This is a genomic window from Streptomyces sp. NPDC001393 (assembly GCF_053597455.1).
In genome coordinates, this window is the sequence record NZ_JBSFIH010000018.1 from 67,619 (window position 1) to 154,302 (window position 86,684).

General features: G+C 72.5%; 79 protein-coding genes, 1 tRNA gene and 1 pseudogene (1 of these 81 cut by a window edge). 41 read left to right on the forward strand and 40 right to left on the reverse strand.

What is annotated here, in order from left to right; translation table 11 throughout:
- The 3 genes in view from ACWC2T_RS20870 to ACWC2T_RS20880 are tightly spaced (at most 11 nt apart) and all read right to left on the reverse strand, a layout consistent with a single transcriptional unit that may run on beyond the window.
- A protein-coding gene (locus tag ACWC2T_RS20870) for a LacI family DNA-binding transcriptional regulator (protein ID WP_450671824.1) crosses the window boundary here: on the reverse strand, positions 1-992 show its 5' portion. It extends 13 nt beyond the left edge of the window; only the first 992 of its 1,005 coding nucleotides appear in the window; its start codon is at positions 990-992; its stop codon lies off the left edge, out of view.
- 2 nt (positions 993-994) lie between these two features.
- Entirely contained in the window at positions 995-2,311 is a 1,317-nt protein-coding gene (locus tag ACWC2T_RS20875; protein WP_450671825.1) for a glycoside hydrolase family 27 protein, read from the reverse strand.
- A gap of 11 nt (positions 2,312-2,322) precedes the next feature.
- Positions 2,323-3,855, reverse strand: a complete 1,533-nt coding sequence (locus tag ACWC2T_RS20880) for an alpha-N-arabinofuranosidase (protein ID WP_450671826.1) — start codon at positions 3,853-3,855, stop codon at positions 2,323-2,325.
- 116 nt (positions 3,856-3,971) lie between these two features.
- Here ACWC2T_RS20880 and proS point away from each other — a divergent pair, with 116 nt between their 5' ends.
- The 3 genes from proS to ACWC2T_RS20895 all read left to right on the forward strand — a co-directional run bounded on the left by proS (position 3,972) and on the right by ACWC2T_RS20895 (position 8,791).
- Complete coding sequence (proS, locus tag ACWC2T_RS20885; protein ID WP_450671827.1) at positions 3,972-5,384, forward strand: proline--tRNA ligase; 1,413 nt, start codon at positions 3,972-3,974, stop codon at positions 5,382-5,384.
- Between the two features lie 363 nt (positions 5,385-5,747).
- Complete coding sequence (locus ACWC2T_RS20890) at positions 5,748-6,701, forward strand: LysR family transcriptional regulator (RefSeq protein WP_450671828.1); 954 nt, start codon at positions 5,748-5,750, stop codon at positions 6,699-6,701.
- A gap of 155 nt (positions 6,702-6,856) precedes the next feature.
- Positions 6,857-8,791, forward strand: coding sequence for a collagenase (locus ACWC2T_RS20895; RefSeq protein ID WP_450671829.1), 1,935 nt, complete (start codon positions 6,857-6,859; stop codon positions 8,789-8,791).
- A 76-nt stretch (positions 8,792-8,867) separates the two neighbouring features.
- Here the strand turns inward: ACWC2T_RS20895 and ACWC2T_RS20900 are convergent, their stop codons facing one another.
- Positions 8,868-10,313: a glyceraldehyde-3-phosphate dehydrogenase gene (locus ACWC2T_RS20900; RefSeq protein ID WP_450671830.1), complete on the reverse strand. Its 1,446-nt coding sequence runs from the start codon at positions 10,311-10,313 to the stop codon at positions 8,868-8,870.
- 184 nt (positions 10,314-10,497) lie between these two features.
- On the opposite strand from ACWC2T_RS20900, the gene ACWC2T_RS20905 reads away from it, so the two are divergent.
- From ACWC2T_RS20905 to ACWC2T_RS20930, 6 genes and pseudogenes are all read left to right on the forward strand, one after another.
- The gene (locus ACWC2T_RS20905) at positions 10,498-11,706 is read left to right on the forward strand and encodes a hypothetical protein (protein ID WP_450671831.1); all 1,209 of its coding nucleotides are present in this window, start codon (positions 10,498-10,500) and stop codon (positions 11,704-11,706) included.
- Positions 11,707-11,831: 125 nt separating this feature from the next.
- On the forward strand, positions 11,832-12,152 hold the full coding sequence (locus tag ACWC2T_RS20910) for a hypothetical protein (RefSeq protein ID WP_450671832.1): 321 nt from the start codon (positions 11,832-11,834) through the stop codon (positions 12,150-12,152).
- Positions 12,153-12,272: 120 nt separating this feature from the next.
- Positions 12,273-13,103 (forward strand): PP2C family protein-serine/threonine phosphatase, encoded by an 831-nt coding sequence (locus tag ACWC2T_RS20915; RefSeq protein WP_450671833.1) that lies wholly within the window; start codon positions 12,273-12,275, stop codon positions 13,101-13,103.
- A gap of 129 nt (positions 13,104-13,232) precedes the next feature.
- Positions 13,233-14,255, forward strand: coding sequence for an MASE1 domain-containing protein (locus ACWC2T_RS20920; protein ID WP_450671901.1), 1,023 nt, complete (start codon positions 13,233-13,235; stop codon positions 14,253-14,255).
- A gap of 135 nt (positions 14,256-14,390) precedes the next feature.
- Positions 14,391-15,857, forward strand: a complete 1,467-nt coding sequence (gene selA, locus ACWC2T_RS20925; protein WP_450671834.1) for an L-seryl-tRNA(Sec) selenium transferase — start codon at positions 14,391-14,393, stop codon at positions 15,855-15,857.
- Positions 15,857-17,650 (forward strand): annotated as a pseudogene (locus ACWC2T_RS20930) (SelB domain-containing protein); the annotation flags it as partial. The gene selA and the pseudogene ACWC2T_RS20930, both read left to right, overlap by 1 nt.
- 31 nt (positions 17,651-17,681) lie before the next feature.
- Here the strand turns inward: ACWC2T_RS20930 and ACWC2T_RS20935 are convergent.
- Positions 17,682-17,778: transfer RNA gene (locus tag ACWC2T_RS20935), tRNA-Sec, on the reverse strand.
- Positions 17,779-17,815: 37 nt separating this feature from the next.
- Between ACWC2T_RS20935 and selD the strand changes: the two genes are divergently transcribed.
- Positions 17,816-18,835 (forward strand): selenide, water dikinase SelD, encoded by a 1,020-nt coding sequence (selD, locus tag ACWC2T_RS20940; protein ID WP_450671835.1) that lies wholly within the window; start codon positions 17,816-17,818, stop codon positions 18,833-18,835.
- 1 nt (position 18,836) lies between these two features.
- Here the strand turns inward: selD and fdh are convergent, their stop codons facing one another.
- The 6 genes from fdh to ACWC2T_RS20970 all read right to left on the reverse strand — a co-directional run bounded on the left by fdh (position 18,837) and on the right by ACWC2T_RS20970 (position 26,761).
- Positions 18,837-22,097 (reverse strand): formate dehydrogenase, encoded by a 3,261-nt coding sequence (gene fdh / locus ACWC2T_RS20945; RefSeq protein WP_450671836.1) that lies wholly within the window; start codon positions 22,095-22,097, stop codon positions 18,837-18,839.
- 137 nt (positions 22,098-22,234) lie between these two features.
- Positions 22,235-23,752 carry an MFS transporter gene (locus ACWC2T_RS20950; RefSeq protein WP_450671837.1) on the reverse strand — a complete coding sequence of 506 codons (1,518 nt, stop codon included), beginning with the start codon at positions 23,750-23,752 and terminating at the stop codon, positions 22,235-22,237.
- Between the two features lie 69 nt (positions 23,753-23,821).
- Entirely contained in the window at positions 23,822-24,823 is a 1,002-nt protein-coding gene (nrfD, locus tag ACWC2T_RS20955) for an NrfD/PsrC family molybdoenzyme membrane anchor subunit (RefSeq protein WP_450671838.1), read from the reverse strand.
- A complete protein-coding gene (locus ACWC2T_RS20960; protein WP_450671839.1) occupies positions 24,820-25,842 on the reverse strand; it encodes a 4Fe-4S dicluster domain-containing protein in 1,023 nt (340 codons plus the stop codon). The genes nrfD and ACWC2T_RS20960 overlap by 4 nt, the downstream gene beginning before the upstream one ends.
- A gap of 16 nt (positions 25,843-25,858) precedes the next feature.
- Entirely contained in the window at positions 25,859-26,113 is a 255-nt protein-coding gene (locus ACWC2T_RS20965) for a hypothetical protein (RefSeq protein WP_450671840.1), read from the reverse strand.
- Positions 26,114-26,314: 201 nt separating this feature from the next.
- Positions 26,315-26,761, reverse strand: a complete 447-nt coding sequence (locus ACWC2T_RS20970) for an ATP-binding protein (protein WP_450671841.1) — start codon at positions 26,759-26,761, stop codon at positions 26,315-26,317.
- 267 nt (positions 26,762-27,028) lie between these two features.
- Between ACWC2T_RS20970 and ACWC2T_RS20975 the strand changes: the two genes are divergently transcribed.
- Together ACWC2T_RS20975 and ACWC2T_RS20980 are read left to right on the forward strand one after the other, a co-directional pair.
- Positions 27,029-27,451 carry a MarR family winged helix-turn-helix transcriptional regulator gene (locus ACWC2T_RS20975; protein ID WP_450671842.1) on the forward strand — a complete coding sequence of 141 codons (423 nt, stop codon included), beginning with the start codon at positions 27,029-27,031 and terminating at the stop codon, positions 27,449-27,451.
- Between the two features lie 134 nt (positions 27,452-27,585).
- Entirely contained in the window at positions 27,586-29,241 is a 1,656-nt protein-coding gene (locus ACWC2T_RS20980; RefSeq protein WP_450671902.1) for an MFS transporter, read from the forward strand.
- 222 nt (positions 29,242-29,463) lie between these two features.
- Here the strand turns inward: ACWC2T_RS20980 and ACWC2T_RS20985 are convergent, their stop codons facing one another.
- From ACWC2T_RS20985 to mgrA, 3 genes are all read right to left on the reverse strand, one after another.
- Positions 29,464-30,087, reverse strand: coding sequence for a DedA family protein (locus tag ACWC2T_RS20985; protein ID WP_450671843.1), 624 nt, complete (start codon positions 30,085-30,087; stop codon positions 29,464-29,466).
- A 69-nt stretch (positions 30,088-30,156) separates the two neighbouring features.
- Positions 30,157-30,339 carry a hypothetical protein gene (locus ACWC2T_RS20990; protein ID WP_450671844.1) on the reverse strand — a complete coding sequence of 61 codons (183 nt, stop codon included), beginning with the start codon at positions 30,337-30,339 and terminating at the stop codon, positions 30,157-30,159.
- Between the two features lie 161 nt (positions 30,340-30,500).
- Positions 30,501-31,544 (reverse strand): L-glyceraldehyde 3-phosphate reductase, encoded by a 1,044-nt coding sequence (gene mgrA / locus ACWC2T_RS20995; protein WP_450671845.1) that lies wholly within the window; start codon positions 31,542-31,544, stop codon positions 30,501-30,503.
- Between the two features lie 178 nt (positions 31,545-31,722).
- On the opposite strand from mgrA, the gene ACWC2T_RS21000 reads away from it, so the two are divergent.
- Positions 31,723-33,267, forward strand: a complete 1,545-nt coding sequence (locus tag ACWC2T_RS21000) for an MFS transporter (protein WP_450671846.1) — start codon at positions 31,723-31,725, stop codon at positions 33,265-33,267.
- 208 nt (positions 33,268-33,475) lie between these two features.
- Entirely contained in the window at positions 33,476-34,279 is an 804-nt protein-coding gene (locus ACWC2T_RS21005; RefSeq protein ID WP_450671903.1) for a chitosanase, read from the forward strand.
- 10 nt (positions 34,280-34,289) lie between these two features.
- Here ACWC2T_RS21005 and ACWC2T_RS21010 read toward each other — a convergent pair whose 3' ends face one another.
- Positions 34,290-34,910, reverse strand: coding sequence for a DUF4328 domain-containing protein (locus ACWC2T_RS21010; protein WP_450671847.1), 621 nt, complete (start codon positions 34,908-34,910; stop codon positions 34,290-34,292).
- A 159-nt stretch (positions 34,911-35,069) separates the two neighbouring features.
- On the opposite strand from ACWC2T_RS21010, the gene pgm reads away from it, so the two are divergent.
- The gene (gene pgm, locus ACWC2T_RS21015) at positions 35,070-36,710 is read left to right on the forward strand and encodes a phosphoglucomutase (alpha-D-glucose-1,6-bisphosphate-dependent) (RefSeq protein ID WP_450671848.1); all 1,641 of its coding nucleotides are present in this window, start codon (positions 35,070-35,072) and stop codon (positions 36,708-36,710) included.
- Between the two features lie 455 nt (positions 36,711-37,165).
- Here the strand turns inward: pgm and ACWC2T_RS21020 are convergent, their stop codons facing one another.
- Entirely contained in the window at positions 37,166-38,095 is a 930-nt protein-coding gene (locus ACWC2T_RS21020; RefSeq protein ID WP_450671849.1) for an SGNH/GDSL hydrolase family protein, read from the reverse strand.
- 449 nt (positions 38,096-38,544) lie between these two features.
- Between ACWC2T_RS21020 and ACWC2T_RS21025 the strand changes: the two genes are divergently transcribed.
- The 4 genes from ACWC2T_RS21025 (at position 38,545) to ACWC2T_RS21040 (ending at position 43,648) form a co-directional block, all read left to right on the forward strand.
- Entirely contained in the window at positions 38,545-39,570 is a 1,026-nt protein-coding gene (locus tag ACWC2T_RS21025) for a hypothetical protein (RefSeq protein WP_450671850.1), read from the forward strand.
- 407 nt (positions 39,571-39,977) lie between these two features.
- Positions 39,978-40,634, forward strand: coding sequence for a maltokinase N-terminal cap-like domain-containing protein (locus ACWC2T_RS21030; RefSeq protein ID WP_450671851.1), 657 nt, complete (start codon positions 39,978-39,980; stop codon positions 40,632-40,634).
- A gap of 230 nt (positions 40,635-40,864) precedes the next feature.
- Positions 40,865-42,721 (forward strand): M1 family aminopeptidase, encoded by a 1,857-nt coding sequence (locus ACWC2T_RS21035; protein ID WP_450671852.1) that lies wholly within the window; start codon positions 40,865-40,867, stop codon positions 42,719-42,721.
- Between the two features lie 87 nt (positions 42,722-42,808).
- Positions 42,809-43,648 carry a lysozyme gene (locus ACWC2T_RS21040; protein WP_450671853.1) on the forward strand — a complete coding sequence of 280 codons (840 nt, stop codon included), beginning with the start codon at positions 42,809-42,811 and terminating at the stop codon, positions 43,646-43,648.
- Between the two features lie 144 nt (positions 43,649-43,792).
- Here the strand turns inward: ACWC2T_RS21040 and ACWC2T_RS21045 are convergent, their stop codons facing one another.
- Entirely contained in the window at positions 43,793-44,428 is a 636-nt protein-coding gene (locus ACWC2T_RS21045; RefSeq protein WP_450671854.1) for a LysE family transporter, read from the reverse strand.
- 341 nt (positions 44,429-44,769) lie between these two features.
- On the opposite strand from ACWC2T_RS21045, the gene ACWC2T_RS21050 reads away from it, so the two are divergent.
- Positions 44,770-45,033, forward strand: coding sequence for a hypothetical protein (locus ACWC2T_RS21050; RefSeq protein WP_450671855.1), 264 nt, complete (start codon positions 44,770-44,772; stop codon positions 45,031-45,033).
- Between the two features lie 122 nt (positions 45,034-45,155).
- Here the strand turns inward: ACWC2T_RS21050 and ACWC2T_RS21055 are convergent, their stop codons facing one another.
- On the reverse strand, positions 45,156-46,313 hold the full coding sequence (locus tag ACWC2T_RS21055) for an FAD-dependent monooxygenase (protein ID WP_450671856.1): 1,158 nt from the start codon (positions 46,311-46,313) through the stop codon (positions 45,156-45,158).
- A gap of 127 nt (positions 46,314-46,440) precedes the next feature.
- Between ACWC2T_RS21055 and ACWC2T_RS21060 the strand changes: the two genes are divergently transcribed.
- Positions 46,441-46,998, forward strand: coding sequence for a TetR/AcrR family transcriptional regulator (locus ACWC2T_RS21060; protein WP_450671857.1), 558 nt, complete (start codon positions 46,441-46,443; stop codon positions 46,996-46,998).
- A gap of 99 nt (positions 46,999-47,097) precedes the next feature.
- On the opposite strand, the gene ACWC2T_RS21065 is transcribed toward ACWC2T_RS21060, so the two are convergent.
- The gene (locus ACWC2T_RS21065; protein WP_450671858.1) at positions 47,098-48,309 is read right to left on the reverse strand and encodes an AI-2E family transporter; all 1,212 of its coding nucleotides are present in this window, start codon (positions 48,307-48,309) and stop codon (positions 47,098-47,100) included.
- Between the two features lie 102 nt (positions 48,310-48,411).
- Entirely contained in the window at positions 48,412-49,086 is a 675-nt protein-coding gene (locus tag ACWC2T_RS21070) for a nitroreductase (protein ID WP_450671904.1), read from the reverse strand.
- A 336-nt stretch (positions 49,087-49,422) separates the two neighbouring features.
- On the opposite strand from ACWC2T_RS21070, the gene ACWC2T_RS21075 reads away from it, so the two are divergent.
- Positions 49,423-49,566, forward strand: a complete 144-nt coding sequence (locus tag ACWC2T_RS21075; RefSeq protein ID WP_450671859.1) for a hypothetical protein — start codon at positions 49,423-49,425, stop codon at positions 49,564-49,566.
- A gap of 62 nt (positions 49,567-49,628) precedes the next feature.
- Here ACWC2T_RS21075 and ACWC2T_RS21080 read toward each other — a convergent pair whose 3' ends face one another.
- Positions 49,629-49,811 carry an ANTAR domain-containing protein gene (locus ACWC2T_RS21080; RefSeq protein ID WP_450671860.1) on the reverse strand — a complete coding sequence of 61 codons (183 nt, stop codon included), beginning with the start codon at positions 49,809-49,811 and terminating at the stop codon, positions 49,629-49,631.
- 64 nt (positions 49,812-49,875) lie between these two features.
- Positions 49,876-50,319: a DUF2267 domain-containing protein gene (locus ACWC2T_RS21085; protein ID WP_450671861.1), complete on the reverse strand. Its 444-nt coding sequence runs from the start codon at positions 50,317-50,319 to the stop codon at positions 49,876-49,878.
- Between the two features lie 245 nt (positions 50,320-50,564).
- Between ACWC2T_RS21085 and ACWC2T_RS21090 the strand changes: the two genes are divergently transcribed.
- The 9 genes from ACWC2T_RS21090 to hypE all read left to right on the forward strand — a co-directional run bounded on the left by ACWC2T_RS21090 (position 50,565) and on the right by hypE (position 60,362).
- A complete protein-coding gene (locus ACWC2T_RS21090; RefSeq protein WP_450671862.1) occupies positions 50,565-51,302 on the forward strand; it encodes an MgtC/SapB family protein in 738 nt (245 codons plus the stop codon).
- Positions 51,303-51,628: 326 nt separating this feature from the next.
- Positions 51,629-52,159: a hypothetical protein gene (locus ACWC2T_RS21095; protein WP_450671863.1), complete on the forward strand. Its 531-nt coding sequence runs from the start codon at positions 51,629-51,631 to the stop codon at positions 52,157-52,159.
- A 258-nt stretch (positions 52,160-52,417) separates the two neighbouring features.
- Complete coding sequence (locus tag ACWC2T_RS21100) at positions 52,418-54,124, forward strand: enoyl-CoA hydratase-related protein (RefSeq protein ID WP_450671864.1); 1,707 nt, start codon at positions 52,418-52,420, stop codon at positions 54,122-54,124.
- Positions 54,121-54,684 (forward strand): hydrogenase maturation protease, encoded by a 564-nt coding sequence (locus tag ACWC2T_RS21105; protein ID WP_450671865.1) that lies wholly within the window; start codon positions 54,121-54,123, stop codon positions 54,682-54,684. The genes ACWC2T_RS21100 and ACWC2T_RS21105 overlap by 4 nt, the downstream gene beginning before the upstream one ends.
- A gap of 72 nt (positions 54,685-54,756) precedes the next feature.
- Positions 54,757-55,479: a hydrogenase nickel incorporation protein HypB gene (gene hypB, locus ACWC2T_RS21110; RefSeq protein WP_450671866.1), complete on the forward strand. Its 723-nt coding sequence runs from the start codon at positions 54,757-54,759 to the stop codon at positions 55,477-55,479.
- Positions 55,476-57,827, forward strand: coding sequence for a carbamoyltransferase HypF (gene hypF, locus ACWC2T_RS21115; protein WP_450671867.1), 2,352 nt, complete (start codon positions 55,476-55,478; stop codon positions 57,825-57,827). Before hypB ends, hypF begins: the two co-directional genes overlap by 4 nt.
- Before the next feature lie 3 nt (positions 57,828-57,830).
- The gene (locus ACWC2T_RS21120; protein ID WP_388764535.1) at positions 57,831-58,121 is read left to right on the forward strand and encodes a HypC/HybG/HupF family hydrogenase formation chaperone; all 291 of its coding nucleotides are present in this window, start codon (positions 57,831-57,833) and stop codon (positions 58,119-58,121) included.
- Positions 58,118-59,296, forward strand: coding sequence for a hydrogenase formation protein HypD (gene hypD, locus ACWC2T_RS21125; protein WP_450671868.1), 1,179 nt, complete (start codon positions 58,118-58,120; stop codon positions 59,294-59,296). Before ACWC2T_RS21120 ends, hypD begins: the two co-directional genes overlap by 4 nt.
- On the forward strand, positions 59,289-60,362 hold the full coding sequence (gene hypE, locus ACWC2T_RS21130) for a hydrogenase expression/formation protein HypE (protein ID WP_450671869.1): 1,074 nt from the start codon (positions 59,289-59,291) through the stop codon (positions 60,360-60,362). Before hypD ends, hypE begins: the two co-directional genes overlap by 8 nt.
- Before the next feature lie 24 nt (positions 60,363-60,386).
- Here hypE and hypA read toward each other — a convergent pair whose 3' ends face one another.
- The 9 genes from hypA to ACWC2T_RS21175 all read right to left on the reverse strand — a co-directional run bounded on the left by hypA (position 60,387) and on the right by ACWC2T_RS21175 (position 68,001).
- Complete coding sequence (hypA, locus tag ACWC2T_RS21135) at positions 60,387-60,743, reverse strand: hydrogenase maturation nickel metallochaperone HypA (RefSeq protein WP_450671870.1); 357 nt, start codon at positions 60,741-60,743, stop codon at positions 60,387-60,389.
- 9 nt (positions 60,744-60,752) lie between these two features.
- Positions 60,753-60,950 (reverse strand): hypothetical protein, encoded by a 198-nt coding sequence (locus ACWC2T_RS21140; RefSeq protein WP_450671871.1) that lies wholly within the window; start codon positions 60,948-60,950, stop codon positions 60,753-60,755.
- 11 nt (positions 60,951-60,961) lie between these two features.
- Positions 60,962-61,168 carry a hypothetical protein gene (locus tag ACWC2T_RS21145; RefSeq protein ID WP_450671872.1) on the reverse strand — a complete coding sequence of 69 codons (207 nt, stop codon included), beginning with the start codon at positions 61,166-61,168 and terminating at the stop codon, positions 60,962-60,964.
- Between the two features lie 21 nt (positions 61,169-61,189).
- Positions 61,190-61,786 (reverse strand): DUF5947 family protein, encoded by a 597-nt coding sequence (locus ACWC2T_RS21150; RefSeq protein ID WP_450671873.1) that lies wholly within the window; start codon positions 61,784-61,786, stop codon positions 61,190-61,192.
- Complete coding sequence (locus ACWC2T_RS21155) at positions 61,783-62,343, reverse strand: NifU family protein (RefSeq protein WP_450671874.1); 561 nt, start codon at positions 62,341-62,343, stop codon at positions 61,783-61,785. Before ACWC2T_RS21155 ends, ACWC2T_RS21150 begins: the two co-directional genes overlap by 4 nt.
- The gene (locus ACWC2T_RS21160) at positions 62,336-64,129 is read right to left on the reverse strand and encodes a nickel-dependent hydrogenase large subunit (protein WP_450671875.1); all 1,794 of its coding nucleotides are present in this window, start codon (positions 64,127-64,129) and stop codon (positions 62,336-62,338) included. Before ACWC2T_RS21160 ends, ACWC2T_RS21155 begins: the two co-directional genes overlap by 8 nt.
- 63 nt (positions 64,130-64,192) lie before the next feature.
- Positions 64,193-65,281 carry an NADH-quinone oxidoreductase subunit B family protein gene (locus tag ACWC2T_RS21165; RefSeq protein ID WP_450671876.1) on the reverse strand — a complete coding sequence of 363 codons (1,089 nt, stop codon included), beginning with the start codon at positions 65,279-65,281 and terminating at the stop codon, positions 64,193-64,195.
- A 93-nt stretch (positions 65,282-65,374) separates the two neighbouring features.
- Entirely contained in the window at positions 65,375-66,907 is a 1,533-nt protein-coding gene (locus ACWC2T_RS21170) for a hypothetical protein (RefSeq protein WP_450671877.1), read from the reverse strand.
- 197 nt (positions 66,908-67,104) lie between these two features.
- Positions 67,105-68,001, reverse strand: a complete 897-nt coding sequence (locus ACWC2T_RS21175) for a LysR family transcriptional regulator (protein WP_450671878.1) — start codon at positions 67,999-68,001, stop codon at positions 67,105-67,107.
- Between the two features lie 61 nt (positions 68,002-68,062).
- Between ACWC2T_RS21175 and ACWC2T_RS21180 the strand changes: the two genes are divergently transcribed.
- Positions 68,063-68,413, forward strand: coding sequence for a DoxX family protein (locus ACWC2T_RS21180; RefSeq protein WP_450671879.1), 351 nt, complete (start codon positions 68,063-68,065; stop codon positions 68,411-68,413).
- A 16-nt stretch (positions 68,414-68,429) separates the two neighbouring features.
- Here ACWC2T_RS21180 and ACWC2T_RS21185 read toward each other — a convergent pair whose 3' ends face one another.
- From ACWC2T_RS21185 to ACWC2T_RS21195, 3 genes are all read right to left on the reverse strand, one after another.
- Positions 68,430-69,629, reverse strand: coding sequence for a PP2C family protein-serine/threonine phosphatase (locus tag ACWC2T_RS21185; RefSeq protein ID WP_450671880.1), 1,200 nt, complete (start codon positions 69,627-69,629; stop codon positions 68,430-68,432).
- The gene (locus ACWC2T_RS21190) at positions 69,629-70,729 is read right to left on the reverse strand and encodes a hypothetical protein (RefSeq protein WP_450671881.1); all 1,101 of its coding nucleotides are present in this window, start codon (positions 70,727-70,729) and stop codon (positions 69,629-69,631) included. Before ACWC2T_RS21190 ends, ACWC2T_RS21185 begins: the two co-directional genes overlap by 1 nt.
- Positions 70,730-70,931: 202 nt before the next feature.
- Positions 70,932-71,345, reverse strand: a complete 414-nt coding sequence (locus tag ACWC2T_RS21195; RefSeq protein ID WP_450671882.1) for an SRPBCC family protein — start codon at positions 71,343-71,345, stop codon at positions 70,932-70,934.
- 247 nt (positions 71,346-71,592) lie between these two features.
- Between ACWC2T_RS21195 and ACWC2T_RS21200 the strand changes: the two genes are divergently transcribed.
- Entirely contained in the window at positions 71,593-73,398 is a 1,806-nt protein-coding gene (locus ACWC2T_RS21200) for an alkaline phosphatase family protein (RefSeq protein ID WP_450671883.1), read from the forward strand.
- 108 nt (positions 73,399-73,506) lie between these two features.
- Here ACWC2T_RS21200 and ACWC2T_RS21205 read toward each other — a convergent pair whose 3' ends face one another.
- The 3 genes from ACWC2T_RS21205 to ACWC2T_RS21215 form a co-directional block, all read right to left on the reverse strand.
- Positions 73,507-73,737, reverse strand: a complete 231-nt coding sequence (locus ACWC2T_RS21205) for a response regulator transcription factor (RefSeq protein WP_351210134.1) — start codon at positions 73,735-73,737, stop codon at positions 73,507-73,509.
- A 128-nt stretch (positions 73,738-73,865) separates the two neighbouring features.
- Positions 73,866-74,558 (reverse strand): response regulator, encoded by a 693-nt coding sequence (locus tag ACWC2T_RS21210; RefSeq protein WP_450671884.1) that lies wholly within the window; start codon positions 74,556-74,558, stop codon positions 73,866-73,868.
- Entirely contained in the window at positions 74,555-75,781 is a 1,227-nt protein-coding gene (locus ACWC2T_RS21215) for a sensor histidine kinase (RefSeq protein WP_450671885.1), read from the reverse strand. Before ACWC2T_RS21215 ends, ACWC2T_RS21210 begins: the two co-directional genes overlap by 4 nt.
- Before the next feature lie 137 nt (positions 75,782-75,918).
- Between ACWC2T_RS21215 and ACWC2T_RS21220 the strand changes: the two genes are divergently transcribed.
- The 3 genes from ACWC2T_RS21220 (at position 75,919) to ACWC2T_RS21230 (ending at position 79,535) form a co-directional block, all read left to right on the forward strand.
- Positions 75,919-77,457, forward strand: a complete 1,539-nt coding sequence (locus ACWC2T_RS21220) for a nitrilase-related carbon-nitrogen hydrolase (protein WP_450671886.1) — start codon at positions 75,919-75,921, stop codon at positions 77,455-77,457.
- A 276-nt stretch (positions 77,458-77,733) separates the two neighbouring features.
- A complete protein-coding gene (locus ACWC2T_RS21225; RefSeq protein ID WP_450671887.1) occupies positions 77,734-78,774 on the forward strand; it encodes a permease in 1,041 nt (346 codons plus the stop codon).
- Positions 78,771-79,535, forward strand: coding sequence for a TIGR03943 family putative permease subunit (locus ACWC2T_RS21230; protein ID WP_450671888.1), 765 nt, complete (start codon positions 78,771-78,773; stop codon positions 79,533-79,535). Before ACWC2T_RS21225 ends, ACWC2T_RS21230 begins: the two co-directional genes overlap by 4 nt.
- A gap of 85 nt (positions 79,536-79,620) precedes the next feature.
- Here ACWC2T_RS21230 and ACWC2T_RS21235 read toward each other — a convergent pair whose 3' ends face one another.
- Positions 79,621-80,115: a pyridoxamine 5'-phosphate oxidase family protein gene (locus ACWC2T_RS21235; RefSeq protein WP_450671889.1), complete on the reverse strand. Its 495-nt coding sequence runs from the start codon at positions 80,113-80,115 to the stop codon at positions 79,621-79,623.
- A 404-nt stretch (positions 80,116-80,519) separates the two neighbouring features.
- Here ACWC2T_RS21235 and ACWC2T_RS21240 point away from each other — a divergent pair, with 404 nt between their 5' ends.
- The gene (locus tag ACWC2T_RS21240) at positions 80,520-81,125 is read left to right on the forward strand and encodes an Rv1733c family protein (protein WP_450671890.1); all 606 of its coding nucleotides are present in this window, start codon (positions 80,520-80,522) and stop codon (positions 81,123-81,125) included.
- Between the two features lie 656 nt (positions 81,126-81,781).
- Here ACWC2T_RS21240 and ACWC2T_RS21245 read toward each other — a convergent pair.
- The gene (locus ACWC2T_RS21245; RefSeq protein WP_450671891.1) at positions 81,782-82,780 is read right to left on the reverse strand and encodes an LLM class flavin-dependent oxidoreductase; all 999 of its coding nucleotides are present in this window, start codon (positions 82,778-82,780) and stop codon (positions 81,782-81,784) included.
- Between the two features lie 86 nt (positions 82,781-82,866).
- Between ACWC2T_RS21245 and ACWC2T_RS21250 the strand changes: the two genes are divergently transcribed.
- On the forward strand, positions 82,867-83,628 hold the full coding sequence (locus ACWC2T_RS21250; RefSeq protein WP_450671892.1) for a helix-turn-helix domain-containing protein: 762 nt from the start codon (positions 82,867-82,869) through the stop codon (positions 83,626-83,628).
- Positions 83,629-83,639: 11 nt separating this feature from the next.
- On the opposite strand, the gene ACWC2T_RS21255 is transcribed toward ACWC2T_RS21250, so the two are convergent.
- On the reverse strand, positions 83,640-83,906 hold the full coding sequence (locus tag ACWC2T_RS21255; protein ID WP_450671893.1) for a GlsB/YeaQ/YmgE family stress response membrane protein: 267 nt from the start codon (positions 83,904-83,906) through the stop codon (positions 83,640-83,642).
- Between the two features lie 256 nt (positions 83,907-84,162).
- On the opposite strand from ACWC2T_RS21255, the gene ACWC2T_RS21260 reads away from it, so the two are divergent.
- The 3 genes from ACWC2T_RS21260 to ACWC2T_RS21270 form a co-directional block, all read left to right on the forward strand.
- Complete coding sequence (locus ACWC2T_RS21260; RefSeq protein ID WP_450671894.1) at positions 84,163-85,275, forward strand: TerD family protein; 1,113 nt, start codon at positions 84,163-84,165, stop codon at positions 85,273-85,275.
- A gap of 164 nt (positions 85,276-85,439) precedes the next feature.
- Positions 85,440-85,802, forward strand: a complete 363-nt coding sequence (locus tag ACWC2T_RS21265; protein ID WP_450671895.1) for an ArsR/SmtB family transcription factor — start codon at positions 85,440-85,442, stop codon at positions 85,800-85,802.
- Positions 85,803-86,118: 316 nt separating this feature from the next.
- Positions 86,119-86,684, forward strand: a 566-nt coding sequence (locus ACWC2T_RS21270) for an LCP family glycopolymer transferase (RefSeq protein WP_450671896.1), incomplete at its 3' end; no start/stop codon positions are given.

Here is an 86,684-nt window from a genome sequence, read left to right on the forward strand (position 1 = left end):
TCGCGCAGGACCAGGGAGAAGGGGCCGACGATCTCCTCCTGGTCCGTCGGCGGACCCGCGCTGCCCAGCCGCGCGACGAGCAGGGCGACGGCCCGCTCCGCCATCAGCTCGTGATCCGGATCCACGGTGGACAGCGACGGGACGAGGAACGCGCTCTCGTCGACGTTGTCGAAACCGATCACCCTGACCTGCTCCGGCACCCGCACCCCCGCGTCCGCCAGACCGCGCAGCACGCCGATCGCCACGGTGTCCGTCACACAGAACACCCCGTCGAAGTCCAGCCCGCTCGCCGCCATCGCCCGCGCCTGCCGGGCCCCGGCCTCCATGGTGAGCGCGGACACGCTCCGCACCAGCTCCGGGTCCTCGGGCAGACCGGCGGCGGCCAGCGCCTGCCGGTAGCCGGTGTGCCGCAGGCTCGAGACGTCGACCTCGTCCCGCAGTTCCCCGCACACCACGGCCACGCGCCGGCAGCCCCGCTCGATCAGATGCCGGGTGGCGTCCGCCGACGCCTCGACGTTGGGCATGGCGACATGGTCCACGGGCCCGCCGAAGATCCGCTCGCCGAGGATCACCACCGGGTGGTCCACCCTCAGCGCCTCGACATCGGCCGGCCCCATGCCGACGGTACTGAGGATCAGCCCGTCGTACAGCCGGTTGCGGGACTGGGCCAGCGCCGCCAGCTCGTTCTCCCGGCGGGCACCGGTCTGCTCGATGCTCACCCGCAGCCCGCGCCGGCCGGCCGCGGCGATGACGGCCTCGGCCAGCCGGCCGTAGTACGGCCGGTTCACCTCGGGCACCGCGAGGCCGATGGTGCCGGTCCGGCCCTTGCGGAGGTTGCGGGCCGCCACGTTCACCCGGTAGTCGAGCCGGGCCATCGCCGCGAGGACGCGCTCGCGGGTGGCGGGACGGACGTGGGGGTGGTCGTTGATGACGTTGGAGACGGTCATCGCCGACACGCCGGCCGCCTTCGCCACGTCCTGGATCGTCGCCACGCTCACTCCCGCCCGGTGAACTCCGAGGAAGGACGCACGCCGTCCTGCGCAAGACGATAGAGCGCGGCGCCATGGGCGGGCAGATCGACCACCAGGTGCCGGCCGTCGTGCGCCACGCCGGCACGGGTCCACAGCTCCCGGACGCGATCGTCGGGGCGGGCACCGACCGAGCCGAGCGGCACCTCGTACCGGCGGGGCCGGCCGGCCAGGGAGAACACGGCGGCGTAACGGGTACGGCCGTCGGTATCGCGGGCGGTCCACAGCACCAGGTCGCCCTCGCGCAGCACCTCGCGGTTGCCGGTGCTGTGCCACAGGACGGCCAACGCCTCGTCGTTGGTGAGGAGTTCGACGGTCTCCGATGGGCTGGTCGGCAGGTCGCCGCCCATCATCAGCGGGGAGCGGGAGATCAGCCACAGGGTGAGCAGACTGATCTGCTCGGCCCGGGTGAGCCGGGACAGCCGGTCCGCACCGCGTTCGGCGCGGATGCCGATGCGGCCGAGCGGCAGCATGTCGGCGTCCGCCCACCCGCCCTCGCCCTGCCAGGGTGCCCAGCGCGCCATCCGCGCGAACTGGGCCTCGACGTCCTCCCATCTGTCCCACAGGTCGTCGCAGACCCGCCACATCGTGGCGTGCTCGCGCAGATGGTCCAGCCGGGCCAGGGACACGTCCGTGCCGGGGGACAGGCTGAGCTGGATCGGCCGGCCGCAGCGCTCGATCGCCCGTGCGTAGGCGGCGATCTCCCGTTCGTGGTACGGGAAGAGCATGTCGTCGGCCTTGATGAAATCCACGCCCCAGGCCGCGAACTGGGCGACCTGGGAGTCGTAGTAGGCCTGGGCGCCCGGGTGGTCGTGGTTCAGGCCGCGGTTGTCGGAGTTCCAGGGGCAGACCGAGCCGGTGTCGGCGATCTCGTCCGCGGTGAAGGCCGTACCGAGGACCGGGAGCCGGGCGGCGACGGCCCGGCGCGGGATCCCGCGCATGATGTGCAGGCCGAAGCGCAGCCCGAGGTCGTGCACGCGCCGGGCCAGCGGTGCGAAGCCGGCCCCGCCGGCGGCGGAGGGGAACCGGTTCGGCGCCGGGAGCTGGCGGCCGTACGCGTCCAGGACCAGCGGCGCGTCCGCGTTGTAGCCGTGGGCGCGGGCGGTGGGCTCGTACCACTGGATGTCCACCACCACCGTGTCCCAGCCGTGGGCGAGCAGGCGGTCGGCCATGAACCGCGCGTTGGCGAGCACCTCGAACTCGGTGACGGTCGTGCCGTAGCAGTCCCAGCTGTTCCAGCCCATCGGAGGACGCCGCGGACGGTCGGGAAGGGGCCGGTCCATGTCTTCTCCTCTCAGCCCGCCGCCGTCATGGGCGCCTGGACGGTCACGAAGGAGTGCGGCGGCAGGGTCAGGGCCAGCCCCAGGTCGGTGACCTGGATGCCGTCGCCGTCGAAGGTGCGCGGGGCCACCGCCTCGGGTGTCTGCGGGGTGTTGTGCGCCTGGAGCCTGTCCGCGGTGAGGATCCGCCCCCGTGCCTCGCCGATCCGGCCGCCGCGCAGGGCCAGGGTCACCTCGGCGGACTCCGCGGCGTCCAGGTTGCTCAGCGAGACCAGGAGCGTGCCGTCCTTGACGCCGGCCGACACGGACACCGTCTCCAGTTCGGTGTCCCCGACCCGGCGCCGCGCGCCGTCCGCGCGCAGATGGACGGGGAGCGAAGTGGCGTCCTGGTGGCCCTTGTTCATCTCGAAGACGTGGTACGTGGGGGTCAGCACCAGCGTGTCCCCGTCGGTGAGCAGCATGGCCTGCAGGACGTTGACGGTCTGCGCGATGCTGGCCATGACCAGGCGGGCCGCGTGCCGGTGGAAGATGTCGAAGTGGGTGCTCGCCACGAGCGCGTCACGCAGGGTGTTCTGCTGGAACAGGAAACCGGGGTTCGTGCCCGGCTCCACGTCCCACCAAGTGCCCCACTCGTCCAGTACGAGGCCGACGGTGCGCTTCGGGTCGTAGCAGTCCATGACGGTGGAGTGACGGCTCAGGATGCGGTCGATGCGCCTGGCCGAGACCATCGTGCGGTAGTAGTCCTCGGTGCCGAAGACCGTGGCGCTGCCTTTGGCCTCCCAGGGCCCGGCCAGGGTGTAGTAGTGGACGGACAGGGCCTGGTAGTAGGTGCGCGGGGTGGCCTCGCAGCCGAAGCAGTTGAGCTGCCGCATCAGCGTCTCGGTCCACTTGTAGTCGTCGTCGGAGGCGCCCGAGGCGATCCGGTACAGCTTGTTGTCGCCGTGGTCGCGGCAGTACGTCGCGTACTGGCGGGCGAGGTCCGCGAAGTACTCGGCGCGCATGTTGCCGCCACAGCCCCAGGTCTCGTTGCCGATGCCCCAGAACCGCACCCGCCACGGCTCCGCACGCCCGTTCTGCCGGCGCAGCCGCACCATCGGGCTGTCGCCCGCCCGGGTGAGGTACTCGACCCACTCGCTCATCTCGCGGACCGTGCCGCTGCCCACGTTGCCGCTGATGTACGGCTCCGCGCCGAGCAGTTCGCACAGCGCCATGAACTCATGGGTGCCGAAGTGGTTGTTCTCCTCCACGTCGCCCCAGTGCGTGTTGACCATCCGGGCGCGCTGCTCGCGCGGGCCGATGCCGTCCTTCCAGTGGTACTCGTCGGCGAAACAGCCGCCCGGCCAGCGCAGGTTGGGGATGCGCAGGGCGCGCAGCGCCTCGACGACGTCCAGGCGGATGCCGCCCTCATTCGGGATCGGGGAGTCCTCGCCGACCCAGAAGCCGCCGTAGACGCATCGCCCCAGATGCTCGGCGAAGTGCCCGTACAGGTGACGACTGATCCTCGGCCCCTCGATGTCGAGGTTGATGATCGCGGTGGCGGTGGGCACGGACGTACTCCTGTCCGAGATTTGTTGTATCGATAAAAGTTGCAGTACTGCACGGCCGGGTCAAGGGCGCGGTTATTGGTTCGCGTGTCGGCACCCGGCGGCCTAGCCTGCCCGGCATGGCAAAGGCACCCGTTCTCACGCCCCGGGCGGACGACTTCCCGCGCTGGTACCAGGACCTGATCAGCAAGGCGGAACTGGCCGACAACGGCCCGGTGCGCGGCACCATGGTCATCCGACCGTACGGGTACGGCCTGTGGGAGCGGATGCAGCAGGAGATGGACGCCCGGATCAAGGCGACCGGCACCCAGAACGCCTACTTCCCGCTGCTCATCCCTCAGTCGTACCTGACGAGGGAGGCCGAGCACGTCGAGGGCTTCGCGCCCGAGCTCGCGGTCGTCACCCATGCGGGCGGCAAGGAGCTGGAGGAGCCCGTCGTGGTCCGCCCCACCTCCGAGACGATCGTGAACGAATACTTCTCCAAGTGGGTGCAGAGCTACCGCGACCTGCCCCTGCTGATCAACCAGTGGGCCAACGTGGTGCGTTGGGAGCTGCGCCCGCGACTGTTCCTGCGCACGACCGAGTTCCTGTGGCAGGAGGGCCACACGGCGCACGCCACGTACGAGGAGGCGCGCGCCTTCGCGGCCCGCGTGCAGAGCGAGGTCTACGGCACGTTCCTGCGCGATGTCCTCGCCATGGACTTCGTCTCCGGCCGCAAGACGGCCAGGGAGCGGTTCGCCGGAGCGGTCAACACTCTCACGCTCGAGAGCATGATGGGCGATGGCAAAGCACTCCAGATGGTGACCAGCCACGAACTGGGCCAGAACTTCGCCAAGGCCTTCCGCACGCAGTTCGTGACGCAGGACGGCCGGCAGGAGTACGTCTGGCAGACCTCCTGGGGCTCCACCACCCGCATGATCGGCGCGCTGGTGATGACGCACGGCGACGACGGCGGGCTGCGCGTCCCGCCCCGTCTGGCCCCGGTCCAGGCGGTGGTCCTCGCCGTCAAGGGCGACGAGGAGGTGTCGGCCCGCGTCCGCGAGATCGGCGACCGGCTGAGGGAGGCGGGTGTACGCGTCCACGTGGACGACCGCACGGACGTGCCGTTCGGCCGTCGCGCCGTCGACTGGGAGCTGAAGGGCGTGCCCGTACGGATCGAGGTGGGGCCCCGCGACCTGGAGCACGGCACCGCCGTGCTGGTCCGCCGTGTCCCGGGCACCAAGGAGCCGGTCGCGGCCGAGGCGCTGTCCGCGCTCCTGCCCGGAGTGCTGGAGGACGACCAGGCGCTGCTGCTGGAGCAGTCCCGTCGGCGCCGCGAGGACCGCACGGTCGAAGCGGCCACGCTCGAGGAGGCCGCGGAGGCCGCCGCCACCGGCTGGGCCCGCATCCCCTGGGCCACGCTGGGCCCGGAGGGCGAGGCCGGGCTCGCCGAGCGCGGTGTGTCCGTGCGGTGCCTGATCGCAGCGGACGGTTCGGTACCGGAGAGCGAGGACCAGCCGGGGAACGTGGCAGTGGTGGCGCGGGCCTACTGACGGAGCGGGGGCGCGGAGACCGGTGCGGCACGCCCGGCCGCCGGTACGGCCTCCCGGGCACGGCCTCCCGGGCGGGAGCTGCGGTGCCCCCCGTCCGCTTGTGCGGCGGGCCCAGCCAGTGGGAGGCGGCGCGCGCCGGTGACGCAGGGCACTCTGCTTGCGGTGCAGGAATCGAACGGTCCGGCGCTGCCGCCCCCTGGTCCGAGGTCGGCGGACCTGCGACTTGTGCCCGGCGCGGCGCAGTGCGACGCTTCGGTCCGCCGGTCGCGACCACGGCCGGCGGTGGCTGTGAGCACCGGTTTTACCGGGAGAGGCGGACGGATCTCCCGGGGCCGGCCGGAGACGGAAACGGGGAGTGGCGCGATGGAGCTGGAGCTGCGGCACCTGCGGGTGCTGTGTGCGATCGCCGACGCGGGCAGTGTGGGGCGCGCCGCGGCACAGCTCGGCTACTCGCAGCCCGCCGTGAGCACCCAGCTGCGCCGCATCGAGCGCCACTTCGGCGAGCCGCTGTTCGAGCGCGGCACGAGCGGAGTGCGGCCCACCCGCTACGGCGTCGAGGTCGTCGCCCAGGCCCGCGACGTGCTGACCCGCGCCGACGCCATCGGCCACCGCCCGGCGGCCGCGCCGGCCCGCCGTACGCTGCGCGTGGCGGCGACCAACTCGCCCATGCTGTCGGGCACGGTCTCTCGTGTCCGCACCAGGCTGCCGGAGGTGTCCCTCGCCGTCACCAGCGTCTACGCGTCCTCGCGGATCGTGGAACTGCTGGAGGAGGGCGCGGTGGACGCGGCCATCGCCGCCGACTACCCGGGCATGGAGCTGCGCCACACGAGCGCGGTGCGGCACCGCGGGATCGTCACCGAGCCGACGTTCGTGGCCCTGCCCTCCCGGCACCGGCTGCGCCAGTGCGCCCAGGTCCAGCTCGCCGACCTGGCCGACGACGCGTGGTTCGTGACACCGGACGACGGCGCCGGCTGGCCCGGGGTGTTCTACGACGCCTGTGCGGCGGCCGGGTTCACCCCGGTCACCGTGCACGAGTTCCTCGGCGACCAGACCCAGCTGCAGAGCATGATCGCCGATGGCCTCGGGGTCTCGCTCGTGCAGCCGACGCTGCGGCCGATCCCGCATGTGGTGGTCAAGCCGTTGGCCGGTTCCCCCCTGTGGTGCCGCTATGTGCTGGCCTGGCGGCCCGACACCGTCACCGGCGAGGTCGTGGAGGCACTGTCCCAGTCCGCCATGGCCGCCTACCACGATCTCGTCGCCCAGGCCCCCCATCTGCGGGCGTGGGCGTCGCGCACCTGGAGCGCCGCAGGAGCCTAGGCCCTGTGGCAGTGTCAAACGCACACCGTGATGTTATGTGCGAACAGTGTCATGTGCTATGTCACACGGCATTGTTGGGGCAGGCGGCCCACTGAGACAGTGCCTCACACGCCTCAACACCCCACCGAGGCGCATCCCTTCGTGGAGGAATCCAGATGCGCTATCGCTTTGCGCTGCCCAGACGCATGGCCGGCGCCGCCGCCGTCTGTGTGACCGTGGCCGGCCTGCTGGCCACCCCGGCGCTGGCGGCACCCCAGCCGCACACCGGCCCCGCGGCCGCGCCCCAGGCACACCCGGCGACCCCGTCGCCCACCGGCGCGACCACCGTCGCCGGCGAACGGGCCACCAGTCGGCCACGGCGGCTCAGTCCAGCCCAACTCCCGCCCCACGCACCGATGTTCACCCGCAGCATGGAAGTCGCCCGGCACGGTGGGACCAAGGCCGCCTCCTGCACCCCGGCCGACTTCGGCAGCCGTACCGGCGGCGCCCTGGTCTCCTTCGTGAAGGCCTCGTCCACGGACTGCGTCAACACCCTCTTCGCAGTCACCGGAAAGGACGCGCACGACGTCTTCCAGCAGTCGCAGATGCTCACCGTCGCGAACGCCTACATGCGCGCGGCCGGGCAGTACCGGGGCGACAACACCGGCAGCATCGCGCAACTGGTCCTCTTCCTGCGGGCTGGTTACTACGTGCAGTTCAACCACTCCGGCGACGTGGGGTCGTACACCTCCCGCCTCACCACGGCCGTCACGGCGGGTCTGGACGCCTTCTTCGCCCGCGCCCACTCGGGCGATGTGACGGCGGTGAACGGCGACGTCCTCGGCGAGACCGTCATCCTCACCGACAGCGCCGACCAGCAGGGCCGTTATCTGTCCGTCTACCGGCGGCTGCTGAACGACTACGACAGCTCCTACGACTCCATCCCCAGCATGATCAGCGCCGTGAACGACGTCTACACGCCCCTGTGGCGCGGCAACTGGAACCCGGACTACGTGAAGGCGGTCGAGGCCGACCCGGGCATCATCGACACCCTGTACGACTTCGCACTCGCCAACACCGACCAGCTGGGCACCGACCTGGCCTTCCTGGACTCGAACGCCGGAATGAACGTGGCGCGTTACGTCGAGCACCCCGAACTGCAGGACGTCGTCCGGCCCTTGACCAAGGACCTGCTGGACGAGACCGCGATGACCGGTCCGACGGCCGGGCTCTGGGTCGCCGTGGCCACCCAGGCGAACGCCTACGACAGCACCAACTGCGCCTACTACGACGTCTGCGACCTGCCCGGCAAGCTCACCCGGGCCGTCCTGCCCGTCACCCACCGGTGTGATGCGAACGTCACGGTGCTCGCCCAGTCGCTCACCGCCGCCGACCTCGACGCCGCCTGCGCGAGTGTGCTGAAGCAGAGCGACTACTTCCGCGGGTTGGTCAAGGCCGACGGGGCGATACCCGGCCAGTACGTGTCCACCATCCAGCTCGTGGTCTTCGCCAGTCGCGCCGACTACCAGACCTACGCCGGCCCGATCTACGGCATCGACACCGACAACGGCGGCATGACCCTGGACGGCAACCCGTCCGACCCGGCCAACCACGTCACGTCGATCATGTACCAGAAGCCCTCCGACGACGGTTTCCCGGCCCGGATCTGGAACCTCAACCACGAGTACACGCACTTCCTCGACGGCCGTGACGACATGAAGGGCGACTTCGCCCAGGAGACCACCGTGCCGGACGTGTGGTGGATCGAGGGCGTGGCGGAGTACGTGTCGTACAGCTACCGCGGCATCGCCGACGACCAGGCGATTCAGGAGGCGGCCAAGCACACGTACAAGCTGAGCACCCTGTTCGAGAACACCTACGGCAACAGCGACGTGATCCGCACCTATCCGTGGGGGTACCTCGCCGTGCGCTACATGACCGAGCAGCACCCCGACGACGTCCAGCGCATGCTGGCCCGCTTCCGCGCTGGTGACTGGGCCGGCGGATACGCCGTCTATCACGACGGCATCGGCACCCGCTACGACGCCGACTTCGACCAGTGGCTCACCGCGTGTGCCGCGGGCGCCTGCGCCAAGCCCGCCAAGGCCTGACTGCACGCGCCCCAGCAGGACGGCCGCCGACCGGAAAACCCAGGTCGGCGGCCGTATGCGTGGTGACGAGGGGTGATCAGACCGCCGTCGCCGGGTAGGTCGGGTACTCCACGCCCGAGACGTGCTGGACGACCCGGACCACCTGGCAGGAGTAGCCGAACTCGTTGTCGTACCAGAGGTAGAGGATCGCGTTGTCGCCGTCGACCTTGAGGGCGCCGGCGTCCACGATCGAGGCGTGGCGCGAGCCGATGAAGTCGCTGGAGACCGCGTCGGGCGCCGTGATGAAGTCGATCTGGCGCTTGAGCGGCGAGGTCAGCGACACCTCGCGCAGGTAGTCGTGGACCTCCTCGCGGGTGGTCTCGCGGGCCAGCTGGAGGTTGAGGATGGCGATCGAGACGTCCGGCACGGGGACGCGGATCGAGCTGCCGCTGATCTTCGCCTTGAGGTCCGGCAGGGCCTTGGCGACGGCGGAGGCGGCACCGGTCTCGGTGATCACCATGTTGAGCGGCGCGGAGCGGCCACGGCGCTCGGACTTGTGGTAGTTGTCCAGCAGGTTCTGGTCGTTGGTGAACGAGTGGACGGTCTCCACGTGGCCGCGCAGCACGCCGTACTCGTCGTCCATCGCCTTCAGCGGCGGGACGATCGCGTTGGTGGTGCAGGAGGCGCAGGACAGGATCTGCTCGTCCGGCTTGATGGTGTCGTGGTTGACGCCGTGCACGATGTTCGGGACGTCGCCCTTGCCCGGCGCGGTCAGCACGACCTTCTCGATGCCGGGGCGCAGGTGCTTGGACAGGCCCTCGCGGTCGCGCCACTTGCCGGTGTTGTCGATGAGGATGGCGTCCCGGATGCCGTACTCGGTGTAGTCCACGTGCGACGGGTCGTCGGCGTAGATCACCTTGATGGCGTTGCCGTTGGCGACGATCGTGCTGGTGTCCTCGTCCACGGTGATCGTGCCCTGGAACTGGCCGTGGATGGAGTCGCGGCGCAGCAGCGAGGCGCGCTTGACGATGTCCTGCGCGCCACCGCCGCGCACCACGATGGCGCGCAGCCTGAGGCCGTTGCCGGAGCCGGACTTCTCGATCAGCAGACGGGCGACGAGCCGGCCGATGCGGCCGAAGCCGTACAGGACGACGTCGCGGGGCTCACGGCGCTCGATCTTGTTGGCGCCGGTGGCACCGGCGACGGCCTCGGCGGTGAACTCCGCCACGCTCAGCCCGCGGTCGTCGGCCTTGTAGGTGGTGGCCAGCATGCCGAGGTCGATCTGGGAGGGTCCGAGGTCGAGGGCGGCCAAGGCCTGGAGGAACGGCATGGTCTCGGTGACCGACAGCTCCGCGCCGTCGATCTGCCGGGCGAAGCGGTGCGTCTTGAGGATGCTGACCACCGACTTGTTCACCAAGGAGCGGCTGTGCAGCAGGACGGTGACGTCCCGCTCGCGGTGCAGCTTCCCGATGAGCGGGATCATCGACTCCGCGATCTCCTCGCGGATCTTCCAGTTGGTGAACGAGTCGTCGTTGACAGTCACGGATCCATCTTTCGAGCTAGGCAGCGCTCATATGGTAACCACACCCCTCAAGTGCTCCTGCCGGGGGTGGCGGAGTAAGGGATGTGCGCCCATTCCTTGACCGATTCCTGAATCAGGGTGGAAGTCCGTAAGAAACCCGGGTCGTGGATTGCCCGTCTTACCTGGCGTGCCCAAGGTCAAGAGAGTGAGCACCTCATCAGTTCCGCGGCCCGAGGCGGCCGCCCCGTTCCGGCCCCTGCGGCCCCCGACCCTGCCCCGGATCGCCCGGCGCGGTATCCCCGAGGGGGCGGTCGCGGCCCTCGCCCTGTTCGCGGCCGTCCGGCTCGCCGGGGTCCTCGTGGTGATCCTGACCAACGCCCTCAGGGGCCATCCGCTGGTCAAGAGCTTCGCCCACTCCTGGGACTCCCGGTGGTACCTGCACATCGCCGCACAGGGCTACGGCCACAAGATCTGGATCACCCCGCAGGGCGCCGTCCAGAGCGACTGGGCGTTCTTTCCGCTGTACCCCGGACTGATCAGGGCGCTGACCACGGTCCTGCCGTTCACCCCCGGCCAGGCCGCGCTGCTCATCTCCTGGATCGCCGCGGGCGTCGCGGCGTACGGCGTGTACGCCATTGGCCACCACCTCTACGGCCGCGGGGTCGCCACCGCGCTGGTCGCCCTGTGGGCCGCCATGCCACACTCCGTCGAGCTGACCATCGCCTACACCGAGTCGCTGTTCGCGGCCCTCGCCGTCTGGTCCCTGTACTGCGTGCTCAAGGGCCGCTGGCTGTGGGCCGGTGGACTGGCCGCGCTGGCGGGCCTGTCCCGGCCGAGCGGTTTCGCGGTCGCGGGTGCCGTCTGCCTCGCCGCCGCCTACGAGGTGCTGCGGCAGCGCGGCCGCGTTCCGGCGAGCCTGTGGGCCGCTGCCGTGATAGCCCCGCTGGGCTGGCTCGGCTATGTGCTCTGGGTGGGCAGCCAGACGGGAGACCTGCTCGGCGGCTACTTCAAGGTGCAGAGCGCCTGGGACTCCCGCTTCGACTTCGGTCTCGGCTCGGCACGCTTCACGAAGGCCCTGCTGCTGCACGGGGGCGGTGCCGTCTATCCGGCGGCCCTGGTGATCGTCGCGGTCGGCGTGCTGCTGTTCGCGCTGCTGTGCCTGGAACGCGCCCCTCTCGTCCTGGTGGTCTTCGCCGGCGTTCTGGTCCTGCTCGTGGTCGGCGGCTCCGGCTCCTTCTCCTCCAAGCCGCGCTTCCTGCTGCCCGCCTTCCCGCTGCTCATCCCCATGGCCCGCGCGCTGACCAGGACCTGGCGGGTCCGGCCGGCCCACGCCGTGGTCGTCTACGGCGGCCTCGCGGTCTTTTCCCTGCTGTTCGGCGCCTTCGTGACGGTGGTGGCCCGCTCGCCGCTGTGAGCGGGCACCGGGCACGGCCATCCGGCACCGGGCCCGGCACAGCGCCTGAGCCGCCCGGTCCGCTCGGGCGCCGTGCGAAGGGCGCGAATCGGGGTAGGCGGGGGACGCCCGAGGAAAGGACCGTCATGACGACCTATGTGATCAGCGTCCCCGGCACCTTCACCGCGGACATCGGGACGGACACCCGGACCCGCCTGGCCAGGGCCCTCGGCCCCGCCGATCCGCACGGCACGCGGATGGGCAGCGCCGAGGGCCTGGACGTCCTCAGCGTCAACGAGGACAACACCTTCACCCTCCGGCTGACCGTCGAGTCGGACACCGGCCCGCACGCCGAGCAGGAGGCCCGCCGGCTCGCGGGCTCCGCCCTGCGGGACGCGGGACTGGACGAGCGGAGCGCACCTCTGGGGCCGGCCGTGGTCACCGGGATCGACTCCCAGGTGCGCTGACCGGGCGCCGTACCACGGCCGCTCGTGGGGCGGGATCACTAGATATAGGTAAAATCTAGGCGTTTGCCGAAAACGCCGGCGGATGGTCATCGACGGCCACCGCCCCGCCGGAAGTGATCGATGCCCCGCAAGCGCTCCACGGACGAAGGCGATGAGCTGCTGGCCAGACTCGGCTCGCTCACCGCCCAGGCACGGGAGCGCGCGGTGCTGCAGCGCACCCAGGTCGAGCTGGCCATCGCCCTGCAGCGCGGCATGCTGCCCCGTGACCTGCCCGCCGCGCCGGGCCTGCACCTCGCCGTCCGCTACACGCCCGCCAACCTCGGCCTGAACGTGGGCGGCGACTGGTACGACGCGTTCGCCCTGCCCGACGGGCGGATCGGGCTGGCCATCGGCGACGTCCAGGGGCACAACATCGAGGCCGCTGCGTTCATGGGCCAGGTGCGGGCCGGGCTGCGCGCCCTGGCCTCCGTGACCGGTGAACCGGGCGAACTCCTAGCCCGCACCAACGACCTGCTGCTGTCGCTGGGCAGCGACTTGTTCGCCACCTGCACGTTCATGCGCCTCGACCCGGCCACCGGCGTGCTGGAGAGCGCGCGGGCCGGCCACATCCCGTTCGTGTGGGCCACGGCGGACGGCAAGTCCGGCGTGGCCGCCGACGAGGGCGGGCCGCCGCTCGGCATCGACAAGGGCATGGAGTTCCCGCTGACCAGGCACCGGCTCACCACCGGCGGCCTGTTCGTGCTGCTCACCGACGGGGTGGTGGAGGGCCCCTCACTGAACATCGAGGACGGCCTCGAGCAGGTCGTCCGCCTCGCCGGCATCGCCGCCGTCGCCGGGCTGGAGGCCCACGCCCTGGCCGCCGCTGTGATCAAGGGCGCCGGGAGCGTCGGCCACGAGGACGACGCGGCCGTGCTCGTCGTGGGCCTGGACGGCCCGGGAAGCCACCCGTGACCGGCGACGTGGATCCCGCACCGGCCGGCCCGGCCGGCCACGGGATACCCTCCCGTGATTCAGCCATAGGGCCGGACCGCCCCGGCTCCCGCCTCGCCGACCTGCGGCCATCGGTGTGAGATGGCTGCTGTGGTGGGTATCGACGAACTGCGCCGGCCGGGCGGCTACGCCGTCGAGGTACTGGCCGTCGCGGCCTGCTACTACGCCGCGGCCCGGCTGGGACTCCTGCGCGAACTCTTCGTCGAGGGCGCCGTCGTCACCCCCATCTGGCCGCCGACCGGCGTCGCCGTGGCCGCCCTGCTGATCCTCGGCCTGCGCTGCTGGCCCGGCATCACGATCGGCGCCCTGTTCGCCGTGATGTCCCTGACCACGCCCCGCATGGAGGTGCTCGGCACACTCGCCGGGCAGACCGCCGCACCCGTGTGCGCGGTGCTCCTGCTGCACCGGGCCCACTTCCACACCGATCTCGGCCGGCTGAAGGACGGCGTCGCCCTGGTGTTCCTGGGCGCGCTGACCGCCATGCTGATCAGCGCGAGCGTCGGCGTCGGCCTGCTCGTCCTCACGGACAAACTGGACGTGGACAGCTTCTGGCCCGTCTGGCTGGCCTGGTGGGTGGGCGACGCCATGGGCGTACTGCTCGTCACCCCGCTGCTGCTGTTGCTGCACGGCGCGCGCTGGCCGCCGCCCCTGGGCCGCTGGAAGGAGGCGACCGCGCTGGCCGTCGTGACCTGCGCGGTCGTGCCCGTGGCCGTCTACAGCTCGATCAGCGTGCTCTACCTCGTCTATCCACTCCTCATCTGGGCCGCCCTGCGGTTCCAGCTCGTGGGCAGCGTGCTGTGCGCGCTGCTGATGTCCGTGCTGGCGACGGTCGCGGCGACGGACCGGGCCGGGGCCTTCGCAGGACTGAGCCGGATCGAGATCATGGCGAAGCTCCAGGCGTTCAACGGCACGCTGGCCCTGACCGCGCTCCTGCTGTCGGCCCTGATCACCGAGCAGCGCAACACCCGCAGCTCGGTGGAGAAGGCCTGCCAGGAACTGGCCGAGGTCCTGCAACACCTCACCGCCGGGGAGGCCCCACCGCCCCGGACACAGCAGGGCCCAGGGGGAGACGACGACTGCGACGACCGGCCCCGGCCGACCGCACCCCCGTGACGCCGGGCCCCCGAGTACCGGGGGCGGTGCCGCCGCCAACACCCTCCCGGCGTGTCGAACCGCTGCTCCGGGGCACTGGGGGACGATGGGCGGAGCCCGGACGGGCCCGGGCCGGACCGGAGGGACAGGCGCGGCATGGAGCGGCGGACGGCGAGCGCGGCGGGCGCGGCGGAGCAGCGGCCCGGGGCGGCCCGGCCCCGCTCCGGCCGTGCGGAACGGCGCGACGGCACGGCCACACGGCCCGCTGACGACGCCGTACGGCCGTCCGACCACGCCGTACGGCCGCCGGACGGCACCGACGCCCGCCGCCGCATCCCGCGCACCGACCACCTGCTCAGCGACCCCCGGCTGGCGGCGGCGGTGGACCGGCTCGGTGCCGGTGTGGTGAAGGCCGCCGTGCGCGCGGCGCAGGAACGGGCCCGGCAGGGTGGCATCCCGCCCGAGCAGGTGAGCGAGACGGCCCTGGCCCTGCTGCCCGGTACCGCGAGCGGACTGCGCCCGGTGATCAACGCCACCGGGGTACTGCTGCACACCAACCTCGGCCGGGCCCCGCTGTCGGCAGCCGCCCGGCAGGCCGTCCAGGAGGCCGCCGGACCCACGGACGTGGAACTGGACCTGACCACCGGGGTACGCGCCCGCCGCGGCCGCTCTGCCCTCGGCGCCCTGCACGCGCGCGTGCCGTCCGCCGGGGCCGCGCACGTCGTCAACAACGGCGCCGCCGCGCTCGTGCTCGCCGCCACCGCCCTGGCGGCCGGCCGGGAGATCGTCGTCAGCCGAGGCGAGATGGTGGAGATCGGCGACGGATTCCGGCTGCCCGACCTGCTGGTCTCGACCGGCGCCCGGCTCCGCGAGGTCGGCACCACCAACCGCACGACCGCGGCCGACTACGCCGCGGCGATCGGCCCCGACACCGGGTTCGTGCTCAAGGTGCATCCGTCCAACTTCCGTATCACCGGCTTCACCCGCTCCGCCGGGACCGCGGAACTCGCCGGTCTCGGCGTCCCGGTCGTCGTCGACATCGGCTCCGGACTGCTCGCCCCGCATCCGGCGCTGCCCGAGGAACCCGACGCCGGCACCGAACTGCGCGTGGGCGCCGCCCTCGTCACCGCGAGCGGCGACAAGCTCCTCGGCGGCCCCCAGTGCGGACTGCTGCTGGGCGCGCAGGACCTGGTCCGCGCCCTCGCCCGACACCCGCTGGCCCGTGCCCTGCGTGTCGACAAACTGACCCTGGCCGCCCTGGAGGCCACCCTCACCGGCCCGCCCACCCCGACCGCTCTCGCCCTCGGCGCCGTTCCGGCCGGCCTGCGCGCCCGTGCCGACCGGCTCGCAGGCGCACTCGCCGCCGACGGCATCGACGCACGCGCCGTCGACTCCTCGGCCACCGTCGGCGGCGGGGGCGCTCCCGGAGTCACCCTGCCCAGCGCGGCGCTCTCGCTGCCCGAGCCGTACGCCGCCGCGCTGCGCACCGGCCCGGTCCCCGTCGTCGGCCGGCTGGAGGCGGGCCGCTGCCTGCTGGATCTGCGCGCGGTGCCCGAACAGGACGACGAACGGCTGGCCGACGCCGTGCGGTGCGCCAGGCCGGCCGGGGAGAGGCGGACCTGATGCGGGTGCTCGCCACCGCCGGCCATGTCGACCACGGCAAGTCCGCCCTGGTCCGGGCCCTCACCGGCATGGAGCCCGACCGCCTCGAGGAGGAGCGGCGCCGGGGGCTCACCCTGGACCTGGGTTTCGTCTGGACGCGGCTCGGTCCGCGCGGGGACCACCTCGCCTTCGTCGACGTGCCGGGGCACGAGCGCTTCGTGCCGACCATGCTGGCAGGGGTCGGACCGGTGCCCGCCGTGCTGTTCGTGGTCGCCGCCGACCAGGGCTGGCAGCCCCAGTCCGAGGAGCACCTGGCCGTCCTCGACGCGCTCCGCGTCCGGCACGCCGTCCTCGCGGTCACCCGGAGCGACCTCGCCGACCCCGAAGCCGTACGCATCGAGGCCGTCGAGCGGCTGGCCCAAAGCAGTCTCGGCAAGGTGCCCGCGGTCGCCGTGAGCGCGGTCACCGGAGCGGGACTCGACGCGCTGCGCGGCGAACTGGTGCGACTGGCCGACGGGTTGACCGACCCCGACCCCGGTGCCGACGTCCGCCTCTGGCTCGATCGGTCCTTCACCCTGCGCGGACACGGCACCGTGGTGACCGGCACCCTCGGCGCGGGCACGGTGCGCGTCGGCGACCGGCTGGTCACCGGGGACGGCGCGGCCGTGCTCCGGGTGCGCGGGCTGCAGACCCTGCACGAGGAGCGGACGTCGGTCAGCGGGGTGGCCCGGGCGGCGGTCAACGTGCACGGCCGGGGCGCCGACGCACTGCGCCGCGGCCAGGTGCTGCTGACCCCGGACCGCTGGCTGAGCAGTGAAGTGATCGACGTGCGGGTCACCGGGGAGCCGGTGGCCGACCTGCCCCGCTCCGTCACCCTGCACATCGGCACCGCCGCCGTACCGGTCACCGTCCGCCCGCTCGGCCGGGACACCGCACGGCTCACCCTCGCCCGGGGCCTGCCCCTGCGGGTCGGCGACCGCGCGGTGCTGCGCGAACCCGGCGGCAGCAGGATGCCCTGCGGGGCCACCGTCCTCGACGTACGACCGCCCCGGCTGACCCGGCGCGGTGCCGGTCGGGCGCGGGCGGCCGAGCTCGTTGGCCTGACCGGCCGTCCCGACGCCGCCGCCGAACTGCGCCGCCGCGGGCTGATCCGGTGCGCCGACCTGCGGGCGATGGGCGTACCGCCGCCTCCCGCACCCGAGGCCGGAGGCTCGGCGGGCGCTCCCCGGACGTGTGTGTCCCCAGGCCCCGTCGCCGGGGACTGGCTGGTCGACCCGGCGTACTGGAACACCCTGGGGGACCGGCTGGCCGCCGAGGTCGGCCGGCATGCCCGCGCACACCCGCTGGAACCCGGTCTGCCCACCGAGGCGGCCCGCCGTCTGCTCGGCCTGCCCGACCGCGCCCTGGTTGACGCGCTCGCCGAGGCGACGCCCCGACTCCACGCCCGCCAGGGCCGGTTGTACCCCGCCGACAGCCTCCGCCCCACCCTGCCCCCGCCCGTCCGCGCCGCCGTGGACGCCGTGCGCGAGGACCTCGCCCGTGCGCCGTTCCGTGCTCCCGAGGCCGGCCGGCTCGCCGAACTCGGCCTGGACCGCAAGGAGTTGGCTGCCGCCGTCACGGCCGGTGCACTGCTGCGGATCGCCGACGGAATCGTCCTGCTGCCGGGCGCCGACGCCGAGGCCGCCGTCGTGCTGCGCACCCTGCCGCAGCCGTTCACGCTTCAACAGGCCCGGCGGGCGCTGGACACCACCCGCCGGGTGGCCGTACCGCTGCTGGAGTTCCTGGACGCCCGCGGCCACACCGAGCGCGTCGACGGCCAGCGCCGACGCTGCCGTACGCACGCGGTGGACGGAGGCGGACGGGAATCGAACCCGCCGGCCCGAGATCCTCGGGCCCCTCGGTTTTGAAGACCGGGAGGGCCACCAGGCACCCACACGCCTCCACCGCTCGTCAGGCTACTGCCCCAGGAGACCCCCGCCATGACATCGACATCCCCACCGGTCCGCCGGGCGCCCGTGCGGCTCACCCAGTACGCGCACGGCGGCGGCTGCGCCTGCAAGATCCCGCCCGGAGAGCTGGAGGACGTGGTGGCCGCTCTGGCCGCGCCCCGGCTCGCCGGGGGCGACACGCCGCTGCTCGTCGGGCTCGCCACCGGTGACGACGCCGCCGTGGTCACCCACCGGGGAACGGCGCTCCTGTGCACGGCCGACTTCTTCACACCGGTCGTGGACGACCCCTACGACTGGGGGCGCATCGCCGCCGCCAACGCCCTGTCCGACGTCTACGCGATGGGCGGCCGGCCGGTGCTCGCCGTGAACCTGTTGGCCTGGCCGCGCGACCGGCTCCCCTTCGACCTGGCCCGCGAGGTGCTGCGCGGCGGACTGGACGTCGCCACCGAGGCCGGCTGCCATGTCGGCGGCGGGCACAGCGTCGACGACCCGGAACCGAAGTACGGCATGGCCGTCACCGGCCTCGCCGACCCCGAGCGGCTGCTGCGCAACGACGCCGGTCGGCCGGGGCTGCCGCTGTCGCTGACCAAGCCGCTCGGCGTGGGTGTGCTGAACAACCGGCACAAGGTCACCGGCGAGCGGTTCGAGCAGGCCGTCGCCACCATGACCGCGCTCAACCGGGACGTCGCCGAGGCCGCCCTCGCGGCCGGGGCCACCTGTGCCACCGATGTCACCGGGTTCGGTCTCCTCGGCCATCTGCACAAGTTGGCACGGGCCTCCGGCGTGACCGCCGTGGTCGACACCGCGGCCGTCCCGTATCTGGACGGGGCGAGGGAGGCGGTACGGGACGGGTACGTCAGCGGCGGCACCCGGCGCAACCTCGCATGGGTCGCCCCGCACACCGACTTCGGGGACACGGACGCCGACACCCGGCTGCTGCTGGCCGACGCCCAGACCTCCGGCGGACTGCTGGTCGCCGGTGAGGTGCCCGGGGCGCCGGTGGTGGGCGAGCTGGTGCCGCGCGGGACCCACTCCCTCGTGCTCAGGTGACTCAGGGCTCCGTTCCCGTGTGCTCGTCGATGCCGGCCCGCGCCCGGTAGGCCCGCACCAGCTCCACCGACGCCGGACCCCGGGGCCTGCGGCCCGGGCGGATGTCCACGGCGAACGCCTTCGACTCCTGGATGTGGACGTTCGGGTCCAGCGACAGGTGCAGCAGCTCGTTGGCCGCGTCCCCGGTGCTGTAGCCGTTGGGACCCCAGTGGTACGGCAGCCCCACCTGGAGCAGCCTGCGCCCGTGCACCGTCAGCGGTGCCATGCGGTCGGTCACCAGCACCCGCGCCTCGATCACCGCGCGGGCGCTGACGATCGTCGCCCACCCCGTGTGTTCCAGGCCGCGCTCGGCGGCGAGCTCGGGGGAGACCTCGCAGAAGAACTCCGGTTGCAGCTCGGCCAGATACGGCTGCCAGCGGGACATGCCGCCCGCCGTGTGGTGCTCGGTGAGCCGGTAGGTGGTGGCCACGTACGGGAACACCTCGGAGCCCGGTTCGTCGCCGCTCGGCTGGTAGCGGTTGTCGGGCAGCGTCGGCATCAAATGCCGTACCGGATTGCGCTGTTGGTCGTAGAGCAGGTTGACGAACGGCGAGTCCTGCGGCTCGTAGTGGGCCGGCAGCGGGCCGTCGGTGAGTCCGGACGGCACATACAGCCAGGCCTTGCCGTCGGCCTGCATGATGAACGGGTCCGCGCCGGACAGCGCCTGCGGGCCGGTCGCGTCCTCGGGTGGCCGGTGACCGGGCGACGTGTCCTTCTTGAAGTCGGGCACGTCGTGCCCGGACCACTCGCCCCGCTCCGGGTCCCACCACACCAGCGCCTTGCGCTCGCTCCAGGGCCTGCCCTGCGGGTCGGCGGAGGCGCGGTTGTAGAGGATGCGCCGGTTGGCGGGCCAGGCCCACGCCCATTCGGCGGCCACCCAGTCCTGCTCCCGGCCGGGCCTGCGGCGGGCGGCCTGGTTGACGCCGCCGGCGTACACACCGCAGTAGATCCAGCAGCCGCAGGACGTCGAGCCGTCCGGCTTCAGCTCCTCGTAGGAGGACAGCGGACTCCCCTCGGCGTCACGGCCGTTGATCTCGGCGAGGACGGCCTCCGCGTCCGGCTCGGCGTGCCGGCCCTTCGTCGGGTAGTCCCAGGCGAGGTCGAGCAGCGGCCGGTCCATCTCGTCGGTGGACCCGGCGAGCTTCTCCCGGACGATCCGCCCCAGGTGGTACGTGAACCACAGGTCGCTGCGCGACTCGCCGGGCGGCTCGACCGCCTGGTGGTGCCACTGCAGCAGCCGCTGGGTGTTGGTGAAGCTGCCGTCCTTCTCGGTGTGCGCGGCGGCCGGCAGGAAGAACACCTCGGTGCGGATGTCCTCGGTGCGCAGCTCACCGGTCTCGATCTCGGGCCCGTCCTGCCACCACGTCGCCGACTCGATCAGCGAGAAGTCCCGGACGACCAGCCAGTCCAGGTTCGCCATGCCGAGTCGCATCACCTTGGAGTCGGCGTTGCCGACCGCCGGGTTCTCGCCGTACAGGAAGTAGCCCTTGCAGGTGCCCTCCAGCTGGGCCATGGCCGTCTCGTACGCCGAGTGGCTGCCGGTCAGCCGGGGCAGGTAGTCGAAGCAGAAGTCGTTGTCGTCGCTCGCGGCGTCACCCCAGTACGCCTTGAGCAGGCTCACCAGGTACGAGCGCATGTTGCCCCAGTAGCCCTTGTGGGCCGCCTCCGCCCGCACGAAGGCGTCGAGGTCCTGGTTCTGGTGGGCGTGCGGCATCGGGATGTAGCCCGGCAGCAGGTTGAACAGGGTCGGGATGTCCGTGGAGCCCTGGATCGAGGCGTGCCCGCGCAGCGCGAGGATCCCGCCGCCCGGCCGGCCGATGTTGCCGAGCAGGGTCTGCAGGACACAGGCCGCCCGGATGTACTGCACGCCGACCGTGTGCTGGGTCCAGCCGACCGCGTAGGCGAAGGCGGTGGTCCGCTCGCGGCCGGAGTTCTCCGTCACCAGCTCGCACACCCGCCGGAACAGGTCCCGCGGCACCCCGCAGACCTCCTCGACCATCTCCGGTGTGTAGCGGGCGTAGTGCCGCTTGAGCACCTGGAAGACACAGCGCGGATGGGTCAGCGTCTCGTCGCGCTCCGGCTCCCCCTCGGGGATCACGGCGCCGCCCGACCCGTGCGCCTCGCCGCGTGCCGCCTCGGTCACCGAACTGCCGCCGCGGGTGCGCTCCTCGTACTCCTGGTCACGCTCCCCGGAGGCCGCCTGGATCTCGGTGCCCTCGTACTGCCAGCTGGTGTTGTCGTAGAAACCGTTCTGGCCGTCCAGGCCGGAGAACACACCCGCCAGGTCCTCGGTGTCGCGGAAGTCCTCCCGGAGGATCACCGGGGCGTTGCTGTACGCCACGATGTAGTCGCGGAAGTACTTCCCGTGCTCCAGCACGTAGTTGATGATCCCGCCGAGGAAGGCGATGTCCGTGCCCGCGCGCAGCGGTACGTGCACGTCGGCCAGCGCGCTGGTGCGGGTGAACCGCGGGTCGACGTGGATCACCTTCGCGCCCCGCGCCCTGGCCTCCACCACCCACTGGAACCCGACCGGATGGCACTCGGCCATGTTCGAGCCCTCGATGACGATGCAGTCCGCGTTCTGCAGGTCCTGCTGGAAGGTGGTCGCGCCGCCGCGTCCGAACGAGGTTCCCAGACCGGGAACGGTGGAGGAGTGTCAAACACGCGCCTGGTTCTCGATCTGGATCGCCCCGAGCGCCGTGAAAAACTTCTTGATGAGGTAGTTCTCCTCGTTGTCGAGCGTGGCCCCGCCGAGACTCGCGATGCCCAGGGTGCGCCGGGTGCGGGTCTCGTCGACCTCCCACTGCCAGCCCGCCCGGCGCGCCTCGATCACCCGGTCGGCGATCATGTCCATCGCCGTGTCCAGGTCCAGGCGCTCCCACTCGGTGCCGTACGGGCGCCGGTGAAGGACCTGGTGCTCGCGGGCGTCCCCGGTGGTCAGCTGCAGGCTCGCCGCGCCCTTGGGACACAGCCGGCCGCGCGAGATCGGGGAGTCGGGGTCGCCCTCGATCTGGGTGACCTTCCCGTCCTGGACGTACACGTTCTGGCCGCAGCCCACCGCGCAGTACGGGCACACGGACTTCACCACGCGGTCGGCCGTGGCCACCCGGGGCCGAAGCCGCTTGCTGGGCCCGCTCTTCGCCGCGGCGCCCCGTCCCAGCGCATCGGTGCCCGTCAACTGCCGGTAGACCGGCCAGGAGTCGATCCAGGTGCGTACGCCCACAGCCACTCCTCCCGCTCGGTACGTCGACTTTCCCGCATGCGCGCGGCCACGGCATCTCTCGCCCTGGTGCGCGGCGGAGTACCCCGGCTGGGCCCGGCCAAACGGGCGTCTCGGCCGTCTCCGGGCCTGGGCCCCGGTCAGGTCTGCCGGGCGTGCATGGGGCTGTTGGCGACCTCGTCCGGGCATGTCCGGTGCGCTCGACGCATACGCCGGTCGCGCCGCCAGTCGGACGCCGCGAGCGTGAGGGAGGCCAGCATGCCGACGAGTGCGGCGCCCAGCGCGGTGACGAGGGCACTGCGGTAGTCGTGACTCCTGCCGAGCACCAGGTAGAAGAAGCCGGGCAGGGCGGCGGTACCGACCGCGGCACCGAGCCGCTGACCGGTCTGCAGCGCCCCGCCCGCCGCGCCGGCCATCCGCACGGGCACGTCCCGCAGCGTCAGGGTGATGTTCGGGGAGACCACACAGCCGCTGCCGAGACCGCCGAGGAAAAGCACCGGTGCGGCGTACCACGGCGCGGCACCGAGCGGCGCGAAGCGGAGCAGCAGCGCGGTGCCGCCCAGGCCGACGATCACGCTCGTCAGGCCGCACACGGTGAGCAGGCGTCCGAAGCGGTCGACCAGCCGGCCGGAGACCACGGCGGCGCCGGCCGAACCCAGGGCGAAGGGGGTCACGGCGAGGCCGGACCGGAGCGGGGAGAAGCCCAGACCGTGCTGGTAGAAGAGCGCGAAGACCAGCCACACGCCGCTGAACCCGATGAAGTACAGCGTGCCCACCCCGGCGCCGACGGCGTAGCCGCGCACGGTGCTGAACAGGCGCGGGTCGAGCAGCGGCTGGGCACCGCGCGCGACGAGGCGGCGCTGGTGCTGGACGAAGACGGCGAGGACCGCCGCGCCGACCACGAACAGCCACCACACGCGTCCGATGCCGCCGGAGTCCGCCTGGACCAGCGGGTACATCAGCGCGAGCACGCCGAGGCCGAGCAGCATCACGCCGGTCAGGTCCACGCGTCCGCGGCCGGAGCAGCGGGTGCGGGGCAGCAGGCGGCGGCCGAGCAGGACGGCGAGGATGCCGATGGGGACATTGACGTAGAAGATCCAGCGCCAGCCCTGGGCGCCGGAGGCCAGCGCGAGGATGGCGCCGCCGGTGAGGGGTCCGGTGGCGGCCGATATGCCGACGGTGGCGCCGAAGAAGCCGAAGGCGCGGCCGCGTTCGGCCCCGCGGAACATCTGCTGGATGAGCGCGGAGTTCTGCGGGGCCATGAAACCCGCCGCCAGTCCCTGGGCGAGCCGGGCCACCACCAGCAGCGTGATGTCGGGAGCCGCTCCGCAGGCCGCGCTGAAGACCACGAAGCCGCTGAGGGCCAGCAGGAAGATGCGGCGCCGGTCCAGCGCGTCGCCGAGGCGGCCGGCAGTGACGAGCGCCAGGGCGAAGGTGAGGGCGTATCCGGACACCACCCACTGCACCTGCGCGGGGGAGGCGTGCAGATCGCGCTGGATCGTGGGCAGCGCGACCGCCACGATCGTCACGTCGAGCAGGCTCATGAAGCCGGCCACCAAAGTGACCCACAGGGCCCGCCACCGCTGCGGATCCGGCTCGAATCCGGTCTCCTCGGCACTCGGCTGCCGGCCGTCCGCCGCTGACGCCGACGCTGTCACAGGGCCTCCTCTCGCCCGGCCCGTACCCGGATCACCCGCGCCGCCCCGGGCCACCCGGGCTGTCGTGACTCAGCTGCCGCGCCCGGCCAGGCGTTCCCGCTGCGGTACGATCGTGTACTTCGGGTCCTCCGCGGAGGCCACCCCGGCGTGGAACACCCCGAAGCGCAGCGCCGCCGAGCCGGTGAGCAGCGCGGCCCCGGCCGCCACAGCCAGGCGCCGGTCCCGCCCGCAGAAGGGGGCGAGGGCCGCACCGCCCGCCGTCAGCGCCTGCGCCGCACGCAGCAACAGGTGCGCCCTGCCCTGTGCGAAGGGTTCCGCGGTCAGGCCCATGCGCCGCTTCATCGCGCGGAACGCGCCCAGTTCCAGGGCCGCCCCGGCCGCTGCCAGCCGGCGGGCCGGCCCCGCCTGGGCAGTGGGGGCAGCGGCCAGGGCCAGGCCGGAGGCCGCGGTGGCGGCGGAGCCCGCGAAGACGAACGGCAGCTCCCGGTACCCCTCGTGCCAGGACGGCACCGCCGTGTCCGCCAGCAGCACCGCCGTGTACGTGGCCACGGCCGGGCCGAGGGCGGCGGAAGCCGCCGTGGCGGCCGAGCCCAGCAGCCGGTACCGGCCCGCCACCTCCGTCGCCGCGGCGATCAGCGCCAGCGGCGCGTACCCCGCCAGCAGCCACGAGCCCACGCTCATGGGGGACGTGGGCTTCAGGACGCGCAGCATGTTCAGGAACCGGGCCGGCCTGCCCAGGTCGTGCACGAGCGCGGCCAGCGACAGGGAGACGGCCCCGGCCGCCCCGAGCTTCGCGGGAGCCGCGAGCCCCGGTCGCCCGGTGACCTGGCCCCCGGCCGCGAGCAGCGAGGACGCCCCGGCCAGACCGCCGAGACACAGGTACCCGGCGATGTCCAGGGGCCGCCACGTCGGCTTGTTCAGCACGGGTTTGCCGTAGTACGACGAGAACGCGGCGTCCGGAACCACCGGCTGCTCGCCCCGGCGGCGCCGATGCCGGCGGCGTCCCGTGCCGCTGCCCGGCGCCTCCCCACCGGGCTGCACGTCGTGCCGGGTGACGTCCGACTCGCTCATCGCGGCCTCCTCGCGAAGCTGCCCAGGGCCAGGACCACCAGCGAACCGGCGGCCAGCGCCGCGTGCTTCCACATGTCGGGCAGGTCCCGGGTGGTGACCACGGGGTCGGGTGGGAGGCCGTAGACCTCCGGCTCGTCCAGCAGCAGGAAGAACGCGCCGTCGCCGCCGACCCCGTCGTCCGGGCTCTCGCCGTACAGCCGCGCGTCGGTCACCCCGGCCGCGTGCAGCTGCGCCACCCTGGCCCGTGCCCGCTCGCGCAATGTCTCCAGCGGGCCGAACTGGATGGATTCCGTGGGGCAGGACTTGGCGCAGGCGGGCTCCATGCCGACGCCGAGCCGGTCGTAGCAGAGCGTGCACTTCCACACCCGGCCGTCGTCCTTGCGCTGGTCGATGACGCCGTAGGGGCAGGCGGGCACGCAGTAGCCGCAGCCGTTGCAGACATCCTCCTGGACGACGACCGTGCCGAACTCGGTGCGGAACAGCGCTCCGGTGGGACACACGTCCAGACAGGCGGCGTGCGTGCAGTGCTTGCACACGTCGGAGGCCATCAGCCAGCGCAGCTCGGTACGGCCGTCCGGGGCGAGCGGGGAGATCTGCCCGGCGGGCGCGTCCTCGGGAGCCTGCCCGGGCGGGGGAGTGGCGGCACCCGGGCCGGGGGAGGAGGCATCGGCACCGAGCCGGGCCGCGGCGGCGAACACGTCGACGTCGTCGTGCGCGACCCCGGGGTCCTGCCCGCCGAAGGGCGCCCGTTGCTCGATGAAGGCCACATGCCGCCAGGTGTCGGCGCCCAGGCCCTGGGTGTTGTCGTACGACATGCCGGTCCAGACCAGACCGTCCTCCGGGATGGCGTTCCACTCCTTGCACGCCACTTCGCAGGCCTTGCATCCGATGCACACCGAGGTGTCGGTGAAGAAGCCCATCCGGGGCGGGGCGTCCGACCAGCCGGAGGCCGCGGCCACGTCCGGCTGCGGGCCGTACAGCAGATGGCCGCGGACGCGGTCCTCGTCGCCGTCGCTCATCGCCGTACCTCCTCGCTCATGACTGCCCGCGCTCCTCGGCTGGGAAGAAGAACGTCAGCCGGACACCCGTCAGCACCGGCACGAGCACGCTGGGCAGCGCCAACCCGCGCAGCAGGAAAGGCCAGTGGTCCGGGAACGCCTTGCGCGGGAACTCCTTGCCGGCCGAGGAGGCCGGCAGCCTCCGGTCCAGCGGGGACACCAGGCGCTCACCGCGCCCCTCGCCCCGGGCCGGCCTCCACTCCGCCGACCTCCACTCCTCGGACACCGCCACCGCGTGCTCGCCTTCCGCCCGTGCTGCGTCCCTCGGTGCTCTCTACCGAGCCTGGCACGGGTGCCCCGGCTCCGCGCGCCCGAAACGACGGCCTGGCCCTCGCTGAGCTGCCCACGGTGGGGGACGGGTGTGCCAGTGCAAGGAGGCGGGGGTGGAGGCCGACCCGGACCGGGCCTGTGCTGGGGGGCGAGCCCGTGGCGCTCACTCCCGCTCGGCGGTGAGCGGCACCGTGGCGGTGACCCGTTTACCGTGGGGCAGCCAGGTCACCTCGAGGGCGCGGGAGAGCATCGCGACGAGGTGCAGCCCGTGGCCGCCGACGCGGCGCGGATCGGGAGGGCGCCGCTGCGGCGCGCCGGTGGAGGTGTCCGACACCGTGATGCGCAGGGCGCCGGCCTCGGGCAGCAGCTCCAGGCTCAGGGTGCACGGGCCGGGGGCGTGTCGGGCCACGTTGGTGACGAGTTCGCTGACCACCAGCCGGGCGTCCTGCACCGCGCGTGGTGGGGGCGCCGGCCGGACCCGGGCGAGCAGGGCGGCCACCGTGTCTCTGGCATCGGCGATCCCGGCCGCGGCGTCGTCCCAGGCGCGGCTGCAGCGCAGGGGCGCCGGGCGGGCCTGCGTTCTGGTGTGCGTCCCGAACGAGATGTCCATGCGTCGTTGCCCTCTTCCTGCGGCGCCGGGGTCTTTCCTGCGCATACCGGATCGTCCCGTCGCTGCTCGGATACCCGCTGGACCCTCGATCAAGGGGACTTGCACCGCGAATCCTCCGGTTGCCCACGAGCCCCAGGTCACCGGCCGCGGACCGGGTGAGCGCCCTTGGCCTGCTCCTTCTGGGTCCCCGGACATTCCGCCCGTCGGCGGTCTGATTGCTTACTCTTGGTTGAACAGTCCAGACTGATAAACCTATCATTAGTAACCATGGACACGGTTGCACTCGCCGCCGCACTGCGGCTGGCCATGGGCCGGATCGTCCGTCGGCTGCGTCAGGCGCACGCCGTCGGCGACGTGACGTTGTCCGGCGTCTCGGTGCTGGCCCGGCTGGCCCGCACCGGTCCGGACTCGCCCGGCTCGCTCGCCGAACTGGAACGCGTCCGGCCGCAGGCGATGGCCAGCACCCTCGGCGGGCTCGAACACCGCGGACTGGTGAGCCGTACCCCCGACACGGCCGACGGCCGCCGGGCCATCGTCTCCCTCACCGAGGAGGGACGGGCCGTGCTGGAGCAGCGCCGCTCCGAGTCCGTGGCCCGCCTCGCCCACGCCCTGGACGAGTTCACCCCGCAGGAACGGCAGGCCCTGCACGACGTGCTGCCCCTGCTCGACCGGCTGGCGGAACGGCTGTGACCGGCCCTGCGCCCGCCGCGGGCATACGCGGCCGCCGCCTCGCCCGCTCGGCCCGCCTCCGGGACACGCCCCCGGGCCCCGGCTACAAGTGGGTCGCCCTCTCCAACACCACCCTCGGTGTCCTGATCGCCACGATGGACGCCTCCATCGTGATCATCTCGCTGCCGGCCATCTTCCGCGGGATCGGCCTCGACCCGCTCGCGGCCGGCAACATCGGCTACCTGCTGTGGATGATCCTCGGCTATCTGCTGGTCTCGGCCGTGCTCGTGGTCGTGCTCGGCCGGCTCGGCGACATGTTCGGGCGCGTCCGCATCTACAACCTGGGCTTCCTGGTCTTCGCGTGCGCCTCCGTCGCCCTGTCCCTCGACCCCTTCCGGGCCGGCGCGGGCGCGCTGTGGCTGATCCTTTGGCGGATCGTGCAGGCCTTCGGCGGCTCCATGCTCACCGCCAACTCGGCCGCCATCCTCACCGACGCCTTCCCGGCCCGGCAGCGCGGCATGGCCCTCGGCATCAACCAGATCACCGCGCTCGCCGGGCAGTTCCTCGGCCTGCTCGCCGGCGGCCTGCTGGCCTCGGTCGACTGGCGGGCGGTGTTCTGGGTGAGTGTCCCGGTCAGCATCACGGGCACGATCTGGTCGTACCTGAGCCTGCGCGAGACCTCGGCCGGCAGCCGCGGCCGCATCGACTGGCTCGGCAACCTCACCTTCGCCTGCGGCGCGGGCATCCTGCTCGCGGGCATCACCTACGGCATCCAGCCCTACGGCGGCCACCCCACCGGCTGGAGCAACCCCTGGGTGCTCGCGGGCCTGTTCGGCGGGGTGTTCCTGCTGCTGGTGTTCTGCCGCGTCGAGAGCCGGGTCGCCGAGCCCATGTTCCGGCTGTCACTGTTCCGGGTGCGGGCGTTCGCCGCCGGCAACCTGGCCGCCCTGCTCACCGCGATCGCCCGCGGCGGACTGCAGTTCATGCTGATCATCTGGCTGCAGGGCATCTGGCTGCCGCTGCACGGCTACGACTTCGAGGACACCCCGCTGTGGGCCGGCATCTTCATGCTGCCGCTCACCCTGGGCTTCCTGGTCGCCGGGCCCGTCTCCGGCTATCTCTCCGACCGCTTCGGCGCCCGCCTCTTCTCCACCGCGGGACTGCTCGTCGTCGCGGCTTCCTTCCTCGGACTGCTGGCCCTGCCCGTGAACTTCGACTACGGGGTCTTCGCCGCGCTGCTGCTGCTCAACGGCCTGGGCCAGGGCATGTTCTCCTCGCCCAACACCTCCTCCATCATGGGCAGCGTGCCGGCCCGCTACCGGGGCGTGGCCTCCGGGATGCGCTCCACCTTCCAGAACTCCGGCACGGCCCTGTCCATCGGCGTCTTCTTCTCGCTCATGGTCTCCGGCCTCGCGAGCACCCTGCCGAAGACGCTCGGCAGCGGCCTCCAGGCGCACGGCGTGCCCGCCTCGACCGCCCACGAGGTGGCCTCGCTGCCGCCCGTCAGCACCTTGTTCGCCACGTTCCTCGGCAACAACCCCATCGGTCATCTGCTCGGTGCCGGCGGCACCCTCGACCATCTGACCGCCGCACAGCGGGCCACCCTGACGGGCCACACCTTCTTCCCCGAGTTGGTCTCCGGGCCCTTCCACCACGGACTGACCGTCGTCTTCGGCGTGGCCGCGGGCATGGCCCTGGTCTCCGCGCTCGCCTCCGCCCTGCGCGGCGGCCATGTGCGCGCCGACGACGACACCCGGCAGGCGGAGGCGGACCGGACGGCGAAGGCGCGGCCCACGCGCACCTCCCCGTAGCCACGCGTACCTCCCCGTAGTAGAAGGAGCGGCGGATACGAACCCGGAGACCGGGACAGGACCGGGATGCAACGAAGCTCCCCCGGCACTCTTCCGAACCAGGGGAGCCCCGGACCGTGGAACGCAGGTCGCGGTCTTCTTCCCGAGTGCCCGTCGGCACGGGTGCAAACCACCGTGACACGCCTGGCTGAGCGGTCGGCGAGGGTCGGGTCGCCGGGTGGGTCAGGTCTCGCGGCGTCGGCGCACGAGGTGCCGTGCGACGAGGGCGGCGATCAGCACGCATACGGCGACGAGGACGTAGAGCTGGTAGCGCGAGACCTCGTCGTAGACCGTCGTGATGTGGCTGCCCACCAGGTAGGCCAGGGTCGTCCACAGAGCGACCCACAGGGCCGCGCCGAGCGCGTTGAAGGCGAGGAAGCGGCGCCAGTGCATGCCCGTGGTGCCGGCGATGATGCCGTTGGCCTGGCGCAGGCCCTCGATGAACCGGGCCACGATCACGATCGCGCCGCCGTGCCGGCCGAAGAACTCCTCGGCTGCCTGGAACCGCTTCGGCGTGAGGAAGACGTACCGCCCCCACCGGTGCACAAAGGCCCGCCCGCCGAACCGGCCGATCACATAGCCGATGTTGTCCCCGGCCACGGCCGCGACGAACGCGACGACCGCCACGGCCACGACGTTCAGCCGCCCCGCGCCCGCGTACACGCCCGCGGCCAGCAGGATCGTCTCGCCGGGCGCGGGCACCCCGAAGTCCTCCACCAGGACCACGGCCCCCACGGCCCAGTAGCCGTAGTGGCTGAGCAGCGGCGCCAGATGCGCCAGCGGACCCGGGAGGGGAGGGGCGGCCATGCCTCAACGGTACGTCGCCACGATCAGCGCGCCGGTCCCTAACCGCGTGTCCGGTCGGGGGCCCGGGAGCTACGACTCGGAGCGGAAGACACCGTTGTCGTCGGCGAGGACGCCCTGGCACATGTGGCACAGTTCGTGGTCCCCATCGCGGGTGACGACGGTGCCCCAGCCGAGGCAGACCTCGCAGTCGCGGGCGAGGCCCAGGTCGGGACGGGGAGGCAGGAGGGGACTGCGGTGGGCTCCGTGTGCCATGGAGGAAACGGCTCCTTGGAACTGGCGAGTGGATCTGTCGACGCCGTCGTCCGCGCTGACAACGCTGTCCATATGACGTCCATTATGTCAGCTTTATTCCCGATGTCAGTGACGAGTGTCACCGAGTGTCCTTCTCCCGCCCGGGACCGCCCCCGGGTCGGTCACCCCAGCTGCCCCAGCCGCGCCTCACGCCACAGGTCCACGCCGCCGTCGGTCGCGTACTTGTCGATCTCGGCCAGCTCCTCCGCGTCGAACCCGAGGTTCTCCAGCGCGGCGACGTTCTGCTCCAGCTGCTCGGTGCGCGAGGCTCCGATGACGAGGGACGTCACCCGCTCGTCGCGCAGCGCCCAGGCCAGCGCCAGCTGCGCCAGCGTCTGACCGCGCCGCGCCGCGATGTCGTTGAGGGCGCGCAGCCGCCGCAGCATGTCGTCCGTCAGCAAGGAGGCGTCCAGGGACGTGCCCCGCGCCGCCCGCGAGTCCTGCGGTACGCCCTCCAGGTAGCGGCCGGTCAGCAGGCCCTGGGCGAGGGCCGTGAACCCGATGACCCCAAAGCCCTCCTCCTCGGCCGCGTCCAGCAGGCCGTCGGTCTCGATCCAGCGGTTGAGCATGCTGTACGACGGCTGGTGGATCAGCAGCGGGGTGCCCAGCTCCCGCAGGATCGCCGCCGCCTGCCGGGTGCGCTCGGCGTCGTAGGAGGAGATGCCGACGTACAGCGCCTTGCCCTGGCGTACGGCGGTGTCGAGCGCCCCCATCGTCTCCTCCAGCGGCGTGCTCGCGTCCAGCCGGTGGGAGTAGAAGATGTCCACGTAGTCCACGCCCATCCGGCGCAGCGACTGGTCCAGCGAGGCCAGCACGTACTTCCGGGAGCCACCGCCCTGCCCGTAGGGGCCGGGCCACATGTCCCAGCCGGCCTTGGTGGAGATCACCAGCTCGTCCCGGTACGGCGCGAGGTCCCGCTTCAGTAGTCGGCCGAAGTTCAGCTCGGCCGCGCCGTACGGCGGGCCGTAGTTGTTGGCCAGGTCGTGGTGCGTGATCCCGAGGTCGAAGGCGCGCAGGGCGATCTCGCGCTGGGTCTCGAAGGGGCGGTCGTCGCCGAAGTTGTGCCAGTAGCCCAGGGACAGGACGGGCAGGTCCAGTCCCGAGCGGCCGGTACGCCGGTAGCGCATGGTGCCGTCGTAGCGTGCGGGGTCCGCGACGTGGGTCATCGGGTCCTCTCCGGGTGGTGCCGTGCGGGTCGCCCCTCCGGGTGCGGACGGGCTCGTCCACCCTGCGCCCGGGCGCCGCGCAAGTCCAACCGCCGTACCGGATGGGATTGAGCGGTTCCGTTTCTGAATCGGCCATCGGGGCATGCGGTGACCGGTGGCGCGACGGAAGGAGGCGCTCGTGAGCGGTGCCGGTGCGCAGGGGCGGCGCGATGCCCGGGGCGGCCCGCAGGCGCCGCAGGCCGTGGCACGGCTGCCCCGCCAGGTGCGCGAGGAACTGACCCACAGGCTCTGCCGCGAGCGACGCGCGTTCGGCGAGGGTGACGTCCAGGTCGTCGAGCCGCCGCTGCTCCGGCGCGCCGTGGGTGCCTCCGCGCTCGGGAACTGCATGGAGTGGTTCGACTTCGGGGTCTACAGCTACCTCGCCGCCACCCTCGGCAAGGTGTTCTTCCCCGGCGCCTCCCCGGCCGCGCAGGTGATCTCCTCCTTCGCGACCTTCGCCGCCGCCTTCGTCGTCCGGCCGCTCGGCGGCCTCTTCTTCGGACCGCTCGGCGACCGGATCGGCCGGCAGAAGGTGCTCGCCACCACGATGATCATGATGGCGGTCGGCACCTTCGCCATCGGTGTCATCCCCGGCTACGGCACGATCGGCATCGCCGCGCCCGTGTTGCTCCTGCTGGCCCGCATGGTGCAGGGCTTCTCGACCGGTGGGGAGTACGGCGGCGCGACCACCTTCGTCGCCGAGTACTCGCCGGACCGCAGGCGCGGTTTCCTCTCCAGCTGGCTCGACTTCGGCACCTTCGTCGGCTATGCGCTCGGCTCGGCCCTGGTCACCCTGCTCCATCTCGCGCTGACCGACGGTCAGATGCTGTCCTGGGGCTGGCGCGTGCCGTTCCTGATCGCCGGGCCGCTCGGGGTGATCGGCCTCTACATGCGGCTCAAGCTGGAGGAGTCCCCGGCCTTCCAGCAGCAGTTGGACGAACACGAGAAGGCCCTGGCGCAGGAATCGGCGGGCAGCGAGTTCAAGGACATCGTCCGCAACCACTGGGGGGAGCTGCTGGTCTGCATGGGTCTGGTGCTGCTGTACAACGTCACCAACTACATGGTCACCGGCTATCTGCCGACCTATCAGACCGAGGTTCTGCACCGCTCCAGCGGCTCCGCGGACCTCCTGGTGCTCGTCGGCATGCTGTGGATCGTCGTGCTGATCACCTTCCTCGGCCGGCTCAGTGACCGCGTCGGCCGGCGGCCGGTCTACGCCGTGGCCGCCGCCGCGATGATCGTGCTGGCGGTGCCCGCCTTCCTGCTGATCAAGGCGCACGGCACCGGGCCGCCCGTCCTCGGTGTCCTGCTGCTCGCCACTCTGCTGGCCTGCTTCGCCGCTCCGAGCGCTGCCACGCTGCCCGCCCTGTTCCCGACCGCCGTCCGTTACGCGGCGATGGGCATCGGCTTCAACGTCGCCGTCTCCGCCTTCGGCGGCACCACCCCCCTGGTGACCGCCGCGCTGGTCACGGCCTCCGGGGACGACCTGATGCCGGCCTACTACCTGATGCTGGCCGGGGCCATCGGCCTGCTGACGGTGAAGTTCCTGCCCGAGACCGCCCAGGTGCCGCTCAAGGGTTCGCGGCCGATGGTCGGCTCCCGCGAGGAGCGCCGCGAACTGATCGCCGTCTCGAGGGAGTTGTACGGCTTCGTGCAGCAGCGGGACAGCGCGCGGCGCACCTGAGGCGCGCCCGCCCCTTCCCGCCCTCGTTCGATCCTACGAACTTCTCGCCAACCTGCTTACCGAGCTCGAGTGGATTTGATAGGAAACTTTCCTACCAGTGTCCGAGCGGGCCGGCCAGCGCGGACCGGCTCGGACCAACCAGCCACCCCCCACTCCCACTTGGAGCCCTGTGGTGAACGCAGACCGCGAGTCAGCAGCGCCCGCCCCCATGTCCCGCCGGACCGTCGTCGCCCTGCTCGGCGCCACCGTCGCCTCCGGTGCCCTGCTCGTGTCGCAGCGCGCGACCGCTGCCCCGGAGGCGGCAACGGGCCTCGACGACCCGGCGAAGAAGGAGATCGCCATGGAACTGGTGTCGAGCGCGGAGAACTCCTCGCTCGACTGGAAGGCCCAGTACAAGTACATCGAGGACATCGGCGACGGCCGCGGCTACACCGCCGGCATCATCGGCTTCTGTTCCGGCACCGGCGACATGCTCGACCTGGTCCAGCTCTACGCCGACCGCAAGCCCGGCAACGTCCTCGCCAAGTACCTGCCCGCCCTGCGCAAGGTCAACGGCACCGACTCCCACGACGGCCTCGACCCGAACTACCCCAGGGACTGGCGCAAGGCCGCCCAGGACACCGTGTTCCAGCAGTGCCAGAACGACGAGCGCGACCGCGTCTACTTCAACCCCGCGGTGGCCCAGGGCAAGACCGACGGCCTGCGCGCCCTCGGCCAGTTCTGCTACTACGACGCCATCGTCATGCACGGCGACGGTGACGACCCGACCAGCTTCCGCAACATCCGGGGGCGTGCCCTGCGCAGCGCCAAGCCCCCGGCGCAGGGCGGCGACGAGACGACGTACCTCAATGCCTTCCTCGACGCCCGGGTGTGGGCCATGAAGCAGGAGGAGGCGCACAGCGACACCAGCCGCGTCGACACCGAGCAGCGGGTCTTCCTGCGCAAGGGCAACCTCGACCTGAACACGCCGCTGGACTGGAAGGTGTACGGGGACAGTTACCACATCGGCTGACGCGCCGGTGTCACGAGGCGTGCGGCAGGTCGACGGGCGTGGGCACCAGAGGCCCCGCGCCGAGCCCGGCGGCCTGCCGCACCGTGATGCGCTGGATCACGACGGTCGCCAGGGCGGCGGCCAGGAGGTTGAGGACCTCCGACGCCACCAGCGGCGGCAGCGAGGTGCCGAAGCCCAGGTTCATGGCGGCCAGGGCCAGCACGGCGTGCCCGACCCAGGCCGCCCACCACACGTTCACGAGGAGGTCGCCGCGGCCCGGGTCCGCACCGGCGGGCGCGCTCGCGCGGTGCACGTCCTGCACGAGCCCGCGCGGCACCCAGAGGTTCATCACCGGGATCAGCCAGGCGAGGACGGCCCAGGCGGTGGAACCGGGGACCCTCCCGGGAGACAGCAGTTCGGCGTTGCGCCGGCAGCGGGCGAACCAGAGGAGGAACAGCACGGCCGCCGCCGTCATCACGTTCACGAAGATCATCGACACCCGGCCGGAACCGGCGGCCGTGGCCGGGGACGGATGCAGCAGATGAGCGCGGACCTTCAGCGCCCGGACCAGGTCGGCACCGGCCGCTGCCGACACGGCGAACTGAGCGCAGCGCGCGAGGAACCAAGGAGCCTTGGCGGCGGAACCGGTCACGGTGGAAGACCTGTCTGTGAAGGGCGTCCTGCACGGGCGGCAGCACGGCGCGAAGATCGAGGCACCGGATCATAAGGCGGGGCGCACTCGCATGTCAGGGCCCTGACGAGGAAAGATGGGCGGTGAGCCATCGATCCGACGACGCGGAGGAACGGACTCATGCCGCACGAGCGAGCCGGCCGGCCTGCCGGTCCCGAGGACCTTGTCGACGTGGCCCGGCTGGTCACGGCGTACTACGCACTGCACCCGGACCCGGCCGACCCGGCGCAGCGGGTGGCGTTCGGCACCTCCGGGCACCGGGGCTCATCCCTGGCGAGCGCCTTCAACGAGGACCACATCGCCGCCACCAGCCAGGCCATCTGCGAGTACCGGGCGAGCCAGGGAATCGATGGTCCCCTCTTCCTCGGCGCCGACACCCACGCCCTGTCCGAGCCCGCCAGGGTCACCGCGCTGGAGGTGTTCGCAGCCAACGGCGTCACCGTGTTCATCGACAGCGCCGACGGCTACACGCCCACCCCCGCCGTCTCGCACGCGATCCTCACCCACAACCGCGGCCGCGCCTCGGGCCTCGCGGACGGCGTGGTCGTCACCCCGTCCCACAACCCGCCCGCCGACGGCGGCTTCAAGTACAACCCGCCGAGCGGCGGCCCGGCGGCCTCCGACGCCACCTCCTGGATCCAGGACCGGGCCAACGAGATCATCACCGGCGGCCTGAAGGACGTACGCCGGGTGCCGTACGCGCGGGCCCTCGCCGCGGAGACGACCGGGCGGTACGACTTCCTCGGCGCCTACGTCGGCGACCTGCCGAGCGTGCTGGACCTGGACGCGATCCGTACGGCTGGTGTCCGTATCGGCGCCGACCCACTCGGCGGGGCCTCCGTCGCCTACTGGGGACGCATCGCCGAACAGCACCGCATCGACCTGACCGTGGTCAACCCGCACACCGATCCCACCTGGCGGTTCATGACGCTGGACTGGGACGGACAGATCCGCATGGACTGCTCCTCGCCCTACGCGATGGCCTCCCTCATCGAGCAGAGCGACCGGTTCCGCATCGCCACCGGCAACGACGCCGACGCCGACCGGCACGGCATCGTCACCCCGGACGCCGGCCTGATGAACCCCAACCACTACCTCGCGGTCGCCATCTCCTACCTCTACCGGCACCGCGACCGATGGCCCGCCGACGCGGGGATCGGCAAGACACTGGTCTCGTCCACGATGATCGACCGGGTCGCCGCCGACCTCGGCCGCCAACTGGTCGAGGTTCCGGTCGGGTTCAAGTGGTTCGTGGGCGGACTGGCCAGCGGCGCCGTCGGGTTCGGCGGCGAGGAGTCCGCCGGCGCCTCCTTCCTGCGCCGCGACGGATCGGTGTGGACCACCGACAAGGACGGCATCATCCTGGCCCTGCTCGCCTCCGAGATCACGGCGGTCACGGACCGGACCCCCTCGGAGCACTACGCCGGCCTGACCGCGCGCTTCGGCGCACCCGCCTACGCCCGGATCGACGCGCCTGCCACCCGCGAACAGAAGGCACTGCTCGGCAAGTTGTCACCGGCCCAGGTCACCGCCGACACCCTCGCCGGAGAGGCCGTCACGGCCGTCCTCACCGAGGCGCCCGGCAACGGCGCCGCGATCGGCGGCATCAAGGTGACCACGGACAACGCCTGGTTCGCGGCCCGCCCCTCCGGCACCGAAGACGTCTACAAGGTCTACGCCGAGTCCTTCCTCGGCCCCGCCCACCTCGCCCGGGTCCAGGAGGAGGCCCAGGCGGTGGTGCTGGGCGCACTGGCGAGCTGAGCGAGACAGGGCCGGGCGAGTCGGCGGACTCTGGGGGTGGGGCGGGGCGGCTCGGGAGCGGGCGGGACGGTCAGGGGTGGGCGGATCGGCCGGTGGCGGATGCCGGTCGGTGACCGATGGGCCGGACAGTGACGGATGGGCCGGGCAGTGGCCTGTGTGGCACGATCCGGCCTGTCCAGGGATGCTGTCTGGGCGGGTCTGTGGTGGCTCCGGGTGGCGCGGCCCGGTCCTGGCAGGTGAGGGTGCCGACCGGGGCCGGTGCTCCCGTCAGCCCAGTCGGCGTTGCCACGGTGGCCGTTTGCTCGGCTCGGGCGCGTCCGCGACCAGCGGGGTCCCGCGAGCGGTCCAGTCCCGTCCTGGAGTCCGGCCGACTGGCTCAGCCGCGCTCGCGGACTGCGGCGCGGACGTCCGGGTCCGACCTCGCCGCGCGAGGGCGCGGACCGGGCCCGGGCGGATCAGCCGCGGTCGTGGCCTTTGTCCAGCCTGTCCAGCACCGCCCGTGCCATGGCTTGCTCTCCCTCGGCATTGGGGTGTGCCGGGGCGGCGGGCGCGGCGGGCTGGAGCGGTTCGATCCAGCGGTCCGCGGGCGCCTTGCACATGTCGTGGCCGACCGTGGGGCCGTAGGTGTCCACGTACTCCGCCCGGTTCACCCCGGCCACCAGGCGCAGCATCAGGTTCAGCCGCTTCTCGGTGTCCCGGAGGTAAGGGAAGTCCTTCTGCGCGAACGGCACCTGCGGGAAGCAGCCGCTGCCGTCGTCGGGCAGCAGGTCCGGGTAGCCGACGACGACCACGCGCGCGTGCGGCGCCCTCGCGTGCACGGCCCGCAGCACCCGGTCGACCTTCGGCGCGGCCTGCACGATCGCGAGGGTCAGCCGGTCGTAGCCGGATGCCTGGTACGAGCGCTCGCAGGGGTTGCCGGTCGGGTCCTGAGCGGCCAGGTGGGCGCAGGTGCTGATGATGCTTCCGAAGCCGACGTCGTTGCCGCCGATCTGCACCGTCACCAGGTCCGTGTTCCGTTGCACGGCGTCGAGCTGCGGGGGGTTGGTGCCCTGCGCCTGCCACATCTCGGCGGTCGTCGCCCCGGCACAGCTGAGGTCCCTGAAGGTGCTCACCTGACGCCCGTCCGCCACCAACGAGGGGTAATTCCGGTCCGACCGGGCGCAGTTGGCGTCCACCTGCTGCGGGATGCCGGGGCCCGAGGTGTAGGAGTCGCCGAGAGCGACGTAGTCGATGCCGTGACGGTGCCCCGCGGAGTGCGAGCCGGCCGGTGCTGCCGCGGCCGGTGCCGTGGCGGCCGCGACGAGGACGCAACCGCCCAGCGCCGCCCTCAGTACGGTTCCCCGCCGGCCTCTCGCCCCGCCCACCGCACGTGTGCCGTTCACCATGGATCCTCCCCCTGAGGCCGGTTCATCGCACGCAGCCGACACCGGAGGGCGGCCCTCGTGCGTTCGACTGGGTCTGTATACCGTCCAGTAGGTCTCGCGGACCAGAAGCGGGAAGCAACGAGTTCAGGGGCGGGGCGAGCCTGATGGTATGTCAGCTCGCTGATCCTGGCATGGCGGCGAACCATCGTCTCCGGCTGGTGGTGAGTCAGGTGACCGAGACACCGGGTGGACTGGTTGTGTGCGTGACCTGCACGTCCGCCGTGATCGCCGCTCCACTGCGCGGTGCGACGTTACCGCCGGAGGCGCCGACTGCCGGGTGCTCTGCGCTACACCATCCGGTGGCTTCTGGCCGCGTAAGCGTTATGAACGGCCCCGATTTCCTGATCATTCCACTGACGACTCATCAGGACTGACCAGACGTCTTCAAGCTCTGACCCAAGTCGAGGAGAGTGGAGAGAATGACGACATCGCCGCGACGGCGATCCGTTCTGGCGTCAGCTGCCACCATCGCCGCGCTCACCGCAGCCGCGCTGGCGAACCAGGGTGCCGCGTATGCGCAGGACCACACCACCCCACCGCCCTATCCGAAGGGACCCGGCTACCCGCTTCATCCGGAGGGCCCGGCGTATCCGGAGAAGGCGGTCTATCCGATTCATCCGGAGAAGCCTGTTCATCCGGTCAAGCCGATCTATCCGGAGAAGCCGGTCTACCCCGTGAAGCCGGTGTATCCGGAGAAGCCGGTCTACCCCGTGAAGCCGGTGTATCCGGAGAAGCCCGTCTACCCGGTAAAGCCGGAGTATCCGGAGAAGCCGGCGTATCCGGTGAAGCCCGCGAAGCCTGCGTATCCGGAGAAGCCCGCGTATCCGGTCAAGCCGGTATACCCGGAGAAGCCCGCGAAGCCTGCGTATCCGGAGAAGCCCGCGTATCCGGTCAAGCCGGTATACCCGGAGAAGCCGGCCTACCCGGTGAAGCCCGCGAAGCCTGCGTATCCGGAGAAGCCTGCGTATCCGGTCAAGCCGGTGTATCCGGAGAAGCCTGCGTATCCGGTCAAGCCGGTGTATCCGGAGAAGCCTGCGTATCCGGTGAAGCCCGCGAAGCCTGCGTATCCGGAGAAGCCTGCGTATCCAGTGAAGCCTGCGTATCCGGTCAAGCCGGTGTATCCGGAGAAGCCTGCGTATCCGGTGAAGCCGGCCTATCCGGTGAAGCCGGTCAAGCCTGCGTACCCGCAGCACCCGGTCAAGCCTGAGTACCCGGCGAAGCCGGTGATGCCGGTGAAGCCGGAGTATCCCGTGAAGCCGGCCTACCCGGAGAAGCCCGTGCTGCCGGTCAAGCCTGAGTACCCGGCGATGCCGGTGAAGCCGGAGTATCCGCAGCACCCGGTGAAGCCGACCTACCCGGAGCACCCGTCGAAGCCCTCGAAGTCGCACAAGGAGCACAAGGGGTCGGACCACGGGCACGAGTCGCGGGACGACTGAGCAGGTGACGGAAGTCAGCTGAGGAAAACCGGGACACGCACAGGAATCGCTGGGCCGCCCACACTGGGCGGCCCAGCGGTGTGCGTGCCGGCGCGTGCCGGCGCCGCAGCCGCAGGTTCGCAGGGAACGGAGCCGCCGCCGGCGCACCATCCCCGACATGCCGGAGGCCGGCGGTCCTGGCAGCCCGCGCCCTCGACGAGGTTCCTGCCCTCGCACCGCGCTGATCTCGGCGGCCACCTGCGCTGGTACCGCCCGCCTTGGCGCGCGGGGCAACGACCGCTGGGAACTGCCCGGCCACTGAGCCGAGTTGGCCCCGGTGTCCCCGAGAGACAGGCCGATGACCTGCGTGAACGGTGTGAGAAGCTGCTGGGGTCAGCACATCCGCACGACGGAGGACCAGCGACGACATGGCCATCATTCACCACACCACGCTCAAGCCCACCAAGCTGGAGCTGCTCACCGACTGGCTGCCCTCGCGCCCCTGGTACCGCGGAGGTCCGGACGCCCCGGTGCTGACCAAGTCCGGAGGCTTCCGGCTGGACGACCCGGAGGGCGAGGTCGGCATCGAGTTCATGGTGGCCACTGATACCTCCACCCCCGAACCGACCGCCTATCTGGTGCCGTTGACCTATCGGGGCGCACCGCTGGAGGGCGCCGAACACGGGCTGGTGGGCACGCTGGAGCACGGCGTGCTCGGCAAGCGCTGGGTGTACGACGGCTGCCACGACCCGGTGCTGGTCGCCGAGTTGCTGTCGCTGATCGAGGGCAGGGCCCAGGCGCAGGCCCAGAGCATCGACGGCGCTCCCGACCTCGAGGTGATCCGCTCCTACACCGGTGCACCCTTCGCCCCGGGCGGCTACGGCCTCCAGCCGGCCGACGACCGGGAGGGCACCCGTCTCCCCGCGCCGCACGGCACGGTTCTGCACGTCCACCGGGTCCTGACCCCCGTGCCCGAGAAGCCGCCGCTGCGCCCCGAAGGCGCGACCGGCCATGTGGCGCGCGGCTGGCAGGACCCGCAGGGCACCCCGCTGACGGCGGTCTTCGTGACGCTGCGCACCGACTGACCGCATGTCACCCGACCGGCATGTCACACGCTCGACCCGCCGCACCGTCTGGCATGGCCAGGACAAATCTGCCACGCTTTCGGCAGTCCGCACCCTGACCCCATGAGGGCGCGGCGCACCTCTCGGTGCAGCGATCGCGCAAGCCCCGTCAGCGGCTGCCCCGGCGTACCCCAGCCGGCCGGCGGTCATCGAGCAGGCCGGGCATCCCGGTCGCCGCAAAGGAGTAGCGTGTGAGATCGACCCCCCACAAGGCCCTCGGCGCCGGTGCGCTCACCGTCGCCGCGGTGGCCGCCCTCGTGCTCCCCGGCACGCCCGCCGCGGCCCGGCCGGCCGCAGCACCCGCCGCCTGCACTCCGGCGCAGGTCGTCGGCAACGGCGGCTTCGAGAGCGGGACATCACCCTGGTCGACGTCCTCCTCCACCGTCATCACCAGCCGCTCCGGCCAGACCGCCCACGGCGGCAGCTCCTACGCCTGGCTGGACGGCGTCGGCAGCACCCATACGGACACCCTCAGCCAGAGCGTCACCATCCCGGCCGGCTGCGACGCGGCCACCCTCACCTTCTGGCTGCACATCGACACCGACGAGACGACCTCCACCGTCGCGTACGACAAGCTCACCGCCAAGATCGGCAGCACGACACTGGCCACCTGGTCGAACCTCGACGAGAACACCGGATACGTCCAGAAGTCGGTCGACGTGTCGGCGTTCGCCGGGCAGACCGTCACTCTCTCCTTCACCGGAACCGAGGACTCCAGCCTGCAGACGAGCTTCGTCCTCGACGACATCGCGCTCGCCACCTCCGGCGGCAGCGCACCACCGCCGGGCGACTCCACGCGCACCCCGGCCTCGCCCGCGTACACCGTGAACCTCAGCAGCGACACGAGCGGCACCGAGTGGACCGGGCACGAGAGCGTGACCTTCAGCAACGCCTCCGCCACCGCCCTGAACGAGGTCTATCTGCGGCTGTGGGACAACTACCACGGCACCTGTGACGCCATGCCGATCCGCGTCACGAACGTGAGCGGCGGCACCGCGGGCGCGCCCTCCGTGGACTGCACCGCCCTCAAGATCGATCTGCCGGCCCCGCTCGCCCAGGGCCAGAGCGCCACCATCGGCTTCGACCTCGGCATCACCGTGCCCAGCGGCGCCGACCGGTTCGGCCACGACGGCGCCTACAGCTTCATCGGCAACGCGCTGCCCGTCCTCGCGGTCCGCGACGGCGCCGGCTGGCACCTCGACCCGTACACGGACAACGGCGAGTCGTTCTACTCCCTGGCCGCCGATTTCAAAGTGACCCTGGACCACCCCAGCGGCCTGCTGGTCCCGGCCACCGGCACCTCCACCGACACGCCCGGTTCCGGCGGACGTACGGTGACGACGGCGACGGCGTCCAAGGTCCGTGACTTCGCCTGGGCCGCCGGACCCTTCACCAGGATCTCCGGCACCTCGGCGGCCGGCGTCGCGGTGAACGTCTACTCGGTCTCGGACATCAGCTCCTCCAGCGCCCAGTCCATGCTCAGCACCGCCAAGAGCGCCGTGGACGCCCACGCGGCCCGCTTCGGCGCCTATCCCTACGGCGAACTGGACGCCGTGCTCGACAACAACTACTGGTTCGGCGGCATGGAGTACCCCGGGTTCGTGCTGGACGTGGTCAGCTCCACCGCCCTCACCCACGAGATCGGCCACCAGTGGTGGTACGGCATCGTCGGCGACGACGAGTACAACAGCCCCTGGCTGGACGAGGCGTTCACGGACTACGCCACCGACCTCGCCCTCGGCAAGACCGGCACCAACTGCTGGAACAGCGTCTCCTGGGCCTCCGGCGACGAGAAGATCACCGACTCGATGGCCTACTGGGACGCGCACTCCTCCCGCTATTCCACCGTCGTCTACGGCTACGGCAAGTGCGCCCTGCACGACCTGCGCCGTGTCCTCGGCGACACCGCGATGGCCAAGCTGCTGAAGGACTACGCGACCGCCCACTGGTACGGCGTGTCGACCACGGCCGAGTTCAAGGCGGCCGCCCAGGCCGCCACAAGCACCGACCTCACCTCCTTCTGGTCCCAGCACCGCATCGAGGGCTGACCGGAGCGCCCACTTGGCTGAAAATCCGGCTGCGGATGGGTTCCTGAGGCGGGATCCGGAGTGTGATACGACCCGACCACGGGTCAGATGGATTTCGTGCGAAGCCTGACAGTCCCCTTCCGCGGCCGGTCCCGCCTGTGCCTCACCGGCGCCCTGACCGTCCTTGCCCTGTTCCTGCCCAGTACCCCGGCCATGCCCGAACCTTCCGGCGGCGCACGCGTGCGCGGCGGCGCCTACATGGGCATCGGCGTCCTCGCCCATGACGGAGACACCGGCTCCCGGCCCCCGGCGGGCCGCGCCTCGCAGCCCGAGGGCGTCGACGTCGCCAGCCACCAGCTCGGCGTCGACTGGTCGACCCTGTGGAAGGCCGACACGCAGTGGGCGTACACCAAGGCCACCGAGGGGACGTACTACACGAACCCCTACTTCACGCAGCAGTACAACGGCGCGTACAAGGTGGGCATGATCCGCGGCGCCTACCACTTCGCCACCCCGGACACGGCCGGTGGCGCCACCCAGGCCGACTACTTCCTGGCGCACGGCGGCGGCTGGTCCAAGGACGGCAAGACCCTGCCCGGCGTGCTCGACATCGAGTGGAACCCGTACGGCGCCTCCTGCTACGGCAAGTCCAAGAGCGCCATGGTCGGCTGGATCCGTGACTTCCTGAACCGCTACAAGTCGCGCACCGGCAGGGACGCCGTCATCTACACGGCGACCAGCTGGTGGAGCGACTGCACCGGGAACTACAGCGGCTTCGCGGCGACCAACCCGTTGTGGATCGCCCGCTACGCCTCGGACCCGGGGACGCTGCCGGCCGGCTGGGCCTACCACACGATGTGGCAGTACACCTCCACCGGCAAGACGGTCGGGGACCACGACCGCTTCAACGGTGCCATGGACCGGCTCAAGGCCTTCGCGACGGGCTGAGGGCCTTCGCGATAAGCCACTCCACGTCCACGTCCCCGAACAGCGCGTCCGCCATCAGCACCACGGCACCGCCGGCGAGCACCAGGGCCTCACGGGAGGCCTTGGCGCGGCCGTACGCATCAACCCGCGGTCACTTCCCCTGGTCTAGTGGCCGTGCACGAAGAGCATGCGAAGGGCCACGGTCGTCATCACGGCGCTGGACGCCAGGGCCGTGCCGAGTCGGCCCCGGCTGCCGGTCAGCAGGCGGCCGAGCAGGGCTCCGCCGCCGGCCAGGAGCAGTTGCCAACTGGCCGAAGCCGCGAAGGCGGCCAGGACGAACACGGCCCGTTCGAGCTGGTCCGGTACCGCCGAGGCCTGGCTGCCCAGCACCAGAGCCGCGAAGTAGATCACGGTGAGGGGGTTCATCATCGTGACGCCCCACAGACCCAGGAAGGCCCGGGCGGGGCTGAGGGGAGTCCCCTCGGTCCGGGAGGACTCCTCAGGCGTCCGGAAGTGGATGATCGCCGTTGCCGCGCCGCGCACCGCCAGTACGACGAGCACCGCGCCGGCGACCCAGCGCAGGGGGTGCACGATCGGCTCGACGGCGTGCGTCAGCGCGGAGTCTCCGATCACGGCGATCAGCGCGTAGAGGCCGTCCGCCGTCGCCACGCCCAGCGCCGCGCACGCGCCGATCCGCAACGAGGTCCGCGCGGTCAACGCCACCAGATACGTCCCGACGGCCCCCACGGGAACGGCGATGCCGTAGCCCGCGAGGAGCCCCGCGACCAGTGCCGCGGTCATGCGTGCGCGGGCGCGGTCCTCCGTCGTCGGTCGCGCTGCTGTCGGCCGCTCACCGATCGGTCGGCGGCGGCCAGCGGCAGGACGGCGGTCAGCGAGGTCATACGCAGATCGTGACGGCAGTGCGGCGACCCGGACAACTCCTTTTCGGCGGTGGCAGCCGCAGTCGCACCCCTGCCGCGGCGGGACGGAGGCCGGCGTGACGACCGGTCAGCGCAGGCCAGGCCCCACAGCAGGACACCGCACGGTTCCCGGGGCACGGTGTACCCCGCAGCGCAGCCCACACCACCCCGCTCGCGGCGCCGCCTGGTGACCGGGCTGGTGGCGGGGCTCCGGGTCCTCGCGTGCGCTGTGCCGGCCGTCCGCTGGACGCGGGCCGACCACGGGTCACGGACACCCGGGCCGGCCTGTCCTACGCCGTGCCGGAGGGCTGGAAGCACGCCCCGGCCAAGGACAGGCAGCTGACCGACGCGGCGCATCTGCAGATGACGCTGGTCACGGTCGACGGCGAGCGCACCTCCTTCCTTCTCGGCCTCACCACCGGCACGGCGGATCCGAAGGTCACGGCGGACATCGGCGCGGTTCTGGCCGACGCCGCCGTGCGGTGACCGGGCCCCGCCAGGTGCCGGAGACGACGAGCCGGCCGGCCCGCCGGTGAGCCCGGGCGAACAGGGCGCCGTACGTGGCGAATTCACGGAGGCTTCCAGGACCGAGCGAGCGGCGAGGCAGGTCAGCCGAGGCTGGGTGGGGTCCAGTCGGCGTGTCGGAGGATCGCCCGTAGCGCCACCCGGGACGGGATGAGCCGCAGCGCGGTGTTGCGCAGGGCCACGGCCGTCGGACGGGACAGCCGCTGGCCCATCCGGCCCGCCTGCCGGGCCGCCCGGGCGACCGCCTGCGCGCGCGGGCGGCGCTCGGCGTCGTAGCGGGCCAGTGCCGAGGCGACCGAGGGCTGCGTGGCCAGCGCGGCGGCCAGCGTGGCCGCGTCCTCCAGGGCCTGGCAGGCGCCCTGGCCGAGATTCGGCGTCATGGCGTGCGCGGCGTCGCCGAGGAGCACCACCCGGCCCGCGACGAACGACCGCAGGGGCGTGACCAGTTCGTGGATGTCGTGGTGGAGCACTGCCTGCGGCCGGGTCGCGTCCAGGAGGGCCGGGATCGGGTCGTGCCAGCCGCCGAAGCGCCGGCGCAGCATGCCGAGCGGGTCGGCGTGGCGGACTCCGCGCGGAGCGGTGAGCACGGCGTGCCACTCGGCCCGGCCGTCGCGGAAGCCGATGTGCCCGAACTCCGCGCCCTGGCCCCAGGTCAGTTCGAAGTCGGTGCGCAGGTCCAGCGGCCGGTCCGTCACGGCCCGCAGGACCGTCGAGCCGGCGTACACCGGGCCGGGATGATCGGGGAACAGCAGTCCGCGCAGCCGGCTGCCCACTCCGTCGGCCGCGACGACCAGGTCGGCGTCCAGACCCCCGTCCCCGGCCGGCACTCCCACCCGGTCGGGGACCGAGCGGTCCAGGGTAGGGACGCTGACGCCGATGAGCAGGCTCTCGGCCGGCAGCGCTTCGCGCAGCAGGCGGTGCAGGACCGCGCGCCGGATGCCGACGATCGGCGTGCCCAGTGCGCGTTCCAGGGCAGCACCGTCCATTCGCGCCAGCCAGCGGCCCTCGGGGGTGCGGGTGCCGCCGGTGTACTGCGGGCGTGCCGCCGCGCGCACGGCCGCGCCGACGCCGAGGGCGTCCAGGGCGCGCAGGCCGTTGGCGTGCAGCGAGATGCCCGCGCCCGCGTCGGCGAGGGTGCCGGACCGCTCCACGACCCGTACGTCCCAGCCGATGCGGCGCAGGCCGAGCGCCGCCGCCAGCCCGCCGATGCCACCCCCGACCACCACCGCCGTGCCGCCCATGCCGGACCCCTTTCGACCTCGGTTCGCGTTGGGTTTCTACGGATGTTTTCTACAGATGTAGAAGCCCCTGTCGCAGACCTTACAGCGGTGCTCTACAGCTGTAGAAGCGGGGGTGTAGAAAGTGAGGGTGTCCACAGACCGTCGTACTCTCCTCGCCGACGCGGCGATCGCCGTCCTCGCCGATGCCGGCATGCGGGGGCTGACCCATCGCGCGGTGGACCGGGCGGCACAGCTGCCACCCGGCACCACGTCCGCCTACTACCGCACCCGCCAGGCCCTGCTCACCGCGCTGGTCCGGCGCCTGGTGGCACTCGACCAGGCCGAGCTGCAGGACATCGGGGCGAGGACACCACTGCCTCGGACCGCAGGCGAAGTGGTCCTCGGACTCGTCGCGTTCACGGCGGCGAGGCTCACGGGGGAGGGGCGCAGACGCTCCCTGGCGCGCTACGCGTGCGCCGTCGAGAGCGCCCGTCACCCCGAACTGCGCGAGATTCTGGTGCCCCGCGAGAACCTGGCGCGGCAGGCGCTGTGCGACTTTCTCGCCGCACAGGGCGTGCCCGACCCGGCGGAGCGCACGGTCACACTGCTGACCTGCGTGGACGGCCTGGTCTTCGACCGGCTGGTGAACGGCGGCAGCGTGTCGGAGGAGGAGATCCACGGCCTGGTGACGGCGGCCCTGCGCTGAGCGGTACGACGGCGGCGTCCGCGTCGGTACGACGACGGCGGCGCTCTCTGCTTCGGACGAGGAGACCCACAGAGGGGACCCACACATGGCGGCCGGTGTTCACGGCGGCACCGCACGCAGCGCACGCAGCACCGCCCAGACCACCGACACCAGCGGCACCGCCACCACGGCACCGATCACCCCGGCGATGATGCTGCCGGCGATCACCGACACCGCGACGACGAGCGGATGCAGCCGTACCGCCCAGCTCATCACCAGCGGGTGCAGCACATGTCCCTCCAGCTGGCCGATCACCACGATCAGCGCCAGCACGGCCAGCGCCGTCAGCGGCCCCCGCCCGGCCAGCGCGACGATGGTGGCGACACCGAGCGCGACCGGCGAGCCCACGAGTGGCACGAACGCGGCGAAGAACTCCAGCAGCGTCAGCGGCAGCGCGAGCGGCACCCGCAGCACGAGCAGCGCGATACCGACGAGCACGGCGTTGGTGGCGGCCACGATGATGATGCCGCGGGTGTACCCGGCGAAGGCCCGCCAGGCCGCCCACCCCGCCCGGTCCCACGCCGGACGGGCACCCACCGGCAGCAACTGGTCGCGGATCCAGCGCCACAGGCGTTCGCCGGAGTGGATGAAGAACACCGAGGCGAACAGGGCGAGCGCGCCCCCGGTGACCAGCTCGACCACCCGGCTCAGCCCGCTGACGGCACGGCTGAGCAGGCTGGACCGGTGCGCGGACAGATAGCGCGTCACCTGGTTCTCCAGCTCGGACAGCCGGCTGCGACTCAGCCGGAACGGCGGCCGCTGGAGCCACTGCTCGATGCGGTGCACGCCACCGCGGAACTCACCGGTCAGCCTGGCCGACTCACCCGCCACCGCGTTGCCCACCAGGGCGAGCAGGGCCAGCAGGAACAGGATGCTGCCCACCAGCGCCACGGCGACGCACAGCGGCCGTGGCAGGAACCGGTTGAGCAGGTCCGTGAGCGGACGCAGGACGGTGGTGACGACCAGCGCGAGGAACACGGCCACGGCGATGAGCTGGAAGCTGCCGAGGATGCTGAAGACGCCGTAGACGACGATTCCGACGAGGATGAGCCGCCAGGCGTAGGCCGCCCCGACCCGCAGCCACGGCACCGTCCGCTCGGCCACCGGCACCGGCTCGGTGCGCGGGACGGCCGGGAGCCGCACGGTGTACGCCGGCCGGCTGCCCAGGACCCGCCCCCTGCGGCGCCGGCCGTCCGGCCCGGCCGCCCGCCGACGCGCATCGCCCACCACCGCTTCCGGCTCCTCTCCGTCACCCTGATGACGGTCGGTCACTTGTTAAGAACCGTAAGCGCGCGTCGCGAGAGGGGCGCGCGGAACGCGCCCGCGCGCGGTTTCGCCCGGACGGGGGCGTTTCGCGGCCGGATCGTCGTCCCTTCAGGCGTCCTGGGCGTCGCCCAGGAACGTGACGGTCTCCCCGAGCGGTGCCCGGTCGATGCGGGCGAACGGCGCCGACGGATCCTCGAAACCGATCGACAGGCCCGCGAACAGGATCAGCTCCGGCGGAGGCGACACCACCTCCGCGACCGTCCGGTGATACACCGACCAGGCCATCTGCGCACAGCTGTGCAGGCCTTCGGCGCGCAGCAGCATCACCGTCTGCAGGTACATTCCGAGGTCCGCCCACTGCGCCGCGCCCATCTCGCGGTCGATGGAGCACAGCAGGAGACACGGGGCTCCGAAGCAGCGCCAGTTCGCGGCGACGGCCGCGCGGCGGGCCTCCGCGTCCCCGCGCCGGATCCCGAGCGCCCCGAAACGCCGGGCGGCCGCCGCGGACCGCCGCTCCCGGTACGGAGACGTCGGCTCCGGCGGATACATCCGGTACTGCCGCTCGTCCCCGGGATCACCGGCCGCGGCGCGCTCGGCGGTGCGCTTCTTCAACTCGGCCAGCGGGGCACCGGTGAGCACGTGGATGTGCCACGGCTGGAGGTTGCCGCCCGAGGGTGAGCGGGCGGCGGCGGTCAGGACCCGCTCCAGCGCCGCACGCGGGACCGGTTCCTCCGTGAAGGCCCGCACCGCCCGCCGGCTCACCACCGCCTCGTACACATCCACCCGCATGCCCTCCAGGCCCGCTCCGCACTTCCGCCGTACTGACGGAAGCCGGCCGGCGGATGTGACAGTGCCCCGCCGCACCCGCCACAGGTACGGCCCCGGGCCGTGCTCACCCGCGATCGACATCGGTTCACCCCGCTGAGCCCGGCCTCCACATGTCCCCCTCCGGACGCCCGCTCGACACGGCGGCCCCATCTGCGCTCTTGCGCAACAGATCTCCGGTGGCGACTGGCGCCCGCAGACGGCGCTCACAGGACCTTCACAACCGCCGCGGGTGGCCCGGCCGGGGTGGGGCACCCGGGGAGTGTCGCCGGCAGAGGGGATCCTCCAGTGATCATGATCGCCGTACTGCTGCTCCCCGTCCTCACCATCCTGCTCTTCGGTCTCGACCAGGTCGAGGACCGTTGGATCCTGCATCCGCCGACGGCCCGTCAGACCAGGCCGCACCGGCACCGTCGTATGAAGCCGGGCCGCCGCTGACAAAGCTGTGATCGGCAGGCTCTCACCGTCCGTCGCCGTCAGGCGCTCCCTGCCCTTCGCCGTCAGGCGCTCACCGGTCCGTCGTGTCCCTTGCACAGCTTGGTGTTGGTGCGCTGGGAGACGTCCCGCAGCGCCCGCCAGGCCTCTTCCGGGGCGATCTGTCCGAGGATGACCACGGCTCCGATGGCCTGGTCGAGGAAGCTGTGCTCGGTGCCGTCACGTCGCACGGGCCGGGCCGCGGGCATGCCCGTCCGTGCCCCGGCCTGGCTTGCCCCCAGCGTGCCGGATTCCGGCCCTGGCGGCACGCTGTCAGCCTTCCCGGCCGGCGCGACCGGCGCTCTCGGCCGCCCGTCCCACCGGCAGCAGGTCACGGATGTCCGCGGGCAGGGCGCCGGCCATCCGCTCGGTCAGCTCCGGTGCCAGGGCCGCGTCGAGCACTTCCATCACGGCGGCGGCCTCCCGCAGGGCTGTGTCCTCGTCGGTGCCCGCCCGGTCGGCGATGCGTCCGGCGAAGACGGTCAGCCCGAACCGCTCGCCCGCCACGCCGGAGTCGGCGGCGGCAGACGCGTCGGCCGCCTCCCGCATCGCCGCCGCCATGTCCGGTGGCAGCTGTGCGGCCACATGCCGGGCCAGCCCGGACGGCAGCCGCTCCGACAGCGTGCTCACGACGGCGTGCGCGGCCCGTTCGGCCGAACCCCGGTCCGGCAGTTGTGCCAGTGCCTGCACTTTTCCGATCATCTCGTCGTGCCGCATGAGGCCGGTCCCTTCCTCACGTAGTCCTGGCGGTGCGATGTCTCCCCGGCCGCGGGCGGCCGCCGTGGCCCCCGGCCGGCGGCGCCGTCACCGGGTCCGGCCGGGCCTTCCGCGGCCCCGGCCGAGTACCCCGGTCGCCGCCGCCGGTACCCGGACCGGTGGAGTCGCGGCCGCGTCGCGGGGTAGGCGTGGGCGGCGACCATCGAACGACGCCGGACGCCGGCGGAGCCGACTGCGAGGTGTGCATGGCGGGAGCGGGGCTGGCGGCGCCGTTGTGGGACGTCCACAACGGCCAGGGAGTGCGGCAGCTGGCCGAGCTGGCGCTGGCGTTGCTGCTGTCCAGCCTGATCGGCTGGGAGCGGGCGGCGCAGCAGAAGAGCGCCGGACTGCGCACGCACACGCTGGTCGGTGTCGCCAGCGCGCTGATGATGGAGGTGTCCCAGCACGGGTTCACCGCGGTGCTCGGGCTGCAGAACGTCTCCTTCGACCCCTCACGTGTCGCGGCCCAGATCGTCTCCGGCATCGGCTTCATCGGCGGCGGCCTGATCTTCGTACGGCGGGATGCGGTACGGGGCCTGACGACGGCCGCCACCATCTGGCTGACCTGCGCGGTCGGCATGGCCTGCGGCGGCGGGCTGCCCATCCTCGCGCTGGCCGTGACGGCCCTGCACTTCCTGGTGGTGCGCGGCTATCCGCTCGTCACCTCCCGGCTGGTCCCCGGCACGTCCGCCGCCGCCTTCGAGGCCCGCCTGACCTACCGCACGGGGTCGGCGCTGCTGCCGCGGCTGATGGAGGCCTGCACCCGGCGCGGCTTCCGGATCGTGCAGGTCAAGGTCGAGCGGCTGCCCGGCCGCGCGGACGACGCGGCCCGCGTCCTGCTGCACCTGGAGGGCGCCGCGGATCCGACGGCGCTGGCCTCGGAGCTGTTCCAGGACGAGGGCGTGCTCGACGTCGAGGTGAGCGCCGCCGCGGACGACGAATAGGACGAACGCCGACCAGGAGGAAGAGGAACAGGGAGTACGGCCGCCCGGCCGCGCCACCCCGAGGCCCCGCAGACCAGACGGGTGAGCCGGGGTGCGGCCGCCCAGCAGCACGACATCCCACGGCGGCACCTCCTGGGGCAGCCGGACACCCCGGCTCCGGGCCGGCACCGCACGCGGCCGAAGGGCGGCGGGGCCGTGCCGCGGAGGCGGGCCCACGTGGGCGATACCACATATGTCCTGGTTCGCGCTCTCTCCCGGTCATGCTCGGTGCCGGGCTACCGTTGCGTCGAGCCTCTTTTCCCCTTCGCCTCCCGGACGGCCCGGCTGTGCTCACTGATCTGTCCCCCCTCATCGCAGCGACGGCGCGCCGGCTGACGGTCGCCTATCCGCCGAGCGGCGGCGCGCTGGCCCGCGCGCTGTGCGAGGCGCAGGCCCGGCAGGCGGTGACCGTCGCCGCGTGGCTGCGCTACCCGACCGAGATCGACGCGGCGCTGGTCACGATGGCCGGCCCCGGCGGCACCGCCCGGCTGGACTGGATCACGGGCGCCGAGCGCACCGGCGAGGAGGGCCCGGACGACGACTGGGCCTGGCGGACCTGGGTGGACGAGGTCGTGGCCAGCTGGGCGGCCGGCCTGCTCACCGATCCCGAACTGGCCGCGCTGGCCGTCGAGGCACTCGCCGAGGGCGAGCACGGCCCCGGCTCCATGGCCGAGTTCCGGCGCCTGCTAGATCCGGACGACACCGACCGGCACGCCGCCGCCCTACTGCGTCACCCCGACCTCCTCGCCCCCGTGGCCGAGCTCCACCTCGACCAGCTCCTGGACCGGCTCGGACCGGGCCGTACCCTCGCGGCCTGAGCATCCGGCCCACCTCACAGCCGGTGCCGGCCGGTCCCGGTGTCGTACGCCGGCCCGCAAGGGGATCGGCGCCCTCCGGGACGCGGCCGGTTGCTCGCGGGTGAGTCCATGACCGCGGTCCCCTTGCTGCTCCTCGCGCTGATTGAGAACGAGGATCTGCGCGATGCGATCCGGATGGACGAAGAGACCTGACCTGGACGGGCAAAACGGCGCGGCGGTTCTTCACGGCGCCCCGGTCAGGGTCGACCATGCCATGTCATGGACATTTTGCTCGTCGCCAGTGCGTTCAACAGCCTCACCCAGCGCATGTACGCGGAACTGACGGACCACGGGCACCGCGTGGACGTCGTCCTCGCCTCGCAGGGCACCGACCCGGTCCGGGCCGCCGTACGGGAACTGCGGCCCGAACTGGTCATCGCGCCGATGCTCAGGACGGCGCTGCCCGACGACGTGTGGCGCGAACACACCTGCCTGATCGTGCATCCGGGTCCGCCCGGCGACCGCGGCCCGTCCTCGCTGGACTGGGCCATCGCCGAGGGGGCGCAGGAGTGGGGCGTGACGGTCCTGCAGGCCGAGGCGGCGATGGATGCGGGTGCGATCTGGGCGGCGGAGCCGTTCCCCGTACCGCCCGTCGGCAAGAGCGACCTGTACCGCAACGAGGCCTCCGACGCCGCCGTCACCGCCGCCCTCACCGCCGTACGGCGCTACGCCGAAGGCTCCTACAAGCCCCGGCCGCAGACCGACGACTCGGTCAGCGTGGTCTGGCGTGACGTCTTCCGGCAGCAGCGGCGGCGCATCGACTGGGAGCAGGACGACACCGAGACCATTCTGTGCAAGCTCCGCGGCGCCGACTCGCAGCCGGGCGTCCTGGACGAACTCCTCGGCCGGGAGGTCTTCCTGCACGGCGGGCACCCCGAGGACCGGCTGCGCGGCCGCCCCGGCGAACTCCTCGCGCGCCGTGCGGGAGCCGTCTGCCGGGCCACCCGCGACGGCGCGGTCTGGATCCCGGAACTGCGCCCCCGCCGGAACTCCGGCGACCCCGCGCCCTTCCGCCGCCCCGCCGCCTCCGTGCTCGCGGCCTGGGAGCCCTCCCTCGAACTCCCGGAAGCCGCGGTCCCGTTGGAGCTGCCGCCCGACCGGCGGACCTGGACCGACATCCGCTACCGGCAGCGCGGCGACATCGGATTCCTGGGCTTCTCCTTCCCGGGCGGCGCGATGAGCACCGACCAGTGCCGGCGGCTGCTCGCCGCCTACGAGCACGCGCTCTCGCGGCCCACCCGCGTCCTGGTGCTCGGCGGTGCCCGCGACTTCTTCTCCAACGGCATCCACCTGAACGTCATCGAGGCGGCCGCCGACCCGGCCCAGGAGTCGTGGATCAACCTGGGCGCCATGGACGACCTGGTCGAGGCCGTACTGCGCACCACCGACCGGCTGGTCGTGGCAGCGCTCGCCGGCAACGCGGCGGCCGGCGGCGCCATGCTCGCCCTCGCCGCCGACGAGGTGTGGTGCCGCACCGGTGTCGTCCTCAACCCGCACTACCGGCGCATGGGCCTGTACGGCTCGGAGTTCTGGACGTACACCCTGCCCCGCCGCGTCGGAGCGGAACACGCCCGTCGGCTGACCACCGAGGCCCTGCCCGTCAGCGCTGCCGCCGCCGAGCGGCTGCGGCTCGTGGACCGGCTCGTCCCGGCCGCGCCCGGCGACTTCCCGGCCGAGGTCGAGCAACTGGCGGCCGAACTCGCCAACTCGCCCTTCCTGGGCGCCCGGATCGCCGCCAAGGCGGCCCGCGCCGCGGACGGGAGCCAACGCCCCCTCGCCGATTACCGCGAGGCCGAACTGGCCCGTATGCACGCCATCTTCTTCGACCCCGCCGCGCCTTACCACAGCCTGCGCTCCGCCTTCGTCCGCAAGACACCCTCCGGTTCACCCCGGCCCCTGACCGCGCCCACCGGAGACCTCCGGTGACGCCGCGGCTGCTGGTGGCCGGAGTCGGCAACATCTTCCTCGCCGACGACGCCTTCGGACCCGAGGTGATCCGCGCCCTCGGCCCGCGTCCGCTGCCGCCCGAGGTCCGGGTCCACGACTACGGCATCCGCGGCATGGACCTTGCCTACGACCTGCTCGACGGGTACGACATCGCGGTCCTGGTGGACACCGCGCGGCGCGGTCACCACCCGGGCACCCTCTCCCTGATCGAGGCGGAACCGCCCGACGGCAGCGTCGTGCCCGAGGCCCACGGCATGGACCCCGCCAAGGTGCTCGCCCTCGCCGCGCACCTCGGTGACGAGCCCCTGCCCCGCGTCCTCGTCCTGGCCTGCGAGCCCGCACTGCTGCCGGACGACGACGACCTCCTGCCGGAGCTGAGCACACCGGTCCGGGAAGCCGTCGGCCGGGCGGTGGACGCGCTGCACACGCTGATCCCGGCCCTCCTCGCCGAGCCCGGCGCGCCCGCGCCCCCGTTGGGCCGCCCGGTGGAATCCGGGCCCCCCTGCCCGGCTGCGCTGCCCGGCACCGCGGTCGGCTGAGCGGAAGATCGGTGGAGCCCGGTCCGCAGGGACGTGCCCCGGGCTCCACGCCGCATCCGAGGAGCAGCGCCCATGTGCCGGTACGACGTCAAGCAGGCCGTCCTGGCGAAGAACGACGACCTGGCCGCTCAGCTGCGCGGCGATCTCGCCCGGCAGGGCGTGACCGTAGTCAACCTGCTGTCCAGCCCCGGCAGCGGCAAGACCGAACTCCTCGGCCGGGTCCTGGCCCGCGCGGTGCAGCGGAAGGTGCCGGTGGCGGCGCTGACCGCGGACCTGGCCACCGAGAACGACGCCGTACGGCTGGCCCGGTCCGGCGCCCCCGTCCAGCAGGTGCTCACCGACGGCCTGTGCCACCTGGAGGCCCGTCAGGTGCGGGCCCGGCTGACGGGCTGGCTGCCCGAGGACACCTCCGTGCTCTTCGTGGAGAACGTCGGCAACCTCGTCTGCCCGGCCGCCTACGACCTCGGCGAGAGCATGCGGGTCGTGCTGATGGCGGTCACCGAGGGCGAGGACAAGCCGCTGAAGTACCCGACCGCGTTCGGCTCCGCCCATCTGGTCGTGATCACCAAGACGGATCTCACCGAGCCGGCCGGCTTCGACGAGAACGCCTTCCGGGCCAACGTGCACCGGGTCAATCCGGGCGTGGAGATCGTACGGTCCTGCGCCCGCACCGGCGTCGGTGTCGGCACCCTCCTGGACCGCGCCCTGGCCGCCCGGGACGGCACGCTCCACCGCCCACCGCTCGCGCCGCATCCGCACGGCCACCACCACACCGCGCCCGCCCCCGCCGTATGACGGCCCCCGCGACCGGACTGGTCCGCCGCCGCCTCACGGTGCGCGGCACCGTGCAGGGGGTCGGCTTCCGGCCGCACGTGCACCGCCTGGCCGCGGGCCTGGGACTCGCCGGATTCGTCGGCAACACCGGCGACGGCGTGATCGTCGAGGTCGAGGGCCCGGCGGACGAGGTCGACCGCTTCTGCGCCGAACTGGCGCAGCAGCCGCCGCCCCTGGCCACCGTGAGCGGCATCGCCGGCGAGGACCTGCCCGCCACCGGCGACACCGGCCCCTTCACCATCCGCTCCACCGAGCGGGCCGTCGGCCGCACCCAGCTGCCGCCCGACACCGCGACCTGCGCCGACTGCCTGCGCGAACTGGCCGATCCGGCCGACCGACGGCACCGGCACCCGTTCGTCACCTGCACCCACTGCGGACCCCGCTTCACCATCGCCACCGCGATGCCCTACGACCGGGCGGCCACGACCATGGCCGGCTTCCCGATGTGCCCCTCCTGCGCCCACGAGTACGGCGACCCCGCCGACCGGCGCTTCCACGCCCAACCCGTCGCCTGCCCCGACTGCGGGCCACGGCTCACCCTGGTCCCGGCCCTCGGCGGCCTCCGCGCGGCGCGGGACGCGCACGCCCTCGCCACGGCCCGGGCACTGCTGGCCGCCGGGCGGATCGTCGCCGTCAAGGGCGTCGGCGGCTACCACCTCGCCTGCGACGCCACCGACGAGCGGGCCGTGGCCGCCCTGCGCGACCGCAAGGAACGCGGCGGCAAGGCCTTCGCCGTGATGTGCGCCGACCTCGTCACCGCCGAGCGGATCGCGGTCCTCTCCGCAGCCGAACGCGCCGCGCTGACCGGCGCCCGCCGCCCCATCGTCCTGCTTCACAGGCGCACCGCGCCGGGCGCCCTCCGCCTCGCCGCCCAGGTCTGCCCGGGCAGCCCGCACGTGGGCGTGATGCTGCCCTACACCCCGGTGCACACGCTGCTGTTCGGCCTGCCCGGCGATCCGCCCGGCCCGCGGGTGCTGGTGATGACCAGCGGCAACCGCTCCGGCGAACCCATCGTCACCGACGACGCCGAGGCCCTGACCCGGCTCGCCGGACTGGCCGACGCCTGGCTCGCCCACGACCGGCCCATCGCCTCGCCGTGCGACGACTCCCTGCTGCGGGTGCGCGCCGACGGCACCGAGCAGGTCCTCAGGCGTTCCCGCGGTTACGTCCCGCGGCCGGTGCGCCTCCCGGTCCCGGTCCGCCCCACGCTCGCGGTCGGAGGCGACCTGAAGAACGTCCTGTGTCTGGGCGAGGGCGACCACGCGTGGTTCGGGCCGCACATCGGCGACATGGGCGAGCTGGCCACGCTGGAGGCGGCCGAGCGCGCCGAGCGGCACCTGGCCCGGCTGACCGGCGTCGCTCCGGCGCTGGTCGTGGCCGACCGGCACCCCGGCTACCACTCGACCCGCCGGGCCCGCCGGCGTGCCGCCCGACTGGCGGACGGCTCCCTGCGGCTGGTCCAGCACCACCACGCCCACATCGCCTCCGCGATGGCCGAACACGGGCTGGACGGCACGACTGAGGTGATCGGAGTCGCGTTCGACGGCACCGGATACGGCGACGACGGCACCGTGTGGGGCGGAGAGGTCCTGCTCGCCGACTACACCGGCTGCCGGCGCTTCGCCCACCTCATGCCTGCCCCGCTGCCCGGCGGAGACGCCGGCGTGGCCAACCCCTGCCGGCTCGCGCTGGCCCGGTTGTGGGCGGCCGGGCTGGACTGGGCACCGGACCTGCCGAGCGTCGCCGCCTGCTCGGACCCGGAACTCGCCACGCTCAAGCGCCAGTTGGACCGACAGGTGGCGTGCGTGCCGACCTCCAGCATGGGCCGGCTCTTCGACGCGGTGTCGTCGCTGGTCGGTCTGTGTCACCGGGCGGGATACGAGGCGCAGGCCGCGATGGAACTGGAGGCCGCGGCGGCGCAGGCATGGCACGTGGACGCCGGGGCCTACCCCTTCGCGGTCACCGGCGCGGGCGTCCTCACCTGCGACCCCGCGCCGATGCTCGCGGCCCTGCTCGCGGACCGACGGCGCGGCACCCCCGCACCGGTCCTCGCGGCCCGCTTCCACCGGGGTGTCGCACGGGCCGTCGCCGAGCTCTGCCACCGTGCCCGCGCAGCAACCGGTCTGGCCACGGTCGCCCTCACCGGAGGCGTCTTCGCCAACGGCCTGCTGGAGGAGGAGTGCACCGCGCTGCTGGCCGGGGACGGCTTCTCGGTGCTCCGGCACGGCGAAGTACCCCCGAACGACGGAGGGCTGGCGCTCGGCCAGCTCATGGTCGCGGGAACAGCAACCCCCCACGGGACGGAGTGACCCATGTGTCTGGCAGTGCCCGGCAAGGTCGTGTCCATCGACCGGAGCGCCGACCCCCTGACCGGGCTGATCGACTTCGGCGGAGTGCGCAAACAGGCGTGCCTGGAGTACCTGCCCGACATCGGGGTGGGGGAGTACGTCATCGTCCACGTCGGCTTCGCCCTGCAGCGCCTGGACGAGGAGTCGGCCCGCGCGTCCCTGGAGCTGTTCGAGCAACTGGGGCTGCTGGAGGAGGAGTTCGGGGACGCCTGGGAGCAGGCGGCCCGGCAGGAGAGCGGGAGTGAGGTCCGGTGAAGTACATCGACGAGTTCAACGACCCCGAGCTGGCACGCCGGCTGCTGGACGAGATCCGCGCCACGGTCACCCGGCCCTGGGCGCTGATGGAGGTCTGCGGCGGTCAGACGCACTCGATCATCCGCCACGGCATCGACCAACTCCTGCCGGAGGACGTCGAGTTGATCCACGGCCCTGGCTGCCCGGTGTGCGTCACACCGCTCGACGTCATCGACAAGGCCCTGGAGATCGCCGCCCGGCCCGAGGTGATCTTCTGTTCCTTCGGCGACATGCTGCGCGTGCCCGGCACCGACCGGGACCTGTTCCGGGTCAAGGGCGAGGGCGGCGACGTACGCGTGGTGTACTCACCGCTGGACGCGCTCGACCTCGCCCGCAGGAACCCGGGCCGCCAGGTCGTGTTCTTCGCCATCGGCTTCGAGACGACCGCCCCGGCCAACGCCATGGCCGTCCACCAGGCCCACCGCCTGGGCATCGCCAACTTCAGCCTGCTGGTCTCCCACGTGCGGGTCCCACCCGCGATCGAGGCCATCATGACTGCACCGGAATGCCGCGTGCAGGGCTTCCTCGCAGCCGGTCATGTGTGCAGCGTCATGGGCACGGCCGAGTACCCCGAACTGGCCGAGCGGCACCGGGTGCCCATCGTCGTCACCGGCTTCGAGCCGCTGGACATCCTGGAGGGCATCCGCCGCGCCGTCCACCAGCTGGAGCGCGGCGAGCACCGAGTGGAGAACGCCTACCGGCGCGCCGTGCGTGAGCAGGGCAACCCGGCGGCCCTGCGCATGCTGGAGGAGGTCTTCGAGGTGACCGACCGCAACTGGCGCGGCATCGGACGCATCCCCGCCAGCGGCTGGCGGCTGTCCGACGCCTACCGCGCCTACGACGCCGAACACCGCTTCGACGTCACCGGCATCCGCACCGAGGAGCCCGCCGTGTGCCGCGCCGGGGAGGTGCTGCAGGGGCTCATCAAGCCGACCGAGTGCGAGGCCTTCGGCACGGCCTGCACCCCGCGCACCCCGCTCGGCGCCACCATGGTCTCCAGCGAGGGCGCCTGCGCGGCCTACTACCTGTACCGCCGGATGAACACCCCGGCGGCCCAGGGACCGCCCATCCCGCAGGTCCCGCAGGTCTCGCATGTCGCGCAGGTCTCGCACGAGGAGATGAACCCCGTTGGCTGACCTGGCTACCGAAGCGGCCGTCGACCCCGCGAACTGGACCTGCCCCGCCCCCCTGCGCGACCAGCCGGTCGTCGTCATGGGCCACGGCGGAGGCGGTGCCCTGTCCGCCGAGCTGATCGAGCAGGTCTTCGCCCCCGCCTACGGCAACCCCACCCTGGCCGCGCTCACCGACTCGGCCGTCCTGGACCTGGGGGGCGCCCGGCTGGCCTTCTCCACCGACTCCTACGTCGTACGGCCGCTGTTCTTCCCCGGCGGCAGCCTCGGCGACCTCGCCGTCAACGGCACGGTGAACGACCTGGCGATGAGCGGCGCCCGGCCCGCCTATCTGTCCACGGCCTTCGTGCTGGAGGAAGGCGTGGCCCTCGACGTCGTCAGCCGGGTCGCGCGGGCCGTCGGCTCGGCGGCCGAGGCCGCGGGCGTCACCGTCGCCACCGGCGACACCAAGGTCGTGGAGGCCGGGCACGGCGACGGCGTCTACGTCACGACCGCCGGCGTCGGCCTCGTCCCCGACGGCGTCGACATCCGCCCGCAGCGCGCCCGCCCGGGTGACGCCGTGATCGTCAGCGGCCCGATCGGTCTGCACGGCGTGGCCGTCATGAGCGTGCGCGAGGGCCTGGAGTTCGGCGTCGAGATCGCCTCCGACACCGCGCCACTGGCGGACCTCGTGGCGGCCATGCTGACGGTCACCCGGGACATCCACGTCCTGCGCGACCCCACCCGGGGCGGCCTCGGCGCGTCCGTGAACGAGATCGCCCGCGCCTCCGGCACCGGCGTGCGGCTGCACGAGCGGGCCATCCCGGTCCCGGACGAGGTCGCGAACGCCTGCGGCTTCCTCGGTCTGGACCCGCTGTACGTAGCCAACGAGGGCCGACTGGTCGCCTTCGTGTCCCCGCAACACGCGGAGGCCGTCCTGGCGGCGATGCGGGTACACCCGCAGGGCACCGGCGCCGCCGTCATCGGCGAGTGCGTCGCCGAGCACCCCGGCATGGTCGTCGTCGCCACCGCACTGGGCGGCACCCGGGTCGTGGACCTGCCGCTGGGGGAGCAGTTGCCCCGCATCTGCTGAGCGCCCCCGCCCCCGGTCCCGCCGTCAGAGCGGGGCCGGGGCCGGTTCCACTCCCGTGATCTCCAACTCCCGCCCGCTGCGCAGCTCCTGCGAGGGCCGGTCGCAGCGCGGGCACCAGAAGAACGGCGGCATGCCCACCGCGAACTCCGCGGCACACGGCGCACAGTAGGCGTGCGCCGTCACCTGCTCGACGACCAGCCGGGCCTCGGCGAGCGCCGTGCCCTGCCGGGCCACCTCGAAGGCGAAGTCCAGGGCGTCCGGCACCACACCCGCCAGCTCGCCCACGCGTACCGTCACCGACGAGACACCACCGGCGCCGTCCGCGCGGGCCATCTCCTCGGCCTGTTCCACGATCGCGGTCGCGATCGACAACTCGTGCACGGCCGCGGATCAGGGGTAGCGGCGGTTCGCGCGCAGGCCACCGGTCATCCGGTAGATACGCAGCTCGCGCATGATGCCCGGCAGCTCCCTGACGAACAGGGCCGCGACCAGGCTGCCGACCACCGCCGCCTGTGCCGCGAGCAGCTGACGTCCCGACATCCCGGCCCGCCGGGTACTTCTCCGCATGCCAACGTTGAGTGCGGTCACTTTCTGCTCCCTCATCCCGGCGAGATGTTCGGCATGTCCTTCACCAGGGCGTCATGCCGTTTCCAGTGGATCCCGGTGGAGCGGCGCGCGTCGGAGCTGCCGTCCTTGTGGTGTCCGGGCTGGTGCTTGTACGGGCCCATGTTGCCCTGGTGCAGCCCGCGCACATGGCTGGGCGTGTCGGGCTTCGCCTGGGGGCGGCCCACTCGGATGCTGCCCATGTCGGTTCTCCTTCCGGGTCCTCAGGACCGCTCAGTCAGCTCCCTGAAGAACTGTTCTACGGCCGGCCAGACCCGCCCGCCACCGGAGAGGCCCTGCCACTCGCGGCGGACCAGGGCGACCATCCGGTAGCAGTCGTCGACCGGCACGATCCAGTGCTCCGCAAGGCCCCGCACGGTGTTCACCAGCAGCGCCTCCACATCGGGTGCCATGGTGGCGAGCTGCGGAACCGTGGCGGCCAGCCGCTGCCAGGCCTCCGCGTCCACCTCCCACCGCATGGCCCCGGCCGGGCTCGGCCCCTGTGCGGTGACCGTGCCGTCGGAGCGCGGCACGAAGAACACCAGACCCACCGGGACGCCCAGCACCGCCGTGTCGACCGGCGGCAGCCGCAGCCGGCGCCGGGGCACGAGCCGGTAGCGGCCCTCGCCCGCCCCGTCGTCGGCGAACAGCACCGAGCAGGGGCCGCACACGCACCGCACCTCGGCGGCACCCGTGTCGTACAGGTGGGGGTGTTCGACGGCCAGGCGGGCGGCGCACAGCTCGCAGGCCTCGGCCTCGGCCGTCGCCGCCCGGTCGGCCGCGGAGCGGATGACCCGCGCGAGCGCTCCGTCCATCCTCACCGAGCCTCCTCGGGCACGGCCCGGCGCCTGATCGTGCTCAGCGGTACGAACGCGGGCGCTGCCTTCCGCCCGGCGGTACCCGGCACCGTCTCCACCGAGGTGAGCTCGGGAGCGACGGCCAGCACCGCGTCCCGGACCACCTCGGTGATCTCCGAGGAGCCACCGCCGCATCCGGAAGCGCACCCGCCGCCCGAGGTCAGCCGCACCCGCGCCACCCCACCGTCGGCTCCGGCCCACTCCAGGTCACCGCCGCGCTCGCGCACCGCCGGCCGCAGCCTCTCCACCGCGCGGGCCGCCCGGCGCTCCGGGGACTCCGGGTGGATGTCGTGCAGGACCAGGAGATGCCCGAGCAGCTCGTCCTCGGCGAGCCGCTCCCGCAGCCGCTCGTCCGCGTCGTCCAGCACCCGCGCGAGGGCCTCGCCGTACACCTCGGTCAGCAGCCGCACCGCCTCGAGCGCCGGGCCGGGCGCGGACTCCAGGCCGGCCAGCACCTCGTCGAGACGGGCGAGCCGCGCCTCCACCGCCGGGCCGGGGAGCCGTACGGCGGCGTCAGCCATGGTTGGCCCCGTAGGTGGGCGAGTGCACGGTGGTCAGGGTCTTGCCCTTGCCCATGTACATGTGCACACCACAGGGCAGACAGGGGTCGAAGCTGCGCACGGTGCGCATGATGTCGACGCCCTTGAAGTCGTCGGGCCCGTTCTCCTCGAAGATCGGCTGGCCCTGCACGGCGTCCTCGTACGGGCCCGGGGTGCCGTAGCTGTCGCGGGGGCTGGCGTTCCACGGGGTCGGCGGGTACGGGTGGTAGTTGGCGATCTTCTTGTCCCGGATCACCAGATGGTGGGACAGGACCCCGCGCACCGCCTCGTGGAAGCCGCAGCCGATCGACTCGTCGGGCACCTCGAAGTTCTCGAAGACCTTCGTGTCGCCGCTCCTGAGCATCCCCATGGCCTCCTCCAGGAACTGCAGGGCCATGGCGGCGGCGTAGGCGATGAAGTACGGCCGGGCGCGGTCCCGTTCGAGGGTGTTGCTCCACTTCGGGATGCGCCACTCAAGGGTCTGCTCCGGCAGCTTCTCGCCCTTGGGCAGGGTGATGCGGATGCCGCCGCCGGTCGCCTTGACGTACGGCGTGTCGACCAGGCCGCTGAGCGCGGTCGACCACAGCCGGGCCAGCGGGCCGCCCCCGGTGTCGAGCGCGAGATGCTCACCGGTGTCGGGGTGGTACCAGCGCGGGCTCATCACCCAGCTGTAGTTGCCGTCGAAGTCACGTTTCTGCGGCACCGGGACCGTGGTCTGGTTCCACGGGTGCCGCATGTCGACGGGATTTCCGAGCGGGTCGTGGGTGACGAACGGATCCTCGTTCACCCAGTCCTCGTAGTAGGAGCTGCCCAGCATGATGCGCAGCCCGAGGTTGATGTCGATCAGGTTGTTGGTGACCAGCTTGCCGTCCACGACGACACCTGGGGTCACGTACATCGCCCGGCCCCACTCGTTCATCGTCGCGTAGCGGTAGTCGACGACGTCCGGGTTCTGGAAGGCGCCCCAGCAGCCGAGCAGGATGCGGCGCTTGCCGACCTCCTCGTAGCCAGGCAGGGCCTCGTAGAAGAAGTCGAAGACGTCGTCGTTCATCGCCACCGCCTTCTTGATGAAGTCGATGACGCGCATCAGGCGGCTGAGGTAGTCGGTGAAGGTGTTCGGCTGCGGCATCGTGCCGACGCCGCCCGGGTACATCGTGGAGGGGTGCACATGCCGCCCCTCCATCAGGCAGAACATCTCCCGGGTGATCCGGCTGACCTTCAGAGCCTCCTTGTAGACCTCGCCCTCGAAGGGGTTGAAGGCCTTCATGATGTCGGCGACGGTCCGGTAGCCGTGGACGTCCCCGCGGGGTGCGTCGGTGCGCTCGGCGCGGGCCAGGACCCCGGGGTTGGTGGCCTTGACCATCGCCTCGCAGAAGTCCACGAAGACCAGGTTGTCCTGGAAGATCGTGTGGTCGAAGATGTACTCCGCCGCCTCACCGAGGTTGGTGATGTGCTCGGCCAGCTTGGGCGGCTTGACGCCGTAGGCCATCTGCTGGGCGTAGTTGGAGCAGGTGGTGTGGTTGTCGCCGCAGATGCCGCAGATCCGCGAGGTGATGAACCCGGCGTCGCGCGGGTCCTTGCCCTTCATGAACACCGAGTAACCGCGGAAGAGCGACGAGGTGCTGTGGCACTCGACGACTTCCCGGTTGGCGAAGTCGATCTTCGTGTAGATGCCCAGGTTGCCGATGATCCGGGTGATCGGATCCCAGGACATGTCGACGATCTGGGCGGGTTTGCGTTCGGTGGGCCGGGACTCTGTGGTGGTCATCTGCGGTGCTGCCCCTCGCTGTTCGGGTCGGGCGGGTCGGTGGCGGGGTGGGGACGGGCGGCGTCAGGCACGCCAGTGCGGGTTGTAGCCGCTGGTCAGCTTGCGCTTGTTGTGGCGCCACTTGGGCTCGTGGTTGACCACGTCGTTGGTCAGGCCGCGCAGCCGGCGGACGACGGCGCCGTACGGCTTGACGAGCATGGTCGACAGCGTGCCGCCCGGGGGTTCGTCCATGAACGGCATGAACGCGTCGGGGAAGCTGGGCATCGTGCAGCCGATGCAGATGCCGCCGACGTTGGGGCAGCCGCCGATGCCGGCCATCCAGCCGCGCTTGGGCACGTTGCAGTTGACGACCGGGCCCCAGCAGCCGACCTTCACCTGGCACTTGGGGGAGTTGTAGTCCTTCGCGAAATCGGCCTGCTCGTAGTAGGCGGCCCGGTCGCAGCCCTCGTGCACGGTCTTCCCGAACAGCCACTGCGGGCGCAGCATGTGGTCCAGCGGCGGCGGGGGTGCGGCACCTGCCGCGTGCTGGAGGACCCAGACGAGGGTCTCCATGAAGTTCTCCGGCTGGATGGGACAGCCGGGCACATTGACGACCGGAAGCCCCGACCGCGCCTTGAACTCCCAGCCCAGGTAGTCCGCGAGGCCCATGCAGCCGGTCGGGTTGCCGGCCATGGCGTGGATGCCGCCGAACGTGGCGCAGGTCCCGGCGGCCACCACCGCCCAGGCCTTCGGCGCGAGCTGGTCGATCCACCAGTTCAGGGTCTGCGGCTCGCCGGTGTCCGGGTCGTTGCCGAACGACGTCCAGTAGCCGTCGCCCTTGATGATGTTCTGGTTCGGGACCGAACCCTCGATGACGAGGATGAACGGCTCCAGCTCGCCCCGCGCCGCAGCACGGTACGGAGCGAGGAAGTCCTCGCCGCCCAGGCTCGGTGACAGCACCTTGTTGACGAGGTTGACCTTCGGCAGGCCCGGGATGAGGCCCAGCACGACGTCCTCGATGGACGGCTGGCCGGCGGCGGTCAGCGACACGGTGTCGCCGTCGCAGCTCATGCCCTCCGAGATCCAGAGGATGGTGATCTCGTCGAACCCCTTCCGCGCCGCGGCCCCGCCGGGCTCGCCGCGGACATCGGTGGTACCGCTCTGTGTGGTCATCGCTGTGGCCTCCGTCGCTGCCGGTTGCGGAGTCGGTCGTGGGGGGCGGCCGGGGCCACGCGGGTCCGGGCCTGGGGGCGGTCGAGGGCGGCCTCAGGGGCGTCCATCGAACCGACCCTCCTCCGGCCCGCCGGCCGGACGTTCGGGGGGCCGCGGGGGCTGCGGCCGGGGTGAGGTGACCGGACCCGGTGCGCCGGAGTCACCGAGCGGTTCGACCTCGTCGGGCCGGAAGTAGTGGAAACGGCCGTACCAGTCGTGCAGTTCGGCGGCCGGATCGTCGTCGACCGTGACCGCGAGGTGGACGCTGCCGTCCACGTCGTGGAAGACGGCGGCGACCTGCGCGGTCCGTCCCGCCAGGAACATGTCCTGGGCGTCGGCGCCCCGCACGCGCGGACGCAGCCGGACCCGGCTGCCGCCGCCGACGGGTACGCCGGCCACGAGCACCGTGTCGGTCGCCGGGGACAGGCCGTCGTCGCCGCCCTCCTGCCACCAGGCGGGCCGGTCCGCGCCGGAGCGGGTCCCTGCCGGGGTCAGGGACCGGATGGCGCCGTGCAGCCGGGCGAAGACCTCGGGGGGCATGGTCTCGACCCGGTCGAGGATCTCCGCTGCCCGTGGATCGGTGGCCCGGGCCTCGGCCTTCTCCTCGTCGGTCAGCAGCATCGTGCGCAGGGTGAGGATCTCGTCGATCTCCGCCGCGTCGTGCAGATCGCCCGGGCTCTCCGGTGCCACCTGGGGCCAGTCCGGGAGGATGATCGGGGCGGAGAGCAGCACGGCGCCCGTCGTGCCCTGCTGGGGCGGGCCGGCGAGCACGGGGAACGTGAACGCGTTCCGGCAGCCCCGCGCGTGCTGCGTCAGACCGGCGGGCGGATCGATCAGCGAGGCGAACTCCAGGCCGTACCCGCCGACGAGGGTGTGCGTGGCGAGCAGCGCCTGCCGCAGGGCCTCGGCGCGCGGGGCCCTTGGGTCCGTCGCCTCGCCGGTGTTCTCGGTGCGCACCCGCAACCGGTGCAGCTCCGGCGCGAGCGGTTCGGCCACGACCGTCGTCACGGCCCGCACCTCCCCGCGCCGCCGTACCGTCCGCCCGGTCCCGTCCGCGAGTGCTGCGACCTCCGTGCCGCCGGCCGCGCCGACCGAGGCCGTACGACCGCCGTGCAGCAGCTCCTGCAGCGGCAGCTCCAGCTCGGTCTCGTGCGGCACCGCTTCCTCGAACGACAGATGCGTGGTGCCGTCGGCCGTCCGCAACGACGGGACCGGGCGGTACCGTCCGTCCGGGCCGACCGCCTCGACCTGCTTGTCCTGCATCTGCAGACAGCGCACCCGCACCCGTACGACCGCGTCGGCGCGCGGTGTGCGCACCAGGCACTCGGTCTGCTGGTACCAGGAGTCCGCAGAGCCGGAGATCCCCGGGCTGACCGGCCCGTCCCGCTCGACCCAGTCGCGGGGCAGTAGCACGCCGAACTGCCAGCGCACCCGGTTCTTCGGCGAGGACCGGCGGTACGGGTACAGCAGGTACCCCTCGTAGAGCACGGCGTCCGCGACCGCACCAACCTGTGCGAAGGCGTCGACGGCCCGGCCGTCCAGCACGGCGGCGTGCGCCGCTCCGCCCCCGCCGGTTCCCTCGGACATGCCGCCTCCTCATCGCAGGTCTCCTGCGCGCACTCCTTCCACCAAGGTCACACCGGTCACGGACCCTCGCTCCTCCGGCGCACCCCGATTGCGCCGCACGGGGGACGAGGCGCGTCCGAGGGGGCCCCGGGCATGCCGGCCGAGGCCCGGGGCGACAAGATCGCCGAAGGCCTGAGCGCGGGACGCAGTGCGCCGCTTCACGAGGGACGCGCGAGGTCCAGGCAGCAGCGGACGAAGTCCTGGACGACCGGATTGCGGTCGTCGGCCGGTGCCCAGGCCACGCCCACCCGTGTCGGGCTCACTCCCGTGACCGGCCGGTACACCACTCCGGGGCGGGAGTAGAACCGCGCGGCGGACTCCGGGGCGAGGGCGATGCCGTACCCGTTGGCGATGGCGCTCAGCCAGTCGTCGGGCTGTTCGGTGACCGCGCCGACGCGGACCGGCCGCCCCTCGCGCTCGTCGGCGGCAAGCCAGTGGTCGCGCCAGGCGCCGGTCTCCTCCGGCGCGGCGACGAACGGCTCGTCCCACAGCTCGCGGAAGGCGATCTCGGCGTGCCCCGCCAGCGGATGCCCGCTCGGCAGGGCCACCCACCGCGCCTCGCTGAACAGTTCCTCCACCCGGAAGGAGGCCTCGCCGGGGAAGGGCAGCCGCAGCAGTGCCGCGTCCACCTCGCCGTCGGCCAGCCCGGCGCTCGGGTTCGACCAGGCGGCCTGCCGGAGTTCGACCCGCCACCCGGGGCGGCGGCGGGCGAACTCGGCGACGATCTCCTGTGTCGCCTCGTTGGCCGCGCTCGCCAGGAACCCCACACGCAGGATCCGCGCGGCCCGCCGGCCTGTGGCCTTCGTGGCGCGCACCGCGTCGTCCCAGGAAGCGACCAACGCCGGTACCCGGAGCGCGAGTTCACGGCCCGCTTCGGTGAGCGTCATGCCGGCGCGCGAGCGGTCGAAGAGCCGTACGCCGAGTTGGCTCTCCAACTGCCGGATCTGCTTGGTCAGGGCCGGCTGGGACACGAACACACGCTCGGCGGCACGGGTGAGGCTGCCGTCCTCGGCGACGGCGAGGAAGGAACGCAGCAGACGCGTGTCGACATCCATTCCCACAGGTTATAGACGCTGGTATTGGACGTCATGCCGCCCTGCAGGTGAGGTTGGAGCCATGGAAATCGCCTATGTGTCCGTCACCTGCGTGGCCGTCCTGGCCAACGCGGGCATCGCGGCGGCCGACCTCGCGAAGGCGCCGTTCGTGCTCGCCAACTCGGCCGGGGTCGGCGTGCCGTCCGCCTGGCTCCCCACGCTGGCCCTGCTCAAGGCGGCCGGAGCGGCCGGGCTGCTCCTCGGACTGTTCGGCGCGCGTCCCCTCGGGATCGCGGCCGCCGCCGGGCTGGTGCTGTTCTACGTCGGAGCTGTGATCGCCCATGTGCGGGCGCGGGTGTTCCACACCATCGGATTCCCGGGCCTCTTCCTCGGGCTGGCGGCGGGGGCGCTGGCACTGGCGGCCGTGAGGTGACCGGCGGGCGGCCACCTCACGGCAGCCGCTCGAGTGCGACCAGGGCCGCGTCGTCGCCGAGGTCGCCCCGGACGTGGTGCAGGAGGCCGCGGCGGAGGGCGGCCACCATCGCCTCCAGCGGCCGGCCGGCGTGCGCCCGCACGGGGGCGGCCAGGCCGTGGAACCGGCCACGGCGGTCGCGGGCCTCGATGAACCCGTCGGTGTACAGCACGAGACGGTCGCCCGGCACGAACGGCACGCTCTGGGCCACGGGCCGCACCGTCAGCAGGTCACCGAGGCCGAGCGGGGCACCGGGCCGGTCCGGCTCGTACGGGCATACCTCGCCGCGGTGAACGACGTACGGCTCGGGGTGGCCGCAGTGCACGATGCGGGCCACGGGCTCGCCGGGCGGGAACTCCACCAGTAGGGCCGTCGCGAACCGCTCGGTGAACAGGGCGTCGGCGCCGCTGGGCCGCTCGCCCTCCGGTGTGCCCTCCAGCGCGGCGATGTGCCGGCGCGCCCGCTCGTCCAGTTGCTCCGCCACCTTCGTCAACGACGGCTCCCGGTAGGCCAGTTCACGGAACGCGCCGAGCAGGGTCGCCGAGGCGCCGACGGCCTCCAGGCCCTTGCCGCGCACGTCGCCGATCACGAGCCGGGTGCCGTACGGCGTGGGCAGCGCCTCGTAGAAGTCGCCGCCGATGCGCGCCTCCGACTCGGCCGGCAGATACACCCCGCGCAGGGCGAGCGAGCCGATGCGGCGGGGGAGGGGGTGCATCAGGGCGCGCTGTGCGGTCTCGGCGACGGAGCGGACCCGGTGCAGCTGCCGTTCCCGGCGCTGCCGCAGGGAGCACGCGGCCAGCGAGGTCAGTCCGACCACGAACAGGCTGACGAGGGTGACATCCGCGTCCGGGTGTCCCCAACTGCCGGCGTCCCACTGGAGCAGCGCCGTGATCGCGAGCGCGGCGCAGCCGAGCGCCGCCGTCGCCCGGCACGGGAGCAGCACGGCGGCCAGCACCGGTACGGCGGCCATCACCGGCGAGACGTGGAGCCAGTCCGGGGTGAGCAGATCGGTGAGGGCGACGACCACCATGAGCAGCACGGGGGCCGCGGCCAGGAACGCGCGGGAGCCGCTGCCCCGGCGCCAGGGCGCCGGCGGGCGTCTCCTCGGCCGCCGGTGCGCGGGTGCGGCGGTGTGCGGGTCGGTGGTGTCCCGAAGGTCGGTGGTGTGAGAGATCATCATCGTCGTGGTGGGGGCCGGAGCGGGTCGAGGAGCCGGTGGGGCCGGGCGGGCGGAGCGGGCGGGGGCGCCGACAGACACGTCAGGGCCGACTCCAGGGGACGCAGCAGACGCTGGTCCGTGGCGGCCCGGTCCGGGGGATCGCTGCTGGGTGCGCCGAGCCGGGCGAGGGCCTGCCGTGCGGCGGGCAGGGCCGGGTGCGGTCGGCCGCCTCGGCAGGAGTACGCGCACAGGGCGGTCGTCCGCAGCAGGCGGGCGTACGGCTGCACGAACGCGGTGCCGCTGCGGGATCCCCCGGCCGCGCCCGGGTGGGCGTCCAGGAGTCGGCCCGTCGCGGTCACCTGCCCGGCCACGCCGGACAGTGTGCCCAGCACCCGGTCGTCCAGGTGCCAGCGGCGGCGCCGGGCCGTCGGCCGGACGTTCCAGCGCAGGCTCTCGTGTGCCTCGGCCACGGCGGTGCGGGCCCGGGTCAGCGCCGTACCGAGGTCGTCCTCCCAGGCCGGGCCGAGTACGGTCCGCGGCCGCTCGTGCCGTACGACTGCGTCGGCGAGGCCGTCGAGGTGCCGGGCGACCAGCAGGCGCAGTTCCTCCAGCGCCCGCTCGGCGGAGCGCACGCGGACGGCGGGGAACAGCAGCAGGCTGCAGGCCAGCCCGAAGGCGAGGCCCAGCACGAGCTCCGCGAGATGGGCGGCCAGCTCATCGGAGTGACCGCCGCGGACCAGGGCGAAGGTGATCAGGGCGGTCATCGGCACGTGCAGACCGTGGTGGCCGAGGAAGCCGCGCCGGGCCAGCAGTGGGGAGGCGAAGACGACGGCTGCCAGGCCGGCCGCGCCGGGCTCGGCGTACGGCGCGCCGGGTACGGCGAGGACGACGCCGAGCAGGCATCCGGCGGCGTAGCGGGTGGCGGCGGAGACCGTGGCCGCCACCGTCGTCTCGACGACGAGGACAGCGGCGACGGCGCCCGCGTAGGGAGCGGAGATGTGCAGCAGCCTCGCGCAGGTCTGCCAGGTCAGACCGGCCGCGACGGTCGCGCGAGCGGCCTCGGCGCCGTCGGCCCGCCCGATCCGCGCGAGGAGCTCCGGCCACCGTGGGGTGTGCATGCCTCGTCCGTGCCCTTTCCCGTCTTGCCGGTCATCCCTGTCGTCCACGTCGAATCCCGACGGCAGGGCAAGGCCGCCCAGGATAATCGGACAGATAGGGCATCAGGCAAATAAGGGAAATGCGGGGATCGTCGTGGTGCGCCTTATGGCTGGCCTGTTCAAGTCTCAATGAATCAGGCCCGGTTTGCGGCCTGCAGCCCCCTCAGCCGCCCGCGTTGTCGACGTGCATGCGCACCTGCTCCTCCAGGCGCCGCAGACTGCCGTCCAGCGCGTTGAACACCGCCTCCTCGCCGGGATCGTCACCGGGGTCGAAGAACGACAGGTGCACGGTCACCTCGCTGGCCCCGCTGCCGATCCCGGACACCTGCAGCCAGCCGGTGTAGCTGCCCTGCTCCCGGGTGCCCCACTCCAGGCGCATCTGGTCGGGCTCGGCTCGCAGCAGGGCGGGCATGTCCTGTCCCGAGCGGTCCTCGTGCACGGTGACGGAGGGTGGTTCCTCGACCTCCACGTGCAGGGCGTTCGGGAGCCAGGCGTCCAGCCGGCCCATGTTGGCCGCCTGGTCGAAGACCTGCTCGGGCTGCGCGGGCATCGCGCGGGACCATTGGTACTCGGTCATGGTGGCACCGCCCTCCGCTCGGGGAGTCGTACCCCGACCGCGTGCCCCTTGTGCGGCGACCGAAAAGCCCGCCGCGGCCCGCGCTGCGATCCGGACCCCGTGCGCCGTGAACTTGTCTGGTCAAGTTTGGTCGGGGTTCTTCCGCTCGACAGCGACGCCCCGTACTCATGTCCCGTTCGTTGTGCACAGTCAGGCCGAGCGGGCAGGCCCCGCACGGCATCCTCACCAACGGGACGAGGTACCACGTATGCGACTGCGCTGGAGATCCCTCGGCGGGCTGCTCGCCCTCCTCGGCGCGCTGCTCGTCGCCGCTCCCGCCCCCGCCGGGGCGGCCGGGAGCAGCGGCAATCTGATCGTCAACGGCGACGCGGAGGGCGGCGGCACCTGCACCGGCGACTGGGCCGCCGCCACCACCGTCCCCGGCTGGACCACCGAGGCCGGCGGCATGAACGTCATGTGCCACAGTGTCGCCTCCTTCGGACTGCCGAGCGACGGCAACGCCCCGGGCAAGGCGTTCTTCGGGCCCGGCAACTTCGGCGACGGAGCGATGACGCAGACCGTCGACGTCTCCTCGGCCGCCTCGGCCATCGACGGCGGGGGAGTGCACTACGACCTCTCCGGCTGGCTGGGCGGCTGGACCACCTACAGCGGTCACGTCGCGGTCAGCCTGCACTTCCACGACGCGAACGGCAGTCCCGTCGGCGCCGCCGCCAAGCTGCCCACCGTGTCCGCGAGCGACCGGGGCCTGGCCACCAAGTTCCTCTCGCGCAGCACCACCGGCGCGGTCCCCGCCGGCACCCGCTCCATCCAGGTCGAGGTGCAGTTCCTGTCGACGAGCAGCGAGACCGGCTACCTCGACAACCTCTCCCTCACCCTGGACACCCCGGTCACCGCGCCCGCGCCGCTCGCGCCGCCCGTCTCCAAGGTCCCCGGTTACGACCACGTCTTCATGGTCATGATGGAGAACACGGACTATTCCGAGGTCATGAACGACCCGGCAGACACGCCGTACATGCACAGCCTCATGACCCAGGGCGCCACGCTCACCGACTCCCACGGCGTCTACCACCCGAGCGACGAGAACTACCTCGCCATATCCGGCGGCGACACCTACACCAAGGGTGCCACCTACTTCCCGAACATCAACTCCCCCGAGCGCAACCTCGGTGACACCCTGGAGGCGGCCGGCAAGACCTGGAAGGCCTACGAGCAGGGTATGGGCACCCCCTGCAACACCAAGAACAACAACGACAGTTACTACCAGCCCGACGACGCGCCCTTCATCAACTACACCGACATCAGCGGTGACGCCCAGCGCTGCGCGGCCCACCTGTTCGACACCACGCAGCTCACCACCGACCTCAAGTCCGCTGCCACCACACCGGACTTCTCCTGGATCGCCGCCGACGACTACTACGACGGCGAGGCCTCCGGGAACGGCAACGCCACCAGCCTGAAGACCCAGGACGGCTGGCTGAAGCAGACCCTCGCCCCGGTCCTCGCCTCCCCGGCCTGGACGCAGGAGCGCTCGCTGCTGATCCTCACCTGGGACGAGAGCGAGAACGAGGCCTACAACCACGTGGTCACCACCGTCGTCGGCTCCCAGGGCACCGTCCCGGCCGGCACCAGCAGCCCGCTGCACTACGACCACTACGGCATCGGCCGCACCATCGAAGCCGCCCTTGGCCTGCCGGGTCTCACGGCCAACGACACCTACGCGACACCGCTCAACGCCGCGTTCGCGCCGTCCACCGCGAGCACGCCGACGCTCACCGGCGGCCTGAACGCGGTCTCCGACGGCGGCAATGTCACCTTCCGCTACTCGGTGCCGTCGGCGGCCCAGGCGAACGCCAAGAACTGGATCGGGATCTACCCGGCGGGCGTCACCCCGGGCAAGCAGTCCTCGCTGGCCTGGTCCTACGCCCCAAACGCCGGCGGTGCCCTGACCTTCTCCACCGGCAAACTGAGCGGAGCGGGGAAGTACGACGTGTACTACCTCGCCAACGACGGATACTCGGTCCTCGCCGGACCGTTCTCCCTGACCGTCGGCTGACCGGCCACGACGAGAACCGGCCCACGCGTCCTCACCGCCCGGCGCAGCGGCCCACGGATCCTCACTCCCTGGGCCGCTGCCCCCTCCGCCGTCCCCCGTGGCCGGCGATCACATGCCCAGCGCGATGGCGACGCGGGTCAGCTCGGCGGTGTTGGTGATGTTCAGCTTGGCCCGGATGCGGCGCAGGTAGGCGTCCACGGTGTGGGTGGACAGTCCCATGTGGCGGGCGGTCTGCAGATAGGTGCGGCCGGCGGCGATGTGCCGGAGCGTCTCCCGCTCGCGCGGAGCCAGCGCGGGGGCGGGGGCTTCGGTGTGCGCAGTGGCGAGAGTGGCGCTCATGGGGCAGTCCTCCGGGCGAGACCTCTGACCGTTTGGGCGATTTGCCCTTGTTCCTCCAGGTTGGTCGCCGTACTTCATGAGGGTGTCCGCCGACTGTCACAGGCGTGTCACAGGGAACGGGGAATGGTTTACACCACCTGTGGACCCGGTCCTGCCAGACCGGCCCGATGGGCGAACAGGGCTGCCTGGACCCGGTTTTCGAGACCCAGCCGGGTCAGGATGCGGTTGACCCGGCTCTTCACGGTCGCCTCGCTGAGCCCGAGGTCCGCCGCGATCCGTGCATTCGACAGCCCCCGCGCGACCAGCACCAGGACCTCGATCTCGCGCTCGGTGAGCACGGCGGCCTCCGGTGTCGACTCCGGTGAGGGGGCGAGGAGGGCGGGCGGCAGCGCCGTGACGGCGTCGATCAGGCGCCGGGTGACGCTCGGGGCGAGCACGGACTCGCCGTCGGCCGCGGCACGGATGGCCTCGGCGATCTGGTCGGGCCGGCTGTTCTTCAGCAGGAAGCCGACGGCCCCGGCGCGCAGCGCCGCGTGCACGTACTCGTCCAGGTCGAAGGTGGTCAGCACCAGCACCCGCGGCACCGGCCCCGGCCCGGGCCAGTCCCGAACGATCCGCCGGGTGGCCTCGACGCCGGTCGTGCCCGGCATCCGTACGTCCATCAGCACCACGTCCGGCCGCAGCGCCACGGCCCGGGTGACGGCCTGCTCGCCGTCGGCCGCCTCTCCGACGACCGAGAGACCCTCCCGGCGGTCGATGACGAGACGCAGAGCGGTCCGCACGATCTCCTGGTCGTCCACGACGAGCACGTGTACGGTCATCCGTCCTCCCGTGCCGTGGCGGGGCCCCGCGCGGACAGGGCGGCGCGCAGACACCAGCCGCCGTTCGGCCGTGGCCCCGCGCAGAGTTCGCCGTCGAAGGCCGCCACCCGTTCCCGCATGCCGACGAGCCCGCGCCCGGCTCCGGGCACCGGCCGGTGGTCCAAGGCCGGTGCGTCGTTCTCCACCTCGATCGTGAGCCGCGCCTCGTCCCCGCGTACGGCGACCCGCACGCCGACGGGACCGGCGTGCTTGACGACGTTGGTCAGCGCCTCCTGGACGACCCGGTAGGCCGAGACCTGCATCCCGGTCGGCAGCGCGTTGTCCGCGGGCACCTCGCAGACACAGGTGACGCGGCACCCCGCCGAGGTCGCGACACCGACGAGCAGGTCGATGTGGTCCAGGGACGGCTCGGGCGCGAGGTCGCGTTCGCCGAAGGACAGCAGGCCGAGTAACCGCCGCATCTCGGTGAGCGCCGTGTCCGCGGTCCGTGCGATGCGACCGACACCCTGCGCGGCCTCACCCGCATCGGGCGGACCGCAGGTCAGCACGTCCTGGGCGGCGCGTGCCTGGAGGGCGATGGCGCTGACGTGGTGGGCGACGACGTCATGCAGGTCCCGGGCGATCCGCGCCCGCTCGGTCAGCACCGCCTGTCGGGCGTTGAGCTCCTGTTCGGCCGTGAGCCGCCGGTTGAGCTCGCTCAGCCGTTCCGCGTCGGCGTCGATCCGGCGCCGCCCGTACCCCAGCAGCCAGGCCAGGGCGAAGAAGAACGCGAACGTCGTGACCGTGATCGGCGCCAGCGAGCCGGGACGGGGTGGCTGCCAGTTACCGGTCAATGCATCCGTGACGGCGGTGGTGGCCAGGCCGCACAGGGTGAGCGGCACGCTCGCCGACGCCGGTGCGTGCCGGGCCACGGCATAGACGCCGAGCATCAGCAGGAACGGCCCCGGGACCTTCCCCGGGATCGGGCCGAGCGCCTGGAACAGGACGTACAGGGCGGTCATCGCGACGAGAACGGTCCGCGGCCGCGTCCGGCGCCACAGCAGCGGCACGGTCTGCGCGCCCCACAGGGCCACCCCCCAGGCCGGCGGCCGGGGTGTTCTGTCCAGCACCGTGGCCATGTCGGCCAGGGTGAGGCCGCCGACCCAGAACGCGTCCGTCAGACGCGGTCGGTCGGCGAGCCATCGCAGTGCGGCTCGGGGCAGGGCGTTCACCTGGGCGCTCATCTCGGTCCGTCAGGCTAGACGACCCGCAGGGCGCGTCGGATCCGCCGCCGGGCGCGCATCGAAAGATGCGTCACTGTGCCGAGGATCGGCATCGGGGCCGAGGTGCGGCCGGGGCCGGCCGCCCTAGCGTCCCGAGCATGACGAACACAGCCGTACCGGCACCGCCCCACCCGACGGCGCACCCTCCCGCGCGTCCCGCACACGCCCACCGGCACACCTGGCCCCTGCTGGCGCTCGGCACCGGGGCGATGCTCCTCGCGGTCGGCGGCCGGTGGGACATCGAGGTCGCCGCCTGGATCTTCCCCGTCCTGCTCCTGCGCTTCAGCCGGACGAGCCGCGCCTGGTCCGGAGCGCTGTGGATCTGGCTGGCGCACCTCGGCGCCGCCGTCTTCTGGGTCCAGGAGTCGGCGATCGGCTTCAACGCCGTGGTGTTCGCCGGGGCCCTCGCCCTGGCCGCCTTGCAGACACTGCCCTTCCTGGTCGACAGACTGCTGGTGCGCCGGCTGCGCCCCGCACCGGCCGCCCTGGTCTTCCCGGCCGGGGTCGCCGGCGCCGAGTTCCTGATCACTCTGCTGTCCCCGTTCGGGACGGCGTACGGCTCCCTGGCCGTCACCCAGCACTCGGCACTCCCGCTCCTGCAGGTCGTCTCGGTAACCGGCCCCTGGGGCATCGGCTTCCTCATCGGTTGCGTCGCGAGCACGGCCGGCCGCATCTGGGACCGTCCCTCCTGGCGCGCCGGCCTCGCCTGCACCGCCGTCCTGCTGAGTGTCCTGCTCGCCGGCGGCGCCCGGCTGGCGTTCCTCCCGCCGCAGGGCACGACCGTACGGATCGCCGGCGTCAGCCCCTCCCGCACCGTGACGGAGCGGCTGCAGACAACGCTCGCCCGGTTCGCCGACGGCCGGGGCGGCGTCGCGGCGGCGCCCGCCGACGCGGTGCGGCCGGCCATGACCGCGGTCGAGAACGACCTGCTGGCCGCGACCCGCCGTGAGGCCGCCGCCGGCGCGAAGATCGTGATCTGGCCCGAGGAAGCCGTCAGGACCCAGGAGCGGCAGGAGCCCGCCGCCGTCGCCGCCGCCCGGGAACAGGCCCGCCGCTCGGGCATCTACCTGGAGATCGGAGTCCGCGTCTACAGCACCGCCGCGCCTGCCTACGGCCGGGACGAGGCGATGCTCATCGACCCCCGCGGCACCGTGCTGTGGACCTACCAGAAGGCCCACCCCATCCCCGGTTCGGAGCGCTTCACACCCGGCGACGGCCATGTCCCGGTCGTGCGCACCCCGTACGGCCGGCTGGCCAACGTCATCTGCTACGACGCCGACTTCCCGGCCCTGATGCGCACGCGGGCCGACATCATGCTCCTGCCCGCGCACGACTGGAAGCAGTACGGTGCCGCACACACCGACAAGGCGGCGTCGGCCGCCGTCGAGGGCGGCTACTCCCTGATCCGCCAGGACGCGGAGGGCGTCTCCGCCGCATACGACGACCAGGGCCACGTACTCGCCACCGCCGACTACTTCGCGACCGGCCGCCAGACCATGGTCGCCTTCGTGCCCGTGCGGGGCGTCACCACGGTCTACGACCGCATCGGCGACACCTTCGCCTGGCTCTGTCTGGCCGCCCTGGCGGCGCTCACCGTCACCGCCCTCGTCCGCCCCCGCCGCCCGGCCGACCGGTGACGACGGGTGCGGATGCAGGTCCGGGACTGCGCGTTCAGGGCGGACTGCGCGGTGGAGCCGGGCTTCGCCGCCGAGTCGTCGCTGCGTTCGATCATCGGCTCGGCACGGCCGCGCTCCTCGGCGCTGTGCCCGCAGCAGCATGGCGTCGAACGTGGCCCACCGGCGCCGCCAATGGGACGCATCGCGGCATCCGGGTCGGTCGTGTGGCGGCGTGTACGCGCATCCGGGGCGCTTGCCTCGCTTATCGTCGGCCAGACACCGACATCCGGAGTGATCATGGAAAAAACGGATGAACTGGTTGGCGTGGCCGAGGGTGTGACGGTCGTCCCCGCCGGTGCCCCGTCCGTGCGCCGCATCCGGCCGTGGCCACTCGGTGCCGCCCTGGTGATCACGCTCGGTGCCATCGCCGTGCTCGTCCTCGCCGAGCCCCGGTGGCTGAGCCGGCCCGCCGTCCAGGCCTGGCGCACCGTGTGCCTGGCCATCACCGTCCAGGCACTGCCCTTCCTGCTCCTCGGCACCGCCCTGTCGGGCGCGATCAACGCCTTCGTGCCGGCCGACCTGTTCACCAAGGTCCTGCCGAAGCGGCCCGCGCTCGCGGTGCCCGTCGCCGGTGCCGCGGGGGCGGTGCTGCCGGGGTGCGAGTGCGCCTCCGTACCGGTCGCCCACAGCCTGATCCGACGCGGCGTCACCCCGGCCGCAGCCTTCGCCTTCCTGCTCTCCGCGCCCGCCATCAACCCCGTCGTGCTGACCGCCACCGCCGTCGCCTTCCCGGGCAACCCCGCGATGGTCGCCGCCCGGCTGCTCGCCTCCCTCGCGACGGCGGCCGTGATGGGCTGGCTGTGGCTCTGGCTGGGCAAGGAGGAGTGGCTGCGGCCGGTCCTGCGGTACCGGGACACCGGCCACCGGCACGGCCGCAGCCGCTGGAACGAGTTCCGGCTCGGCTTCCAGCACGACTTCCTGCACGCGGGGGGCTTCCTCGTCCTCGGTGCCATGGCCGCCGCCACCTTCAACGTCGCGGTGCCGCGTTCCGTGCTCGACGCCTTCTCCGGCTCACCCTGGCTGTCGGTGCTCTTCCTGGCCGGACTCGCCGTGCTGCTGGCGGTGTGCTCGGAGGCCGACGCCTTCGTCGCCGCCTCGCTGAGCGGGTTCTCCCCGGTCGCCCGGCTCGCGTTCATGGTGGTCGGTCCGATGGTCGACCTGAAGCTGATCGCCCTTCAGGCGGGCACCTTCGGGCGGGCCTTCGCCTGGCGGTTCTCCACGGCCACCACCCTCGTGGCGGTCGCCGCGAGCGTCCTGATCGGAGGCGCGCTGCTGTGAGACGCCCGGTCCAGATCCTCCTCCTGACCCTGACCGGCATCGGGCTGCTGCACGCGGCCCTCTTCACCGACACCTATCTGCGCTACGTCAAGCCCGGTCTGCGGCCTGTGCTGATCGCCTCCGGCGTGGTCCTGCTGCTGCTCGGCCTCGCCGCGGCGGCCGCACGGGGCGGACCGGAGCACAGCGGCCACGACGATCACGAATCCGACCCCGGCCCTGACGACCAAGGCCACGGCCACTCCGGCGCCCCGCGCATCGCCTGGCTGCTGTTCCTCCCGGCGATCAGCCTGCTCTGCTACGCGCCGCCCGCCCTCGGCGCGTACACCGCGGCACGCTCGAACGCCAAGCCGGTCGCCGTGCAGAAAGGTTTCGCCCCGCTGCCCGCGACCTCACCGCTGCCCCTGACCCTGACCGACTTCACCAAGCGAGTCCAACAGGACCCCAGCCGGGCGATCAAGAACCGGCTAGTCCGGCTCACCGGCTTCGTCACCCCGGCCGAGGACGGCATCGGCTGGTACCTGACCCGCATCATCTTCACGTGCTGCGCGGCGGACTCACAGACCGTCAAGATCCACGTGTACGGCGCCGGGGCCCCGCCCGCCAACACCTGGCTCGCGGTGACCGGCACCTGGCACCCCCAGGGCACCCTCGGCAACAGGACCGCGTCGGCCGCCCTCGACGCCAAGGTCACCCGCCCCATCGCCCAGCCGGTGAACGCCTACACCGACGACCTGCCGCTCACGCCGTCCCAGGAAGGCTGAGCAGGGAGTTTCGGCGTCGTGGGCGCGGGAGGGCCCCACTGGCCGCGCGGGCCCGGTACGACAAGGCCCGGCCGTCGTACCGGCACTACCGGCAGTACCCCGGCGTCCGAGGGGTCGGCCGGGCGGAGCCCTTCACGGGCACGGCCGGTGTGCCGGTCAGGAGTACGCCCGTCACCAGCGAGGGGCGGATGCGCACGGCGTGGTCGACACCCTCCTGCGGCGCCCACGGGGCGAGCAGCGCCCGGACCCGGGCCAGGTCCGCGGGGTCCGTGACGAGCCGGGCGTAGCCCGTGACCACCACGCTCCAGCCGAGATGCGTGTCCGGGTCGATCACGTCGGCCTCGTAGGCGACCACCACACCCTGGTCGCCGGCCTGCTGCGGGTGCGCGGTCAGTTCCGCCCCCTCGTGGGTGCGGATCACGATGTCGCCGCCGTCGAGGACATGACTGACCGGGCGGACCGTGGGAAGGGCCTGCCGGGTGAAGACGATCCGCCCGAGGGACACGCTCTCCAGCAGCCGCAGCGCCTCCACCGGGTCGAGGTCGATGCGCCGGTGCGCCGGCGAGCTGTCACGGATCATGGCTGGCTTCTTCGCAGGTGTGGGACTCTCCCCGCCTTCCCAGGGCCTGGCCTTCGGCGTGCGCGGCCATGCGGGGACGGAGCGACGCAGTCGGTGCCGCTGCTGATCCCCACTGTCACCCGTCCCACGCCCTCCACACAGTGTCCTTCGGCCCACGGCGGCAGGGCCGGACGTCCCGGTTCCGCCGGTCGACAGGGGTGGGCGGGAAGTCGTCGTGAGCGTCTTCGGCTCTCACCCCGCCGACATCCCGGATTGAGGTGCACGATGGTGTGGTGACACTCGACGGCCGGGTCCGGGAGACCGCCCCGAGCCCGCTCGCCGCCCGCCCGGCGCGATCCTGCCCGGCGAGGGGTACGTGGAGTGGGTGCGGCTGAGCCGCCGGTGCGCGAGAGGAGGCGGTGACGATGAACCGGACACCTCCCACGACGGTCGGTCAGGTACGGCTGTGGCGCTGGCGACGCAACTCGCTCCGGCGGCACAGCGACGTCGTCGAGGCCTGGATCGTCCTCGTGACCTGGGTACTCGCCGTTCTCGGCGGAGCCGTGGCCGGTCTCATGGCGGCCCAGACCGCCGGCGCGGCGTTCTCCGCCCGGCAGGCCCAGGTGCACGCCGTGTCCGCCGTCCTCACCGACGACGCGGCGCGGACCCCGGCCTCCGGGACCGGCTACGACGACGGGCGGGTGTGGGCCACCGTGCGCTGGACGGACGTCCACGGCACCGTGCACACCGACCGCGCGAAGGTCTCCCCGGGTGCCCCCACCGGATCGCAGGTGACCGTGTGGACCAACCGCGCGGGCCATGTGGTGTCCGCGCCCGTCACCGGTGCCGCCGCCGATCTCCAGGCGGCCCTCACCGGCGTCCTCGTCGCGCCGTCGGCCGGCGCGGCGGTCTGGGGTGCGGGCTGGGTGGTGCGCAGCCGGCTGATCAAGCGGCGCATGGCCGAGTGGGACGAGGAGTGGAAGCAGATCGGCCCTCGGTGGGGGAACTTCAGCGGCGGCGGACGAGGCTGAGCAGCCGGCACCGGGCCGCCGACCCGCTCCGTCCGGGGGCACCGTCGGCGCCGAACCCCGGTGGACGGAGGGCGCCGCATCCGTACGTCACGCCGACGCCGCGCTGCGTGCCCAGGTCCTGGATGCGCGGTGCGGCCGGTGCGGGGAGCCGGGACGGGTGAGAGGGGACGGCAGGGCGGGAAGGGCCACCCGCTTCTCGCGGATCCGGATTGCGCGGTGCACGGCTGCCGGCCGCTTCTCCGCGTCTGTTCTCGGTCCTTCCCGCCGTTACCAGCACACCACGGAACCCGCCGTCCCACCAGGCCCTGCGGCCTCCGCGTCGTACTCCCGGGAGCGGGGCACGGTCGGCACGCCTTCCGCATGGCCGATCCGCCCGCGCACGCCGAGGACCCGGCACCCGATCTGGTGGTCTCCACGCTGCCGCCCGCCGGGCCCAAGCCGGGTGAGGTGTACGACCGGTCCGTGACCATCACAGAGGGCTCGACTTCCCGTCGCACGTCGACGGCTGTGCCTACTCGACCCTGATGGTGCGCATCCCGAAGGGCACCGTCGCCGTCCAAGTACCCCGGCGTTCGACACGAACCCCGCGAACGACACGGCCTACCTGAACGTCGCACGCGGCCCACGCCGAAGTCCGCACTCCTCCCGCGAGCCGCTCAGGCCACCCGGTCCGGCTGGACCGGCAGCACCGCCGGTGTCGCGGCCGCGGCCGACGCCTTCAGCGCCGGGATCAGGCCGGCGACGCGTTCGAGCTGCTCGCGCTGGGAGGTCAGGTCGAGCGCGCCCAGGCGGACGACGAGGTGCCGGGCCCCGGCCTCGACGAACCGGGTGAGCCGTGCGCGTACCTGCTCGGCGGAGCCGGCGACGACCGCCTGGATCCGTTCCAGCTCCGCCAGCGGCATGCCGTAGACGGCACGCGCGTACTCCTCCAGGTCCCGCCGGCCGCCGTCCTCGCCGTCCTCGTCGACCCGCACGGAGACGAAGAGCGCCGGCGTGACGTCCTGCGCCCGGCGTCCGGCGCCGACCGCCGCCGCACGCACGTTCAGCAGGCCGGAGGCGTAGTCGGCCGGGTCGGGCGGATACGGCAGCCAGCCGTCGTACAGCCGGCCGGTACGGGCCTGCGCCGCCGGGGTGCCGCCGCCGAGCCAGACCGGCGGACCGCCGGGCCGGTACGGCGCGGTCGCCGGCGGGATGCCGTCGAACCGGAGGATCTCGCCCCGGAAGGAGTCCGCGCCGCTCCACAGGGCCCGCCACAGCGCGACGGTCTCGTCCAGCCGGGCGAAGCGGCGCTCCCACGGCACCTCGGACAGGTCGTAGAGGGGCCGTCCGAAGCGGCCGGGAAAGCCCGCGCCGACGGCCACGGTGAGCCGGCCGCCGGACAGCAGGTCGAGGGAGGCAAGGGTCTGCGCGGTCTGCACCGGCCGACGCAGGAACGGCATCAGGGCCGCTGTGCCCAAGGTCACGCCCTCGGTCGCCGGGGCGAGCGCGGCCAGCATGGTCAGGGCCTCGATGCGCGGGCTGATCAGGGAGTCGTTGACGAAGAGGGAGGAGAAGCCCGAGCGCTCGGCCCGGCGGCCGAAGGCGACCAGTTCACGCGGGTCGTCGCCCGGACCCCACTGTGAGGTGCCGGTCGGGAGCAGTACGCCGATGTCCATGGCGACGATGCTCCGGTCCGGGCGGCGGCGCGACAATTCCCCCCAGGGAATGGCCGGGAGGCCGCGCCGGGCGCTAGAACGGGCGCGTGGACTTCCCCCGCGCCCTGCGCGCCTGCCGGACCAGCCGTCGCCTCAGCCAGCTCGACCTGGCCCTACGGGCGGGCACCACCCAGCGCCACCTCAGCTTCATCGAGTCCGGCCGATCCGTCCCGGGCCGCACCATGGTTGTACGCCTGGCCGAGTCGCTGGAACTGCCGCTGCGTGAACGCAACGAGCTGCTGCTGGCCGCCGGGTTCGCGCCCGCTTACCCCGAAAGCTCCCTCGACGCGCCCGAGCTGGCCCCGGTGCGCACGGCGATCGACCACATTCTGCGCGGGCATCTGCCGTATCCGGCGCTGGTCGTGGACCGGGGCGGTGATCTGGTCGCCGCGAACGAGGCGTTGGACGTGCTCACCGAGGGCGCCGCGGCGGAACTCGTCGGCCCCGGCAGGAACGCCTACCGGCTCGCACTGCATCCGCAGGGTCTGGCCCCGCGCATCGGCAATCTCGCCGAGTGGTCCCGGCACATCCTGGCCCGCCTCGGCCACCTGCCCGAGCTGCGGGACGAACTCCGCACGTACGTACCAGAGTTGGATCCCGCCGCCGATCACCTGGGCTTCGCGGTGCCGCTGCACCTGTCCTCCTCGTACGGCGAGCTGCGGCTCATGACGACCGTGACGACCTTCGCCACCGCCGTCGACGTGACCCTCGCCGAGCTGAAACTGGAGGCGTTCCTGCCGGCCGACCCGGCGACCCAGCAGGCCCTGGCAACGGCCGCGGCACACCGGGACATCCAGCGGACCCCCTGACCGGCGTCCGCTCAGTCCCGCGAGTTGCCGAAGAGGATGCGGTAACCGATGAGCAGGACCAGGGAGCCGGCGATCGCCGCGCCCCAGGTGTAGAGGTCGAAGAAGTGCTTCTCCACCGAGCGGTGGAGGAAGCGGGCGGAGAGCCAGCCGCCGACGAAGGCGCCCGCGACGCCGATGAGAGTGGTGCCGATCAGGCCGCCCGGGTCGCGGCCGGGCAGCAGGATCTTGGCGATGCCTCCGGCGAACAGGCCGAGGATGATCCAGCCGATGATGCCCATGGTGTTGTTCCTCCCGTCGGGTCGGGATCCGCGCCGAGCGCGCCGGAGACCGACACTTGGTGTGCCTGTTTGCGCAAAGCCTAGGGGCAGGTCGGCGGGCCGGGACAAGGGGTGCCGGCCTGTGCGGGTCCTCTGGTGATGACCCGTCGAGGTTCTGCTACATGATTAAGACATTGCGCAATCGAGGAACTCGGCGGGCCTCAGGAACGTCGATCATGATGGACGCGGGAAGTACGAGCGGCTGCGGAGGGCGTGGATGAGTGTCTCCCTGACCAAGGGCGGCAATGTGTCGCTGAGCAAGCAGGCCCCCGGTCTGACTGCTGTGACGGTCGGGCTGGGCTGGCAGGCGAACACCGGGTACGAACCGGACGCCGGCGCGCTGCTGTGTGCCGCGTCGGGCAAGGTGCCGTCCGACGAGCACTTCGTGTTCTTCAACAACCTGAGCAGCCCCGACGGTTCGGTCCGCCACCTCGGCGGCGGCAGCCCGGTCGACGGCGACGACCAGCGGATCGAGGTCGACCTGACCCGGGTCCCGGACGAGGTCGAGAAGGTCGTCTTCACCGTGTCGCTGTACGAGGGCGCGAGTCGCGGCCAGGCCTTCGGGCAGGTCCACCGCGCGCACATCCGCGTCCTGGACCGGGAGGGCGGCACCGAACTGGCCCGCTACGACCTCGCGTCCGGCGGCCTGTCGACCGAGACGGCGCTCGTCTTCGGCGAGCTCTACCGGCACGGCGCGGAGTGGAAGTTCCGCGCGGTCGGTCAGGGTTACGCCTCGGGACTCGCCGGTATCGCCACCGACTACGGCGTGGCGGTACTGAAAGAGGCGTCCCCGAGCCCGGCTCCGGACCCGGTCGCCGCACCGCAGCCGAATGCCGGCACCCCTGTGCCGCCCGCCCCGCTCAAGCCGCCGGTCGCCGCCCCGCCGGCCCCGGCGTTCACCCCATCTCAACCCACCACCGGGAGTTCCAGCGTGACCTGCTTCTTCGACCCCAACCACGGCCCGGGCGTGACGACCGTGACCTGGTCACCCCAGTGGGGCGTGCCCCGGCCCGTCCAGACCTGCGGCGCCTGCGCCCAGCGCGTCCAGACCACGGTCCCCCCGTTCTACACCCCGCCCCAGCAGGGCTATCCCCAGCCCGTGCCGCAGGGCTATCCCCAGCAGGGCTATCCGCAACAGGGGTACCCGCAGCAGGCGTACGGCGAGTCATACGCGGACCACGACCATCACCAGCAGGGCGGCGGCCGGCGCTTCGGCGCGGGCGCGCTCATCGGCGCCGGTGCGGCCGGCCTCATCGGCGGCGCGCTGCTCAACGAGGCGTTCGACGACGACGAACCGGAGGTCGTGGTCAACAACTTCTACGAGGACTGAGTCCGCCGGAAAGGACGGACTTCTCCTGCCGTCCCGCGAGCATGCGCCCGGTCCCGGGGAGCACGGCCGGTTGCCCCGGCCGTGCCCGACCGCCGGAACCGGATGCCTACACTGGGTGGGCGCACGTGCGTCGGCTGTGGCGAGGGCGGGGACGGGAGAGGGCTGTGACGGAGAGCACCGCCGGCTTCGAGGACCCGCCCGCCGAGGTGCTCGCCGAGGCCGCCGCGGCGTTCGGCCTGCTCGCCTCCTCGGCCCGGCTGCATCTGATGTGGGCGCTGTCGCAGGGGGAGAGCGATGTCACGCATCTCGCCGGCCGGGTGGGCGGAGCACTCCCGGCGGTCAGCCAGCACCTGGCGAAGCTCAAGCTCGCCGGACTCGTCCGCGCGCGCCGAGAGGGCCGACGGCAGGTCTATTACATCGACGACCCCGACGTCGTGACCTTGGTCCTGGTGATGGTCGGTCAGCTGACGGCGCGCTCGGCGCGCCCGTCGGGCCCTGCTCACGGGCTGCGCCGGATCGGTGGCTGAGGGCGCCAGGCGACCCCGTCGGGCCGGTGCCGGCGTCGTGTGTACGGCGCTCTCCTGCAAGGTCTGTATGCCGCTCTTATCTGAGGCGCGTAGACTCCCGCTCCCGTACCGTCCCGGTCCGCACGCAGCCATGAGATGCCTCACCTGTGAATCATGTGTGTATCTGTGCTGCTCGGGCCATAGGTTTTGTTAGATTGCGCAACCACGCAAGCACATGGCGAGCGGCACGTTCCGCCCGCCCGGACTTCGCCGCGTGGGCTGAGCCGTACATCCCACGGCCCAGCCTGACAGGCCCGACCGTTCATGGGAGTGGGAGATGAGCGACCCGTGGGACGGGCCCACCGGGCAGGCCACGCGCAGCCGTAGCGCGCGGGTGCCCGGACAGCGAGCGGTCGAGCCCGACGGTGCGCCTCGGCCGGGCGGCCGGGCCGCGGCCCGGGCGGCCTCCCGCGGGCAAGGCGGCAGGCGGGGGCGCCGGGCCCGTACGGTGGGCCGTGGCAGGAAGGTGCTGAAGGGCCTCGGGATCGGCCTGTCGGTGATCATCGTGGTGACGGCCGGTGCGGGCTGGTGGTTCTACGAGCACCTGAACGGCAACATCAACAGCGTCGCGCTCGACGGCAAGGGCGGCAGCGAGAAGGCCGACGCCTTCGGCCGCACTCCGATCAACATCCTGGTCATCGGCTCGGACGGCCGCACCAGCAAGGCCGACTGCGATCTCGGCGGCGGCTGCTCGAAGACCGGCGTGCAGACCGGCAGCAATGCGGACGTGGAGATGGTGCTGCACATATCCGCGGACCGCTCCAACGCGACGGTGATGAGCATCCCCCGCGACACCATGACCCAGGTGCCCGCCTGCACGGACAGCGCCACCCACCAGTCCAC

Excerpts from the sequence above, each read along its gene's own strand:
- ACWC2T_RS21245 (WP_450671891.1), bottom strand. The coding sequence starts at position 82,780 with ATGGACATCGGCGTACTGCTCCCGACCGGCACCTCACAGTGGGGTCCG.
- ACWC2T_RS20980 (WP_450671902.1), top strand. The coding sequence starts at position 27,586 with ATGGACGCCTCCATCGTGATCATCTCGCTGCCGGCCATCTTCCGCGGG.
- ACWC2T_RS21170 (WP_450671877.1), bottom strand. The coding sequence starts at position 66,907 with ATGTCCGAGGGAACCGGCGGGGGCGGAGCGGCGCACGCCGCCGTGCTG.
- hypB (WP_450671866.1), top strand. The coding sequence starts at position 54,757 with ATGTGCCGGTACGACGTCAAGCAGGCCGTCCTGGCGAAGAACGACGAC.
- ACWC2T_RS21210 (WP_450671884.1), bottom strand. The coding sequence starts at position 74,558 with ATGACCGTACACGTGCTCGTCGTGGACGACCAGGAGATCGTGCGGACC.
- ACWC2T_RS21255 (WP_450671893.1), bottom strand. The coding sequence starts at position 83,906 with ATGGGCATCATCGGCTGGATCATCCTCGGCCTGTTCGCCGGAGGCATC.
- ACWC2T_RS20990 (WP_450671844.1), bottom strand. The coding sequence starts at position 30,339 with ATGGCACACGGAGCCCACCGCAGTCCCCTCCTGCCTCCCCGTCCCGAC.
- ACWC2T_RS20970 (WP_450671841.1), bottom strand. The coding sequence starts at position 26,761 with ATGGACATCTCGTTCGGGACGCACACCAGAACGCAGGCCCGCCCGGCG.
- ACWC2T_RS21085 (WP_450671861.1), bottom strand. The coding sequence starts at position 50,319 with ATGCGGCACGACGAGATGATCGGAAAAGTGCAGGCACTGGCACAACTG.
- ACWC2T_RS21160 (WP_450671875.1), bottom strand. The coding sequence starts at position 64,129 with ATGACCACCACAGAGTCCCGGCCCACCGAACGCAAACCCGCCCAGATC.
- proS (WP_450671827.1), top strand. The coding sequence starts at position 3,972 with ATGGCAAAGGCACCCGTTCTCACGCCCCGGGCGGACGACTTCCCGCGC.
- ACWC2T_RS20975 (WP_450671842.1), top strand. The coding sequence starts at position 27,029 with ATGGACACGGTTGCACTCGCCGCCGCACTGCGGCTGGCCATGGGCCGG.
- ACWC2T_RS21235 (WP_450671889.1), bottom strand. The coding sequence starts at position 80,115 with ATGATCCGTGACAGCTCGCCGGCGCACCGGCGCATCGACCTCGACCCG.
- ACWC2T_RS20915 (WP_450671833.1), top strand. The coding sequence starts at position 12,273 with ATGCCCCGCAAGCGCTCCACGGACGAAGGCGATGAGCTGCTGGCCAGA.
- ACWC2T_RS20960 (WP_450671839.1), bottom strand. The coding sequence starts at position 25,842 with ATGAGCGACGGCGACGAGGACCGCGTCCGCGGCCATCTGCTGTACGGC.
- ACWC2T_RS21055 (WP_450671856.1), bottom strand. The coding sequence starts at position 46,313 with ATGGGCGGCACGGCGGTGGTGGTCGGGGGTGGCATCGGCGGGCTGGCG.
- ACWC2T_RS21220 (WP_450671886.1), top strand. The coding sequence starts at position 75,919 with ATGACGAACACAGCCGTACCGGCACCGCCCCACCCGACGGCGCACCCT.
- ACWC2T_RS21165 (WP_450671876.1), bottom strand. The coding sequence starts at position 65,281 with ATGACCACACAGAGCGGTACCACCGATGTCCGCGGCGAGCCCGGCGGG.
- selA (WP_450671834.1), top strand. The coding sequence starts at position 14,391 with ATGGAGCGGCGGACGGCGAGCGCGGCGGGCGCGGCGGAGCAGCGGCCC.
- ACWC2T_RS21040 (WP_450671853.1), top strand. The coding sequence starts at position 42,809 with ATGGATTTCGTGCGAAGCCTGACAGTCCCCTTCCGCGGCCGGTCCCGC.
- ACWC2T_RS21045 (WP_450671854.1), bottom strand. The coding sequence starts at position 44,428 with ATGACCGCGGCACTGGTCGCGGGGCTCCTCGCGGGCTACGGCATCGCC.
- ACWC2T_RS21075 (WP_450671859.1), top strand. The coding sequence starts at position 49,423 with ATGATCGCCGTACTGCTGCTCCCCGTCCTCACCATCCTGCTCTTCGGT.
- ACWC2T_RS21175 (WP_450671878.1), bottom strand. The coding sequence starts at position 68,001 with ATGGATGTCGACACGCGTCTGCTGCGTTCCTTCCTCGCCGTCGCCGAG.
- ACWC2T_RS21145 (WP_450671872.1), bottom strand. The coding sequence starts at position 61,168 with ATGGGCAGCATCCGAGTGGGCCGCCCCCAGGCGAAGCCCGACACGCCC.
- ACWC2T_RS20985 (WP_450671843.1), bottom strand. The coding sequence starts at position 30,087 with ATGGCCGCCCCTCCCCTCCCGGGTCCGCTGGCGCATCTGGCGCCGCTG.
- ACWC2T_RS21080 (WP_450671860.1), bottom strand. The coding sequence starts at position 49,811 with ATGCCCGCGGCCCGGCCCGTGCGACGTGACGGCACCGAGCACAGCTTC.
- mgrA (WP_450671845.1), bottom strand. The coding sequence starts at position 31,544 with ATGACCCACGTCGCGGACCCCGCACGCTACGACGGCACCATGCGCTAC.
- ACWC2T_RS21005 (WP_450671903.1), top strand. The coding sequence starts at position 33,476 with ATGTCCCGCCGGACCGTCGTCGCCCTGCTCGGCGCCACCGTCGCCTCC.
- ACWC2T_RS21155 (WP_450671874.1), bottom strand. The coding sequence starts at position 62,343 with ATGGCTGACGCCGCCGTACGGCTCCCCGGCCCGGCGGTGGAGGCGCGG.
- hypF (WP_450671867.1), top strand. The coding sequence starts at position 55,476 with ATGACGGCCCCCGCGACCGGACTGGTCCGCCGCCGCCTCACGGTGCGC.
- ACWC2T_RS21020 (WP_450671849.1), bottom strand. The coding sequence starts at position 38,095 with ATGGTGAACGGCACACGTGCGGTGGGCGGGGCGAGAGGCCGGCGGGGA.
- ACWC2T_RS21260 (WP_450671894.1), top strand. The coding sequence starts at position 84,163 with ATGAGTGTCTCCCTGACCAAGGGCGGCAATGTGTCGCTGAGCAAGCAG.
- ACWC2T_RS21090 (WP_450671862.1), top strand. The coding sequence starts at position 50,565 with ATGGCGGGAGCGGGGCTGGCGGCGCCGTTGTGGGACGTCCACAACGGC.
- ACWC2T_RS21225 (WP_450671887.1), top strand. The coding sequence starts at position 77,734 with ATGGAAAAAACGGATGAACTGGTTGGCGTGGCCGAGGGTGTGACGGTC.
- ACWC2T_RS21205 (WP_351210134.1), bottom strand. The coding sequence starts at position 73,737 with ATGAGCGCCACTCTCGCCACTGCGCACACCGAAGCCCCCGCCCCCGCG.
- ACWC2T_RS21185 (WP_450671880.1), bottom strand. The coding sequence starts at position 69,629 with ATGATCTCTCACACCACCGACCTTCGGGACACCACCGACCCGCACACC.
- ACWC2T_RS21030 (WP_450671851.1), top strand. The coding sequence starts at position 39,978 with ATGGCCATCATTCACCACACCACGCTCAAGCCCACCAAGCTGGAGCTG.
- ACWC2T_RS21215 (WP_450671885.1), bottom strand. The coding sequence starts at position 75,781 with ATGAGCGCCCAGGTGAACGCCCTGCCCCGAGCCGCACTGCGATGGCTC.
- nrfD (WP_450671838.1), bottom strand. The coding sequence starts at position 24,823 with ATGAGCGAGTCGGACGTCACCCGGCACGACGTGCAGCCCGGTGGGGAG.
- ACWC2T_RS21240 (WP_450671890.1), top strand. The coding sequence starts at position 80,520 with ATGAACCGGACACCTCCCACGACGGTCGGTCAGGTACGGCTGTGGCGC.
- pgm (WP_450671848.1), top strand. The coding sequence starts at position 35,070 with ATGCCGCACGAGCGAGCCGGCCGGCCTGCCGGTCCCGAGGACCTTGTC.
- ACWC2T_RS20890 (WP_450671828.1), top strand. The coding sequence starts at position 5,748 with ATGGAGCTGGAGCTGCGGCACCTGCGGGTGCTGTGTGCGATCGCCGAC.
- ACWC2T_RS21120 (WP_388764535.1), top strand. The coding sequence starts at position 57,831 with ATGTGTCTGGCAGTGCCCGGCAAGGTCGTGTCCATCGACCGGAGCGCC.
- ACWC2T_RS20895 (WP_450671829.1), top strand. The coding sequence starts at position 6,857 with ATGCGCTATCGCTTTGCGCTGCCCAGACGCATGGCCGGCGCCGCCGCC.
- ACWC2T_RS20875 (WP_450671825.1), bottom strand. The coding sequence starts at position 2,311 with ATGGACCGGCCCCTTCCCGACCGTCCGCGGCGTCCTCCGATGGGCTGG.
- ACWC2T_RS21195 (WP_450671882.1), bottom strand. The coding sequence starts at position 71,345 with ATGACCGAGTACCAATGGTCCCGCGCGATGCCCGCGCAGCCCGAGCAG.
- ACWC2T_RS20910 (WP_450671832.1), top strand. The coding sequence starts at position 11,832 with ATGACGACCTATGTGATCAGCGTCCCCGGCACCTTCACCGCGGACATC.
- ACWC2T_RS21190 (WP_450671881.1), bottom strand. The coding sequence starts at position 70,729 with ATGCACACCCCACGGTGGCCGGAGCTCCTCGCGCGGATCGGGCGGGCC.
- ACWC2T_RS21180 (WP_450671879.1), top strand. The coding sequence starts at position 68,063 with ATGGAAATCGCCTATGTGTCCGTCACCTGCGTGGCCGTCCTGGCCAAC.
- ACWC2T_RS21200 (WP_450671883.1), top strand. The coding sequence starts at position 71,593 with ATGCGACTGCGCTGGAGATCCCTCGGCGGGCTGCTCGCCCTCCTCGGC.
- selD (WP_450671835.1), top strand. The coding sequence starts at position 17,816 with ATGACATCGACATCCCCACCGGTCCGCCGGGCGCCCGTGCGGCTCACC.
- ACWC2T_RS21100 (WP_450671864.1), top strand. The coding sequence starts at position 52,418 with ATGGACATTTTGCTCGTCGCCAGTGCGTTCAACAGCCTCACCCAGCGC.